The organism is Fictibacillus enclensis (assembly GCF_001457035.1).
Taxonomy (GTDB): Bacteria; Bacillota; Bacilli; order Bacillales; family Fictibacillaceae; genus Fictibacillus_C; species Fictibacillus_C enclensis.
Genome location: NZ_KQ758619.1, coordinates 1 through 115,343, shown reverse-complemented (window position 1 = coordinate 115,343; position 115,343 = coordinate 1). Strand labels below are relative to the sequence as shown.

Sequence of the window (115,343 nt, the reverse complement as noted above, 5' to 3'; positions counted from 1 at the left end):
CCTTCTTGATCAGAGTCGCGGTTTTGGCCAAGCCGAACTCTTCGGTTTCAGCATCTTTATAGTAATCGTAATTGGCGATGTGGGTGTGAATATCCGTGGTTCCTAAAATTCTTAGCTGAACGGCTTCCGTTTTGCTTTGCTTTTGGCTTTTGGCTGCTGCCTGCACTGAATCAAACGTTAACGGCGAGGCCAGCACAGATAATGCCATCGTTGATGCCAGTAATGTGCGCCCCATTGCTGAAAAGGACTTTTTCCCCATATGTATCCCCCTAAAGTCTTTTAGTTATTTTGCTGCCAATCTCATTATATATTTTGAAAATAAAAATAAAAGACTTTATTGATAAAATAAAGGTAAATGTGTTAATTTTTTGTAAAAAATAAGGAAAAACACCTAAGTAAATCGGTACGTTTCACCTATGTTTTGTTTTATCGTTCACTTTTAAACAAAGAAAATGGCACTAAAAAACTGCCGGCTGAATAGGCCGGCAGTTTCTTTTTGATTATTATTTGTTAAATTTTGTCACTAATGTCTCGTTGCTCGTCCTTTGATGAATTTAAAGATCAGAACGATAACCGCTGCGATCAGGAGAATATGAATAAGGCCGCCCGCAATTTTGAATACAAGGCCTAATATCCAAAGCAGGATCAGTATTCCAATAATGGTCCATAACATTTGTCTCTCATCCTTTCTTTACTGTTTTATATGCATTATTTTCCCCTAAACAAAGGCGACTCAAACACCAAGGAGGATTCTTCCATGTTTATCACATCCGGAAAACGTGTATTGAACAACTGTAACGAATTATAAGGAGGTATTTTACCCATGGCAAAACCATTAGTACGTGAATTTACAACAGACCAGGAAGTCATTACTGCTGTTCAGGAACTTGAAACAAGAGGAATTGACCAGGAAGACGTCTATGTACTTGCTCATGAAAAGGATGATACCAGGGCGATCGCTGATGCAGCAGATGCCAACACCATTGGTACTCCTGAACAAGGACTCGGAACTGCCATTAAAAATGTCTTCCGAAAACGTGGAGATGAGCTTCGCAGTAAATTAGAAGAGATCGGCTTAAGCTCTTTGGAAGCCGATGAATACGAAAAGAAGCTTGATCAGGGAAAAGTGCTTGTACTCGTTAAAGGTGAAAACAACTTGGATACTTGGGTTTAATCATAGGTAAAAGAGGCGGACTTCTTTCATGAAGTCTGCCTCCTTTTTGTTTTATTGAGGATTCACTCGGATAACCTTTTCGCCCTAGACAATCCACTCGTAAGTTGGTCTCTTTTGATAGGATTCATCATTATCGCAAGGGCCCCCATTATATTTTTACAGGATTTTGTCAAAACTATGGTCAGCTAATATAATATGAGTATAGAAGATTGATAGATTACATAAAGGAGGCGGATCGATTGAGTAAAGAAAGCTCATTTGACATTGTTTCAAAGGTTGACCTTTCCGAGGTGGACAATGCGATTAACATCGCGATGAAAGAAATTAAAAACCGCTATGATTTTAAGGGAAGCAAAAGTGACATTTCCCTGGACAAAAGCAGCGAGGAGCTCACACTGGTTTCCGATGATGAATACAAAATGGAGCAGTTGAAGGACGTATTGATCAGCAAACTGATCAAGCGTGAAGTTCCCATTAAAAACCTGGATTATTCCAAAATCGAGCAGGCGTCAGGTGGAACGGTGCGCCAGCGTGCCAAGCTTGTACAGGGCATTGACAAAGATAATGCCAAAAAGATCAACACGATCATCAAAAATTCCGGTGTTAAGGTAAAAAGCCAGGTCCAGGATGACCAAGTGCGGGTATCGGGCAAAAGCCGGGACGATCTTCAGCAGATCATCTCGGCCATCCGCCAGGCAGATTTGCCGATTGATGTACAGTTCATTAACTATCGATAAAAATCGGGCTGTCTAAGAAGTCTGGAAGCCGTTGATTTTCGTTCCAGGCCGCTCGCTTTTACCGGCGTGAACGCCTACCTTACCGGCGCGAGCGCCTAATTTCGCGGGGCGTGCGGTGAGCCTTACCGGCGTGAACGCCTACCTTACCGGCGTGAACGCCTACCTTACCGGCGTGAACGCCTACCTTACCGGCGTGAACGCCTACCTTCTGGCGCAAGCGCCTGCGGTACCGGTGCTAGCACCTCCTTAGTCTCACCTGTCACGCTAGTCCCGCAGGACAAGGAAGGCTTCGGCAGCGATACATCGCACGAAGAAAATGCGGTGTTCATTTTCGAGGATCTCGCACCTTCCACTAAGCTTTTTTACGCAAAAAGGGGATCCCTGTAGGTCAATTTTTGACTTTCAGGCATCCCCTTTTCTATTTAAAATCCAGCTTGCCGCCAGTATGAGCAGGTTCCTTATGAATCAAGGCTTTAGGAAATATAAAGGTCCAGGGCATGCTGGTTTGGGGAGGCAGTTGAACCTGCGGAGTGGTAAATGCCATTTCCGCGATCAACGCACCGTCTTCCTTATACGTTAGCTCTGTATCTTCGATGAAGAACGGTTCGCTGCCAAAGTTATGAATGAGGCACGTAACGAGAAGATCTCCTTTATGGTTCAATGCGGAGCGTATGAGCGGGAACGTAACGTTTAGTCCGTTCTCCTCTAACGTCTCATTAAAGATTTCCTCGATCATTTTCCGATCTTGTGCTGCGATGGTCTTGTCCCATGCACTTTCATAGATAAGACGCTGCATACGATCACCTCCTTCTGTTTACCATTCAGGCCTTTAAGCGTTTATACAGGGCATGAGTGCCGCTGTTCTCTTCGCCCATTTCGGCCAGCTCCTCGTACAAATCCTTGGCCAGCTGCAATCCGGGTGTCAAAATCCCCATCTCACCTGCTGATTCGAGCGCAATCTTCATATCTTTAATAAAATGTTTCACGTAAAATCCAGGTTCAAAGTTTCCTTTGATGATCCGCGGGGCCAAATTGGAAAGTGACCAGCTTCCTGCTGCTCCAGATTCAATGCTTTTCAATACTGTGTTTGGATCCAAACCGGCTTTTTCGGCGTAAATGACAGCTTCGCAAACACCAATCATGCCCGATGCGATGGCGATTTGGTTGCACATTTTTGTATGCTGGCCCGCACCCGCTTTTCCCTGATAAACGATATTTTGCCCCATTAACTCAAAAACAGGAAGAACCGCTTCAAAATCTTCCTTTTCTCCTCCGACCATGATGGAAAGCCTTGCTTCCCGGGCTCCTACATCCCCACCTGATACCGGGGCATCCAGCGCATGTAGGTTTAATTCCTTCGCACGGGCATCGATTTTCTGTGCAAGCAAGGGGCTGGAGGTCGTCATGTCAATCAAATAGGTGCCTTCTTCAGCGTTTTCGAGAATGCCCTTTTCCCCAAAATACACCTCTTCCACATCCGAAGGATAGCCTACCATGGAAATGACAACCTGAGAGGTTTGCGCAACTTCCGCAACCGTCTCCTTCCACTGTGCCCCCTGCTTGATCAAGTCTTCCGCTTTTTCCTTTGTTCTCGTATAAATATGTACCGGATGTCCTGCCTTTAGCAGATGGGCGGCCATGCTTTTCCCCATGACGCCTGTTCCCACAAAACCAACTGTCTTTTTCTCGCTCATGCTTCATCCTCCTTCTATTATCTTGGTTTCATTATAGAGAATATACAGATAACATACTAATCTTTTGCTAAACAAAGCTCACATCAAGTATGGTTAATGGTAGAGAACAAAACAGGGGGAGAACGCATTGAAATTATTATTACTTGGGGCGACCGGCCGTGTCGGAAACGAAATCGCCCGCCTTGCCGCCAAGGATGGACATCAGGTGAATGTTCTGGCGAGAACCCCGGAAAAACTTCCGTCCGGTATGAACGCGTTTCAAGTGTACAGGGGAGATGCAACCGTGAAAGAAGACATCGAACAGGCCATCGAGGGATGTGACGCCGTAGTCAGCACGCTCAGTTCCGATGGCGGGACCGTTCTTACGGAAGCTGTTCCATTGGTGATCAAGGCGATGCAAGACCGCTGCATCAAGCGCCTGCTGACAATTGGTACAGCAGGGATTCTGAACAGCCGTACGGATCCTGGTTTGCTTCGCTATCAATCCAGTGAGTCCAAACGGAAATTGACCCGTGCCGCCCGCGAGCATCATGATGCGTACCTTGCCATCAAGGAGTCGTCCCTGGATTGGACCATCGTTTGTCCCACGTATTTGCCAGACGGGCCGCCAACCGGCCGTTACCGGACAGAAAAGGATTTTTTGCCTCTAGAAGGAAAGCAGATCAGCACAGGAGATACAGCTCAATTCGCTTATAAGCAGCTATCTTCTGAAGAATTTCTTCATTCCCGTGTTGGCATAGCTTATTGATATTTCATAAAAAAGCAGCCCGGACAGGTTCGCCTGCCGGGCTGTTATGGTTTTACTCTTCGGTTTCCTCGAAATATTCAAGTTCTTTTTCCAAAATATCGTTCACTTCCAGCTCAGTGAGGTTAGTCTTTCTGGTCAGATAATCAACAAGCTCATCCATGTCGACATCTGCATTCTGCAATTCAAAATAATGACCTTCCTCTTTCAATACGAGGCGGATGTTGTCCTCGCTGTAAGTCGTACTGTCCTTGATATACAGTATCGCATCTTCCAGTTTTTGCTGATTGCTCATATCGTATTCCTCCTTGTTTCGGATTCATTCTTATTACTACCCGTTTGCCTCAAAGCTATTCGGTTCTTTTTATGTAAAAAAGAAGCAGGAACGTTTCCTGCTTCTTAATAATACGGGGAGATCATCAAATAAACAATAACACCGGTTAAGCTGACATACAGCCAAAGCGGCATGGTCCATCTGGCGATTTTCTTATGCTTGGCCACCTGCATATTCAGTCCGCGGGCGAGTGTAAACAAGGCAAGCGGGACAATCAATGCAGCAAGGATAATGTGAGTGATCAGAATAAAGAAGTAAATGTACCGTAATGGCCCTTCTCCACCGTAGCTTGTGGACTCTGACAAATAATGATACGTCACATACGAGAGTAAAAATAAAAAAGTGGTCGTAAACGCTGCGTAAATAAACCGCTTGTGCATCGTAATGTTCTTTCTTAAGATAAAAAACAATGCTGCAAGCAAGAACACAAAAGTAAAGCTGTTAAAAATCGCATTCAGGCGCGGCAGTAAATGAACATCAAATGCCACGTGGCCGTTGTAGGCCGGCAGGAAAAATAAAATAACAACAAGAACGTTAATCGCTATTGAAAGCCCGATCACAAGAGGCGTATAGTTTCTCTGTTTCACTTCAGAATTCGAATGGTCGCTCATAGCTTGGTCCTCCTCAAATCATCTACTGTCGCTTCTTATTCTACCATTGTAGACAATAAACCCCAAGCTAACTCCCCCTTGAAACAGGGGGTTTGGACCATCTGTCAAAAAAACTACAAATTTCACTGTGATGGATGTCAATCCTAAGCCCTTTCATAAAACACCCCCGGCTTCAAAAAGGCCGGGGGGGGGGGTGTTCTCTATCACTATGTTTTTTGCAAAAACGTTTTGTCATCGATCTGTGCTTCCCATTTTCTCACTTCACTCATGACCGATTCAACACAGCCTTCTTCAAACGGAGACATTAGCCCAGCGATATTGACGAGCTCGGTAAACGGCAGGCTGCCACCCTGTTCACAAAGCTCCAGGTAATCCTGCCAGGCAGCTTTATGATTTTCCCTCGAGCGCTTCCAGAGCTGAAGAGCACATACCTGTGCCAGCGTGTAGTCAATGTAATAAAACGGGGTCCTGTAGATGTGCGTCTGCATCTGCCAATATCCGCCTTCTTCCAAGAATGGTATACCGTCATGATCCCGGTGCGGCAAATACTTCTTCTCCAGCCGGCGCCATTCCTGTTTCCTCTCCTGCGGCGAAACGTCCGGATTCTCATACACAAAATGCTGAAACTCATCCACGGCCACGCCGTAAGGAATAAATTTCACAGCGGCCGCCAGATGGTCATACAAAAACCGGTCGGTATCCTCACCAAAGAAACGGTCCATCCACGGATAGGTGATCAGCTCCATGCTCATGGAATGAATCTCACAGGCCTCGAGCGTAGGAAACTGGTATTCCGGCACCTCGTAGCCCCTGCTCGTATAAACCTGAAAGGCGTGACCCGCTTCATGCATCAATACCCGCACATCACCCTGGGAGCCATTGAAATTTGTAAAAATGAACGGAGATTGATATTCGCTGATATACGTGCAATACCCACCTGGTGCCTTTCCTTCCTTCGCGACCAGGTCGAGCAGTTCATTTTCCACCATAAACGTATAGAACTCATCTGTTTCGGGAGACAGCTCCTTGAATACCTTTGCCCCCTGAGCCACAATCCACTCCGCATCTCCCTTTGGCTTCGGATTGCCCTCTGGAAAGCTGAAGGATTCATCATAAAATTTCAGCGAATCCACACCGATGCGTACCCGCTGTTTCTCACGCAGATTGTTACAGAACGGAACAATTTGTTCTTTCACCTGATCGCGGAAAACCTTAACCATATTTTTGTTATAATCGGTCCGGTTCAGCCGGTTATAAGCCAGTTCCACAAAGTTTGAAAACCCGAGCTTTTTGGCGATGGAGGTACGCAGCTTCACCATGTCATCGTATATCCTGTCGAGTTCTTCTCTGTGATCATTAAAAAAGCCGAAATGCGCACTTACCGCCTGCTTTCTTATGTTTCTGTCCGGAGATTGGGTGAACGGCATCAATTGGACAAGTGTTCTTTTCTTTCCCTGAAACTCGATTTGAGCAGAAGAAAGCAGCTTCACATACTGGCTTTTTAACCGGTTCTCCTGTTTCAAATCCTCCAGCACTTCAGGAGAATACGTCTTCAATTCTGTATCCGCAAGGTTGAATAAATGCTTGCCCCAGTGGCTTTCCAGTTCTTTTCGATATTTCGACTTAACGAGTGCACGGAAGAAGTCGCTGACCATCCCCTGATAAAGCGGGCCATTTTCATCCATAAAATCATGTTCTTGTTTATAAAAGGCATCTTCTGTATTACTCGTGTAACGAATATGTACGATATTTTGCATGCTTTCAAAATGGTTACGCAGCGATACCAGCTCTGTTAATATCTGATCCTGGACCTCAAAAGACGGGGCTGACTCAAACCTTTTCAGCCTTTCCTGAAAATCCTGTTGAAGTTGGTTCATATCAGGGCGTTTATACTCAAACTGACTAAATTTCATATGATCTTCCCCTTTCTCTACCTGTCCTGAATTCAACAAAACGCCCGCTTTTTCCTTTTTTGAAGAAGCTGTTGGGAGTGAATCCTTTGGTAAATAATAAAAAAGCTAGTTTCTTTAGCAATAGGTGTTTTATCATAGAGATAACAGTACTTTTACAGGAGCGTAGCGTATGAACTCTTTTTCTCATCCACAAGATCCGTTCAAGGGGACATTTGGAAGTCTGGAGAACCTGGCAGATACTATCAGTGAGGTTCTTCACTGCCCGGTTACCATTGAGGATGCCAATCACCGTTTGCTGGCTTACAGCACGCATGAAGACAGCACAGACCCCGCACGGATTGCCACCATTATCGGTCGACGTGTACCGGAAAAAGTCATTAACAGCCTTTGGAGGGATGGAGTAATTCCCCGTCTGCAGTCCAGCGATGAACCTCTTCGTGTCTCATCCATTTCAAAGGTGGGACTAGGCGACCGTGTAGCGGTTTCGATACGCAAAAACGAGGAAGTTCTCGGCTACATATGGGCGCTTGAAGTCGACCGTCACTTGGCGGAGGAAGATTTGAAACTGTTAAAGAAGGCGGCACAATCAGCAAAGAACCAGCTGCTGCAGCATTATACAGGTTCAAGAAGAAAACAGGAGAGCCTTCAAGAGTTCTTTTGGAAGCTGTTAACCGGGCATATGAATAGTGAAGAAGCGATTCTTGACAGTTTGAGAGATCTTGGAATCATGCCATGTTCACCCGTCTCTGTCCTTATTTTTCAATTCCCTCAGGAAATTGATGCTGCCTTTGGGAAAAACGTAAGCTATATTACTTCGGTAAACCAAAGCGTAAAGGCACAGCTGACAGCAGCAGATGAAAACCAGATGATCATGCTTGTGACCTCGTCACGAAAAGAGGATCTGCGCGACATCCTGCAGGAATTTATCCGCTCCTTTACCCAGCAGATGGCTGAACGATTCGGTGTCAAGGGGATTACTGCCGGGTTTGGTGGTGTCTACAATGCCTATCAGCTTACTGAAAAAAGCTTTAAGGAAGCTCAGCAGGTCATCAAGATCAAAGACCGGTTTTCAGAGGGGGTAGAAGACCTTTTTGGCTATGAAAGCCTTGGCATCTATCAATTTCTCGACGTGATCCATGAACAGCAGCAGGCGAGCCGCTATCACAATCCCTCACTTGCCAAATTGCAGGAATATGACCGGCTCCACAAGACAGATTTGTACCAAACGCTCGACACCTATCTTTCAGCCGGCTCCAATGCTCATCAGACCGCAGCGGTGCTGCACATCCACTTAAATACCCTGACCTACCGGCTGAAACGTATTGCCGAGGTTGGGCAGATTGATTATAAAAATACGAACCAGAAAACGATGCTTTATCTGGACTTACAAATACAGCGTCTTTTTTCTTGAGAAGCATTTGTGAAATTTCACAAATGCTTCTCTTTCTTTTTTCTTTTCCCCACAAAGAAATTTTAAAAAGAAAGGATTATACTGAAAACACAGAAATGAAAACGCCATCATTTTGACGGCGCAAGGAGGATTTACAATGATTATTGGTGTACCTACCGAGATTAAAAACAACGAGAATCGCGTAGCTTTGACGCCTGCGGGTGTTGTGCCATTAATAAAAGCAGGACATGAAGTATTGGTAGAAACGAACGCAGGTGAAGGAAGCGGCTTTCCGAACGAAGATTATGCTTCAGCCGGCGCTACAATGATCGACAGTGCTGCAGATGTCTGGGCGAAATCCGATATGATCATGAAGGTAAAAGAACCACTTGCTTCCGAGTACAAGTATTTCCGCTCCGGATTGATTCTTTTCACCTATCTTCACCTTGCAGCCGAGCCTGAGCTTGCAGCTGCTCTTACCGAAAGCGGTGTGACAGCCATCGCCTATGAAACAGTGGAACACAATCGCACACTTCCATTGCTGACTCCAATGAGTGAAGTTGCTGGACGCATGTCCGCTCAAATCGGAGCGCAATTCCTTGAAAAACCAAAAGGTGGAAAAGGAATTTTGCTTGGCGGCGTACCAGGAGTAAAACGCGGGAAAGTTACCGTCATCGGCGGCGGTGTCGTTGGAACAAACGCAGCTAAAGTAGCGGCAGGACTTGGTGCAGACGTAACCATCATCGACTTGAACCCTGACCGTCTCCGTCAGCTTGAGGATATTTTTGGAAAGAGCGTACAAACCTTGATGTCCAGCCCGCTGAACATCGCAGATGCAGTGGCCGAGTCTGACCTCGTAATCGGTGCCGTACTCATTCCGGGAGCAAAAGCGCCTAAGCTTGTAACCGAAGAAATGATCAAGTCCATGAAACCAGGATCTGTCATCGTGGACGTGGCGATTGACCAGGGCGGAATCTTTGAAACGGTCGACCATATCACGACTCACGATAACCCAACGTATGTGAAGCATGGCGTGGTTCACTATGCAGTGGCCAACATGCCTGGTGCAGTGCCCCGTACTTCTACGATTGCACTAACAAACGTGACTGTTCCTTACGCCCTTCAAATCGCAAACAAAGGCGTGAATGAGGCAGTTCTTTCAAATCCGGCATTGAAGTTGGGTCTAAACGTTGCTGGCGGCCATATCACGTATGAAGCAGTAGCTAAAGATCTTGGATACGAATATCTTTCTGCAGAATCAGCACTTGAAAAAGCATTCCAGGCAATCTGATGAATAATTGAAACACCCTTCCTTCTTTTGTCCAAGAGGGGAGGGTGTTTTTTTGTTAAGGATTATATTTCCCGGTAAATAATTTGTCGAAATCAGCGTCACCATTGCTTTCTTGTTTGGTTTCTCCTATAATAAAGCCTTGTGCAAAAACTAAATACTATGCGGTTCGAGAACTCCCGCTGTATCAAAACTAGGAGGTTATTAATGTGTTTAACGTTTACTATGGCATTTTGTTCGCCCTCGTGAACTTTATATTATTTTTAACCTGTTACCGAGTGTTCGGAAAGCAGGGTTTATATGTCTGGGTAGGTGCAGCCACCATTTTGGCCAACATTCAGGTCGTCAAAACGATAGAAATGTTAGGTTTGGTGATGACACTCGGTAATACTATGTATTCCACAATATACCTTTCTACCGACTTGCTGAATGAAAAGTACGGTCAGAAAGAAGCCAAAAAAGCGGTTTGGTTTGGATTTTTCACCCTTATCATGACGACGATCATCATGCAGATGACCTTGTTTTTTGAACCGGCACAGAGCGATATTGCTCAAACGCCGATGGAAACACTGTTCGGGTTGATGCCTCGTCTTGCTGCTGCCAGCCTTGCTGCCTATCTGATCAGCCAGTTTATTGATGTGCGACTGTATTCCATGCTGAAGGCGGCCTTTCCCGGATACGGACAGCTCTGGATCCGGAACAACGGAAGCACGCTGCTGAGCCAGCTGATCGATTCTCTCGTATTTTGTACCATCGCCTTTGCCGGCGTGTACGAGTGGAATGTATGGTTTGAAATCTTCATTACCACCTATTTACTTAAATTTATTGTATCGGCAGCTTCGACTCCCGTTATTTATATTGCAAGAAGCTTTAAATTTAAGACAGAAAAAAGCGAAGCCTGAGTCGGGGCTTCGCTTTTTTTGAATTTATGAAAATGACGTAATATGCAAGTATTCTTTGCCGAACCGCAAGTAACCACCCCAGCTCCTTCTTCCAGCTCTCTCAAAACAACAAATCTTGCACTAAATAACCTTCACTCTGAGATAAACTCCTTTTGTTGCCCTTTCGCGCGCTGCTTGATTCATCAAACGGATTTCCTCCGACAGAACGGATGCCCGCCCCAACCGTCCATCCTGCATGACAAGAGGATCAATCAACCGGAGCTTGCTGATTCTGTGGATCTCATAGTCATCTTCCGTTTCCTCCAGTTCACCTGAAAAGTTCATCAGCTCATTTACCGCTCTTTGAATCTCCTCATCCCCATGCTTCTGTACTTTTTGCAGCAAACCAGCGTCATCCAGTAAAAAGTCCGGCATGGTAATGATCTTGCATTCAAGAGCTCTTTTCAAAATGGAGGAAAGAGCCTCATAGCTGTACACGTTCAGGGGATGAAGAAAGTACTCAATCACTTCTTTATAGTAGGTTTCCACAAACCAGCGGGCATCCTCCAGTGACCGTACATACAGTTTTCCTTCATGAACGCTCAAGGATCGAAGAAACGCCAGGGTCTCATCCTTCGTAATTTTCCCTTGCTGGTACATATCTCTGAGTGTATAGTCAATCCGGTCGGCACAGAGGTCGGGAAGATTCTGTTCCATAATAAAAAAATCGCCGTTCAATAGATCAGTACTGTAGCCATAGTCTTGCAATAGGGATGGAATTTCTGAATCCTCAATGACCGTGTGAAAGATTTCTTCGTGATAATCCTCTTCCGACCGTTTCAGTACCGTATCCACCACATGTGAAAAGGCCGTATGGGATACATCATGAAGCAGGCCGGCAATTTGTTCTTCAAGGCTTCCACCGAGCCGTCGGATCAGGAGCATGACTCCAAGGGAATGTTCATACCGGGTAACATTCCACTCCGGACAGACCAAATAGCTTGCTCCGCCCTGCAGTACCCCCTTCAGTCGCTGAATGGGAGCCGATTCAATCAACCGGCACAATACGTCTTCCAATTCAAATTCCCCATATAAATCGTCACTATAGATATTCTTCATCTTTTTTCTCCCTCCGCTCCAGCCAATGCAAAAGACAGGGACGCTGCCCTGCCTTTTGGTCTCTTACTATTTTTTCATTTCTTTGATCATGGTGTCCAGCATCTTATTTCGCTCGGCCAGCTTATGATTGATTTGTTTTTGGATGAGCAGCATCTGGTCTAAATGAAAACCGATTTTTGCTTTATCCTTCGCTTTAAGAGCAGCTTTCAGATTTTTCTTTTCTGCCTTTTCCTTATCCTTGAGCGATTTCATTTCCATATGAAGCTTTCTCATGCTTTGATGATATTGCTTCATTTTCGGATTTTTGTGCCAGCTTCCCGGCTGATTTCCTGAATGAAGCTGTAAAAGAGTATCCTTTTTCAGCAACGCTTCTTTTTTCAGCCCGTAATACTCCGCCTTCAACTGGTTTTTCTCATGCAGCTTGTTCTTGTAGGGTGCAAGCTGCTTCCACATATGATCTCTGTGCATATGGTGAGGCTGTTCGCTGTTTGTACCTTGAGCATGTGCGGCCAGGGCTCCGGCAAAAATACCGATACCAAAACAGAAAGCTGCAGCCAGCATTATCACACGTTTCATGATGTTCATCCTCCTTTTATTGGGTGATACATCATTAGTGTGGACAGGAAATAAGAAAATATAGGAAAAACATTATGTGATTTTTTTCATAATGACTTAAAGGTGACGGAGTATCCGGTTTACCGTTTCCCTGCGCAGGCCGACAAACTGCCCGATTTCCTCTTGCGTCAGTACATCCTTCACCGATAGATCAGGAAAGTATTGCTGAAACCAGCTTTCGAGCAGCAGGACACGATCCTTTGTTGAAACCGCCGTCAGCTGATCGATGCGCTGCTGCATCATCCGAAGCCTGGTTTGCAGCAGAAGCGCCACTTCCCGGTACTTTTCAGGGTTTTCCGAGAGCCCCCTGTACCACTGCTTTTCCGGAATCACTTCTACTTCAGCCGGAAGCAGGGCAATGGCAGTTCCATGATAATCCTTCTGGCTGATCAAAGAATGATGGGGAATCACTTCTCCAGGCAGAATTAAATTAAGCAAAGATGCGGTTCCATCCTCATGGACACGGACCACCTTAAGAAGCCCGCTTTTCAGTTCAAAAAGCGGACCACTTTCCCCTTGCCGAAATAACACTTCTCCTTTATGTAAAAACATGCTCGTCCACCTCTTTGTATAGTCTTCTACAACTATACCATGTCAATAAAGGCGGTTGGCCCTTTAATAATCTCTTCCTTTACCGGAATCCGAGATTTCAAGCAGATCCTCAGGGTATGGCTGAAACCAGCTCTGACGAAGCAGCTCTTCGTTTTCAAAACGGTACGCCCAAGATTTCAGCATGGCCAGTACACTGGAAAAAGGCTCTTTTTTCTCTTCCACCTTTTCCATCATTTCAAGGAAATGTGATTTTTCCCTCTCATTCAATTGCACTTCAAAGGTTTTAACCATTTCTCTTGCAGCATTCAAGCTTGAATCATATCGTGCGGTCCGTAGAAATAGGCGCTGCAGCCCTTTTTCATACAGTGAAAAAAGTTCATCCTGCGCATGCTGGTCCTTGTTTTTTAAGATGCGGGTTAACAGCTTCAGTGTCGGCCGGCTGTAAGCCAGGAACAGATATCTGTTGTTTTCATGAAAATCATGAAGCCGCTCCAAGGAACCTTCTTTCTTCAATTCCCTGTAGGCGGCAAGCAGAAAAATTTTTGTGAAAAACCGTTCTCTGATCAAAAAGTTATTCAGCCGGCCTTCATCCTCTACCGCCAAGTGGCCGAACTTCTTAAGGACTTTTCCCCCGAAAAGCCCGCTGCTCGAGCCGACGGCGGGCCCTTTTTCAGTTGAGGTGTACAGCTTAACCTCCTTAAGCCCGCAGGAAGGAGAACGGCTTTTTAAAATAAAACCATCGATGTGTTCCAGAGACTGCAGGTATGCATCCGAAAATCGCTCTATATCCGCTGTTACATCCCGTTCCGTTTTGGGCTGCACCAACCGCTGCTCCCCATCCTGCAGAACGATGCGGATGGTTTCTCTCGGTGTACCCAGCCCGATTTCCACTTCAGGGCAAACCGTTAAAAAATCTACGTATTTCATCAGCTTCCGGATGGTCGGATGATGGATGACATCCCCATTATACCGGCAGTTATCGAACTCCAGACACCGGCTGACCACAAGCCTTGGCTTTGCATATGCTCCCATGGCAATACTCCTTTTTATCAACATAAGAGCATTGTGTCCCAAATATAAAGGATTTAAATGGAATACGTGAGAAAATCGCCTTTGTGCCCGCCCATTTTTTCATAAAATCGTTGTGCCCTGTGGTTGTCTTGTGCGGTCTCCCAAAGCATGGCCGCATACCCGTTTTCGCCGGTATACTTCTTGCAGGCTTGAAATAAACCGGTGGCCACATTGGTTCCCCGGCTGTCCTCTGCCACATAGAGGTCATTCATAACCGTGATTTTATCTGCCCGTGTGGTGCTGTATGTAAAATAAAGCGTGGCAAATCCCTTAAGAACTCCATCCTGTTCGGCTACAAACTGAAGCCCTTTTTCTCTCTCCAATAGAACAGCAACCAAGTCATCCAGCTTCTGATCAGCCGGCTTCGGGCTCTTGTAGAAATCCACAATATATTCAAGCATGAGCGCCTTTAACTGTGGGGCATCTGCCTTTTTACTCATTCGAATGATCGCTTCCATCTTCATTTCTCCTTTTGATTATCTTTGGCTGAAACTCAGCTCTGTGTACTGTTCAATCTCCTGGTAGCCAATGCTGCTGTATAACTCGTTCGCAGCGGCATTCGATCCATCGGCATAAAGGGTGCAATAAGTGATATCTGTTTCAAGCAACCGTTTGCTGAGATTCGCTACACATGCTCTGGCATAGCCCTTTCTCCTTTGTTCCTGCGGAGTATACACCATATTAATCGTCATCGTGCTTGGAGTCTGCCGGGTTAGTGCAGCCATACTGACAGGTTCGGACTTCTCATTTTCCCATAAATAGATGCTATCTTTCCCTATCATTTCTTTTGCCTTTTCCAATGCTTCATTCTTCGTAAGCAATGAGCGGTTTTCTATACCCATCTCATACAGCCACCTTCCTGTCATTTCCCTGTCTTCCGGAGTTGCTTTCCGGAGCTCCCCACCGCAGCTTAAGGGAAATGAAATATTAGCTGTTCCATAGAGCTTCATACTCGACATCACGCGGTACGAATTACCGGTTTGAAGAATCCACTCTTCTGCAAACGTATGGGCCAGTGCAGCAGGAGCGGAAAGCCGTACAATGCCCCAGTCCTCATCAATCAGCTTGTGAACGACGGATTCTACCCCTTCTTCCTCTCCAAATAGCTGCAGAGGACCTGGGGGCGCCATATACGCCGCAAGCCGAATATCCTTATCTTCCTTCACACAGCACAGAAAAGGCGGATTATGTATAGTTGATTGCTTATCTAGTTGTTTCATGCAGCTGGATAGCATATTGCCGCTGGCTGCTTCCTGCTTCATCAAAAATTGTTTTGCAGCTCTATAAAATTCGTTTACATTGCTGTAAGATTCCAGCTTCATTTTCCCACCACCTTCTTACTCATTTTTGCACAATCCTTAACTAGTTCTTTGACAGAACGGAGCAAACCTTCTTTTACCCTTGAAAAAGCAAATTCATTGGCTTTCCTGTAAATTTCCCTTTATGATGGCTAAGAGGCATTGCAATAATAATAGATGAAAGGTTTGGTGAAGAAGATATGACAGAACAAAAAAATCAGCACATCTTATTAACAAGCCGTCCTAAAGGTATGCCTTCCATGGAGAACTTTACATTTGAAGACATCGAGATTCCAGAACCGCAAAACGGTCAAGTACTGCTTAAAACGTTGTACCTATCTGTAGACCCTTATATGCGGGGAAGAATGAATGACACAAAATCCTATGTACCACCGTTTGAATTAAATCAGCCCGTCAGTGGGGGAATTGTTGCCGAAGTGGTCCAGTCCCGCTCAGGCGAATTTGAGGAGGGAGACCTGGTCATCGGCAATCTGCCATGGGCTCTTTACACCACTGCAGGAGAACAGGAAGTACGCAAGCTTGATCCTGAGCTCGCTCCGATTACGACCAATCTTGGCATCCTTGGCATGCCTGGCCTTACCGCCTACTTCGGATTGCTTGATATCGGTAACCCGCAGGAAGGGGAAACCGTGGTAGTATCCGGGGCAGCCGGGGCAGTGGGCAGCACCGTCGGCCAAATCGCCAAAATTAAAGGCGCCCGGGTCGTCGGCATTGCCGGATCAGAAGAAAAAGTGAATTACCTGAAAAATGAACTGGGCTTTGACGCCGTGGTCAACTACCGCGAGGCCGGCAACATCCGCCAGGCACTGAAAGAAGCATGCCCGGATGGCGTAGATGTTTATTTTGACAATGTTGGCGGAGAAATCTCGGATGCCGTCATCAGCCTGCTGAACAAATATGCGAGAATTCCGCTGTGCGGGCAGATTTCCCTTTATAATCTTGAAAAACAGGACGTGGGTCCACGCATTCAAGGGCAGCTGCTGATCAACAGCGCACTGATCAAGGGATTCATTGTCAGCAACTATGCCTCCCAATTTGGGGAAGGCGCAAAGCAGCTGGGACAATGGCTGCAAGAAGGAAAGTTGAAATACGAAGAAAACGTCGTTGAAGGCTTCGAGAACACCATCGATGCATTCCTGGGCTTGTTCAAGGGAGAAAACCTCGGAAAACAGCTCGTGAAAGTGGCTGAACCCAGCCAGTCATAATTAGTAACGCTCCGGTTCATTTCCGGGGCGTTTTTATTTGGAGCAAGTTTTTTTAGGGAAATAGTTCACCGTTTGGCTTCCCTCTGTATACATTGGAACAAAAACGGAATTGAGGAACATTGATGAAGATGCTTGATCCTAAAAAGCTTTTTGTTCAATACCGCCCAAACGCCGCACCGACAGACCCCAAATCCCCACGCCGCTACACGCTGACCCATTCCGACACGACCGCCCAGCTTTTTTTAGTGGTTGGCCCTGAATTTGCCCACGATACCGCAAATCCGATGCGGGATGAAGTATATGCCGAATGGAAAACATTTAATCGCGAAAAAGTGCTGTACGGTTATGTGCTGGTTGCAGATGAGAATACAACCGAATCAGTGGCCAGACAACGAAATGAGATCTTTTTGCGGGAGTTGCCACGTGTTCTTGAAGCTTTCCGATACGGCGACCGCTATTTTTTCGACGCCCACCCTGAATACAAGGAAGCTCCTGTCTATATTCAATTTGAATCGGTCTATCCCGAATTCCGCCAGCTCAAACCTTATGGCCCCATTTCAAAATATGTATAAAGCTTGAGGTGATGACTGTGCAAAAACCAAAACGCCATCCCTATACCAACCTGCTCATTCAACAGCACCACACCGATAATGTAAATGTTCAGTACCCTCAGATTATTGATCTTGCCAATTTGGAGACACAGAACAAGCTGAACAACACGATAAAGAATAAGGTCTTTGGGCTGATGGCCGAGAACGGGATCAAGGGTAAAAATTTGGAGGAGATGACAGGGAGTTTTGAAGTGAAGCTTAATCAGGGAAAGTGGCTCAGTATCGTTTTTACCAATTACGCATACTGGAAAGAAGCCGCACACGGCCTAACCCTCCAGGATTCAATCACCATGGATGTTAATATGGGCAAAATCGAAAAGCTGAGCGATTTATTTAAATCGAACAGCTTTTACAAAACAAGACTGACCTCCATCATCAAGAAAAAATTTAAGGAATACCAGTTTCCTCTCATTCAGCCATATGAAAGCGTCAAAGAGGACGACCGCTTTTTTTTAACCTCCAAAAATCTTGTGATTTATTATCAGAGCTATGAGTACACCCCGTATTATATCGGTCTTCCCGAGTTCCCAATCCCTTTGACAAGCCTTTCTTCCATTCTTATTCCGGAGCTAAAAACTAATTTTCAATCTTAAGAAGCCGGTTCGTCGCTTTAAGATCAGAAATGGTCCCAGCACCGATTCCGAACATCGCCGCCCTCAGCTCAAATTCAATCTGTTCCAGCTTGGAAATGATAGCGACCTCGTCCTGATCAGCGGCTGCTGGCAGCAAGGACCGGCCAAATCCAACCACATCAGCCCCTAGAACCAAAGCTTTTGCAGCATCCACTCCATTTTTCATACCACCACTTGCAATGATATTTTCGAATGCGGTTTCTTTTCGTACCTCAATCAAGGCATCGGCGGTAGACAGTCCCCATTGTTGAAACGCTTCTGCTGCCTGCTCTCTCATTTTGTTCTTTGAACGGTACTTTTCCACTTGAATCCAGGACGTTCCCCCTGCTCCCGCCACATCAAGAAACTGAATGCCTGCCTCTCTTAATTTTTTGGCGGTCTCGCCATCAATGCCCATTCCCACTTCTTTAACCCCCACTGGAACGGGGAGGCTTGCGGCCACCTCTTCAATCTTGGGGAGCAACTCTGAAAAGTTGGTATCCCCTTCCGGCTGAAAGGCCTCCTGCATACTGTTGAGATGCAGGACGAGTGCATCTGCTTCGGCAATCTCCACCGCCCGGAGGCACTCCTTGGTGCCGTAGCCATAATTGAACTGGACGGCCCCCAAATTGGCGATAATCGGTACAGTCGGTGCATATTTTCGTATGTTAAATGTATAAGCTACACCCTCATTCTCCACCGCTGCTCTCATCGAACCGAGACCCATTGCCCAGCCCATTTTCTCGGCAGCCATGGCAAGCCTCCTGTTGATCTGGTAGGCCCGTTCTGTGCCCCCTGTCATTGAGCTGATTAAGAACGGGGTACGCCGGCCCTTTTTCATAAAGGCAGTGGAAAGATCGATATCACGGAAATTGATTTCAGGAAGCGCATTATGCTTAAACGAATACCTCTCAAATCCGGTCGTTACGTTTCGGCTTTGCACCTCTTTGTTCAGCGCGATATCAATGTGCTCGGTTTTCCTTTTTTCAGTAAGATTTTGTTTTTCATCCATCGTCATTCCCCCGTTCAGGACCGCTGTGCCTTCCTAGACTTCCCTGGTTTAACATAAGAAAAACAGGCAGTTTTTCACCTGCCTGTTTCTCCCCGTCATTCACTTTTTTCAAATAAGGAAAGGTACTCTCCATATCCTTCTTTTTCGAGGTCGCTTTTCGGGACGAACCTCAATGCGGCAGAATTGATGCAATACCGCAAGCCGCCTTTATCCTGCGGTCCGTCATTGAACACATGTCCGAGATGGGAATCGGCCGATTTGCTTCTGACTTCAGTACGGACCATAAAATGGCTGAAGTCCTTTTTCTCTTCAACTTCCGACTGCTGGATAGGCTTCGTAAAGCTCGGCCAGCCACAATTGGAATCAAACTTGTCAAGAGAGGTGAACAGCGGTTTTCCTGAGACAATATCTACATAAATACCGTCTTCTTTATGATCCCAGTACGGGTTCTGAAACGGAGGTTCCGTCGCATCGTTCTGGGTCACCTCATATTGAATCGGTGTTAACTTTTTCTTCAGTTCATTTTTGTCTGGTTTGTTGCTCCAATTCTGTTTGATAAAATCTTCCCTCCCTGAACCTTTGCGGTACCGTTGGTAATGCGCAGGGTTCTTTTTATGGTAATCCTGATGGTACGTCTCTGCTGGGTAAAACGTGGATGCCGGAAGAATCGGCGTCACAATCGGTTTCTGGAAACGGCCCCTTTCGGCAAGCTCCTGTTTGGACGCTTCCGCCAGTTCCTTCTGCTGTTCTGTATGATAAAAAATGGCGGTGCGGTAAGAATCGCCGCGGTCATAAAACTGGCCGCCGGGATCTGTCGGATCAATCTGCTGCCAAAAAAGAGTCAGCAGTTTTTCGTATGGAAAAACATCCGGATCATAAGTGATCTGCACGGCCTCGTAATGTCCGGTCGTATCGGAGCAGACTTCCTCGTACGTCGGATTCTCGGTGTGGCCGCCCGTATATCCTGAAACCACTGAAATGATGCCCGGCTGTTCCTCAAACGGCGAAACCATGCACCAAAAGCAACCTCCCGCAAACGTAGCAAGCTGCTGATTCTCTTGAGTACCCAAAAACCTCACTCCATTTCTTTGGAAATCTTAAATCCATTATCCCTATCATAAAACAAGTATCACACATTTTAAAAAAATAATGCTTAAATAGAAAAGCTGAAGCGACCGTTTAAAAGCGAAGTCGTTGGAACTCTTGAACACAAATACGCTTTTTGTATTTTTGTGAGAGAGTGAAACGATCGAGCTTTTGGTCGCTGAAGCTGGATCATAGCTAGAAAAGCTGAAGCCGCTGTTTAGAGACGACAAGCGTTGGAACTCTTGAACAACAACACGCTCTTTGTGTTGTAGTGAGAGAGTGAAACGATCGAGTCTCTAGCGGCTGAAGCTGGATCATAGTTGGAAAAGCTGAAGCGACCGTTTAAAAGCGAAGTCGTTGGAACTCTTGAACACAAATACGCTTTTTGTATTTTTGTAAGAGAGTGAAACGATCGAGCTTTTGGTCGCTGAAGCTGGATCATAGCTAGAAAAGCTGAAGCGACCGTTTAAAAGCGAAGTCGTTGGAACTCTTGAACAACAACATGCTCTTTGTGTTGTAGTGAGAGAGTGAAACGATCGAGTCTCTAGCGTCAACTAATATGCAGCCAATCCACCCCGGTTGAACTTCCCGTAAACGGGCAAACTAGAGGCAAGAACGGCAAGTAAGGAGGATAAAATGCATGGCAAGAAGAAGCCGCACGCCCTTAGTACCTGAATCAAGGCCCGCACTGGACCAGCTGAAGGCAAAGGTAATGAAAGAAGTTGGTTATGCTGTAGATCCGTCCCAGCCCGACGCGGTTAAATATGAAGTAGCAAAAGGCATGAATGTGCCGATGCAAAAGGATTACAACGGACAGCTGACGGCCAAGCAGGCCGGAACGGTTGGCGGCCAGATCGGCGGCCGGATGGTGAGTGAACTCATCCGACAGGCGAAACAGCATCTGAACAAGCAACATTAAATAAAGGCTGACGCATGGCCCCATTCGAAGACCAGGCGCTCAGCCTTTTTGCATGTTACTGGTTGGTTGAAGGCAGTAAAAGTAAGCCATCACCGATTGGCCGTTCACCCGCTGCGTCGGATGGATCATTCACCAGCTCACCGTTCACATTCATGGTGGTGGATCCCCCGCCATCCAGGTTCACTGCTTCCATTGCCCCCAGTGCTTTCATTAATCGAGCTTCTTCTTCAAACGTCATCCCGATGCTATATCCGGGATTCTTGCCATCCACCGTCACCAGAAGCAAAGTTCCGTTCGGTTTGATGCCGGCGATGGTTCGTGGATTCCTCCGCTCGCCAAAACGATAGTAAAATTCAGGATCAACGGGCTGATGAAACCCTTCCTTTGTGGCGTTAATATAGACTTTTCCATGCTTTAACAGCCTTGGACCGCCGTTAACCACTCCATATTTCGCGGACGATGGGAGAGTTTTGTTATCAGCCGTAACAGTCTTTTTTACTGAAAGCTTCTTTCCAGCTACCGCATGCTCTTTTAGCCAATCAGCAGAATCTCCAGTTCCGGCAATGACTGAACCGCCAAACGGTATGCTGGTACCGCGTGAAAATCGGACATCGAGCACCCTTCCATTGCGATCTAGCACGACATCCGTTCCTGGTCCTTCCGGTGTCCTGTTTCCGAACGCAGAGGTATATTGAATCAATTCATCCGGATCCGTACATGTAAAGTCATGCCGGGGAAGAACGGTTTCTGTGTCACCAATTCCGCCACAGCCTCGGATAAGCCCCGGAACCCGGTTCAATCCATCGAGCGTTGCCCTGGTAGCATGGTTCCCTTTGATCGTCAGTTTCGTCTTGACAGAGGCGATGCTGGCTTGTTTTTGCCGGTTCAGTACCAGGCTGGTTCTTCCTTTAACCGCTTCACTGATAAGGTCTCCATTAATAACAGAAACCCCCGCCAAGTCCCCTTCTGTTCCATCCTGCGGTCCCATGACAAAATAACCGCCGTTGACTCCCGCCACAGCATGTGTGGTTTTCGCCATATCACTTAGCTTTTCCTTGCCGGGAACGACACCTTGAGCCAGTACTGGCTTAAGACTTCCATTCCATTGGCGGGTGTTTATCTCCAGAATGCGTACAGCCCATGGGCCTGTGGATTCTTCCCCATCTTCAGGGATATAGACTACTTTCGATTTGCTGTATCCTTCAGAGACCAATTTCTTTTGTTCGCTTTTTGCAGCCGATTCCTTTTGGAAAGGGCCCGTTCGTACGAGATAGCCCAGAGGTTTTCCGTGTTCAGGGTCATCCTGTGCCCGGTCCGCCAGCGTTTTGACCGTCGCCTTATAGCCTTTTTCCGTCAGTTCCTTTGAAAGCTGTCCGGCTTCAGACTGGTCCTCTGTAAACGCAGCATCGATCATATAGCCAGAGGGGCCGCTCACCTTCCCATATACAGACTTGGTATATGTAAGACCCTTCTCCAGTTTTTGTACCTCTTTGGTTTTTGGTGTGGTAAATGGTTCTTCTTGAGCGTTGGCAAGCGGAGCTGGAAGCAGGATTCCCATTACGCTTATAAACATAGCAACACGGCCCATTCGATTCTTCGCAAATCTTTTCACAGTTATCCCCCTTTTCCTTTTTTAGTCAATTCACGTTAAGTGTAACGGATGGTTGTGGAGAGAGCGTTACAGGCTGTTAAAACTTTGTAAAAAGTGAAAAAAAGATTAACCTGAAAAAAATCGCGCAAAATAAAATTTGTATGCAATGTTTTTTATTGACAATTCAATCGGCAAGCATTTATTATATATTTTGTTCATAAATAGTTGGTATGCGAACTATTAATAAAACAAACTGTTCACAAAATGAGAAAGTGGGGATGATAGTTTAATGAATCTGCTCAACAATGAGCTGCTGGATTCCTTTATACGAATACAAAAAGCCTTATACTCACTGATGAAGGAAGACGCTGACAGGGCAGGATTGACGGTGGTGCAGTTAAAAGCGCTGTACAAAATCCACCGTTCACCAAACACTGGCCTGAGGGAGCTTGCAGCCAGTTTAAAATTAACAAACAGCACGATGAGCGGTGTGGTTGACCGGCTGGTATCCAACGGTTTGCTGGAACGGGAAGTATCAACCGCTGACAGAAGAGCCATTACCCTGAAACTAACGGAGGATGGCGAACAAAAGCTTCAGGAAGCTACTGGAGATGATTCTTCTTTCACAAAGAGGATTATGGAGATCACAAAAATGGACCCTGAAGATAAAGACCACCTGCTGAGAATTCATCAGCAAATCATGACGATTTTAACAACCAAGGAGGAAAACCATTCATGAACATGCGCCGTCTAGCGGTCTTAAACGTAATTATTTTAATCATTTTAATCGGTGGTGGCATTGCAGCATACTACTATTACAACCAATCTGCAAACTACATCAAAACAGATAATGCCCAAATAGCGGGCCAACAGGTAACCATTGCAGCTCCTGCCAACGGAAAGCTGACAGACTGGAAGGGTGAAGTGGGCAAAGAGTTCAATAAAGGCTCTGAAATTGGAACCATTACTGCTGCTCCTTCCCAAGGATCAACTGGAATGTCCAAAGTAAAAATTGATGCACCAAAGCATGGAACGATCGTACAGCAATCCGCTGTGGAGGATTCTTTTGTGGCTGCTGGAACACCGCTTGCTCACGCTTATGACATGGGTAACCTATGGGTAACAGCCAACGTGCAGGAAACAGATATTGACGATGTGAAAAAAAACCAAGACGTTGATGTGTATGTCGATTCGTTCCCTAACAACACACTCTCAGGAAAAGTGGAAGAGATTGGCCTTGCAACTGCCAACACGTTTTCCATGCTGCCAAGCTCAAATAACACTGGAAACTACACAAAAGTCACCCAGGTTATTCCTGTTAAAATTTCGTTAGACAGTTATTCTGGCCTTGATATTGTTCCTGGAATGAATGTAACCGTACGGATCCACAAGTAGGTGGTGAGACGATGTCAATTTATATCATAGGCTATGTCCTTATATCCATTGTTCTTTTGCTGACAGTGAACTTTATTGCAGTCCGTGCAAACCGGAGAAAACAATGGGAAGAGCAGGACCATATTTCGGAGCGGGCTTCGGGCCATCCGTATGAATCCAACGAACTGATTGATGCGACTCTGGAAGATACAGCGATCTCTGAACCTGCTCTCGAATATGTGACGTCCGCTGCCGAAAAGCGGCAGGAAGAAAGTTCACTTCAGACCATTAAAAAAGTAAAGCAGGATGAACCCATTCCAGTGGGGCGAATACTGACTGTACTGATGCTCGGGGCTTTTATCGCTATTTTGAACCAAACCTTGCTCAATGTAGCGATTCCCCACATCATGAATGACCTGAATGTTTCTGCTACAACGGTTCAATGGGTTTCCACCGGGTATATGCTGGTGAACGGGGTATGTATTCCGATTACAGCCTATTTGATCGAAAGGTTTGGAACAAGAACCCTGTTCATCGCCGCTATGTTTCTGTTTACAGCAGGAGCCGTCATTTGTTCCATTTCCACGTCGTTTGGCTTGTTAATGGTGGGGCGTGTGGTTCAGGCTGCTGGAGCAGGTATTATCATGCCTCTTATGATGACCGTTTTTCTTACTGTGTTTCCTATTGAAAAGCGCGGCCAGGCGATGGGGACCATGGGAATTGCGATGCTTTTTGCACCCGCTGTCGGCCCGACGCTTTCAGGATACATTGTGGGGCATTACTCCTGGAGACTGCTCTTTGACATCATCATTCCGTTTGGTGTCGTTGACCTGATTATCGCTTTTGCATGGATGAAAGACGTTATTCAAAAATCGAATCCAAAGTTCGATTTTGCAGGATTTCTCTTTTCTACCATTGGTTTTGGTTCCCTCTTATACGGCTTTAGTGAAGCCGGAAGCGAAGGCTGGACCAGTACCATCGTATTATCTACCATTATGATCGGGTTAATTTCCCTTGCTGCTTTTACATGGAGGGAGCTTACCACCGATAAACCAATGTTGAATTTGCGTGTCTTTAAATATGATGTGTTTGCACTGACAACCGTCATCAGCATGATCATCAATATGGCAATGTTTGCAGCCATGATCCTGCTGCCGATTTATCTGCAGAACATCCGTGGATTTACCCCACTGGAGTCCGGATTGCTATTATTGCCGGGAGCCATTATTATGGGGATTATGTCTCCGATATCCGGAGCGTTGTTTGACCGGATCGGTGCGCGCCCGCTGGCCATCATCGGGTTGACCATCACGGTAATCACCACATGGGAATTCAGCCATCTTTCGACCGACACCACCTATGGACATATTTTGTTCATGTATGTGTCCCGAATGTTTGGTATGTCGTTTTTGATGATGACCGTAATGACCGCAGGGATGAACCAGCTGCCGCGGCACTTAAACAGCCATGGTACAGCAACGTCCAACACGATGAGACAGGTTGCAGGTTCACTCGGTACGGCCTTCCTGGTGACGATCTTTTCCAACCGTCAGGAATTCCATACCGCTGATTACGCCAATGTCGTAACCACCTCCAATCCGATCGTTTCAGAGAAAATCGGTGCTTTGGGCCAGGGACTTGCCCAGATGGCCGGACTGCCTTCAAGCGCAGGAAGTTCATTGGGGATTCAGGTGATCTACGGCACAGCCGCAAAGCAGGCAGCGATCGATGGAATTAACGATGCCTTTATCGTCGCAACAGGAATCGCCTTTGTGGCCCTGGTTCTCTCCTTTTTCATCAAGCGGGTTATACCGTCAGGAAAATAAATTCAATGAAAAGAAGCTGTCTTTCGGGGCAGTTTCTTTTTTTATCCTTCATAAAGCTTCAATTTTTGAAAACCAGTGAAAACCCTTTCACGGCAACGGTTTCGCTTGCTTGAAATTTCCGAAAATACCCACATTTTTTCATTTTGCGCGATTTCTATCCTTACATAATCCATCCCCTCCTCCTCCTTCACGTGCTCTCACACCCCATGATGAAAATAAATCCTGTATCCTCCATATTCCTCCCTTTATGGTGATCATCCACACTTTCTCGTGGGGATTGGTTGTATCGATTTTCATGCTTCGTTATACTCGTAACCGTTGCTTATTGAACCGGATAAAGAACACATGAGGAGTGAAAGTTTTTGAGTCTATCTACTATTAAAAATAAACGCATTGTCGTAAAAATTGGATCCAGTTCCTTAACAAGCCGTCATGGTGAAATCAGCCGGAGAAAACTGGAGCGCCTGGTGGACGAAATTGTCATGCTTAAGGATGACGGACATGAGGTAGTGCTCGTTTCTTCAGGTGCTGTGGCTGCCGGATACCGAAAGCTCGGTTGTCTTTCAAGACCGACATCTCTTCCGGAAAAGCAAGCTGCTGCTTCAATCGGACAGGGACTTTTAATGGAAGCCTATTCGGAAAGATTTATTTCTCACGGATATACCGCTTCTCAAATCCTGATTACGCGAAGTGATTTTTCTGATAAAAAACGATACACGAACGCAAGGAACACCATAAATGTTTTATTGGACCGCGGCATCGTGCCGATCATTAATGAAAATGACACGATTACGGTGGAACGCCTGAAGTTCGGAGATAATGACACCCTTTCCGCCAAAGTATCAGGCCTGGTCAATGCCGACCAGCTTCTGATCTTATCAGATATTGATGGTCTGTATACGGAAGATCCAAGAAATAACCCGGATGCCCGATTATTGGAAGAGGTATATGAGATTACACCGGAAATTGAGGCCTCTGCCGGCGATTCCGCAAGTGAAGTAGGAACAGGCGGCATGCGTTCAAAAATTGACGCTGTAAAAATTGCGATGGCTTCCGGTATTCCATCGTTCCTCGGAGATGCTGCAAAACCCAACATTATTTATAATGCGGTTCAGGAAACAGCAAGAGGAACGTATTTCACACCGCAGGAGGACAGTGAAAATCTTGATGTCAGAAGACAATGGATCGCGTTTCATTCAGGTCCAGAAGGTGAAATCGTGGTGTCAGATGAAGCAAAAGCTGAGATTACAGAGCATAAAAGTTTGTACCCTACAGGAATTGAATATGTGGAAGGTTATTTTAAAAAAGGTGCAGTGGTGCGCATCAAAGATATGGACGGCATTCAGATTGGACTTGGCGTGAGCAATTACTCTTCGAAGGACTTAATCAAGATTAAAGGACATACGAAGGAAGAAATTGCAGATATCATTGATGTGGGTCCTCAGGAAGCTATTAACAATGCTGATCTTGTATGCCACACCAGTTTAGCTGTACCGCTACTATCATAAGGAGGCGTTTGATGAGTATTTTAGAAAAAGAAGTAACCCATTTGAGTGTAAAAGAACAGGCAAAGGCTGCGCAAATGGCGTCCAAAACACTGGCAGGCCTTTCTGAACAGGAAAAGAACGAAGCATTGCATATCCTGGCAGACGAGCTGGAACGGCAGGCTGCCTTCATTTTAAAAGAAAACGAAAAAGATCTGCAAAACGGCAGAGAAAAAGACTTTACCCAAGCCTTTATGGACCGTCTTTCCCTTTCAGAAGAACGAATTGCCGACTTTGCTGAAGGACTGAGACAGGTTGCGGGACAAAACGATCCAATCGGTGAGATTGTAAGTGAATGGACACTCGATAATGGCATGAAAGTCGAACAAAAGCGTGTTCCACTCGGCGTGATCGGCATGATCTATGAAGCACGCCCTAACGTCACGGTGGATGCCACAGGACTGGCGCTCAAGTCAGGAAATGCTATCGTATTAAAGGGCGGTTCAAGCGCTCTAAATTCCAATAAAGGGATCATCCGCGTCATTCAACAGGCTTTATCCAAAACAAAGATACCATCTGATGCGGCTCAGCTCATTGCAACGACCGACAGAAAGGCTTCAGCTGAACTATTTACAATGAAGGAACATATTGATGTTCTTATCCCCCGGGGAGGCGGTTCACTCATCAATACCGTAGTGAACGAAGCCACCGTACCCGTTCTGGAGACCGGAGTGGGGAACTGCCATATTTATTTCGATGAAACAGCAGATGTTAACAAAGCGCTGAATATCCTGATTAACGCCAAAACGGATCGTCCTGCCGTATGCAATGCTGCAGAGACACTGATCGTTCACCGAAACTGGCTGGACGCAAATCAGCAGGAACTCGAACGTGCATTGAAGGAGCAAGGCATTACGGTCCATGGTGATGAACACATCGTTTCTACTTTCTCCGAGGCCCTTCCTGCTACTGAACAAGAATGGGCAGAGGAATTTCTCAGCCTTTCCATTGCGATTAAAACCGTAAACAGCATTGATGAAGCCGTTGAGCATATTGACCGCTACGGAACAAAACACTCTGAAGCCATCGTTACAGAAGATGCCCGTGCAGCAGCAAATTTCATGAACCGCGTTGATGCAGCAGCTGTGTACCATAACGCGTCCACACGCTTCACTGACGGCTCTGCACTCGGCTTTGGGGCTGAAATCGGTATATCCACCCAAAAGCTCCATGCTCGCGGTCCTATGGGCTTACCTGCACTGACCACCACCAAGTACTGCATGACAGGCGACGGACAAATCCGATAAAAATGAAGAGAAAAAGCATGGCGTATCGGCGCCATGCTTTTTTACGTGCGGGAATTTCAGATGGTTTTAACGACTGAACAGGTTAATAATCCCTCGATTGTCCCAGTGAATTTCCCATCCATTTAGGAAAATATAGAAATTTTGTCCCAATTTTTTGTTTTTCTGTAGTAAATTTTTTCAAATGTGGTATACTAACTGTAACAAATTGTTCACAAAACAGACCTAACTTCGACACAATTGGAAACGCTGTCACAATTTTAAGGAGCTGATTATAATGGATGTTTATGTTGTCTATCTTTTCGTTGCTACTGCAACTCCGTTATTCCTATGGCATGATCATAGAAAACTTGCCTTATGGCAGATTCCATTTATTGCTGTCATGTGGCTGTATGTAGGACTGTACGTTATGGGAGATTTAAATCCTTTAGCACATCTAATATTTAATATTGTATTCGTTGCAAACGTCGTGTTCGCCCATGTAGCGGCCTTCAGGATCTATGCGATTCCGTTTATCCGCCGTGAGCGTGAACGACGCAGATTGTACCGTGAGTCTAAATAAAACCATATAAAAAAGCACCTTGCAGAATCTGCAAGGTGCTTTTCTGTGTTCTTATTTATGATCACCGTGGTCCATTTTCATGTCGCCATCCATTTTCATATCATGATCCATTTCCATCTTATGGTGATCATGTTTCGCATGGCCTGCACCCATAACCCATACAGAACCGGCAACGATAACAATCGCGATGAAAGCCGCAAACAGGATGTTTCCTGTCTGTGTCTTGCCCGTAAGCGTATTGTTCTTTTCAGAGCTCTCTGTCATATGCATGAACATGAGAAGCTGAAGAGCCGCTTGCAAAAAGGCAAAGATAAAAATGATAATCAATATGGTGCGGGTGGAAAATCCGGTTTCAAACGTCACCCAAAGAGCGAGTGCTGTAAGAACAATGGACAAAATATATCCAATCACGTGTTTCCACGGAATTCCGCCATGCTCTCTGGAAAGTGAATCTTGTGGATTAGCCATTATGCAACACCATCCCTGTTAAATACACGGCGGTAAAGATAAAGATCCACACCACGTCAAGGAAGTGCCAGTAAAGACTTGAAATAAAGACTTTAGCAGACGTTTGAGGTGTTAGTCCCCGTCTTGCCACCTGTATCAAGATTAAGGTAATCCAAGCGATACCCATTGTTACGTGCAGTCCGTGTGTTCCTACAATAACGAAGAAACCGGACCAGAATGCGCTCGTTCCAAGAGCAGCGCCCTCATGCACATAGGTTACAAACTCGTAGATCTCATAGCCAAGGAATCCTGCACCCAAGGCCAATGTGATGATCATCCAAATAAATAAACCTTTTCGATTGCGGCGTCGCATTTCGTGAATAGCAATACCGCACGTGAAACTACTTGTCAGTAGAAGGAAAGTTTCAATCAACACACCTTTTAATTCAAAAAGCTCATGTGGGGTAGGGCCGTCGGCTGTTCTGTACATCAAAACCAGGTATGTTGCAAACAGCGTCGAAAACAACGCAATCTCCGCCCCAAGGAAAACCCAGAAACCGAGGATGTTTAAGCGCCCGGTCTCTGACTGATATTCTAAAGGCGTGTTATGATCGTGTACTTCTGCATGTGCCATTGTTCACGCCTCCTTTAAACGGTTAACCGTTCAGTTTCTTTTATTTCTTCTTCACTTACATAATATCCTTCGTTTTTATCGAATGAGCGGATGATCAAGGTAATAAACACACCGATCAAACCAACAATACCCATCCAATACCATTCAAACACTAAACCGAATCCTGCGACAAAGAAGAAGGAAGCCATGAAGAATGGAACTCCTGAATTGTCCGGCATGTGAATCTTTTTAATATCCTCAATCTTCGGTTTAACATCTTGTTTGTCCCGTTTCATTTGAATCAACGGATCCATGGCAGTAACGGTCGGTGTAACCGCAAAGTTATAATGCGGCGGTACGGCAGAAGTGGTTGCCCACTCAAGTGTACGTCCAAGACCCCAGGAATCGCCCGTATTTTCCCGTTCTGAATAACGGAAGCTGTAGTAAAAATTGTAAGCAAGAATCAAGAACGCGATACCCATCAAGAATCCACCAACAGTGGAGAGCATGTTTAAGCCCCCCCAGCCGGATGCAGCGCTGTATGTGTAAACACGACGCGGCATTCCGTCAAGACCCAGAATGAACTGAGGGATGAAACATACGTTAAAGCCAATGTTGAACACCCAGAATACCCATTTTCCTATCGCTTCGTTCAGCTTGTAACCAAACATTTTCGGATACCAGAAAATAAGTCCTGCGAAACATGAGAATACGGTACCAGCGATCAATACATAGTGGAAGTGGGCAACCAGGAAGTACGTGTTATGGTACTGGTAGTCAGCTGCAGCCATCGCAAGCATGACGCCTGTAACCCCACCGATTACAAAGTTTACGATAAAGCCAAGTGACCAAAGCATTGGTGTCGTAAAGGAAATCTTACCTTTGTACATCGTGAACAGCCAGTTGAAGATCTTGATCCCGGTAGGAATACCAATAATCATTGTTGTAATGGAGAATACTGAGTTAACAAGCTCTCCTTGACCCATGGTAAAGAAGTGGTGAACCCAAACCAAGAAGCTGTAACCGGCGATAATAACCATCGCCCAAACCATTGCTTTGTAACCGAAAAGTACTTTGCGTGAGAAAGTACTGATAATTTCTGAGAACATACCAAAAGCAGGAAGGACAACAATATATACTTCCGGATGGCCCCATAACCAGAAAAGGTTGGCCCAAAGCATATCCATTCCAGCCCCTTGAAGGGTAAAGAAATGGGCACCGAACAAACGGTCAAATGTCATAAGCGCAAGCGCCACAGTAAGAATAGGGAACGCAAACACGATGATAATCATAGTAATCAATGCTGACCAGGTAAACATCGGCATTTTGAACAATGTCATACCAGGTGCACGCATTTTAAGAATCGTGACAAGGAAGTTAATACCCGTTAACAGGGTACCAATCCCCGCGATCTGCAGTCCGAGCAAGTAGTAGTTTTGGCCAGGCCCGGGACTCAATTCATTACCGGCAAGCGGCATATAGCTGGTCCAGCCGGCAGATGGTGATCCCCCGATAACGAAGGAAATGTTAAACAGCATGGCACCAATAAAGAATGTCCAGAAACTGACGGCATTCAAATATGGAAAAGCCACGTCACGTGCTCCGATTTGAAGCGGAATAACAACGTTGATAAGTCCAATCAAGAACGGCATGGCCATGAAAATGATCATGATCGTACCATGTGTTGTGAAAATTTCGTTATAGTGCTGTGCATCCAGAAACTTGGAATCCGGTGTAGCAAGCTGCACACGCATAAGCAAAGCATCGACACCGCCACGGAACAGCATGAGCACTGCGGAAGCGATGTACATAATTCCTAATTTCTTATGGTCAACGGTAGTAAGCCATTCTCTCCATAGCCACTGCCATTTTTTAAAATATGTCAGATAAAATAGAATTCCGATTACTGTTAAACCGATGGAAACGTCCGCACCGTAAATCAGCGGGTCACCGGTAACAAAAAATTCATCCCATTTCATAATTTTGTGCCTCCTCTATTAATGAGAATGAGATACCCCATGAGAGTCTTGTTCCGGATTATTCGCATCTTTCGCTTTTGAACCGTGCGGGTTTTGCGGAACTACTCCTAAGCGTTCACGGGTCTTCACTGCATAGTCTCTATCTTTAGCATGATCTACCCATTTTAAATGTGTGGATGAGAATGTCATCTTTTTTGCTTCGCCTTGAAGCATTAACTGATCATACTGTTTTTTAGACAACTTAGGCGCCTTGCTCTTCGTATCTTTTGCCCATTTGTCAAAATCACTTTGTGAAACAGAATGCACATCAAAAATCTGGTGAGTGAATCCTTCACCATTAAAGTTCGAGTTTCTGCCGGAGAATGTTCCGGTATGGTCGGCTTGTAAGTATAATTTCGTTTCCATACCTGGCATCGCGTACTTTTGGCCCCCAAGTGCTGGAACCCAGAATGAAGACATTGAATCTGCAGAGGTCAATTTAAACTGAACCGGACGGTCTTTTGGAATATTAATGTAGTTGACCGTTTCAATGCCCTGCTCCGGATAGGAGAAGATCCATTTCCAGTCTACTGCTGTAGCAGTAATGACAAGAGGTTCCTTCTTTTCGCCTGAAGCAGAAACCGGCGCCTTCTCGAGATCATAAATCGATGTAACCGTCGGAATAGCAAGAGCGATAATAATCAAAATCGGAATAACTGTCCAGATCGTTTCAAGCTTTTTGCTTCCATGATGATCCGGTTCAAAGTTATCATCGTTCTTTCGGTCGCGGTATTTAATAACGATGACTGTGAATAAGACATAAACCACAACGCAAATAAGTGCCATAAACCCAATAGAGTAAAGAATAAGATCCTTCTGTTGCGCAGCAACAGGCCCTTTCGGATCAAGAACTATATAATTGCTGCATCCGCCCAAGAAGAAAACGGACAGCAAAAGTCCCAACGCAAAAAACGGTTTAAACCGCTTAAACACTAGGCCCACCTTCCTTCCTTTCAACATCGTGTGAGGTTTCTCACTGCAAAATAACTAACATTGTGCTTTTGTTCACATAATACCAAATTCCCACCAAAAATAGATACCCTTTTATAAACTGTCATAAGTTCTTCAACTAAATTTCACGACTTCATCACATATTTTTCAAAGAATGTTCATATTTCTGGGATTTCCTTCTTACGCTTCCATTTCCGAATTATTTCCATACGCAAGAAAAGAAAAAGCCGCCGTCTACGGCGACTCATTTAAGTTCTAACTATGTTATTTCCCTCTGCGTTTCATATTAAACCACTTCCGAAAAATAATTTCAACACTTAAGTTTTTCCATTCTTAGGTCTTATTTTTTTCCCATCATTCCCTTATTTATTGGCGGGCGAAGAGTCAGAAGTAATGGATTCCGGATGGTATACCATTTTGCCGCCGTAATGCCCTGTAAGAGACAATGTAACCGCACCGGCTAATGAAAGGACAAGCACCAGCGGTAAAAGAGGCTTAATGAATCCAAACATATGGAGCAGTTTCAGCAAAACGACAGCTCCAAAAATAAAAAGAGTGACCAGTGCATAGGTTTCATGAATATGAACCGCACTCTCAATACTGTGACCTGCCTGGTCTCTTAAAAAGTGTTCAGCCCCGTCTCCTGACACATAAGCAAGGATTCCTGTCAAAAAGCCGGTCGAGAATAGGAATAATGCCAGCCGGTCAAAAAATGGTTTCTTCCAAACAGCGATGATCTGTACAATCACACCAATGATAAGCAAGGCAATAGGGAAGTGAACTAACAATGGATGAAGCGGAGTAGATAGCATTAAAAATTTCAGCTCCCTTGTGTTTTTTTTAACATACACAAAGAAACTGAAATTAAACTGAAAAAAACATTATATATTACGCCAGGACCGGCAGCTCTACTCTGAAGGTAGTGCCTTTGCCCGGCTGGCTTTCGGCCTCTATGCTTCCTCTATATAGACTGGTGATTTCTTTAGCAATCGATAAACCAAGACCTGCCCCGCCCTGTGTCCGGGACCTTCCCTTGTCCACTCGATAAAAACGGTCAAACAGATAAGGCAAATCCGCCGAAGGAATGCCTTCTCCTTCGTCTCTTATTTCAATCACCAAATTATTCTTTGCCTGCGCTTTAAGCCTGATTTCAACTGGAGAACCCGCGTCAGAGTATTTAAGCGCGTTATCGAGCAATAGTTGAAGCAGTTCTTTAATTCTCACCCTGTCCGCTTCCACTATAAGATCTTCAGGAGGGGCAATCACTTTGACAGTTCGTGTGCTTTGAGAGAGCCGCTCATATTGACTGGCCATTTTCCTTGCAAGCTCATTAATCGAGAAAGAATCTTTATGAATTTCTTGCCGTTCCTGGTCTTTGGCCAGCGTCAGGAGATGAGACACCAGGTTTTTCATCTGATGAACCTCTTCCTTTAATTCATTGAGCGTTTCCTGGGAAAAAGACGACATCTTGCTTTTTTCCTCTTTTTCCAATACTTCAAGTGAAGCAGAAAAGATACTTATGGGTGTCCGGAGTTCATGGGAAGCATCAGCAATAAATTTTTTCTGGCTCTCCATATTCTGAATCACCGGCTTTAACGCTTTTCTGGACAGTCGTTCTCCCATGACGACGGATAAAATAAAGACCGCCAGACCCAGAAGGGAAAGCAGGAAAAACCAGCGCTCCACCTTTTCATGGACGCCACTGATGTTTTTTCCGACATACAGGACCGTTTTCTCATTCAGACGTGCACTTGCATAGATGATGTGCTGTTTCTCATGGCCGTTCTTTCCGTTTAATTCTGCGAGTTTGCCTTTCCGGGAACAGCATGATTTGGATTGAACAAATCGGTTAAACGCCTGATTCGTTTTTCCTGTTGAATTACCGGATCCGTTTTTTACGACTACTGAATAATAGGGTGAACCTTGATCCTGTGTTACAGAATCTTCATTGAGCTCTGAAGCCTTGTCTTTATTCAGCTCGTAATGAAGAATATCCTGGATGTCCTCTCTGGCAGTCTCAAACATCATGCCTTTTACTAAAAAATATAACAGTACAAAAATAATAAACAGCGTAATAAAGAACCAGCTGCTGTAATTCCATGTCAGTTTCCGTCTCAATTGTTGCAGCATCAGTCTCTCACCATTTGGTAACCGATTCCCCTGACGGTTTGAATGTATTTTTTCTTGCCGGAAGGATCCAGCTTTTTCCTCAATAATTTGATAAATGCTTCAAGTGTATTCATCGTCACGTCACTTTCTGCTCCCCAAACATGTTGAAGAATAACTTCTCGTGTCAGCACCTGATTTTTATGGCGGGCAAACAACTCAAGAAGCTGAAATTCTTTTGGCGTCAGCTGTATGGTTTCATCTTTTCGCTTTAGCACATGGCGTTGAATATCGAGACGTAAATCCCCGATTTCCATCCAGCTTTCTTCATATTGAAATGTCCGTCTTCTGCCCAGCGCAGCCAGCCTGGCAAATAGCTCCTTGAACTCAAAAGGTTTTGCCAGATAATCGTCGGCACCCGATTCAAATCCGAGAACAAGGTCATCCACCTGATTCCTTGCAGTAAGCATAAGAATGGCGCCATTATAGCCTTCTTCCCGCAGTTCACGGCAGACAGCAATTCCGTCTTTTTTCGGAAGCATCCAATCTAAAATCATAATATCAAAAGGTTCTTCAAGGCCACGGTACAAAGCGGTTTCGCCATCTTCACACCACTCGAGCCGATATCCTTCATCTTCAAGCATTTTTATGACCAGACGGGCGAGACGGCGATCGTCTTCAGCCAATAAAACTTTCATAGATCATTGCTCCCATATGAGTCATTACCTCCGGGGCCTTTTGCCTTTTTTAAAGCTTGATTGATATGGCTCACGGGGGTTCTGCCCATTTTTTTTCGCTTCTGGTGAGATGATATCCTTCCGTTCCGGCTTTTCCAGTACTTGCTTTTGGATCGGCTGCCGGATTCCTTTTTCAATCAGCTCCAGATACTTTCGGTCCTTTTGAGCAACCAGGGTGATGGCCAGCCCCTTGCTGCCTGCACGCCCTGTACGTCCGATCCGGTGGATATAGCTTTCGGTATCATGGGGAATATCATAGTTAATCACATGAGTAACGCCCTCGACATCCAGTCCCCGTGCAGCCACATCGGTTGCAATAAGGAAACGGGTCTCTCCCTGCCTGAAGCGCTGCATTGCTGCTTCCCGCTTAGCCTGTGATAGATCTCCGTGCAGTTGGTCCGCTTCAAGCCCGGCTTCCCTCAAGGCTTCATACAATTTGCTCACTCTGCGTTTCGTACGGCAAAAAATGATTGCCAGATACGGCCGGTGCATCCGAAGCAGTTTTTTTAAGTCATCCTGCTTGGAGCGGTCGGTTGTTTCTATAACCCGCTGCCTGATTTCTTTCACGGTGATTTCCTTTTTTCGTACGGAAATCTCTTTCGGGTGGTTTAAATAGGTTTCTGCCAGTTTCACAATCTCAGGAGGCATTGTAGCGGAAAAAAGCATCGTTTGGCGCTCTTTGGATGTCTGCCGGATAATTTCTTCCACGTCTTCAAGAAATCCTATATGAAGCATTTGGTCGGCTTCATCCAGAACAAGCATGGAGGCTTGCGATAAATCCACTGTGCCCCTCCTGACATGGTCGAGAAGGCGGCCTGGGGTAGCAATAATGATCTGCACGCTTCCGCCGAGCTTATGGATTTGCGCGGCTACATCCTGTCCTCCATACACGGATAAAACATCAATGCCCATCGGTTCACTTAATTTTCTTACTTCCTCCGCCACCTGGATGGCCAGTTCTCTTGTTGGTGCCACAATCAATGCTTGGACATTTTTGACTTTTGGATCTATCCGCTGCAGAACAGGCAAGGCAAATGCCATGGTTTTCCCTGTTCCGGTCTGTGACTTGGCGATCACATCCGTTCCCTCCAATAGAAGAGGGATAACCTGTTCCTGGATCGGCGTCGGCTCGTAAATCCCCTGGTTCTTCAGTGATTCCAAAAGCCGCTGGTTCAGATGCATGAAGTTAAAATCAGCCATTTATGTACTCCTTTCCGTTCTAAAAAAGGAAGCCAGTTCAGGCTTCCTTTTTCTTTAGTATTTAATTTGCCACTTTGTTGTTCAGCTTATCAGTAAGCTTTGACAGCATATCTGCTGTCATTTTATCTAAATTATAGTCTGTTTTAAAGCCCCATTCATTGGCAGCAGCAGATGAATCGATATGGTTGGGCCAGCTTTCGGCAATTGCCTGTCTGATTGGATCCACATCATAATCCATCCTAAAGGAAGGCATCTGCTTTTTGATAGATGCTGCGATTTGTTCCGGTTCGATGCTCATGGCCGACACATTAAACGAATTGCGGTGTATCAGCTTGGAAGGGTCTGCTTCCATCAGGTTGATGATCGCATTCAAGGCATCCGGCATATACATCATATCCATGTAGGTTTCTGCATCAATGAAAGAGGTATAGCTTCCTTGGCGTACCGCTTCGTAATAAATTTCGACCGCATAATCGGTTGTTCCGCCCCCAGGAGGCGTTACATATGAAATTAACCCAGGGAAACGAAGACCCCGTGTATCCAGTCCAAACTTGTGATAATAATAATCACAGAGCAGCTCGCCAGCTACTTTGTTGACTCCGTACATCGTGGTTGGACGCTGAATCGTATCCTGCGGTGTCTGGTCCTTCGGTGTAGACGGGCCAAAAGCGCCAATGGAGCTTGGCGTAAAGAACTGACAGTTCATTTCTTTGGCCACCTCCAACGCATTCACCAGTCCACCCATATTCAGGTTCCACGCGAGCAAAGGCTTTGCTTCTGCAGTGGCAGAGAGCAGGGCTGCAAGGTGGATCATGGTATCTGCCTGATGTTTTTTCATAATGCTTGCCATCGCTTGCGGATCGGTAACGTCCAGCACCTCAAATGGTCCCGAATGGACGACCGCGCTGTCGGTTTTTCGGATATCCGTTGCAATAACATTGTCATTTCCATATATGTTACGGGCATGCATGACCAGCTCTGAACCGATTTGGCCAAGCGCCCCTGTAATCAGAATCTTCTTCATCATCATTCCTCCAAATCTACGCCGGTTGTGCGATCAGGAGATAATCCCCATCTGCTTGCCGACTTTTGCGTAAATGGCAAGAGCTTGGTCGAGCATTTCCTTTGTATGGGCGGCAGTAGGCATATTTCTTACTCGGCCAGTCCCTCTTGGTACGGTAGGAAAAACAATGGACTTCGCATATACGCCTTCTTCGTTCAGCTTTTTACTGAATTCCTGCGTCTTGACTTCATCCCCAACGATTACCGGTGTAATAGGTGTTTCGCTGTTCCCAATATCAAAACCGAGCTTTTCAAGACCCTGTTTTAAGTATTTGCTGTTTTCCCAAAGACGTTCCTGCAGCTCTGTGCTGGAAGTCAGGATTTCGATGGCTTTTGTACAAGCGGCCACATCTCCTGGAGTAAGGGAGGTGGAGAATAGGAATGGACGGCTTCTGACTTTGAGCCAGTCGATTAAATCCTTCTTGCCGGCCACATATCCGCCGACCACACCAATTGCCTTTGAAAGTGTACCGATTTGGAAATCTACTCGGTCGGACAGCCCAAAGTGCTTTACCGTTCCTGCGCCATTGCCCAGCACGCCAGAACCGTGGGCATCATCCACATACGTAATCAGGTCAAATTCTTCTGCAATTTCAACGATTTCAGGCAGTTTGGCAATATCTCCGTCCATGGAGAAAACACCGTCCGTAATGACCATGATTTTGTTATATAAGCCGGATTCCTTGGCTTCCTTCGCTTTCGCACGAAGATCGTCCATGTCGGAATGGTTCACCCGGATAATCTTTGCTTTTGATAAACGGCAACCGTCGATAATGGAGGCATGATTTAATTCATCAGAAAGGATTGCGTCATTTTTATCCATGACAGCAGAGATGGCAGCCATGTTGCAGTTGAAACCGGACTGATAAGCGATCGCGGCTTCCGTATGTTTGAATTCCGCCAGCTTTTCTTCAAGCTTCAAATGAAGCTCCATCGTACCGTTGATCGTACGCACTGCCCCTGCACCAACACCATATTCTTCAATGGCCTCTTTGGCAGCCTTCTTCAGGCGCTCATCCGTCGCCAATCCAAGATAGTTGTTGGAAGAGAGGTTGATCAGTTCATTTCCGCCAACCTTGATGACCGGTCCGTTCGCACTTTGGAGCGGATCAATCACGTTATAAAGCCCTTTTTCTTTTAAATCTCCAAGGTTTTCTTGTAAAAATTGGTCCAGTACATGACTTGACATAATTTACTCTCCTTTCATGGATAAAAAAATATGTTATGTGAGTCTGAACAAATGTACACGTGAGAAAGACACTTTTATTCAGAGTTTAGTCAGTGATGATAAGTATCTCGTTCTTAAATTATATTATCATATTTCGATTTTGTTTACATCATGTGGACAATATTCACACTTCTCTGTCTACTATTTTATTCCCCGTTTCTCAAGGATTTATCGGTGAATGCAAAAAACCGCCGGCATGAAGGTTATGCTGGCGGTGATATTTAAACCAAGCCTATTTTTTATTGTTACTCTTGAAAGGATGATCTCCGTTCCAAGGTGCTCGCTTTCCACTTCAATCAATTGCTCAAGGAAGTTTTAAAAATTCCTCAAAGCAAGCAAAACTAAAGAAAGCTCTACTATTTTACCAAATTATGCTTAAAAGCATAGATGACGGCCTGGGTGCGGTCTTGTACGTCGAGTTTGCTCAGGATGTTGCTTACGTGGACTTTTACGGTTTTCTGGGCGATGAAGAGGGCATCGGCGATTTCCTGGTTGGATTTCCCCTCTGTCATGAGGAAGAGGACTTCCAGCTCGCGGCTCGTGAGTTCCTCGTGCGGCTGCTGCTGGTTCCTTTGCCGCATGCGGTTCATCATTTTGCCTGTCACTTCGGGCTCCAGAACGGACTGGCCATAATATGTATTTCGAACCGCATCCGCAATCTCGCTGGCTTTGGAGGTTTTTAGCATATAGCTTACCGCACCGGCCTCAATGGCGGGATACACTTTTTCATCATCCAGAAAGCTGGTGACAATAATGATTTTGGCTTCGGGCCATTGTTCGATAATCTTTTTGGTTGCCTCAATGCCATCCATTTCATTCATAACAAGATCCATCAAGATCACATCCGGACGCAGCTCAAGAGCCAGCTCTACGGCCTTTTTTCCATTTTCCGCCTCACCGACCACGGTCAGGTCCTGCTGGGCGGAAAGGTAGGATGAAACACCGATCCTCACCATTTCATGATCATCCGCAAACAATACTTTAATCATTTTGATCCTCCTCCATCGAAATTACGGGTACTTTCACTTCCAGTCGGGTCCCTTTGTCGGGCAGACTCACCACTTTTAACGTACCGCCAATTTCCAGCGCCCGTTCCTGCATATTTTGTAAACCATATGAGCCTGCTTTATTTTCATCAAGTGCAAACCCAACGCCATTGTCGGACACCCGTAAAATAATCAGGCCTTCCCGCTCGATCAGCAAAATCTCCAACGAGGTGGCATTTGCGTGCCTTAATGTATTGGAAACCGACTCCTGCAAAATCCGGAACAGATGGTCTTCCACACCTTTATCCAAACGCATGTCTTCAATTTTTTCATGAATGTCAATCGGTACTTTTTGAGTCAGTTCATCGAGTAGCTCTTTAATTCCTTCCTGCAATGACTTTCCTTTCAAAGCGGCAGGGCGAAGATGGAGCAATAAGGCTCTCATCTCCAGCTGGGACTGATGGATCATCTGCTCCACCAAATTGAGCTGACGGTTTTCGGGTGCATCCGGATCTTTGGATTCATTAATGGCGGACATCAGCATAGAGGCGGCAAACAGCTGCTGGCTGACGGAATCATGCAGTTCCCTTGCCAAACGGTGCCGCTCTCTTGAGATCATTTCCTGAATGACTTTTTCCTGGTCTTCCGCTTTCTCATTTGCCAGCTTCTGGGATGCCCTTGCCTGCTCCGCAGCATGGCGCTGAACATTTTTCATTCTTTTCCAGAGCGCATCCACTTCCGTGCCCTCGGACACCACCGGAAGATAGATGGGTCTGCCGTTCTCGATTTCCCGCAATCCTTCTTCCACCTGCTTCAGCTGCCGGCGTGCAGTGATGCCCTGAAACAAACCAAAAAAACCGCCAATAACAAGGCTCAAGGCAGGAACAACCACTATAAACGGCAGGCTGAACAGATGCTGCTCCCATAAATAAGAGACATCAGGCAGGGGAAACGCCATAAACACCGTAATGAAGATCACCAACATAACGACAAAAGCGATGGCAAGGGACATGACGACACTGCGCATTAACATACTCATGTCCGCTTCACCTCTAAATCCCCAACCGCCAACGTCGTGATGATCTTAATCCGCTGTGACGCTTCATAGTAGTTATCCGTATGGTAGGAAAAAAGCTGATTAAACACTCTCGGTTCATGGATATCAAAAATGGTCGCGTTGCCTGCAAACACTGAGTGATGGACGCTGACGGCCACTTCGTACGGAACGAAAATTTTGATATTGCCGACAATGTTTCGAACCGTGATTACTGACTCGCCCTCAGGGAGGACCGTATTGCTGAGATCAATGACCGTGTCGCCGATTCCGCATTGAATATTAATATCTTCCCACTCGTACACATGGTCCGGGGTTTGCTGAGGTCCGTACACAATGTTTTTAAATAAATTTTTCTTTTTAAAGAGTGACTCGGACAGCCTGGAATCCGGTTCTCTGATTTCCGGCTTAATCCATGCCGGCCGTTTTTTGTTCTGGTACACCTGGATCAGCAGATAAATGAGAATAGCAACAAGCACAAATTTGAATGCCATCATATTCAGCAATGTAACTGCTGCTCCAAACCATCCTCCCCAATAGAGGAGCTTCCCGAATGTCCGAGTCCTTCTTTTCCCTCCAACATAGATGCAGCCTGCCATAACGGCAAAAATGAAAATCAGTTCGCCGCCGCGAAAAATAAGTTCAAGAATAAGAAGAAATAGACCGATCAATAGCAGCCAGCTGATTAAATCTGTTTTCTTACCGCTAAACATGGTGCACCCCCTTCTCTCTCAGTCTCCGGCTCCTAAATATTCCTAAAAGGCGCAGAGCTCTACGCCTTTTAGAATACCATTTTTATCTTAGGAAATCGTAGGTTTTTCTTTACTTTCCCATTGTTTTTCAAGCTGGGCAAAACGCTCATCGATCGTGTTGCGGTGGTAGTCGGAATTGACTTGATGCTCAAGCCGCTCAAGATAACGCTCCATTTCATCGAAACGCAGCCCCGGCTTAGCGCCTGCACTCGCATCAAGCACCTTGTTCATGCCCCGGTTTGCCCGGGCAATATTCTCACGGCCCATTAATTCCATGCGCTTCACATACATATCCTTTAATTTATGCTTCATTTGCTCAAACTTTTGCTCCAAATTTTGAAGCTCGCGTGCCGCTTCTTCTCTTGATTGATTCAGCCGGGCTGCACGTTCCTCGTATTGCTGCTGTTCAGCCACTGCAAATTCATGCAGCTCGCTTTCACCGGCTTGAAGTGCCAAATCCGCCTGCCGCTTTCGTTTTTCTGCGTGGGCCTTTGCTTCCCGATGTTCTTTTGTAAATTCCTCAGTCAGCGTATATTGGCGTTCCACCAGCTTTCTGACCCGGTCCGCTTCCTGCTCGCACTGCCGTAAATATTGGTTGAGCAGGGCAATCGGGTTTTTCTGTTCTTTTTGATCCAGCATTTCATGAAAATCCGCCACAATAGAATTCTTGATTCTTGTAAACAATGTACTCATTAATCCTCTCTCCTTTTGTTAGTTTCTGTTCATTTCTGCCCATTGTTTTTCAAAGTTTACAAATGGGTCACTGTCATCGTTCGAATCCTGTTTTTTCCCGCTCCAGCTCTTATACACCACGTATAGTACATAAACTGCTGCAATTCCCAGCAATGCCGGAATATTGGATATAGCGGAGCACGCCGCGATTATGCCGATTACGGCCCAGATTACTTTCTTGGATGTCGTTTCCGCCTTCATGAAGCCCTTGACGGCAAAATATAGAATCACCAGCCCGATCGCGAGGCCGATCATCGGTCCGAGGTTCGCCAGCAGGATAACCGCCGCAATGCCTCCGAGTAAAAACAAACCAAATTTTTTCATTTGTTGTTTCCTCCTTTCTTAACTCTAGCTTACCTTCTGGTGAATTTTCCTATAATGTACTCCAGCTATATTTCTGCTAAGACTTGAGGCGTATTTTCATAGAGAACAGGGGAGAGGGGGGGATTTTTGAGGGTGATGAGAGTCTGTTTGCGGGCAAGTTCTGGGATATTTCGGGCAACTATACGAAGTTTCCGGGCAACCTTGCCGAAAAATCGGTACGACAGACAAATCCGCAAAAAAAAAAGCCGGCTCAGGAGTATATCTCCCAAGCCGGCTTTCAAGTTCAGTATTCTTATTATGTCCAGGACTCAATATCGTCCTCGTCGATTTCTTCCTCATCATCGGTGACATTATCATACTCCGGTGAATGCTTCGGATCTTCCTGCACCATACCCTGGGCTTCATCCCCGAAGGCAAAGCCCCGGTCAGCAGGCACATGCTGCTGGAGGTTTCGCACACCGTTGGCTTTAATTTCATTTTCGACGAGATAGCGGATGGAATCCATCAGGTTCGTTTGTGAGTTGATCCAGTCAATAATGGCGGGGGCTTCATTCTTTTTCGTCTTCAATGAAATATTATCGCCTGGCTTTTTTTGTTTCTTCATCATTACACCCCCTTACCATTTAAAATTAAAACTTAAACCGGCTGTTTCGCACGGTCTTTGATCGCACCGTAGATTTTTCCGCGTACAAACGCATCCAGTCCGTTTGCATTCATCGTCACTGCATATTTTGCAGGGATGTAAAGAAGCTGGATTTCGCGTTCTTCACAAAGTTCCTTCAGCATCGGAGCAAGGATCGGCTGCATAAGAATGCTTCCGCCGCCATATACGCAGATCAAATCGATTTCGTTTCTGGCCTTTGTCAATTGCTTGCGGATATTGTTGATGATTTGGCGCGCTTGTCCTTCAAGCGGTCTTTTCAACGTGTTCATCGCACGCGCATGATATTTGTGGTTCGGGTTTTTGATCACGTCACTGAAAAATTGACGCGGGCTGTCCGGAAGGTGAATCAGACGGTTAAACTCGCTGAGCGCTTCCTCGATCGCATACCCTGCACCGTGGTTGGTACCGTGCACGAACTGGCGCAAGAATTTATTTCCTTCAGTAATTGGGTACTCGGTAGAACCGTCCCCAATATCCGTGTGTAGGATTCGCTTGTTTTTAAAGAAGCTTCCGTTAAAGTTATTCGGAAGATCATTTTCTTCAACAAAAGCATCAAAAATATCGCCTTTTCTCCAGTTGCCATCTGCATCCTTTTGAAGAGAGAAAGTTACTGGAGTTGCTTCAGGAATAACTTTTACAAACTCAAATTCTACCTTTACAGCTACACGCTGTTTACCCACATGAACAGTTACGTGGTGCGGGCCATTCATGAAGCGCTTTTCAAATTTTGCTGCAGATTCGTCGGAATGCTGGGTAATCGGAAGTGCAGTTGCCATATCGGCCGATACATCGATGGATGCAGGCAGCTTCTTTTCTTCTGCAAATCCTTTTTGAACCGCTACAGCTGCAATTTGAGCAAGCGTATTCACGACTGGAAGGTCAATCTCGTATTTGTAGTCCACACCCACCTGGATGTTTTCAATCAGCTCGCCGCTCTCAAGCGCGAACTTGCCCACATAGTACATACCCGCACGTGCAGCAGGAGAATCAATCGTTACAATCAGGTTTTCCTGAAGGTTGCGTACGATGGTTTCAGGAGCCTGCTCTTCGCTCCAAGGCAGCTGGTCCACTGCGCAGTTGACGTTCGGCTGTTGAAACAAACGTCCATCAATATAAATATCATGCTCGCTGTTTCCGTTGTCATTACCTACTAAAAAATGATATTGCATAGTATCTATTCCTCCTAATATTTTATCTAAAACTACCTGGTGGCACAAGGTATTACTCAGCCATACGTTAAAATATGTATGCTGTTAAAGAAGAGAGTCTGAAATAATAGTGGCTGAAGTTCTACTATATAGAACTTCGAACGATTTGAATAGATTCCGACACTCCTCTACTTAATAATATTTGACAATTTTAGAGTAACACCTTCTATTTTAAAGAAATACCCCGCTCAGAAGTTTCTGAATATTTTCTTGGAAAAACTCCCTCACTTCATTTGCCTCTTTTTTGTGGTAAAGTAATTTTTTAGGTTTACAGGCGGGAAAACAGGCTTAACCGGAGTAACCGTCGTCATCCTGTTTATGATCGCCGCGTTTTTCGGACCGCTTGTCTGCGTGTTCGCCGTGCTGTTTTTATATCAGCTGATCTTTTTGGCACAATAAATTCATCTCGTATAAAAAACCTCCTCCCCGGCCATAGTAAGGACGAAAAAGGAGGTTTTTTTAAATGAACAAGCAACGCGCACAAGAAATTGCATCTTCTCCTGTGATGGCAAACGTGACCTTAGATGGCGTGCCAGTATATATCCAGCATGTCGACGAACAAGGAGAAACCGCCCGCATCTATCCGCTCGGGCAACCAGAAAACGAACAGCAGGTTTCACTGGGCAGCTTAACTGAGCATTAATCCCCCTTCACCTGAAGGGGTTTTCTTATGCCTTTAGAAGGAATGGCGATTCATTTGGAGAAAAAAACGGGAATAGAAGGTACAGGAAAGATAATATCGTTTGAGCTGAGGTGAAGCATGCATGCTGACATTAGATAAAAAACATAATCCACTGGAAAACAAGGAGCTGATTGCCTCCTATTTCAGCCAAAAACAGAACCTGAAAAACGTGATCGGACAGACAGACACTCTTTTTCAGGAACTGAAACCCTTGCCTGCCGTGCTGCATTCCTCGTTATTCTCGTTTAAAAAATTGCTGCACAGCTTTCCGCGAATACTGCTGTCGACGTCATGGCACAAACATCTCGAAGACATGCCAATGGTCGAGACCGATGGGCATGACACGATTTTTCCCTCATGGAAAAAGGAACTCGATCAGGAGTTTAGCAGACTTCAAAAAGAGATTACCCGGGAGGTTAATGTCAAAGAGTTTGGCGCAGCGGGCGATGGAGTAACCGATGATACGGAAGCGTTCAAAAAAGCGATCGGCCATGGAAAGGTAAAAGTTATTGTGCCTGAAGGCATGTTTATCACAAAAGGCATCCGGCTTCCTTCATGGACGATGTTGGTTGGATCCGGTAAAGGAACAACCGTAATCAAGCTTCATGACCGCGCACCCAGAAGCCGGCAGCTGCTCACCAATTCGGGGCGATGGAGAGGCAACCACCATGTTTTTGTCCAGGGTATGAGTCTGGATTGGAACGTCGAACGATTAGGTCCCAATAAACGGACAGCATCCGGAAACAATCAATCAAGCTGTCTTACCTTTGCACACGTCACCTACGGCTGGGTGAAGGATGTCGAAGGAATCAACCCGGGACTGCACTGTTTTGATGTGTCCTCTGCGGTTTACACGTATTTTGGGGATGGCACAAGGGCCAGAAGGAGCAGCCGGTACATCTGGCTCGATCAGTTAAATGGGTACGGCTTTGGGGATGATGGAATTACCACCCATCATAGCGATAATATTCTAATTTCAAACTGCCATATGTGTGATCCAAGCGGCCGGGCGCACAAAGAAGGATTTTCAAATTCCAACGGGATCGAGGTCGATGATGGCTCCAGGAACGTCACCCTCGTGAACAATTCAACAACCCGCTGCTTCGGCGGTGTGGAAATCAAAGCTCATTATAATTCGGCAGCCGCAAGCAACACACAGATTATCGGGCACCTGTCCATTCATGACAACCGCTCATATAACTTCAGGCATATCGGCCATCACATCGAAACCGATCCAGAGTCGATGACCGCCTATAATATAAAAGCGAGCCATATTGTCGCGGTGGCTCCCATAAGAACGCCTTTATACAAGGATTCCACGCCAAGGGCGATGGTCATTTCTGCCTACAGAAATGTGGTGATCAATCACTTTACCGTCGTTGGAGACCCTGACTACGATTACCGCGGAGAGCCGGTCATTGCCGTGCAATACCGTTCGAGGAATATTATATTAAACGGGCTGGACATCAAGCATTTCAAAACCGCAGGGGAGGACATCAAGGTATTTGGCGGCACCCATGGGTCAGATTCGGTGGAGATCCGCAATGTGACCATTCAGGATTCAGCGCCTACCGCTCTGCATATCGGGCCCGGAATCCAGCAAATCAAGATTAGTAACGTTCAGGCCGTGTGCGAGAAAGGGAGAGAGGGACTGGTGGCCAGACAATCAGAGCCAAAAATATCGGAATTTCATGCCTTAGGCTACAAGACACCCATTGCGGTAGGAAATCAGACCTGAAGACAACTGCTATGTCTATGATTTGTCATAATTTATTTACGTTAAATCAACAATCACCCCCTTTTTCTTCATATCTCCTTAACAGTAAAGTGGTTTAATGAGTACGAATCACACTCGTTAGGGAGGAATTAACCATGAAAAAGGGCATTACTTTCGGATTATCATTAGCAATCATGGCCTCAAGCGCCATTCCTGCTTTCGCTGCACATAACCATCAAGACAAGCAAAAACATAATCAAATCAAGAACATCGAGTTTACATCAATGAACGCTCCCAGCTCCATCGAAAACATGGTCAAAACCTATACAGACGCTAAAGTAAAAATTACTTATAAAAATGGTGAAGTGAAAGAAATGCCTCTAGACTACAACCAGCTCTTCTTATCAAAGGATAAAATTGTAGACAACAAAGGCGAAAAGATACCAGCCGGCACTCCAATAGACGCAAAAGGTAACCCAATCATTGACCGCAGCTTACCGGACAAGCCGTCTTATTACATTTCTGATGCACCCGATTCCAACAGCTTCATCACCATTGCTGGAAAAGACTATATCATCTCTCACTATGAGTATGATTCAATGGACAATTCCGGAAAACAGATTAGCGGCCTTCCTGCGTCCATGACATTGACACAAGTAGACCGGGATAAGAAGACCGGCAAGCTTACCGTAAATCATGCAAAAAAGATTGATTTCTCTAATGTAAACGGACTATGGACACCATGTAATGGATCAACAACAGAATGGGGAACTCATCTCGGATCTGAAGAATATGAACCGGATGCAAGAGCATTTGAAGATCCAGCTTCCTCTTCCTACCGTGACGTCACCAACTTTGCCAAACAGTATTTTGGTGATGCATCCAAAGCCAATCCTTATTTTTACGGATGGATTCCTGAGATTTCCGTACATCCAAATGGTAAGGCATCGGTTGTAAAGCATTATAGTACAGGCCGGTTCTCTCATGAGATCATGCAGGTGCTTCCAGACCAAAAGACCGCACTTTTCGGAGATGACGGCTCAAATACCATGATGTTTATGTATGTTGCTGATAAAAAGCGTGACTTCTCTGCAGGCACACTTTATGCTGCAAAATTCAAGCAGACTTCAACGGCCAGCGGTGGAGCAGGAGATCTGCAGTGGATTAAGCTGGGCCACTCTACGGATAAAGAAGTAAAGAGAATCATCGACAAAGGCACCAAGTTCAGCGATATCTTTGAAACATCAGACAAGCTTGCACCCGGCTTTAAGGCCGTTAAAACCGCAGCAAGCAAAAAAGTGGAGTACCTGAAAGTGAAGCCGGGCATGGAAAAAGCAGCTGCATTCCTGGAATCCCGCCGATATGGTGCACTGCTTGGGGCAACCTCCGAATTCAACAAGATGGAAGGCATCGCAGTAAATAAAGCGGACAACAAAGCCTATATTGCCATCTCCTATGAAAACAACAGTATGAAAAAAGAAGAAATCGACGGGGTTCAGGATGATATCCAGCTTCCGGTCATTGACTCAGGTGTTACCTTTGAACTGGATTTGAATCCTGGTGAAAAAGATCATAAAAAAGGACAAATTGACAGCAAGTATGTGCCTTCGAGCATGAATGGCCTGTTGGCCGGTGAAGATTATCCTAAAGCGGATGCCTATGGAAATACAGCGAATCCAAATAAAGTAGCCAACCCTGACAACTTGAGCTTTTCTGACGACATGAACACCCTGTTCATTGGTGAAGACAGCGCACACCATACGAATAACTTTGTTTGGGCCTACAATGTGAAAACAAAGAAACTATCAAGAATCTTATCTGTACCTGTTGGAGCAGAAGCCACCGGCTTACGTGCAGTGGACAACGTGAAGAACTCACGATATGTTCTCAGCAACTTCCAGCACCCAGGTGAGGATTTGGAAGGAAAACAGATTACAGCAGTAGATAAGACGAAGCTTGAAGAAGCGATGAAAAAAGGAATCGGCATTCAGGAAACTGGCGGTGTCGGTTATATCTCCGGTCTTCCGTCTGGCCAACTAAAAAAATAAATAAAAACACCCCCTATAAGTTGGATTTATACGTCCGGTGTATAGGGGGGTTTTTTGTTAACCGACGGGTACATGCTGGTCTTCAATCATCTTTTTGCAGGCTTGATAACATTCCTCCACGTGGGAGTTTCCAAGATATTTCATCGCTCCAAAGCTGATGCCGGCCGCCACCGCCTGTCCCACCAAAGGTACAAACTTCGAAATCTGCTTAACCGCAATCTTCTTCCCAGCCTTCTTTAACAGAAGACCGATCATTTTCTTCGTAATCACCTTACCGGCAAACTCGCTTCCCATCGAGGTAAGAACCACAATGACTTTTCCCTTCAGCGTGGCATCCAGTTTTTCAATCTGATTGGGTGCCAGGCCAAATTTTTCATTGATCGTAGGGAGCAGCTCCATCATGATCGTAATATCGGCCCCAACATCCATGCCAGGAATGGGAACGATTGAAGCAGCAGCCGAAGCAGATGCCCGCTTGTTCACTAGCGCTCTACACTCTTTGCGAATTTCCTCTAGTTCTTCTATCGTTCTGGGAATCATACGATTTCTCCTTTAAATGTATTCAGGGGATAATGCTGTTATTATACCCTTTCCCCCTCGACCGTTAACCTGCTCAGTGTAGCTGCCGAATTCCCTGACAGCTTTTCTGGACTACCGGCAGAATGGTATAGAGTTATCACAAAAGATAAAAAAAGGCTGAAACCAAATTCAGCCTTTAAAATCCTTATTGTGCTTTTTCTTTCTTGATCTGCTTGCTTCGCAGCTGGCCGCATGCCGCATCGATATCGGTGCCGTGCTCCTGGCGGATTTTACAGTTGATGCCGCGCTTTTTCAGCGTATCGTAAAAAGCCAGAACGGAAGCCTGTTTGCTTCGCTGGTATTGGCCATGCTCATCCACCGGGTTGTAAGGAATCAGATTCACATATACTTTCTGTTTTTTATCCTGAAACAGATCGGCAAGCTCTTCTGCTTCTTTCTGATGGTCATTCACATCCCGCAGCAGAATGTACTCGATCGTAATCCGGCGGTTGGTGGTTGTAATATAATAATCGACGGCTTCCATTAATGGCTCAAGCGGAATCGCCTTGTTAATCTTCATGATCCGTGTGCGCAGCTCGTTGTTGGGAGCATGCAGCGACAAAGCAAGGTTCACATTAAGCCCCGTATCGGCAAACTCACGAATTTTTTTCGCCAGCCCGCTGGTAGATACCGTAATGCGGCGGGAGCCGATCGCAAGTCCTTTAGGATCGATTACCACGTTAATAAAATCGATCATATTTTCAAAGTTGTCAAACGGCTCACCGATCCCCATGACCACAATATGGCTTACTCTCTCGTCCTTGTTGCGCTCATCGAGGTGCAGCTGGACATTCATGATCTGCTCCACGATTTCCCCGCTGGATAGGTCTCTGCTTTTCTTCAGCAGACCGCTTGCACAGAAGCTGCATCCGATGTTGCAGCCAACCTGGGTGGTAACGCAAACCGACAATCCATATTTATGCTTCATCAGCACCGTTTCAATCAAATTGCCGTCCTGCAATTTAAACAAGAATTTGACCGTTCCGTCTTCTGATTCCTGTTTGACGTGCTGCTGCATCGTCTGAAACGAAAAGCGCTCAGACAAAAGCTTCACACATTCTTCTTTTACACCGGACATTTCCGTAAATGAAGCCACGCGTTTTCGATATAACTGATCCCACACCTGGGCCGCATGAAATCGCTTGATGCCGCGCTCAAGCAGCCAGGCAGAAAGCTGTTCGAATGTTAATCCATAAATGGATTTCTTCATCATGTTGTTACCCTCTTTTCAGATTCTATATTGAACTGCCACCGGGACAGACAAGGTCTTAATTTTCAATTGTTATCTTAACATACAATAACAGGCATTGAGGAGTTTCGCTACTCCCAGTATGAGCAACTTTGACACATCTATATCTTCCCCCTTTCCACAAAAATGGAAACCCGGTCAGTGATTTGGTGTATCGCCCTCCGATATGCCCGATATTTCAATGGATATCTTTATACCTGACCTTCATGAGGATATAATGTAAACAGGACAAATCCCATGGAGAAATGTATGCTGAATTACGTTCTGAATGCAAAAAGCAACCAGTTTTACTATGAAGGAAAAGGGCAGCTTTCCATTAAAACCTTTCGAAACGGCCGGGCGCACTACAAGACGAACTCCGGCTTTTTTGCGGTGGAGGAAGACAGCTACCTGCTCCTGAACGCGGGTGATTATGCTATTTCCATTGAGGAAGAAACAGAGGTAGAATCCTTCTGTTTATTTTTCACCGATGAACTTGCGGGTGAAGTGATGAGTACATTATCCGAGGCCGAACACAGCCTGCTCGATGATCCCTTCAAAACGAAAAGTTCTGCAGGTTTTTTTGAAAAAACCTACCCTATCTCTGCGGATCTTTCCCAACAAATCGACTATTTCCGGGGAAATATGTCATTCCAAAGTGCCACTTGGCAAGAAGAGCAGTTTCATACCATTATGGAGCATATTATCACGGAGCAATGCCATCTCCAGAATGAAATCATTGCGCTGCCTGCATTAAAACGATCAACGAGAGAAGAAGTCTACCGAAGAGTCAGTGTGGCTCACGAATACATCCGTGCCTTTTTTCATCTGCCGCTTACACTTAAGGAAATTTCCCATATCGCTTGTCTCTCTCCAAACCATCTCATCAAAAACTATACCGCTGTGTATGGCTGCACGCCCCATCAGCACATTACCGCTTACCGTGTACAAAAGGCGATACAACTGCTGAAACAGCCGGAAATAAGCATGACCCGGATCGCCTTTGAGCTGGGCTTTGAAACACCGGCTTCTTTTAGCAAAATGTTTAAGCAGCAAACTGGATGTTCCCCTCTTTCATACCGAAAAAAAGTGATTTTGGATAAGAAAGATTAAGCGGCACCCTGTATGCTGATGAAGAATACAAATAAAGGAGAGATGATAATGGAAGCAGTCATACATAAAGTAGGTCAAATCGGAGTCCCAGTAAACGACTTAAAGCGTGCCATTACCTTTTACCAGGAAAAATTGAGATTGAATCTATTATTCCAAACGGGCAATATGGCATTTTTCGAGTGCAATGGCCTGCGGTTATTGCTTGATTTACCTGAAAACGAAGCCTCTGCGCATCCAAGCTCAGTCATTTACTTTCAGGTCGAGGATATTCAAAAAGCACATCAAGAGATGGCCGGCCGCGGAGTATCATTCATCAGCGCACCCCATCTCATTGCGAGAATGGGACAACGGGAAACGTGGATGGCCTTCTTTACGGATACAGAAGGAAACACCCATGCCTTTATGAGCGAGCTTGATGTCTAGAGATGAAAAAAAGATACCCAGGTGAGGATATCTTCTTTATTTCCACTCTAATTCTGGCAAAATATCTTTTTGTAATTCGCACATTTCGTCGATCATGGCACATGCCTGATAATAAGATGGGGCCTGAGGATCCAGCAATATGGCCTGCAGCAGTTTGGTTTTGGATTGTTCCACATAGGCTTCAAGCAATAGTTTATGAATGCTTCCCTGAATATTGATGGTTCCGAGTATGGCCGTTGGCAGTTCAATCTCCATCGGCTTAAGCGAGATTCCGTTTCCGTTCACGATGGCTTGAGTCTCCACCACCATGTCATCCGGAAGTCCTTTGATTGCTCCTTTATTGGGCATGTTCGCCGCATTGATCTGGATTTCTTCATCAAAGTAGATGGCTTCAATGATTGGAATGGCATATTCGTTACTCTTGTTAACATTATTTTTATCAAACGAGTACGCTTGTTCTGCCCAATCTTCTTGTGTGGTCGTGTCGTCAAATAACCCTTTATCCAAAGAATTCCCGCTGGCAGAATACACAAATTCCGGTACTTCAGAACCTTTCTGCCACAGCTTTTCCCGGATCGGATCATAGCGGAATTGAAGAGAGAGGCCTGCGTAAAAGTCTTCAGCGTATGAAACGTATTCGCCGCAATGATTCGTTCCCGGATACGGATAATATCCGTACGTACGGTACATCGTTCGTGATAACGCATAATGATCAAAATGAGCCAGGCGATTCGCCGATTTTTCTTTTTCATGGAACAAAGGATAAAGATCCTCTCCTGTTTCCTTGTCCCATATTTTTGTAAAAAAGCCGAAGTGGTTCAATCCTCCGCCCTCAACGCCGATAGAGCTTGCCGGGATTTCCAGAAAGCTTGCCAGCTGATCGATTCCCATATCGAGCCCATGACAAAGTCCGACAATCTTAATGGACGTTAATTTGGAGATGGCTTCCACCAATTTCGCTTCCGGATTGGTGTAGTTGATAAACCAAGCTTCCGGGCATATTTTTTCCATCGTCCGTGCAATATGAAGCATCGGGCCCAGGTTTCTTAAGGTGTGGTACATGGAGCCGGGACCGCCATTTTCTCCGTAGATCTGCTTGCTTCCATAACGGCGGGGGATGTGGAAGTCCTGAGACCAGTAAAAGTACCGGTTTACTTCAATGGCAACGATTACAAAATCAGCGTCAGTTAACGCTTCTTCGAGATTTGTGGTTCTGGACAATTCACCAGGATGTGAGAACGCTGAAAACATCTCTGACGCGTATTGATACGTCCGGTTAACATTCTCTTGTTCAATATCCATTAAGGCGACTTCCAAATGATCCGCCTTTTTCAGCTTTTCGGATAAAGCAATATCGTTTAGCGCGCCATGTGCGAACGACACACTTCCAGCTCCAATTAAAGCAACTTTCATATTATATCTCTCCTTCAGATTGATGGATGGCCAGAAAGCCTGCTCCGATGACTCCTGCGTCAGAGCTGTATTGGTTGATGACGATATTGATCTTGTCTCTCAGGTTTTTGAAAACTTTTTTCCTGGTGCCTTCCGCGACCATCTCGATCAGCCATGGATTATGATGGATAACCGCTCCTCCTAAAACAAAAATTTCGGGATCAATGGTCTGAATGAGGGAGGCAATGGCATTTGAGAAGTGCTCAATCCATAAATCAATGACCTTTTTCGCTTCTTCGTCATTCTTTTGATACCGTTCAAAAAGCAGGGCAGAAGTAGCATCTTCGCCGTACAGCCTCTTGCTTTCTTCTTCGAGGGCAAGACCGCTGCATAATGATTCCAGTGAGCCGTCGTACAGGCTCGGATGGTTTTTTTTCTGGCTGGAAACAATCATGCTTCCAATTTCACCGGCATATCCGTGTGAGCCTCTGAGAATTTTGTTATCAATGATGATTCCGCTGCCCACACCGGTGCTTACCGTGATGTACATTGCATTTCGACATCCTTTTGCCGCGCCGTAATGAGCCTCAAGCAGCGCAACCATGTTCACATCGTTATCAATGAACACCTGGTAACCGGGAAAATAAGACCGAAGGGTATCCACACTTACTTCTTCCAGCCACGGAATATTGGTCGCATCCACGATTTTCTCCGCCTCGTCCGGCCAGGGAACCGGAAGGCCAATGCCGATCTTTTTTGCCGTACGATCCGGATCAACTTTCTTGATCATGTCTAGAATCGATTTGAAGATTTCATCTGGTTTCTTGTATTCAGTTGTCAAGGCGGTTTCTTTCCTGGTTAGAGACAGACCGTTTTCCACCAGGCCAACACGTATATTCGTACCGCCGACGTCAATGCCGATCACACTCTCATTCATGTTTTTTATCCCTCGACTTTTTGTGTAATGTGCTTTGCCGCCTCCGTATCCAGGTAAAAATCAATATGGTCATGGTGAAGCAATTCCTGGGCAGGCAGCTTAGCTTCCGGATGGTTAAAGATCTCTTTTACAATGTCTGCTTTGTGTCCGCCGGTAATGACTACAATGACTTTTTTGCTTTGGATCACCTGTTTTAATCCAAGAGTGATTCCATTTGTCAAAGCAGCAGGCTCGTCAAAATACTTTTGTGCGGTTGTTTTTGTCTCATTTGAAAGATCGACAACACTGCTATGATCTCGCACCGGCGTTCCTGGTTCATTTAATCCGATATGCCCGTTCATTCCCACGCCCATTAAGCTGAATGTTATGGGATGCTGCTCGATATAAGCATCGATTTTTTCACATTCCTGCTGCAAGTCAGGACTCATCCCATCATAAAAAAGGATTTGGTGTGACTGGATGCCGGCTGGAGAAAATAAATCCCTTTGCAGCATTTGATAGCAGCTTCCCGTCGAGTGTTTTTCAATGCCCACCCATTCATCGAGACTGACGATCCGGAGTTTCCTGATATCGTCCGTGTTCGCCTGTACAGCAAACCTCTTGTAGCTTTTCTGCGGTGTGCTTCCAGAAGCGAGGCAAAAAACCGGATAAGCCTCTTCTTTCAGGCCTGCTGCCATTGCTTCGGCGATCGCCTCTGCCACCTGTTCTTCTTTTTCAAAGATTTTAAGCATGTTTTTCACCTCCGGCTGCTTTTTCAGCAGATATAACCGTTCCCATTTCACGCTGCAGTGAAAGAATTCCCGCTCCCAGAGCAGACATGTGCTCGGCAGCACTGAACGAAATCGTTGGATCCCAGTCCATATACTGCCCGACATTCTTTTTGATCCCGTCCAGGAGATCGTCCGAAAACAAAGCCATCGTTTTACCGCTGATAATGATTCGGTCCACATCCAGGACACTGATAATATTGGTGATCACCAGTGCGACCTTTTTGGCCAGATATTCTTGGCAAACTTCCCTTTCTTGCGGATTGCTCAGATCAAACGTTTTTACAATTGCACTAAGACCGAGCTTCCCTTCGAGCCAGCCGACTGAGGTAGGCGTCTTTTTAAAATCTTCATCAAAGCATAGATACTCAAGCTCACCCGCTCTTGAATTAAACCCTCTGTGAAGCTGCTTATTCAGGATCAATCCGGCACCAATTCCTTCTCCAAAGGAGATATGAATCAAATCGGCGGGCATTTCAGCGAACGCTTCCAGACTGCGGAATTCTGCCACGGTGGAGGCATTCACATCATTTTCAAGAAGTATAGGATAAGAGACACTGCATTTCAGCCTTTCACCAATCTCCTCGAAATGAAAATCCTCTTCCTGATCTTCCACGGTTTTCATCCTGATGGTTTTGCTTCTTGTATTAATGGCACCAGCCACACCGATGCCAATTCCAAGCACCACACTGCAGGTTTTCTTTGCTTCCTCCTCCATGACCGCTACGATTTCATTAAAAATGCGGGCAAAATCCTCATGGTAGAAGGGAAGGTCGGTATGAAAGGTGCGGGAAGCGATGATCTGGTTCTTTAAATTCACAAGTAGGCCCGTCACAGCCTGGCCAATGATCTCCAGCCCAATGGTGACATAGCTGTTTTCATTGAACTTGTACACCGTTCGTTTCCGGCCCAGCCCGCCCATTCCCTCGCGGCTTTCTCCGGTTTCCTTTAAAATGCCGATTTCGGTAAAATAATTCACGATTTTACTGACCGTCACAAAACTCATCGCCGTTTTTTCTGTGATTTCCACCTTGGCCAGTTCCGGATGGTGAAGAAGGATATCGAAAATGATTTTTCTGTTTTCATCCTTTATATCGTTAGGTAAATAAGATTTCATCCATAACCTCTCATTTCTAATTTAAGAACATTAATTAATAACCTTTAATAATTAAACAAAAATAAAAGACCTAATTTTCAGATCATTCGATTAAATAATAAGGGACGGCTGCTTACACTGTCAATACAAATTTTGGATAGCACCTGATACGTGAGGGAAGAGGTTTGCCTGTAAACGTGTTACCTTGGAAGGGAACGATATCTGAAAAGTGACTTACATACTGAAGATGAGGTGAGAAAATGAAAGTAGGAATCATTGGACTAGGTGATATTGCCCGTAAGGCATATATGCCGGTGCTTACCCAAAAGGAAGGCATCGAGCTTGTTCTATGTACAAGAAATGAAGAGACCCTTCAGCAGCTGGCGAGCCAGTATAGAATCGCCGAAACTGCCCGCACGATAGATGAGCTGCTTGCAAAAGAGATTACTGCCGCGTTTGTGAGTGCAGCAACCGATGCGCATCTTGAGATCGCCGAACAGCTGCTGCAAAACGGAATTCATACGTACATCGATAAGCCGGTATCCCTTCATTTACAGGAAACAGAACGGGTCGTCCAGCTTGCCAAAGAAAATGACGTAATTGCCATGATCGGATTCAACCGCCGGTTTGTTCCAAGAGTCTGCGAGTTGAAAGACCATGGGAAAGCCAACCTGATTTTGATGCAAAAAAACCGGTTCTCATCCCCTGACTACACCCGCCGCTTTATCATTGATGATTTTATCCATGTGGTGGACACGCTTCGTTTCTTAATGGGAACCGAGGTGCAAGATGTGAACGTTCAGCATCAAAAAAAGGATGACCAACTCCAGTTCGTGATCATCCAGCTGATTGGGGATGGCTGTACGGCGATGGGAATCATGAACAGAAACGGCGGTGTGACCGAGGAGATCATTGAATACCATACCGGCCATCACAAATATGTCGTCAACAGTTTGGTAGAGACCACTCATTATCACAATAAAGACATTCAATCGGCCAAATTCGGCGATTGGGAACCCACCCTCTACAAGCGCGGCTTCTATCAGATCACCGATCATTTTCTGGACTGCGTCCGTCAGAATCGACAGCCCGATCCGTCATTGGAGGACTCACTCCTTACCCATGAGATTTGCGAGCGAATCGTCAACTTAATTGAAGAAAAACGGTAAAAGAAGAACCGGAGACCTGAGTGTCTCCGGTTTTTGTTCGCAGGATAAATATAGAACAAAAAGGAGAATAAGAAACCTCTATAGAAAATATAGTAAGGAAAAAAACTGTTCTTATTCCACAAACGGGCCGGTTAATGGAAGAAGGAGTATTTAAAATCAACATATTGGGAGGGACTGAACTTGAGTAGATTGGCTAAAACTCATCAACCACCTTACTATGCGGTAATATTTTCATCACAACGAACTGAGATTGACAAAGGTTATGAGAAAATGGCCGAAAAAATGGTTGAGCTAGCGTCTCAACAGAAAGGTTTCTTAGGTGTAGAAAGTTCCCACGATGGGGGACTGGGAATTACTGTTTCCTACTGGGAATCTTTAGATGCTATAAAGCAGTGGAAGGAACATTCAGCACATCAAGTTGCACAGAATAGAGGTAAAAAGGAATGGTACAAAAACTTTGCACTAAGAGTATGCAAAGTAGAAAGAGATAACTTTTTTGAGATGTAATATATTGGCTTTCTTCAGCTATCGCGCAATTATTGAAGAAGATCCCTGCTTTTTTATTGCTGATTCATGCTGTTCTTTAATTTTTGTACTCCAAAAGCGAACCTGTTACTTCATCCTTTGCAACCCAATTTTCAGTCTCCCTTTCCCTCTATATTTCCCTGATACCATCAGTCAAAAAACGTCATTCATCCGCTCAAGGAGTTCCCCAAACAACTCCTTCTCTTCGTTCGTCCAGGTTTCGAGCATCTTTTGATACCGGGCGAGCCTCGTTTTTTTATCCGCTTTCAATTTCTCCCGGCCCAATTCGGTTATGGTAAAGAGGCTCACCCTTCCATCCGAAGGATCGGAGGAACGCTCAATCAGTCCTTTTCCCTCCAATGCTCCTGCCTGGCGTGAGAGGGTGGATATATCAAGTTTAAAGGACTCTGCCAGCTTTTTGACCCGCGCAGGTCCGAACTCGTCCAGCTGCCTCAAGATCAAATACGAAGCTCTCTCCAGATTTCCTATTTTATTTTCCGAGTTATCAATGTATACCGCCCGCCGGATAAAGGTGGTCAGTTCATATTCAATTCGCTCAACTGCATTCTTGTTGTTCAAAGCCCATCACTCCTGCACAAGCTTATAGCCCAATTTCATTGACATTTGCCTATATGCTTGTATAATACAAATATATAATTGTATCGTACAAGTAATTACGAAAAATGTAAAGAGCTATCCTAGTCAGACAGAAAGGAGGGAGTTGTTCTTATTAGAACAGCACCTTTTGTGAAAGCTATACGAATTATTCTGCAGATCACTATTCTTTACACGTTTTCCCTCATTGGAGAATGGGTTCATAACCTGCTTCATCTTCCGGTATCGGGGAGCATCGTGGGACTGATCCTTATGCTGATCTGCTTAACCTTTAAAATTGTTCCGGTCAAGATTGTGGAAGACGGAGCAAGTTTTTTATTGTCATTTCTTCCTCTTTTATTTATCCCCGCAATGACGGGTGTTATGAATTACCCGGCACTATTTTCAGGCAAAGGCCTGGTTCTGCTGCTGATTGTCGTGCTGAGCACCATTGTCACAATGGTCGCTGCAGGAATTGCCAGCCAACTGCTCGAGAAAAACGCCAACAAGGGAAAGGAGAATGACGAGTGCAACAAGCAAGTATCGCAATCCTGATTATTTTGCTTACCATTGCGGTGTATATCGCAATGACAAAACTATATGTACGCTTCTCCTATCCGATTCTCATACCCGTGCTGACCACCACCGTGGCAATCATCCTGCTGTTGTTGGCCTTTCATGTTTCCTATGATCAGTACATGATCGGCGGGAAGTGGATTAATTCCCTTCTGGGGCCAGCAGTGGTCGCCTTGGCATATCCGCTATATAACCAGCGCAAAATTCTGGTCAAGTACAGCCTGCCTATCATCGGAGGCGTATTTGCGGGTTTGTTCTCAGGCATGATCAGCGGTCTTCTCTTTGCTGAAGTATTCGGCATCGACCGGGATTTGATCCTATCCATTGTGCCTAAGTCGATTACAACTCCGGTTGCCATTCAGATCGCCACTGGTATCGGCGGTGTCCCTTCCATGACCGTTGTTTTCGTCATGATCGCCGGATTCTCCGGTGTTATTTTAGGGCCAAAAATTATGAAATGGGTTCGCATCCGAAGCTATCTTGGAAAAGGTATTGCCTTTGGGAGCGCCTCTCACGCCCTTGGGACGTCAAAAGCATTTGAGTACGGTGAACTGACTGTATCCATGAGTTCGGTATCGATGACGCTTTGCGCCCTTCTTGGTTCGGTATTCGGTCCGATCGTCGTATGGATTTTTCACGTATAAGAAAAGCCGTCCGGATTTCCGGGCGGCTTTTTTCTGCTCTGATTAGGTTTACTCACCATTCTATGGGGCTTACTCGCGGAAATGTTCGGTTTACTCACCATTTTAGTGTCATTACTCACGGAAATCTGTACATTACTCACCATTTTTAATCAGTTACTCACCTAACACATCATTTTCACCAAAATAAAAATTATGCGAAATAGGTACAGGTGAATCGTGCTAAAAACTGCTTCATTTCAGGCCACAAAGTTACTGAATGGTGAAAAAGGGGAATGTAAAGAATGCTGTTTTGCAAGCGTTTTACTAAACAAATGGGGAGGAAATTCAATGGCAAATGTGATCAAATCCAATCCAAAGCTTTATGTAATGGATAACGGAAGGATGCAGATGGACAAAAACTGGATGATTGCGATGCACAATCCGGCCACGGCGGACAATCCGAATGCGCCTGCTGAGTTTGTCGAGTTCCCGGTGTATACCGTGCTGATCGACCATCCCGAAGGCAAAATCCTGTTTGATACGGCCTGCAATCCGGAATCAATGGGTGCCGAAGGACGATGGGGAAAAGCGACTCAATCCTTGTTCCCGATCAACATGGGAGAACAATGCTACCTGCACAACCGGCTAGAGGAATTAAACGTACGTCCACAAGACATTAAATACGTTGTGGCATCTCACCTCCACCTCGACCACGCCGGATGCCTTGAGCTGTTTACGAATGCCACGATCATCGTCCATGAGGATGAACTGAGCGGCGCGCTGCAAGCTTATGCCCGAAATGTAAAGGAAGGCGCCTACATATGGGGAGATATTGATGCCTGGATCAAAAACAATCTGCAATGGAAAACGATCAAGCGAAATGAAGATCAGATTCATCTGGCAGAAGGAATCAGCCTCCTCAACTTTGGAAGCGGACACGCCTGGGGCATGCTTGGCCTGCAAATCAACATGCCGGAAACCGGCGGCATTATCCTGGCTTCAGACGCTATTTATACAGCTGAGAGCTTCGGCCCGCCTGTAAAGCCTCCGGGCATTATCTATGACTCCCTCGGCTATTTGAATGCCGTGGAAAAAATCCGACGTCTCGCCAATCAAACCAACTCTCAGGTCTGGTTTGGTCATGATGCCAATCAATTTAAAACCTTCCGCAAATCAACGGAAGGCTATTACGAGTAAAAGAAGAAGAAGGAGGACAACAAAGAATGAATGCAGCAAAGCTGGTGTTTACACCATTAAGCTATATTGGCTGGGGAGCGTTAAAGGAACTGCTGCCTGAGGTTGAAAAATACGGTCCGAAAAAGATTCTTGTGGTTACGGATCCGATGCTCGCCAAAATTGGATTGACCGACAAGATCACCGGTCCGCTTGAGGAACAGGGCTATTCTGTCACCCTGTACACGGAGGTCGTTCCGGAGCCGCCTGTTGAAGTGGGAGAAAAGCTCGTGTCCTTCACCCGGGAAGGCGGATTTGACATGGTGATCGGGGTTGGCGGGGGAAGTGCACTGGATTTGACCAAGCTAGCTTCGGTTCTCGCTGTTCACGAAGGTCCTGTTACGGATTATTTGAATTTAACAGGCACACGAGCGGTTGAAAGAAAAGGCCTGCCAAAGATCCTGATTCCAACCACCTCCGGAACCGGTTCAGAAGTCACCAACATCTCCGTACTGTCACTTGAAACGACAAAGGACGTGGTCACCCATGATAACCTGCTTGCCGATGTAGCGATCATTGATCCTGCACTGACCCTGTCCGTACCGCCAAAAGTAACGGCAGCGACTGGCATTGATGCACTGACACATGCGGTGGAAGCCTACATTTCCGTCAACGCGAGCCCTACGACAGACGGGTTAGCTCTGCAGGCGATCCGCCTGATCGCACGATCCCTTCGCCGCGCTGTTGAGAACGGCAACGATGAACAGGCCCGGATTGACATGAGCAACGGAAGCTATATCGCCGGTCTTGCCTTTTTTAATGCCGGTGTGGCCGGTGTTCATGCGCTTGCCTATCCGCTCGGCGGCCAATTCCACATTTCTCACGGCGAGTCCAATGCCGTACTGCTGCCGTATGTGATGGGCTATATCCGAAAAAGCTGCGTCACACGCATGGGAGATATCTTAAATGCGCTTGGCGGCAACTCTGCCTTCCTTTCCGATGAAGAGGCGTCTTACCGTTGCGTCGAGGAACTGAAGCGCCTGGTCAATGATGTGGGCATTCCCAATACACTCTCAGGTTTTGATGTTCCCGAATCTGCCCTCGAGAGCCTGACACAGGACGGTGTGAAACAAAAAAGAATCCTGGCCCGAAGCCCTCTCCCGCTGCTCGAAGACGATATCCGGAACATTTACCAATCTGCCTTTGAAGGTGCAGTAATAGAGCCCCAGTAACACTTTGTAAAACCTAAGAAGCCTGGAGAATGTCAGGCTTCTTTTTTATGGAATACAAGCTTTCATGATTGGTACCATAGCCCACCGGGTAGAGGATAAGGAGTCTACTTTTAATGAGGAGGGAACATGATGGCAATTTCGTTAAAGAAACTGAAGCATCAGGTGGTGGTCATAACCGGAGCATCCAGCGGCATCGGGCTGGCGACGGCAAGAATGGCAGCCTCAAAAGGAGCAAAGGTGGTGCTGGCAGCCCGGAATGAAGCCGCTCTTCAGCAGCTGGCAGAGGAACTGAGAAGCAAAGGCTGTCCCGCTGCCTATGTGGTAGCAGATGTGAGCAAGGAGGAGGATGTACGCAAAATCTCCGACACGGCAATGAGTGAATTCGGCCGGTTCGATACATGGGTCAACAATGCAGGGGTATCGATTTTCGGCAAAGCGATGGACGTCAGCACCGAAGATATGAAGCGGATGTTTGAAACGAATTTCTGGGGCGTGGTGTACGGATCAAGAATGGCGGTAAAGCACTTTACCGAAAGAGGCGTTCCCGGAGCGTTGATCAACGTGGGAAGCCTGTTCGGCGACCGCGGGAACGTCGTTCAGTCTACCTATTCCGCGTCAAAATTTGCGCTGCATGGCTGGACCGAGAACCTGCGCATGGAACTGGAAAAAGATAAGGCACCCGTCTCGGTGACCTTAATCCATCCCGGCAGGATCGATACGCCGTACAATGAGCATGCCATGAGCTACCTGGACAAGCAGCCAGCCCATATCGGCATGATGTACGCACCTGAAGCGGTAGCGGATGCCATTCTGTATGCGGCATCCCACCCGACGAGGGACATGTTTGTCGGATCACAGGCGAAGCTGAATGCGGTATTGGGAAGACTCGCTCCCCGCATGATGGACAAATGGATGGAGGCGACCATGTTCCGCACACAGCACGACAACGGGCCGTCCAACACGCGCGAAGAAAGCGGACTGTATCATCCCGGTTACGGCATGCACGAACGGGGCACCAATACCGGCTGGGTGCGCAACCGAAGCTGGTACGTCAAAGCCTCCAAGCACCCGGTGCTGTCGGCCATGGCATTGACTGGCCTCGGAATGTATGTCTGGAATATGTCAAAGAATCATAAAAAAGAGCAAGTGCCTTATTCTTAAAAGAAATAGAAAAGGAGACCGAATTCAATGTTCGGTCTCCTTTTTTATTTCTATTTCTTTGAAAAGTTCACCTTTTCCAACCCTGCAATGCTGATTTCATCTCCGGATTTAAGTGTTGCTGTTACACTGGTTACTCCACCATCTTTAGTTGAATTGGCCAGTAATTCATTTACAATGGCATAATCTTTTCTAAACACAAAGAAATTGCCAAATTCATCGGGTGTAGTGAATTTGTAGCGTCCTGGAGCAATGTCCTTGCCCACAATCCAATAGCCTGAAGTAAAGCTTTTCACCTTCGTATGAGAAACTTGCGTAAACTGAACACTATCCAAGCCGTCTATTTCTATTTTATCTCCAGATTTAATATCGGTGGTAACCACTGTCACTCCGAAATCCTCGTCTGGACTGGATAGTATTTCGTTAATGTAACGATTGCTGTCCGTATTAATAAATAAGTTTCCAAAGCCTGATTTTGTTGTAATTCTGTAACGTCCCGCCTTAATATCCTTGCCTGCTTTCCATGTTCCAGCACTCAAGCTTTTGACATAAGGCACGGTAATGGTCGCTGTTGTTGTTTTTCCGTTGGTGGAGGAAGCCGTAATTTTAGCACTTCCTGCCCCTACTGCTGTAACTTTCCCTTTGCTGTCCACTTTTGCAACTTTGGAATTGGATGATTTCCACTTTAGCGTTTTATTGGTCGTGTTGCCAGGGCTTACGGTTGCAGATAAGGTAATGGATTTACCCTTGTTCAGCGTGACTTTGCTTTTGTTCATCTTGACGGATTTCGCCAGAACCGGAGCATTCACAGTCACTTTAATATTAACTGACTTTGCGCCTTTCACACTTGCAGTGATGGTTGCACTGCCTTTTTTCTTACCGGTTATTTTACCCTTGCTGTCGATAGTCGCATATTTGGTGCTGGAAGATTTCCATGTTACTTTTTTATCGGTGCTGTCAGATGGAGAAACAGTTGCTGACAGCTGGGCGGTTTTGCCTGCCGTTACCGATAATTTGGTTTTATTGACTTTGACCGTCTTAGTGGAAACCGTTACCGTCACCTTTTTGGACAGCTTGGGATTATCTTTTCTTGTTGCTGTAATGGTAGCCGACCCATTGGCAATCCCTTTAATGTTTCCTTTCGTATCCACGGTTGCCACTTTTGTATTGGAGCTTTTCCAGAGCACTGTTTTATCAGTCGTATTGGTTGGAGTAACAGTTGCCGTTACTTTTACTGTTTGTTTTTTCGTGATGTTAAATGTCGCTTTGTTTATTGTTAAACTCGAAGGAATAATATTTTTAACCGTTACCGTGATACTTTTTTTAACGGCTGAATTGCCTTTAGCTGTTGCTGTTATAGTGGCAGTTCCCGCTTTGTTTCCTTTTACATTTCCATTCGCATCCACTGCCGCCACTTTTGTATTGCTGCTCGTCCAGCTGACTTCTTTATTGGTTGCTGTCGAAGGGGCGATTGTAGCCTTTAGAGAAGCCGTATTGTTCACTATAAGAGAGAGGCTTGGTTTACTTAAAATAATACTTTGCGGGATAAGAATGACCTGTTTAAAACTCATGGTTCCGTTCATTCCCGAAATGGAAACCTTGTCTCCATTTTCTAATTTCTGTTGAATGGGCTCATCCCAATCAGAAATACCATAGCTGTCTTTTTCGTTGTAATCCGCTCCAAATATGGCCAAATCAGCAGAATCATAGTCATCATAAGGGGAGTCCAATTTTAAGCTGTATGTACCTGCCGGAATGTCGGTACCCACTTCATAATAACCAGACGATACCTTTTTCAAGTCCGGTTTAGCTGCGTCCTGGACTTCCACGTTGGATTCATCATTAACAACGTTGATCCACACCGTATCTCCGTCTTTTAAATTAGCTGTAAAGCGACCGGAATAATCACTGTCCATGTTTTCGGACACAACATCTTTGTCTTCACCATTCACATTGCGGGTAACATAAATACCTGCTGTTCCTTGGTCAATGCGGAATGCTTTCAGTCCGGCAGAAATTTCCTTCCCAACCTTGTATGTCCCACTGCTTACTGACGTACCGCCTGCCGCTTGCGCTACATTGCCAAATGCAGCGGTAAATACCAGCGCCATCATTATGACTACCCTAACCCAAAACCCTTTTTTCATGGATTTCTTCTCTCCCTTTTCATCTCAATATGTAACAGGCGTAAAGCCCCGTTCACCAACTTTATCGCTACTTTTCTCCTATCTTACTTACTAATAATGTAATAGATTGGTACATTTAGTCAATTAAAATAAAAAGAGTAAAGCGCTTTTTCTGCTCTTTACTCTCTTGGGCCTTTAAAGCTATACGTGAAGTGATTAGGGTAAACTTTATTTCGCCTTTAATTTAACAGTGATGGAAGTACCTCTTCCAGGCTCACTTTCTACGTGGATATTTCCTTTGTGCAAATCGATGATTTTTTTTACGATGGGAAGTCCAAGACCGCTGCCCCCATATTTTCGGTTGCGGGACTGATCCGCTTTATAAAATCGTTCAAAAATATGAAGGAGGGCCTCCTGGTTCATGCCGATTCCAGTATCTTTTATGTTAACGATCAGCGAATCGTCTTCTTTTTTGAATGCCTCAACTGAAATGGTCCCTTTTTCCGGTGTAAATTTAATGCTGTTATGAAGCAGGTTAATCCATACTTGATCCATTAAATCCTGATCTGCTGCGATCGATAGATTTTCAAGGTCAATCTCCATGTTGATTTGTTTCTCGGTCCATTGCGGCTCATTAGCCAGAATGATGCGGCGAATTTGGTGGTCCAGCCGGTACTCTGTTAACTCAAAGGGTGGATGCTCGGACTCCAATGAAGTGAGCTTTAAAAGATTATCACTTAATTTTGAAAGTCTTATACTCTCCGTTTCGATAATGTCCAGGTAATGTTTGCGTTCGTCATGGCTCAAATTCTCGTTCTTGAGCGCTTGGGCAAATCCCATGATGGATGTGAGAGGAGATTGTATTTCATGGGAGACATTCGAGATGAATTCCTGCCGCATTTCCTCCATCTTCCCCAGCTTTTCCGCCATATCGGTAATGCTCTCGACGATTCTGGAATAAGGGTGATCGCTGCGGCCGTCCATTTGCTGCGTGTAAAAGGAGAGATCGATCTTAAAGTTTCCTTCAGCCATCATTTTCATGGCGTTAATCAGGGGATGCAGGAATTTCTCCTGCCAGGCCCTGACCCAGGTAACTCTGGTAATCAAATAGACACCGCATCCAAATATAAAAAATCCCAGCAAGGAATTAGTGATCTGTCTTATAAATTCATGAGGGACAACGTCGATGCGATCGTAAACATAACCAGTCAGCCAATAGGCACAGGACCAGCTTATGAATAATGCCATAATAACAGCCAGAAAACCAAGGATTCGTTTCAACCATTCTGGAAGGTTCATGAGCGAACCTCCAGCCGGTAGCCCAGCCCGCGGACAGTGGAGATTTTAAACGGACAATCGTCATCAGAAAACCGCTGCCGCAATCGCTTAATATGGACATCGACCGTGCGTTCATCACCCGTATAGTCAAAGCCCCAAATGTCCTCAATTAATTGTTCTCTGGAAAAAATCTTCTGCGGATGGGAGGCGATGATAAATAAAAGCTCAAATTCTTTTAACGGCAAGTCAATGGTCTCTTTGCCCAGTAGGACTTTATTGGTGTCGCGATCGATAACGGCATCGCCGATTTCAATCCGATTGGAAAGATTAATCTGATACCGTTTCAGCAAAACTCTCACCCGTGCCGCCAGCTCCGCTCCGGCAAAAGGCTTCACCAGGTAATCATCTGCACCAAGGTCAAATCCTTTTACTTTTTGAGCGGTTTCCCCTTTGGCGGTGACCATTAAAATTGGGATCTTATCTGAATAATAGGTGCGTACTTCCTGACAAAATACATACCCATCCATATTCGGCATCATGATATCAAGAATGATGAGATCAATTTTATGTTTCTCAAGCAAGGAAAGAGCGGCTTCCCCATCTGCTGCCTCTACCGTGGATAAGCCTTCTTTCGCCGGAATGACATGTATTAATTCCCGGATATGCGGGTCATCATCAACAATTAATATTTTTGCCATGATATTCATTCCTTTTATAACAAAATAGTGAGAACCGCCATTTCAAAGGGTAGTTCTCACAAGCTCAATAATCTTTATTTTAGCATTTCCTTCGTTGTTCACTAGGCACGCCGCATATAAGCGCGTACCGTGATTGGCGCAAAAATCGCCACGATCACTGTTGCTCCAATCAGGGAGATCGTGAAGTCCCAGCCCACTGTGCCGGAGTTGGTTAACTCTCGTACAGCTGTCACCAGATGGGAGATGGGATTAATTTTTACAAACCATTGAAGCAGCTTAGGCATGGTTTCGGCCGGCACAAAGGCGTTCGAGAGAAACGTGAGCGGAAACAGAACAAGCATCGAAATTCCTTGTACGCTTGAAGCGGTACGCGAAATGACTCCAAAGAAAGCAAAGATCCAGCTGATGGCCCAAGAACAGACGATGACGAGAAGCCCGGCAACAACGACTGCGCCTAATCCACCTTCTGGACGGAGTCCCATCACATACCCCATAGAAAACGTGAGTACAGTCGCTATCGTGTAGCGAATGGTATCAGCCAGCAACGCTCCCGCTAACGGTGCAATACGGGCGATTGGCAGCGACTTAAACCGGTCGAATACGCCTTTATCCATGTCCTCCCGCAGCTGTACGCCTGTCACGATAGAGGTTGTAATCACCGTTTGGACGAGGATCCCCGGTATAATAACAGGTAAATAGTTTTGTACATTCCCCGAAATCGCTCCGCCAAAAATATACGTAAACATGAGCGTAAAAATAATCGGTTGCAGCGTGACATCAAATAATTGCTCAGGTGTGCGCTTGATCTTAAGCAGTCCTCTGTAAGCCATGGTTAATGAATTTTTTACAGATTCCCGAAAGTTGGTTTTCCTGCGAAGTTTCCGTTCATGAGGTGCTTTTATCGTTGTGCTGCTCATGCCAACTCCTCCTTTTTCACCTGTGTATTGGATGCCGTATTTTGACCAGTGATCGACAGGAATACTTCATCGAGCGTTGGTTTCTGCACACTTAATTCTTCCAGTTGAATACCGGCCTCTCTCAATGTAATCAGCAAATCCGTCACCCGGTCGGCATCAGCCATCGGTGCGGTGATTTTTCCGCCTTCCGCCGTTACCGCAGACTGGACGTTAAGCACGCGCTCCACAATCAAGCGGGCCTTTGACAACGATTGTTCGTTTTGAATGCTTAAATGCAGGGAGGAGGTACCGATCGATTCTTTCAGGTCATTTACCGTGCCTTCTGCCACAACCCTGCCATGATCAATCACTGCGATTCGGTCAGCCAGTTCATCTGCTTCCTGAAGATACTGCGTCGTTAAAAGGACCGTTGAACCTTCCTTTACTAACCGGCGGATCGTATCCCACATCTGGTTACGCGTCCGCGGATCAAGTCCTGTCGTTGGTTCATCCAAGAAAATGAGTGGCGGCTGGGCAATAAGACTTGCGGCCAAATCCAGTCTGCGGCGCATACCACCGGAAAAATGTTTAAGCGGTCGTCTTGCCGCTTCCGTTAAACCAAACTCCTCCAATAATTCCATTGCTTTGCGCTTGGATTCTGCCCGGCTCAGACCCAACAAACGGGAAAAAATGACCAGGTTCTCCGTCGCGCTGAGCGACTCATCAACGGACGCATACTGACCGGTCACGCCAATCAACTGACGAACAATCTGTGCATCCTTCGCCACATCGTATCCAAAGATCTTAGCTGAACCTGCATCCGCCTTAAGCAGCGTGGCCAGCATTCGGATCGTCGTTGTTTTACCTGCACCATTGGGGCCAAGCACGCCATAGATGCTGCCCGCACGAACATTTAAATCCACGCCATCCACCGCGCGGTTATCACCAAACACCTTGACCAAACCACGCGCTTCCACAGCCAGGTCTTTATGATCCATACCCTTTCTTTTATCGGTAAATTGATTCAAAGTTAATCCTCCTTCTAACTCTTTAACTGATTATGAAGGTAATGATAAAGGATTAATGTGAACTGAATGTGAACTGTAAAAAAATAAAAAAAGTGAAGTTCAAAAATATATTTATTACTCAATAGATAAAGCCTATTAATTCACATGTTTTTGGCGTTATCTGCCAATACCTCATACAATAAGTGTTAAAATAAAGTCACTAAACTCTCCAAAGAGGTGACATCAACTTGATCATTTACGAAGCGACAAAAACGGAATTTATCTCTGATGTTACAAATGAACTTCTTGTAGAACGTCTTTATGACTCCTATCAAAATAAAATAGGCCGAACGAGTAAAAGTGAAATACAATCATGGGAGAATTCTCTCCAACGAATGTCAAATGTCATGCAGGATAAAGAGATCCCTGATGATTCTGCTGTAGCCATAGAATTTAAGATACCCAATACATCTAAACGGGTGGACTTCTTAGTAGCAGGTCACGATGGCTTACAAGATCATGTGGTAATCGTGGAATTGAAGCAATGGTCTGAGGTTGAGAAGGTAACTTCCAAAGATGCGCTTGTGTCTACCTATCTCGGGGGAGGGAAGCGAACAGTCACCCATCCTTCTTATCAAGCATGGTCATATGCTGCCTTAATTCATGACTTTAATCAAAATGTACAGGATCAGCATATTTTGTTGGATCCCTGTGCCTATCTACATAACTACCGGAAAACAGAAAATGACCCGTTAATGGATCCTCACTATGCAGATCATCTGGAGAAAGCACCGGTTTTTGCTAAAGGTGAAATACAAAAATTAAGGGACTTTATTAAGAAGTACGTTCGTTTCGGTGATCGTAACCAGTTAATTTATCAAATAGAACATGGTAAAATTCGCCCTTCAAAATCATTACAGGATTCTCTTGCAAGTATGTTGAAAGGGAACGATGAATTCGTGCTGATTGATGAGCAAAAAGTGTTTTATGAAGATGCTTTTCATTTAGCGTTGGAGAGCATCAAAACAAATAAAAAGAGAGTGATGGTGATTGAGGGTGGACCAGGAACAGGCAAATCAGTTATGGCTGTGAACCTTCTTGTAAATCTTATTAATCAGGAATTAACAGCATTATATGTATCAAAGAATTCAGCTCCGCGTAACGTTTATGCTTCTAAACTGAAAGGTACCATCAAGAAAACCCAGATTGATAACCTGTTTAAAGGATCTGGAAGCTTCACGGAATCTGATAAGGATGAATTTGACGTTCTCATTATTGATGAAGCACACCGTCTAAATGAAAAGTCCGGCCTCTACAGCAATATAGGAGAAAATCAGATAAAAGAGGTAATCCACTCATCTAAATTTACGATTTTCTTTATCGATGAAAACTAAAAAGTCACATTAAAAGATATTGGCAGCGTTGATCTCATTAATAAGTATGCAAAAGAGCTAAATGCTGAACTGATTCAGGGTAAACTTGTTTCCCAATTTCGCTGTGATGGGTCTGACGCCTATATTGCTTGGCTGGATGATGTCCTTCAAATCAGGGAAACAGCAAACGCAAATGAATCGTGGCATAGATTATCACTTTAGAGTATGTGATGACCCTAATGCTATGCTGAGGGAAATTGAAGAACTCAATAATAAAAACAACAAGTCACGTATGCTTGCAGGATATTGTTGGGAATGGCCAACGAAAGGCAGGAAAAACACCTTACATAAAGACATTGAACTTCCGGAACACAACTTTGAAATCAGCTGGAATCTATCAGACAGCATCTGGGCAATTGAACAGGATTCCGTCTCTGAAGCCGGCTGCATCCATACGTCTCAAGGACTGGAGTTTGATTACGTCGGTGTCATTATAGGACCCGATATTTCTTATAAGGATGGACATGTGGTTACAGACTATACTAAGCGTGCTAAAACGGATCAGTCTCTAAGAGGTATTAAAAAACTGGCGAAAGAGGACCCGGAGAAAGCTCAAGAACTGGCAGACCAAATTATACGAAACACTTATCGAACACTTATGACAAGAGGGATGAAAGGATGCTTTATCTTTTGTACCGATCCAGAGTTGAATCAGTATTTCAAAGAGCGCCTAAAAAAGTCTGTTCCTTATGAAGATTTGTCGCCTAAGATAGAGGTGGCAGCGGAGGATCGGGGAAAATATTAAATTTAAGTAGTATTAGTAAAGGAGAGTGCTTATATAAGCCCCTTCATTACTAAAAAAATTATTAATAGAACAGGCCATCCCTCAGAATGGGATGGCCTGTATTTGTATTACAAAATCAATTATTTATGATAAGGCTCCCCCCGATTAATCCGGAACGCCCGATAAATCTGCTCCACCAGCACCAGCTTCATCAGCTGATGGGGATAGGTAATCCTTCCGAACGAAATCTTCTCATTCGCCCGCTTCATTACCTCATCACTCAGACCCAGAGATCCGCCGATGACAAAGGCCACTTTGCTTTTTCCGTAGGTCGCGAGCTGATCGAGATTTTTTGCCAAATCTTCTGACGAAATCAGCTTTCCTTCAATCGCCATGGCAATGACGTGGGCGTCCTGAGGGATTTTGGCCAGGAGGCGGTCGCCTTCTGCTTTTTTGACGAGCTGCATTTCCTGGTCACTCAGGTTTTCGGGTGCTTTTTCGTCCGCCACTTCGACAATGTCGATTTTTGCGTACGGTCCGAGCCGCTTTACATATTCGTCAATTCCCATTTTTAAATACTTTTCTTTCAGTTTGCCAACCGTTACAACTAAGATATTCACAGGGGAAAACTCCTTTTATAAACAACTTATCCACAAAAGTTATCCACATATGCACAAAATCTATCCACATTTAGTATAGGATCACTCGTTCGATACTTTATATATGGCTGTTTTATCGCAATATGTACAGATTGTTGCTAACTTTTCGTTTTCTGTTAATAACTCCAGGTTCGGATAAATTTCCAATTCATCGATCAATTCGTCGATTCCGATATCCACATGTTCATCACAGCAATATTTCTTCAAAATCATTCTCCTTATCCACAAGATACTCTCCTCGTATTTTAACACAAAGCGCACCTTCGCTATTCTCTTGTTTTATTCGACAAAAAAAATCAGGAGAAGGCTCTCCTGATTTTCTTATGATGATTTTTGCATCGCCAGTTTCACAGTGACGTTTTTCTTTTTGCCTTTGCTGTAATAGGTAATATCGAGTTTGTCTCCGACCTTTTTCTTGTAGAGCGCTTTACGAAGCTCTAGCGGAGATCCGATTTTCTTGCCGTCAAATTCTGTGATCACATCCATCTCTTTAATGCCTGCGCGGTCAGCTGGTGACAATGGTTCAACATCCATGACCACGACTCCTGAGTTCACGCTGGATGGCAGCTTCAATGTGGTTTGACGGTGGTAGCTGCTGACCTGTGACAGCGGGATCGGTCCTACACCGAGGAACGGACGCTTCACTTCGCCATACTTCTCAAGGTCGCTAATGATCGGCTTTGCGGTATCGGCAGGGATCGCAAAACCGATTCCTTCTACTTCCTCCTGGGCGATCTTGCTGGAATTGATGCCGATGACCTGTCCTGCAACGTTGATGAGAGCGCCACCGCTGTTACCAGGGTTGATCGCTGCATCGGTCTGGATGACTTCCGCCTGCCAGTCCGGGTTGCCGTCTTCATCAATATCGACCGGCATCGTGCGGTCGGCGCTGGAGACAACACCCTGTGTTACGGAGCCTGGGAACGTACCGAGCGGGTTACCGATCGCAATCGCCGGTTCACCCGGCTTCAATGAGCTTGAGGAACCGAATTGTGCGACATCCTTCACTTTGCTTCCGTCCACTTCCACCACCGCCAGGTCCATCAGCGGATCGGTTCCACGAAGTGTTCCTTTCAGCTTCGTTCCGTTGCTCAAGGTCACTTCGAGACGGGAGGCATCTTTAACCACGTGATTGTTCGTAACGATGTACGCTTTTCCGCCTTCTTTTTTATAAATAACGCCTGAGCCCGAACCGGCGGCCTGCTGCTTTCCGCCCTGGTTCCAGAATTGGCCCTGCTGGATGTTCAGGACCTCCACTACGGCATCTCTTGTTTTCGCGACGGCATCTGTCACATTATCGGTGACATTGACCTTCACGTTTTTCGTTATGCCGCTTTCTTCTACTCCTCCATTATTGTTGTTGGAACTGGAGTAATTCTCAGGCAGCAGCCCCATGCCACCGAGAGCTGGAACCGAAAATAAGATTAGCAGTCCGCCAAGGATGGCACCCACAAGGGCAGCCAGCAAAAAACCGCCGCGGTTTCCTTTTTGCCTTTTGGAACCGGATTCATGATCATCATCGTAATAGCCCATTTCCTGCTTCACCGTTCCTTTCACGAGTATAAAAAGTGCTGTAATGTATACTTAATTATAAAAAATTAGCACCACGGCTTAAAAATTATGGGTAATTTTTCACACTTTTCCACACTTATGTTATTGCCCTATATTCTTGTGCTTAAACAGAAAAAAACCGACTAAACCAATACAAGTTCAGTCGGCTCTGCGGCATCCGTATGATGAAGTTGAAGATCATCACCAATCACAAATCCCTTGCTTTCAAGCGTTTGCTTTACAGCCAGGTGGGCAATGTCCTTCATGTTGTTGTCTTTACTTAAGTGAGCCAGATAGATGCGCTTTGTGTGGTCGCCGATCAAATCGTTAAGCGCATAGCCGCAATCTTCATTGGAAATATGCCCGTGATCGCCCAAAATTCTTCGCTTAATGTTCCACGGGTAGCGGCCCATCATCAGCATGTTGATGTCATGGTTTGACTCCATGACAAAGGCGTCACTGTGCTTTGTGATACCCTTCATACGGTCGCTGACATAGCCGGTATCCGTCATGAGCGTCAGCTTCTTCCCCTCGTGATGGAACACGTAGAACATGGGCTCTGCTGCATCATGGGACACACCAAAGGATTCTACCTCCAAATCACCGAACGTCTTCACGCTCTCCATTTCAAACTCAAACTTTTGCTCCGAATCTACTTCACCGATCAATCCGTTCATCGCTTTCCACGTTTTGGCATTGGCATAGACCGGCAGTTTATACTTTCTTGCCAGCACGCCAAGCCCTTTAATGTGGTCGCTGTGCTCATGGGTGACAAGAATGCCGTCAAGCTGGTCCAGCTCACAGCAGCCCGCCTTTTCAAATAAGAGTTTCATCTGCTTTGCGCTCAAGCCGGCATCCACTAAGAGACGGGATTTCCCCGTTTCCACATAAATCGCATTTCCTGTACTGCCGCTTGCCAGCACGCTAAATTGCAAACTCATGAAGTATAGTCCTTTCTATTGTCCTTTGTCCACTTCCTGTACCGAGCTGTCTGTAGCATTGACGAAGTAATGGTCATTTTGGGTTTCAATGGACCAGGTCGGTGCATACACCTGCACATTTTCCACGTTTGCCAGACTATAGTAACCAAGGACAATTTTTTCAATTTTATCACCGATTGACAAATAGTTGTTTCGGTAGAGTTTCTCGATGGCCTTCATTGGCGGTATGATTTCCTGTTTTGTACCCTGCCGGTAGACCGAGATAAACGTTTGAGTGTACCGGGTCAGGTAGCCTTTGTCATTCCATTCGAACATCACCATCCCGCTCGGACGGCTCGAATCGTCTTCGGTATTAAAGAATATCGGTTTTCCCTGGTACACCTGAGTGAACCAGATTTTACGATTCTTTGTATCTTTCTTATAAAACTGGTATTCGTTGCCGCGGTACACGTTATCCTTCAAAAATCGGCTCACATCGCGGGTCAGGTCATCCTTATCCAGCTCCACCGGCTTCTTCAGGTCAAAAATAAGCGTGGTATCCGTGCTGTTCTTGTTCAGCTTGCTTGTCTTCGCCTTGATCTCGTTTTCCGAGAACGGTGCCCGCTGTCCGCTGATGAGCGTCTGCTTATCATCATAGCTATTTGGAAGGCTGTCTTTGTATTTGATGTTGTTGTCTTCGAGCTGCTTTTCAAGCGTCGGATTAAAGATCGTATCCAGTTTGCTTTTCGCCAGTTTTTGTGACAATTGATAGCCGAGGAAGATGTTCAAAATCAAGAACGTTAAGATAAAAATGGTTTTTGTTTTTTTCCAATCCATCAGTTCTCTCCCCCAGGCTTACGACTGTCATGAAACAATGGCTGCCAGTCATGATTGGGGCCGTAGTTCACAAACCACGCAGGCTTGAGCATGTACACGTTGTCCTGACCCTTCTCATGGCTCATGTCATATCCCACGGCCAGTTTGTTGACAAGGGACATGTCATATTCCTTCAGTGCCGCTTTGATCTGTTCGGCCCCCTGCAGCCGGACCTCTTTCGGCTTAAATGAATTCTCATCGATCACAAGCTCGGCCATGGACCGCTGATAATCATTCAGTTCATTGTTTGTCCAGTCCAGCCGCATCTCCATATTGCCTCCAATGATCGGGATTCCCCTCACAAAAGGAAGAAAGGCTACAGACCCGCTCGAAGGGTCCAGGTTATAGAAGAAGTAAGGATTTCCCCAGCCCGCATGGTTGTTGATGAAGTCGACACTGTTAAACAGCGGGCTTCTCGTTTGCTGGGTAATGTCCTCATCCGGCTCCTGGGCGAAATTCGTATACTTGATGCGGTTGCTCGTGCGGTTAATTTCGAGCGCCGAGTTTTCATCCGTATAATAGTCGCCGGTATTTCCGCTTTTCACCGTACTTGGATCCGGAAACAGCGCATTTTTGTACCGGTCGATCGTATCTTCATTCACTGTGCGTGCCAAATAACTGTAGGAATTCAGCGTGAAACTGTGTTTAGGAAAATAGAAACGGCGGGCCACTTGTGCTCCTTCATTCGTTCCGCTTTCCACATTAAATGGTTCGTATTCCAATACACCTGTTTTCGCATCATTGATGATATTTTTCAGCGAATCAAACGGGAAGGTCGTGCTGGCCGTAATCATCTTTCTCTGAGAATAGGAGATGATATGGGCTTCCACCTCATTGGTATCTTTCTTGTAAAAGATCACCCGGTCCGCTGTAGGAATGGCGAATGAACCTCCCGATGAAGCCATGTTGAAAATCTGGCTGTAAAGATCCGACGTCATGTCTGTCGGATAAATCACTTCGATGTATTCCTTTTGCTTCAATTGATCATCCACCCCGTTAAACGGGCGGGTTTTTGTGTCAAAGAACTTCGTGTTATCAAGCATCTGGTTGATGCGCGAGATGAATTTGTCATTGGCCGGCATTCCCCGGTACGAATTTTTGTCGTAAAAAATGACCTGGCTCGGACGAATCACATCCGTCACTTTCTTCGTATCCGTCACCTCTGCTTTTTTCACCGTACGGGTGTCCTCAATTGCCGCATAGTTGGGCTTCAACGTCCAAAGGCTCCAGGTAAGAACAAGGCTCAGCGCGATCAGAAATACAAGCACGACCGACTTAATCACTTCAAAATTCTTGTAGACTGACTTTACGACAAATTTAATAGCGTTGTAGATTTTTCTCCACGTCATGTGTTACTCCCCCTTTACCTTTTTTAAAGGAAGGGTAAAATGGATCGTCGTTCCCTGGCCCCATTCACTCTCAGCCCAGATGTCCCCGCCGTGGGCGAGCACAATTTCCTTGGTAATCGCAAGGCCGAGGCCTGTACCCCCTAAGTCTCTGGATCGGGCGCGGTCCACACGGAAAAACCGGTCAAAGATCTTCGACACGTTGTTTTTCGGAATGCCGACCCCCTGGTCCGAAATGCTTACTTTTATTTTTCTGCCGTGAAGGGAGGCCGATACCGAAATCGTGCCTCCTTCAGGCGAGTATTTAATCGCATTCGAGATGACGTTATCAACCACTTGTGTCATCTTGTCGGTGTCGATCTGTACCATGATTTTACGCTCTGGCAGGTTCCTTATAAAGCTGAGGTGCTCGTGCTGCAGCATTTCAAACCGGTCGATGATGTCCTGCAAAAACTGGACAAGATCGGTTTGAACAAAATTAAACTTGTAATCTTTGCTGTCCATTTTGGAAAGCTGCAAAAGGTCGGTGACCAGGCGGATCATCCGCTCGGTTTCATTTTGCGTAACCTCCAAAAAGCGGGGAGCGATGTTCTCATCCTGCCATGCCCCTTCAGCCAGTGCCTCGAGGTAACTCCTCATGGTGGTCAATGGTGTACGCAGCTCATGGGATACGTTAAACACGAATTCTCTGCGCTCGTTTTCAATCTGCTCCTGCTCGGTAACATCATGCAGAACCGCGATCAGACCGTTAACCGGTCCGCCTTCCTTCTGGATCACGGAGAAATTCGCGCGCAGTACGTAATGAACCTTGTCTGTGCTGAAATCTAGCAGCATGCTCTCATATTCATTGTACAGCTCGTCCCACGTATACTGGTCGTTCAGCCGGAGCAGCTCCAGCAGGGAATTGCCAAGCGCATGCTGACGGGAGATGTTGAGCATCTCCTCGGCTCGGTCGTTCATAAGGATAATGCAGCCATCCCGGTCGGTGGCGATTACACCGTCGGTCATATACGTCAGGACCGAACGAAGCTTTCGCCTTTCGCTCTCGGTAATGGCGGTCGCTTCCTGCAGCTTTCGGGTCAGGTCATTGAACGTCATGGAAAGCTGACCGATCTCATCGTCGCCATAAACCTGCACCTTACGCGAAAAGTCACCCCGCGCCATCACCAGCGCCTGCTTTCGCATATCGGCCATCGGGCGTGTAATCGTCCGCGCAAGAAAAATACCGAGTATCGCGGTTATTACCAGGGCAATAACGGTACCGGTCGTCAAAATTTTATTAATGTCACTGATTTGCTTATACACGCTCTCGATCGATGATTTGACATAAATCGCGCCAAGAACCTGTTTGTTCTTGTCCACCTGCTGATCCTTGCCGACAATTATGGGCTTGGCCCAGACAATGACCCGCTGATTCGTTGCCTTGTCATACATCTCGGATTGATCCTGGGTCCCGTTTAATGCCAGCTTGATCTTGCTGTTCGTGCTGACCTGGCCAATCAAATTTTTGCTGTCGCTGCCAATGACCACCCCGTCTTTGTTCAACACAAGAACGGACTTGATGTTCTCATCCTTGGTCTCATTGATCAGCTGGGCAATATCCGTTGTCAGCGTGTTGCTGTTGCCATCTTCTGTCGTTTCCTTCATCTGCTGGGCATCAAGAATCTTCTGCTCCGCATTGAACTCAAAGAAATCCAGATTGTTTTTTAACGCACTGATGTAGTTTTCCTTTAAGTTGTCTTCAAGATTGTTGATGAAGTAAACGCTGATGACCTGCATCGCGATCAAAATGAGCAAAACATAGATCAATACAAACTTAACGTGTATTGATCTGAAAAAGCCTACCTTATCCATTTGTCTACTCCTGATCAGGGTTTCGTAAGTAATAGCCCACGCCGCGTCTCGTTATAATCCAAAGAGGATGGCTTGGGTTGTCTTCCACTTTTTCACGGAGACGGCGGACGGTTACATCCACGGTCCGGACATCGCCAAAATAGTCGTACCCCCATACAGTTTGAAGCAAATGCTCCCGTGTCATGACTTGTCCAATGTGCTTGGCCAAATAATACAGAAGCTCAAACTCCCGGTGTGTCAGCTCAATGGATTCCCCGCGCTTGGTTACCAAATACGCATCCGGATGAATGGTGAGCGAGCCAATGATAATCTCATTGTTGTTATCATCCACTTCACGCTCTGTCTCCTGCTGATGGCGGCGCAGGTTCGCCTTCACACGGGCGATCAGCTCACGCGTGCTGAACGGCTTGGTCACATAATCATCGGCCCCAAGCTCAAGACCAAGAACCTTATCAATCTCCGAGTCTTTCGCCGTCAGCATGATAATCGGCGTATCGTACTTTTTCCGGACCTCACGGCAAACTTCCATTCCATCCTTCATCGGAAGCATGATATCCAGAAGAATCATGTCCGGCTTTTCACTCTCTATCTTTTCGATCGCCGATACACCATCATACGCACAGGTGACCTGGAAACCTTCTTTCTCCAGATTGAACTGCAGAATATCTGCAATCGGCCTCTCGTCATCTACTACAAGAATCTTTTTGTCCATCCGGTAGTCGCTCCTTTTTTGGAAACCGTTAATTTTTAGTATCTATATAGATCTATGGATTGGATAATTTTTGGCATGTCTACCCTTTATTTTACCACAATATCTAAATTCTCCATAACGTCAGACTTCTAGGTAAAATGGAATAATCCTCCTTTTCTTTAAGGAGGACGGTTTTATGGTTTCTCTGTCAGACGGAGAGCCAAATCCTCTTTTTGGACATAAACCACCAGTACTGAAATAATCAGCAGAAGTATGGCCGGCGTAAGCACCTGATGGAACGCGTAATGCACAACCGGCACGGCCAAAAAGGTCACCAGTCCCGCTACCGTCAAGCTCCTGCGCACCGCAAAAAGAACAAGAAACAGGACCGCTGCAGCCGCGGCAATCCGCCAGTCAAACACAAGAATTCCGCCGATAAAGCAGGCGACGCCTTTGCCGCCATGAAACTTCAGGGTGACCGGCCACAAATGCCCCACAATCACCATAAAAAAGGATGCCAGCTGAAGGGCGGGGGAGAAGCCGAATGATTTGGCGAGCTGCACCGCGGCTGCGGCCTTGATCAGATCACCGGCAAGCGTCAGTACAAAGCCCCACGGCCCAATGACGCGACCTGCATTCCTTGCGCCAATATTGCCGGTGCCTTCCTTCCGAAGGTCAATCCCCTTTAGCCATTTGGCCACCAGATACCCCGTCATGATGTTGCCGATGAAATAACAGCCCACCACGTACAGCACAATGTACACCGTCCCCATGCCTGTCATCCTTCCGTGCGTATCTTTTCTTCTTCCTATTCTATGGGCGAGGCCCGCTGCACGTGTAAATATTAAAAAAATGTAGTAAAAAAGCATGCAGAACGGTAGCTGCATGCCTCTTGTGTCATGATTGTTTTAGGAATAGTAAATTGTTTTGCAAGTAAAATGGTGGCTCGAGACGGAATCGAACCGCCGACACGAGGATTTTCAGTCCTCTGCTCTACCGACTGAGCTATCGAGCCAAAATTTAGTATTTCTGTCCGTCGGTTTCCTGTCTCTTCCTCTACTAGTGGAAGCTGACGTTGTGTATCCGTCGAGACAACTCGCTGCCTTTTCACGATGCATTGCTCGTGACTGAGCTATCGAGCCAAAAATGATTACTGTGTCTCTTCCTCTACACGAAAATCTTTGATGTGTATCCGTCGAGACAAATCGTAGCATATTCAAGCTGTAACGCTCTTTGCTACCGAGCCAGGATTTAGTATTACTATGTGAAAAAATGGCGGACCCGACCGGGGTCGAACCGGCGATCTCCTGCGTGACAGGCAGGCATGTTAACCACTACACCACGAGTCCAGTGAAACAATCTATATTAAAGAGTAGTTTTTCTTACAAATTTTTTCTATGAAAAACACTTGGTATTTTTATGAAATAAAAACACTTGGTATTTTTATGAAATAAAAACACTTGGTATTTTTATGAAATAAAAACACTTGGTATTTTTATGAAATAAAAACACTTGGTATTTTTCTTCGAAAAATACTTGGTGACCCGTACGGGATTCGAACCCGTGTTACCGCCGTGAAAGGGCGGTGTCTTAACCGCTTGACCAACGGGCCACTTTGTAAGAAAATGGTGAGCCATGAAGGACTCGAACCTTCGACCCTCTGATTAAAAGTCAGATGCTCTACCAACTGAGCTAATGGCTCTTATTGTTATTCTGTCCGTTGGTACCCTGTCTCTTCCTCTACTAGTGGAAGCTGACGTTGTGCGCCTTTTCGGCTGCAAAGTGGTTTTAACACGACAAGAGTTATCTTATCATCGTTTTATATCATTTGGCAAGCTGTTTTTTAAAAAAATAGTAGAAAAATGTATTTTTTCTTTTAAAAGCAGGGAAGAGGGGGCTGAACATGGTTTTGGCTCCCCGAAAATTGATTTACTGGCCAGTGTTGAAAATTTACTGTCCAAACCTGGATTATGTCAACTACGCTTCATCACAAAAAACAAAAAACCCGGCCTCCGCATCAAAACGGAGCGCCGGGCTCATTAAATTAGAACAATCAAACAAACACGCCGCGGACCATGTTGGTCTGGCTGCGGTCTGGGCCAACAGAGAAGATGGTTAACGGAATACCGGTAAGCTGGGAAACACGCTCTACGTAGTGACGGGCGTTTTCCGGAAGATCGCTTAGTGTTTTCGCGCCTGTGATATCTTCAGTCCAGCCAGGAAGCTCTTCGTATACAGGCTCACATTGTGCAAGAACTTTAAGGCTCGCAGGGAACTCGTTGATCACTTCACCTTTGTACTTGTACGCCACACAGATCTTCAATGTCTCAATGCCTGTAAGCACATCGATGGAGTTAAGAGAAAGATCAGTGATCCCGCTGACACGGCGTGCATGGCGAACAACCACAGAGTCAAACCAACCGACGCGACGAGGACGTCCTGTAGTCGTACCGTATTCGCGGCCGACTTCACGGATTTGATTTCCGATTTCATCAGTTAATTCAGTAGGGAACGGGCCGTCACCCACACGGGTTGTGTAGGATTTGCATACACCGACAACGTGATGGATCTTGGATGGTCCCACACCAGAACCGATGGTAACTCCCCCGGCAATCGGGTTGGATGAAGTTACGAAAGGATAAGTACCCTGGTCGATATCAAGCATTACGCCTTGTGCGCCTTCGAAAAGTACACGGCGGCCTTCATCAAGTGCATCGTTAAGAACAACGGAAGTGTCGCAAACATATTTGGCAATCTGCTGGCCATATCCATAGTATTCTTCAAGAATTTCCTCTTTCGTAAATCCTTCAGACTCATAAATTCGTTCAAACAAGCGGTTCTTTTCAGCAAGGTTGCGCTCAAGCTTCTCTTCGAATACTTCCTTGTCCAAAAGATCCGCGATACGGATGCCGATACGAGCGGCTTTATCCATGTATGCCGGCCCAATCCCTTTCTTGGTGGTACCGATCTTGTTTTCGCCTTTGCTTTCTTCTTCAAGCACATCAAGGCGAAGGTGATATGGAAGGATAACATGCGCACGGTTGGAGATTCGAAGATTTTCGGTGTGGACGCCAAGATCATGCAAGTAAGCAAGCTCTTCCACAACCGCTTTAGGATCAACAACCATACCGTTACCAATCACACAAACTTTATCATCATAAAAAATTCCGGACGGGATCAAGTGCAGTTTATATTTCTTACCGTTAAATACAATAGTATGTCCAGCATTGTTACCACCCTGATAACGGGCAACAACTTCTGCTTTTTCAGAAAGATAGTCGGTAATTTTTCCTTTACCTTCATCTCCCCATTGTGTTCCGACAACGACTACGGATGACATTACGCCAGCACCTCCAAATAATCTTAAAAAACACTTTAATTTGCTAGTAACTTAAAAATCCATGATTAGTTTATCAATTATATAGGCAAAAGTCAATAAAACACGAACATTTTAAAATATTTACAGTTAAGCCGTTCGGTTTTGCGTATGAAACAGCAAAAAGGAGGATGGCTGGCAGCCATTTACCCGCCAAAACCCCATTAAGGTAGGGTTAACTAGCACCACAGAAATCACCCACAGCAAAAAAAACAGACACCCTCTTACTTGAGAGTGCCTGTAAATCAACAATTTTATGCGCCGGGCGGCATACTGCTTTCGTCATGCCGGCGGTCAAGATTGACGAACTTGTTGTATTCTTTGACAAACGCCAGCTCAACCGTGCCAGTCGGGCCGTTACGCTGTTTGGCTATAATGATTTCGATGATATTTTTACTTTCGGATTCTTTGTCGTAGTAGTCGTCACGGTACAGGAACGCCACGATATCGGCATCCTGCTCGATACTTCCGGATTCACGGATATCCGACATCATCGGACGCTTGTCCTGACGGGATTCCACGCCACGGGAAAGCTGTGACAGGGCAATGACCGGCACCTGCAGCTCACGGGCGAGCGCTTTAAGGGAACGGGAGATCTCGGATACTTCCTGCTGGCGGTTTTCGCCCGCTCTGCCGTTCCCCTGAATGAGCTGCAAATAGTCAATCAGAATCATGCCAAGGCCTTTTTCCTGTTTAAGGCGGCGGCATTTCGAGCGGATATCCCCAATGCGGACACCAGGTGTATCATCAATGAAAATTCCGGCTGCTGACAGGCTTCCCATGGCCATCGTCAGCTTCTGCCAGTCTTCCGGGAGCAGGGAGCCTGTACGAAGCCGCTGGGCGTCAATATTGCCTTCCGCACACAGCATACGCATGACAAGCTGCTCCGCACCCATCTCCAGCGAGAAGATAGCGACATTTTCTTCCGTTTTGGTGGCGACGTTTTGCGCGATATTCAGGGCAAACGCCGTTTTACCCACGGAAGGACGGGCGGCAACAATAATCAAGTCATTTCGCTGAAATCCTGCGGTCATCCGGTCCAGATCGTTGAAACCGGTTGGAATTCCGGTAATGTCCCCTTTGCGGTTATGCAGCTGCTCAATATTATCATAGGCAGCTACCAGTACATCTTTTATGGAAATGAAGGCACCGCCGTTTTTACGGTTGGCTACCTCCAGAATTGTCTTCTCTGCTTCATTTAGGACCGCTTCAACCTCTTCTTCACGGGCGTAGCCATTGGCCGCAATTTCGGTCGCTGCACGAATCAAACGGCGAAGAAGGGATTTTTCTTCCACGATCTGGCTGTAGTAATCAATATTGGCCGCGGTCGGTGAGCTGCTTGCAAGGTCACTTAAATACGAGACACCGCCGATTTCATCAAGAAGCTTCCGGTCGGCGAGAGCGGCTGTTGCCGTCACAAGGTCGACAGGTTCCCCTTTTTCCGATAAATCGAGCATCACCTGATAAATACGCTGATGGGAGGCACGGTAAAAATCATCCGGGATCAAAATTTCCGAAGCGGTAACCAATGCTTCCGGCTCCAGGAAAATAGCGCCCAGGACCGCTTGTTCAGCCTCTATGTTCTGTGGTGGGATGCGATCAACAAAAAGATCACTCATCATTCTTCCTCCTGGTAAGATCTTTTGCCATTTTTGGCAAGAAGACCCTGATTACAGAAGAATGAGACCGGTCAGTTCCGGTCCCATTGGCTTTCTGTTTATGCTTCAACTACATGTACTTTAATCGTTCCTGTCACTTCAGGGTGAAGTTTTACAGGTACGTTGGTATATCCCAACGCTTTAATGGGATTCGAAAGGTCAATTTTTCGCTTGTCAATGGTGACATTCAATTTTTTCAAACCGTCTGCGATCTGTTTGCTCGTAACCGATCCGAACACTCGGCCGCCTTCACCGGCTTTAGTTTTGATTTCAACTTCCATTTTCTCAAGCTTTTCTTTGAGCTGCTTGGCATCTTCCAAAGCGGCTGCTGCTTTTTTCTCTTCGCTTTTCTTTTGGCCTTCTACCACAGAAAGGGCACCTTTGGTAGCTTCTGTAGCAAGATTGTTCGGCAATAAGTAGTTGCGGGCATACCCTTCGGATACGTTTTTAATTTCCCCTTTTTTACCTTTTCCTTTTACATCCTGAAGAAAGACTACTTTCATTCTTCTTCTCCCCCTTCGAAGTATTCATCGATGACCGCTTTTAATTTGGTCTCTGCACCATCGAGCGTTTCATTTTCAAGCTGGCAGGCTGCGTTGGTCAGATGGCCGCCGCCGCCAAGCTGTTCCATGATCATCTGGACATTCACTTCCCCCAGTGAACGGCCGCTTATGCTGATTTTTTGGTCGTGTCGCTTCGCAATGACAAACGAAGCGGTCACATCGTTCATCGACAGCAAAATATCCGCTGCCTGGGCAATCATGACCTGGCCGCATTCCTCACCAGGCTCTGCTTTTGAAATCACAACGCCACTCTTATAGGATTTTGCATTTTCAATAAGTTTTGACCGGGTCTTATAGGTTTGAAGGTCTTCCTTCAAGAACCGCTGAACGAGGATGGTATCCGCGCCGTGAGCCCTTAAATAGGAAGCTGCATCAAACGTCCGGGAACCGGTCCTGAGCGTAAAGCTTTTCGTATCCACAATAATCCCTGCAAGCAGGGCTGTCGCTTCGAGCATACGCATTTTAAGCCGCTTCGGCTGATATTCCAGAAGCTCGGTCACAAGCTCTGCGGTTGAAGAAGCATAAGGCTCCATATAGACAAGAACCGGATCTGCGATAAACTCTTCTCCACGGCGGTGATGGTCAATAACCACCACATGGTCAAGCTTGGAAAGCAGGCGTTCTTCCATCACCATGGACGGCTTATGGGTGTCCACGACCACAAGGAGGGTGCCGGCTGTAGAAATTTCAAGCGCTTCTTCCGGCGTAATAAAGTGCTTCCAGAGAGAATCGGTTCCCTTGATTTCATTCATCAGCCGCTGAACACCAGTATCCAGATCAGACGTATCGAGGACGATATATCCTTCTTTTCCGTTAACCTGCGCCACTTTTAAAATTCCCATGGCAGAACCCATGGAATCCATATCGGGGCTTTTGTGCCCCATGATGATCACTTTATCGCTGTCGAGGACAAGTTCGCTTAACGCATGGGAAATGACCCGTGCCCTTACCCGTGTACGTTTCTCCACCGGATTGGTTTTTCCGCCGTAGAAGCGCACTTTTCCGTTTTGCTGCTTGATCGCCACCTGGTCACCGCCGCGGCCAAGCGCAAGGTCAAGACTCGATTGGGCCAGCTGGCCGAGTTCAGGCAGCTCGACCGGACCGGATGCCACACCGATACTCAATGTGAGAGCCACATTTTCTTTTGAAGTGGCATCTCTTACTTCATCCAGCAATGCGAACTTATTTTTTTCAAGCTCATGTAAAATCCTTTTGTTGAAGACGGCTAAAAAACGCTCGGAAGAGGTGCGTTTTAAATAAATTCCATGGTCGGTTGCCCATTTGTTCAGAATGGAAATAACTTTGGAGTTGATTCTCGAACGGAACTGGTCATCAAGCCCCTGTGTAACCTCTTCATAGTTATCAAGGTAAATGAGGCCAAGGCAGGTTTGCTCTTCCTCATACAGATGTTCAACTTCAAGCTGTTCCGTTACATCAAAGAAATAGAGAAGGCGTTCTTCTTTTTTAAAATGCACTTCGAATTTTCTTGATTTTAAATTCACGATTTCTTCCCGTGCATCACTTTTAATAAACGGCACCAGGTCCTCAGAAATAAGATTCAGGGAATGGCCGATGAACGCTTCTTCCCCGACCCAGGCTCCCATGAACGGATTGGCCCATTCAATTTTGTAATCTTCATCATACAGAATGATTCCGATCGGCATTTCCATCAATGCTTCTTCTCCGACCTTTTTAATACGGTGGGATAGCGTGGAAATATAATCGCCAAGGTCCTCCTGGAACGAATTCTCGGCCCGCATCATCAAATAGAAGATCGCGCCCAAGACTACAAAACTGACAGCCCCGAGGACCCACTGGTAGGACATGATGATGATCACTAAGAGGACCGATATGACACACAAGGCTATCTGTGGATAACCATGCCACCGTTTTAATAAAAACTTAGGCATACTTTCAGCTCCTACTGTCTGGTATTTATCCGTTTCTTTATTTCGAACCCTAAGTCAATTATACCTAAGAATTTAACGACTTCCATAATAATCGGCAGAATGGAGGAAGTAAATATTACTAACACAGATATAAATACGGGAACGGCCTTGGGCCAGCCCTTATTTTTGGCATAGCTAAAGATAACGGTAAGACCCTGTACGACAAGTACAAGAGTCAATATGATAAATAAATTGATCATTAGGATGTATAATCCAGACCCTTTGTCCATCTTTATAAAAGAAAGCAAAAGGGCCAAAATGTAATACCACAAAAATGATCTTGGAAACGACCAGTCGCGGAATGGCGGAAATGGCCGGTAGTCGAACCTCATTCTTTTTAACACAAGGGCAGCAAGCCATTGGGTAATCAGGGTGACTGCAATCGCCCCGATGATAATCGCCGTCGGCAGCATGTACGGGATCATGGCCACCTGCTCCCGCATCTGGTCGAGCTGGGGGGACAGATCCTGGCCGCTGTCTTTATAAAACTTGGATGCCTGGTCAATGACACTGGTAAACTGCTTTTGAGCATCCTTTACGATATCAAGGTTCAAGAGAAGCTTTGCAAAAACCAGCAGCATCAGAAAATTAAAGACGCTGGCAAGGCTTCCGCCCAAAAGGACACCAAATGCAGATGTCTTCCTCTTATACAATTCACCCATTATAATCCCCATGAGACCGGATGAGAACGCATAAATAAGTCCTGCTGTTCCTCCCATCACAAAGGATAATACGAGCGTAACCGCCCATACGAGCAGACCCGGCTTCCATCCATGCTTATATGCAAACAGGATGATCGGAAGCGGCAGTAAAAAATATGTTAATATGCTGATAATCGGCACATTCAGACTGATTAGCATAAGAATAATGTAAACGCCAGCCATTACAGCTCCGTCTACGATGGTTGATGTTTTCCGCAATTGGTTCACCTCTGGCTTTATTGCCTACGGTCCTTATTGTAGTAAATTATTTGCTGTAAATCCAATGATATTCATTAGCTTAACCCTATCTTGCCAAATCTAACATGCACATCAGTATCTACCTTATCATGATGTCCTTTATAATGGAACTGGGACTAGCCAGCTAGTTTACAAACCACCAGGAAAGAGGAGGAGATCTCATGGAGCTAATTGTATATTTGGCAGGACAAATTCATGACGACTGGCGCGAAGAAATCAAATCGCAAGCAAGGGAGCGGGAACTTCCCATCACCTTTGTCGGTCCGATGGAAGACCACGAGCGGTCGGATAATATCGGGGAAGAAATCCTTGGTAAACAGCCCAATGCCGTTTTGAAGGACGAGGCCGCCTCGAGCATCAACAATCTCCGTACAGACATCCTGATCAAAAAAGCAGATGTCGTGATCGCCTTGTTCGGTGAAAAATACAAGCAGTGGAACACAGCAATGGACGCCGCTAGAGCCACTGCCCTGCAAAAGCCTTTGATCCTGATTCGTCCCGAGTCACTGCATCACCCGTTAAAAGAGCTTTCCAACCATGCCAGCCTCGTGGTCGAAACCCCGGAACAGGCAGTCAGAGCCCTCTCCTATATCTTTGAATCGTAATAAAGAAAAGCGGCAAAAATCCAATGGATTTGGCCGCTTTTTTTGTTGTTTCTTTACTCGTTGATTTCCGTTCCAGGATGCTCGCTTTTCCCGTCGGAGTCTCGCACCTTGCACTTCGATCAAAACTTTTCCAGTACAATTAAAAAACACAGCAAAGACTGATCTTTACCGTGCTTTTTAAAAACTGAAATTTATTCAGTTACATATGGTAGCAGCGCCATGAAACGTGCACGTTTGATAGCACGAGTCAATTGACGTTGATATTTAGCAGATGTTCCTGTCACACGACGAGGAAGAATCTTTCCGCGCTCAGATACGAAACGCTTAAGAAGATCCACATCTTTGTAGTCGATGTAAGTGATTTTGTTTACAGTGAAGAAACAAACCTTACGACGCTTTTGGCGTCCACCGCGACGTCCAGCCATGTTTATTTCCCTCCTTCTAATTGAGTTTTTATATGTTGCCGTTCAATGTATGTTTGTCTTAGAATGGCAAATCGTCATCAGAGATGTCGATCGGCGTGCCATCGTTGGCAAATGGGTCATCATTAAAGTTACTGCGCTTTTGGTTCTGGTTTTGGTTCTGTTGCTGTCCATAACCGCGGTCACCTGATGGCCCGCCAAAGTTGTTTCCGCCCTGGCTTTGGTACTGTTGTCCTCCGCCCGCATTCGCACTCTTCGGCTCAAGGAACTGGACACTCTCAGCCATAACCTCAGTCACGTATACACGCTGTCCCTGGTTATTGTCATAAGAACGTGTCTGGATGCGTCCGTCTACTCCGGCAAGTGAACCCTTCTTCAAGAAGTTGGCCACATTTTCAGCCGGCTTACGCCAGATTACACAATTGATGAAATCTGCTTCGCGCTCACCCTGCTGATTTGTAAATGTACGATTTACTGCCAAAGTAAAGTTTGCAACTGCCACACCACTTGGGGTATAGCGCAATTCCGGGTCCTTCGTTAAACGTCCAACAAGGATTACACGATTTAGCATTAGAACCTCTCCTTCAACGTTAAAAAATTATCTCTCGTCTGCAATTGTCATGAAACGAAGAACATCTTCGTTGATCTTCATAAGACGGTCGAATTCATTGATCGCTTCTACAGGAGCATTGATGGTCAATAGCGTGTAATATCCATCACGGTAGTCGTTGATTTCATATGCTAGACGCTTTTTACCCATTTCTTTCTCGTTAGCGATTTCCGCACCATTATCAGTAAGGATCGTCTTCGCTCTTTCTTTCACAGCTTTAAGAGCATCCTCTTCAAGATTTGGACGGACGATGTACATGATTTCGTACTTTTTCATTCCGGTCACCTCCTTTTGGTCTAAACGGCCCAACAATAGGGCAAGGAGTAAACTATCAACATTTCTATACAATCGATAATTAACTCACAATAATGAATTATAGCAAATACCCGTACAAAACACAAGGACATTCAAGGATTAATAGAAAAAAGGAAAAGCAAAAACGCTTTTCCTATCAAAAATCCACGATATTAAACGTTGAAACGGAAGTGGACGACATCTCCATCTTTCATTTCGTATTCTTTTCCTTCAAGACGCACACGGCCTTTTTCTTTGGCAGCCGCCATGCTGCCGGCGCTCATCAAATCATCATAAGCAACCACTTCAGCACGAATAAATCCGCGTTCAAAGTCCGTATGGATGATACCCGCACACTGTGGAGCCTTCATGCCCTTGCGGAATGTCCATGCACGCACTTCCTGTACACCAGCTGTAAAGTACGTTGCCAGCCCAAGAAGAGAATAAGACGCACGAATCAGCTGGTCAAGGCCTGCTTCCTGAATACCGAGCTCTTCAAGGAATGCACTCTTTTCGTCACCCTCAAGCTCTGCGATTTCCTCTTCGATCTTGGCGCAAATCACGATGACTTCAGCATGTTCGCGGGCAGCATACTCCCTTACTTTCTCCACATGCTCATTTCCGCCTTCCAACAGATCCTCTTCACTGACGTTTGCCGCATAAAGGATCGGTTTCATGGTAAGCAAGTGAAGGCCATATACAATTTTACTTTCTTCAGGCGTCAGTTCCACGCTTCTTGCCGGAAGTTCATTCAGCAATGCATCTTTAATTTTCAAAAGAACGCTATGTTCAGCGACAGCTTCTTTGTCTTTTGACTTCGCCAATTTTTCAACCCTGGCAATCCGCTTATCGACGGTTTCCATGTCTGCAAAAATAAGCTCAAGATTGATGACTTCAATATCATCAATCGGATCGACTTTTCCGGAAACGTGCGTGATGTTCTCATCTTCAAAACAACGAACTACCTGAAGGATCGCATCCACCTGGCGGATGTGAGAAAGGAACTTGTTGCCCAGACCTTCCCCTTTGCTTGCACCTTTAACGATACCGGCAATATCCGTAAATTCAAATGCTGTCGGAACCACTTTTTTAGGCTGAACCATCTCTGTCAGCTTGTGCAGGCGGTCATCCGGCACCTCAACAATCCCTACGTTGGGGTCGATCGTACAGAACGGATAGTTTGCAGATTCCGCGCCAGCCTGTGTGATGGCATTAAAAAGCGTCGATTTCCCTACGTTGGGAAGACCGACAATTCCAGTTGTTAAAGCCATTTATTCCACTCCTCATTGATTTCAATCATCATATATTTTGTCGTTCAGTTACTTGTTAGCACATCTTTCATCATTATAGGGTGTTGGCAGGCAAAAAACAAGTTATACAAAAAAGCAGAACCTTCGCTTGAGTACGTCGGTTCTGCTTTTTTTGTTCCACGTGGAACACAGGAAGTATCTTTTTATTCCTGGTTGGATACCAGGACCTTTTTCATTTTCTTCACAAAGTCTCTTCTGGGAATTAGAACACTATGCTGGCAGCCCAAGCATTTAATCCGGATGTCAGCCCCCATGCGGATAATTTTCCAACGGTTGGTTCCGCATGGGTGTGGCTTTTTCATTTCCACTTCATCATTCAAAAAGAACTCTTTTCCTTCCAAGTCCATCACTCCCCAAACGCTCTGCTTTTATATTATTTTATAGAGAAAACCACTTTGACACAATAACTATTATGTTTATTCATGTTCTGCAAGTGTTGTTTTATGATAAGAGACAAGCTTTTGAAAGGGAAGTTCAATGCCTTCCTCATCCAAACGGATTTTGATGGCTTTCTTCAGTTCTCTTGTTATTTTGAAGTGGGTCATGGGAAGCACTTCTGCTGTCACCCGGATCACGACTTCCGTTGCCCCGACTGACTGAATACCGAGTACTTCCGGCTCAGCTACCATTTCTGGATACTCGACGGTTTTTTGTTTCACGACTTCTTCAATGATGTCCTGGGCCCGGTTCACATCCTCTTCATAGGCAATACTGACATCCACAACAGCAATGCTGTTATTAATGGAGAAGTTCGTCACTTCTGTGATGGACGAGTTCGGTATGATATGAAGCTCACCTGTCCACTGTTTGACTTTCGTCGTTCTCAGCCCGATTTCTTCCACCGTACCTTCGAATGCGTTGATTCTTACATAATCCCCTACTGCAAATTGCTGCTCAAATATGATAAAGAAGCCGGTGATAATATCCTTTACCAGACTCTGCGCACCAAAACCGATAGCCAGTCCGACCACACCCGCTCCAGCAAGCAGTGCCTTAACATCAATGTTAAATTCGGTCAGCACCATAAGCAGCGCAATAAAATAAATAAGATAGGCAGCCACATTATCGAGAAGCCGGATCAGTGTATTTTCACGTCGCTCCGACATCCGCAACGGGCTTTTCATCCTGATTTTAAATATATTTGCGATGGTCGCCCTTACAATTTTAACAACGATGGCAGCCCCGAATAAAATAAGGACAATCTTCAGCACTTTCATGCCCAGGTTGATCCATAAATCGCCATTACCAACCTGCTTGTACACTTCCTCTGCCTGCTGGGCAATATTGAGTAGTTCCACTCCGCTCCAACCTCCATATAAATCTTAGCTATGCCTTAATGTACCCAATTTCGGTTGAATTTTCAACGATTAACACATCTTTAAAAGAACCATGGCTTAGAATCCGGAGGAAGGGGGTATAAAACATTTAACTAAAGGAAAGCCAAAAGGCATTACGGGACCAGAAGCACAGCCTGCTCCGACTAAAACTGAATCCTACTCGTTCTGGCGCGTTGAAAAAATGATGGCAGCTAAGTCCTTACTCGATGTATAGTATTGCCAAACAGTCCGTATACTGGTAGTAACATTTTAAAGGAGTGGATTTTATGTTCCTTAAAAGGAAGCTCGTTCCCGATAAACCTTTTCAATATAAAATGCACCATGAGGAAAAAGAAGCTTGTATGCTCATCACAGAAAAAATTGGGAACCTTCTTCCTAATACGCAAACCACTCCAGTGGTTGTGGTTTGCATTGGGACAGATCGTTCCACCGGGGATGCCCTTGGCCCATTGGTGGGTACCAAGCTTCATACCATCAAAGCCTTTCCGTTTCATGTGTACGGGACGCTGGACGATCCGGTACATGCGGTCAACCTGAAAGATAAGCTGAAAATGATTGAACAAAAGCATCCGGATGCTTTTATAATAGGAATTGATGCGTGCCTCGGAAAACTCAACCATGTGGGAATGGTCTCCATTGGGGAAGGACCGGTCAAACCAGGTGCCGGTGTCAATAAGGAGCTTCCGCCGGTTGGCGACATGCATTTAACCGGTATCGTGAACGTCAGCGGATTTATGGAATATTTCGTTCTCCAGAACACCCGCTTAAGCGTTGTTATGAAAATGGCCGAATTGATCGCGGATTCTTTGTATTTCGCATCCATGAGCCAGCGGGTGAAAAAGAACATCACACCGCTTCCCATTAAAGAAGATCTATACGCGATCAATAAAAAGAAGCCCGCCTTTTAACAAATTGAAGTTACACCCATATATAGGTAAATCAAAAACGACCAGATCGCCGTCTGGTCGTTTTCATATGCCTTTATCATTTGATCAAGTTATACCATGTTACACCGCCGTGTTTGGATTCAGAAATGCCATGGTTAACAAATCCCAATTTTTCATAAAAAGAGACTAACTCTTGTTTACACGTTAACGTAATTCCTTCTCTTTCTTTCTCTCTCATAAGCTCTTCCATTTTCTCGATTAAAAGCTTCGCAATCCCTTGATTTCTTGCCTGTTTAGAGACTGCTAATCCCAATACACTCTGATAACCGCCTCTTTTCGGATTTTCTATGATTTCCTTGAAAAGGCCATCGGTGATGTAAGGCTGGTTAATAACAGGTCCATTAATAAACCCTAGAATCTTCCCATCCGTTTCTGCCACAATAAAGGTGTCAGCGATTCGTTGAATCCTCTCCGCAAGCGCTTCTTTTGTCGCAGCTTCTTCTCTCGAAAAGCCTTCGTTCTCGATAACTAACAGCTGCTCTAAATCTGCAGGGTGAACTTTTCTTAAAGAAATCATTTATCAATAACTCCTATCCTGATTGGATTGATTCGCAGCAAAAACACACTCGTCTTCCTTCAAAAAAAGGTACTAGCATTCTTTTAAAAGGTTCCTCCTGCAAAGGCCGAAAGTTTGTCCCAATAGTAGATAATGCATACGATCAGAATGGTGAACAGCAACGCCGGCAGCAGGTTGGCCACCCGGATGGTGGTGAGGCGGAGAATGTTCAGACCAATCGCAAGGATCATGATTCCGCCTGTTCCGGTAATTTCGATGATAATCTGCTGCATGAGCGCATCCGGGACAAACCGGTCAATCTGGGTGGCAAACAGGGCAATCAGCCCTTGATAGAGCACCACAGGCACAGCTGAGAAAATAACGCCAACTCCAAGTGCTGATGTGAAAAAGATCGCACAAAATCCATCAATCATTGATTTAGTATAAAGTACTGCGTGATCATGTCGCAGTCCGCTATCCAGTGCCCCCACAATGGACATGGCCCCGATCACAAATACGAGCGTGGCGGTCACAAAAGCATTGGCAATGCCGCCTTTTTCCTTGCCGCCGAGCTTGGCCTCAAGCCAGTGTCCCAGTTGGCCAAGCTTTCCTTCCAGATCAAGTTTCTCACCCAGCACACCTCCGATCGCCAGACTGGCGATAACAATTAAAAATTGCTTGCTCTTTAAGCCCATGCCAATTCCAAGAATAATAACAGCCAGGCCCATCGCCTGCATGATGGTTGTTTTTGTTTTTTCGGGAATGTTTCTCCAAAAAAGCCCCAGCAAGCTCCCGATAATAATGGCCAGGCCATTGACCAGTGTCCCTAATAATGCCACTTTTCTTTCCCGCCTTTACCCATGATGTTTTAAAAGTACAAAAAGAAAAACCACCGCTTCGATGGTTTTACTGCTTTCCGATGAGATCGAGGATCCGTTCCAGATCTTCATCGGAGAAAAATTCAATTTCTATTTTGCCTTTTCGTTTTGTCCGTTTAATAGAAACTGAAGTGCCGAAATGGTCTCTGAGTGTTGATTCCTTTTCGACGATAAAGACACTTTTATCCTCGCTTTTTTTCTTTGTTTCACGTGGAACGTTAAGATTCACCTGTTGGATCAGCTTTTCAAGTTGGCGGACGTTGAGCTTTTCATTCACGCATTTCTCGACAACCGCCTGCATCTTTGCTTTCTTTTTCAATCCAAGCAGTGCCCGCCCGTGCCCCATGGAAAGCTCCCCTTGGGACATCATGTCCTGAACAGGATCCGGCAGCTGAAGCAGTCTCACAAAGTTGGCAATGTGCGGTCTGCTTTTGCCCACACGGCTTGCCAGTTCCTCCTGGGTGATTTTCAAATGCTCCATGAGCTTCTGGTAAGCCTGAGCTTCTTCGATAGGATTCAAATCTTCACGCTGAAGATTTTCAATCAGGGCAATTTCCATCATCTTTTGCTCTGTAAATTCCTTAACGATTACCGGCATCCGTTCCAATCCGGCTTCCTTTGCTGCCCTAAAACGGCGTTCTCCTACCACGATTTCATAGCCTTTAATGCTTTTTCTTGCAATGATCGGCTGCAGAACTCCATGCTCCTTGATGGACTCTGTCAGTTCTGCAATAGCTGATTCATTAAACACTTTCCTCGGTTGATAGGGATTGGGACGCAGTTCGGTTATTTTGATTTCAGAGACCGTATCTTCATTTTCAAAATCCGTGCCCGGAAAAAATGCATTAATTCCTTTACCTAACCCTTTCGCCACTGCCAATCACTTCCTTCGCTAATTCTAAATAAACTTCTGCACCTCTGGATTTAGGGTCGTAAATAATAATCGGTTTTCCATGGCTTGGCGCTTCAGATAGACGAACATTTCGAGGAATAATGGTGGTATAGACTTTATCCTGAAAGTACTTTTTCACTTCTTCAATAACCTGGATTCCCAAGTTGGTTCTGGCATCGAGCATTGTCAGCAGAACACCGTCAATGGTCAAATCCGTATTCAAATGCTTTTGTACGAGGCGGACCGTATTCAGCAACTGGCTCAAACCCTCGAGCGCATAATACTCACATTGTACCGGTATGACCACTCCGTCTGCTGCTGTGAGTGAGTTAATGGTCAATAGTCCGAGAGAAGGAGGGCAGTCAATAATGATAAAGTCATACTGGCGTTCAACAGACGAAAGGGCCCGTTTCAGCCTTACCTCCCTGGAAATGGTCGGCACCAGTTCAATTTCAGCACCAGCCAGTTGAATGGTCGACGGCAATATATGTAATCCTTCGCAAATCGTTTCCATAATGATGTCTTTTACTTCTGCGTCGTCGACAAGCACGTTATAAATGCATTGATCCACATCGCCTTTATCGACGCCAACTCCGCTCGTAGCATTCCCCTGCGGGTCTATATCAACAAGTAAAACCTTTTTGCCGAAATAAGCTAAACATGCTCCGAGGTTCACGGATGTCGTTGTTTTTCCAACCCCACCCTTTTGATTGGCAATTGCAATGGTTTTAGCCACGATGACACCTACCTCAATTCTTTACGAGAGTTCATTTCTTTCATCATATCATGAATTCCTCTTTTTTCTTACGGAAAATTCATAAAAAAGCGCAGAAAAATGTTCGGTTTTCACCCACAAAAAAGCTCCCTTCAGGATGGCTGAAAGGAGCTGTGACGGTTACTTTTTCGGTATGCGGATCGTGAATTGGTAGAATTCCTCATGATCCTCTTCTTCTGTATTTATGGTAAGGCCGCTTTGGAGAACCATATCCACGGACTGGCGGACAGTATTGATGGCCAGCCGCGTGTCCTTGCTGTAGGATTTCCTTTTCGCAACAGGTTTCTTTTCCTGGTTTTCTCCCTCAATCAGCTTTTTCACACGTTCTTCCGTCTGTTTGACGTTCAGGTGTTTTTCCAGAATCTCATTCAGGACGGCCTCCTGCTTATCGGGGGATTTAAGGATAATGAGAGCTCTTGCATGGCGTTCAGTGATTTGCTTTTGCAGCAACGCATCCTGGATGGGCTGGGGAAGTTTCAGCAAGCGGAGTTTGTTCGCTACCGTTGACTGTCCTTTTCCAAGCTTCTGTGCCAGACCTTCCTGGGTAAGGCCGTGAATCTCAAGAAGTTTGGCATAGGCCATCGCTTCTTCAATGGCTGTAAGTTCTTCGCGCTGCAGATTCTCTATAAGTGCAACAGAAGCCGTCTGACCATCATCAAATTCCTTGATGATCGCCGGTATGGCTTCCCAGCCAAGCTTTTGAACAGCTCGCCACCGGCGTTCTCCGGCAATAATTTCATAGGAACCATTTTCGGATGTTCTGACCACAATCGGCTGGATAATTCCGTGCGTTTCAATCGTTTGTGATAATTCTTCAATTCGTTCATCTATAAAAACGGTACGGGGCTGGAATTGGTTCGGGTGAATATTTTTCACCGGGAGCTGCACTATTTCTTCGTTATCGTTTTTCTCTTCAACTTCAGCTGTCTGATTTTTTTCGCCGATGCCGAATAAACGTGAAAAAGGATGTTTCATATGAATGACACCACCTTTTGTTATCTATCTTAGATTTTCGCTCTGCCCATCTGTTTTCCTGCCGGTTTTTGAAAAATTCTTTGGTATGCCAGCGTATGTATGCCAATGTTTCACGTGAAACATTGGCTTGCAGATTATGAAAGAGGACTCTTGTTTGGTGTCCCTGGCTTTCTTGGATATTTTTTTGGTGTGGCTTTTTCTTTGTCCACCAGAACGATGAATCTGTCGCTGTTCTCTTCAGGCAGCTTAAAGGAAAAAACATCGTTTACCTTTCCGCCCAATAGCTGGACAGCCTTTTTGCTGTCTTTCATCTCTTCCGGAAGCTGAGAGCCCTTCATCGCAAGAAAATGTCCGCCCTTTTTGGCAAGGGGGAGACACAATTCACTTAAAACAGACATTCTTGCCACTGCACGGGCCAGTACAAGATCATATGCCTCGCGTGTTTCTGGACGGTGTCCGAAGGTCTCTGCCCTGTCATGATAAAGTGATACATCACTTAATTCCAGCTTTTGTGTTAAGTGCTCCAAGAAAGTAATTCGTTTTTTCAATGAATCGCAGATTGAAAGCTTAATATGGGGAAAACAAATTTTCAGCGGGATGCCCGGAAAACCTGCTCCTGCACCCACATCGCAAACCGACAGCTCCTGATTAAAATCGAAAAAGAAGGCCGCAGACAGTGAATCATAAAAATGCTTCAGGTAAACTTCCTCTTTGTCCGTAATCGCGGTCAGGTTCATTTTCTCGTTCCATTCCACGAGAATGTGAAAATAGTCTTCAAACTGCTGAAGCTGGCGGGAAGAAAGGCGGATGCCCTTCTCCCCGAGTTTTTCTTCAAAGGTTGTTATATCCATTTCGTCCTCCAAACGCTTAATCTGCGGTTTTGGCCAGTTTCCCCTGCTCCAGGTAAACAAGCAAAATTGAAATGTCTGCAGGATTCACACCGGAAACCCGGGAAGCCTGGCCAACAGACAATGGACGGACTTCAAGCAATTTTTGTTTCGCTTCGGTTGCCAGTCCATTAATGGCCATATAGTCCAGATCAACTGGCAGCTTTTTGTTTTCCATTTTTCTCATTCGTTCCACTTGAGCGAGCTGCTTGTCGATGTATCCGGCGTATTTCGCCTGGATTTCCACCTGTTCGGCAATCACTTCATCCACAGCCGGCTCGGCAGGATGAATTTGTGCCACCACATCATACGTGATTTCCGGCCGTTTTAAAAGGGTAGCTGCTGTCATCGGTTCTTTTAGAGGTGAGCTTTTTGCCCCTGCAAGAATGTCCTGTACTTCAGGCGTAGGTTTGACGGTAACATGCTCAAGACGTTCAATTTCCTGGCGAACCTTTTCTTTTTTCACCAAAAACCGGTCATACCGTTCTTGAGGAATCAAGCCGATTTCATAGCCTTTTTCCGTGAGCCTCAAGTCTGCATTGTCGTGGCGGAGAAGCAGACGGTATTCGGCACGTGAAGTAAGCAGGCGGTACGGCTCATTTGTGCCTTTTGTAATGAGATCGTCGATGAGTACACCAATATAGGCTTCGGACCGGTCCAGAATCAGAGGGTCTTTGCCCTTCACTTTTAACGCAGCATTGATCCCCGCCATAACTCCTTGCCCGGCAGCTTCTTCATAGCCGCTCGTACCGTTTAGCTGTCCGGCAGTGAAGAGTCCTTCAACGAGCTTCGTTTCAAGGGACGGCCACAGCTGGGTTGGAACGATGGCATCATATTCAATCGCATAACCGGCACGCATCAGTTCAGCTTTCTCGAGGCCAGGAATGGTGGCAAGAATTTTCCGCTGTACATCTTCTGGCAGACTTGTAGAAAGACCTTGTACATAAACTTCTTCAGTATTTCTTCCCTCCGGTTCCAGAAAAATCTGGTGGCGCGGCTTATCGTTAAAACGAACCACTTTATCTTCAATGGAAGGGCAGTACCGGGGTCCGGTTCCTTCGATCATTCCCGAGTACATTGGGGAACGGTGAAGGTTTCCATTAATGAGTTCGTGTGTTTCAGGACTGGTATAGGTCAGCCAGCATGGAAGCTGGTCTGTAATATACTTCGTTGTTTCATATGAAAAAGCACGGGGTACCTCATCACCTGGTTGAATTTCTGTAACAGAATAATCAATGGTTTTGCTGTTAACGCGCGGAGGAGTACCTGTTTTAAAGCGGACCATTTGAAAACCAAGCTCTTGAAGATGGTAAGAAAGATTAACCGATGGCTGCATGTTGTTTGGACCGCTCTCGTAAGAAAGCTCACCAATGATGATTTTCCCTCGGAGGTAAGTTCCTGTGGTCAGAACCACGGCAGAAGCGCGATATTCTGCTCCCGTTTTGGTGATTACACCTTTACAAACGCCATCTTCCATCAAAAGGCGTTCAACCATGCCTTGTCTCAGTGTCAGGTGTTCGGTGTTTTCCATGGTCTTTTTCATTTCATTCTGATACATAAACTTATCGGCCTGGGCTCTGAGCGCACGAACCGCAGGTCCTTTTCCGGTATTCAGCATACGCATTTGAATATGCGTTTTATCAATATTTCGAGCCATTTCCCCACCGAGCGCATCAAGTTCGCGCACGACGATTCCTTTGGCAGGACCGCCGACAGACGGGTTGCACGGCATATAGGCAATGGTATCCAGGTTAAGGGTTAAACAAAGGGTTTCAGCTCCCATTCTTGCAGAAGCAAGTGCGGCTTCAACCCCTGCGTGGCCGGCTCCAACGACAATCACGTCAAATTGGCCTGCATCATATCCCATTATTTCTTCCTCCTTTTATTTCCCTAAACAGAACTGGGAGAACAACTGGTCGATCAGACTCTCGGAAACGGTGTCTCCAACAATCTCACCAAGAATCTCCCATGCCCTTGTTATATCAATTTGTACCATATCGATTGGCAAACTCATTTCGATGCCGTTCAGGGCCTCATCGATATGGCGAATAGTTTGCTGCAGGAGCGCAATATGTCTTGAATTCGAAACATACGTAATGTCCTGCGCTTCAATGCCTCCCTGGAAAAACAACTGGGCAATCCCCTCTTCAAGGCGATCCACCCCTTCTTCATGAAGAAGGGAGGTTGTGATCACAGGATGAGGTCCTGCCAGTTCCTTTACCCGGCTCATATCTATTTTTGGCTCCAGGTCTGTCTTATTGACGATCACGATAACATCAAGACCTTTTACCGCTTCAAAAAGGTTTTCATCCTCAGCGGAAAGAGATTCATTGCTGTTGATGACCAGCAATATCAAATCCGATTCTTTCAGCACTTTCCTGGATTTTTCAACCCCGATCCGTTCCACGATGTCTTCAGTCTCCCGAATCCCAGCGGTATCTACAAGGCGAAGGGGAACACCTCTAACATTTACGTACTCCTCAATCACATCGCGGGTCGTGCCGGCAATTTCCGTAACGATCGCTTTATTTTCATGAACAAGCGCATTCATCAGTGAAGATTTCCCCACGTTTGGGCGGCCGATAATGGCGGTTGAAAGACCCTCCCGCAAAATCTTCCCTTGCTGTGCCGTTATCAGGATTTTCTCTACTTCATCTTTTACAAAACCAAGCTTTTCATTTAAAAGCGCGTGCGTCATTTCCTCAGCGTCATACTCCGGATAATCGATGTTCACTTCCACATGGGCAATGGTTTCAAGCAGTGTCTGCCTTAATTTACCCACCAGCCTGGAAAGCCGGCCTTCCATTTGATTCAATGCGACATTCATGGCCCGGTCCGTTTTGGCACGGATCAAGTCCATGACCGCTTCCGCCTGGGACAGGTCAATACGTCCGTTTAAAAAGGCCCGTTTCGTAAATTCACCCGGCTCGGCAAGCCTTGCGCCGTGACTTAAGACAAGCTGCAGCACCCGGTTGACCGAAACAATACCGCCGTGGCAGTTGATCTCAATCACATCTTCTCTAGTGAAGGTACGCGGGCCACGCATGACGGAAACCATGACTTCCTCGACGGCTTCTTCCGTTTTTGGCTCGATGAGTTTTCCGTAATGTATCGAATGTGATTCTGCATCCTGCAGCTTCATTTTTCCCTTATATATGGAATCGGCAATCGAGACCGCTTCGCTGCCGCTTAACCTGACAATTGCGATAGCACCTTCCCCCATCGGTGTGGAGATCGCCGTAATTGTATCGTATTCCATCCTTCTCACCTCTCTTTGAAACCCAAAACTTACTCTATCTATACTATTATTTCCGTTATTTGCGTTTCTAACTATCCACAGTGGATAACTTTGTTACAAACGAATACATATTTATCCACAATACCTTTTAGTTTAACCCAGTTCGACTGCAAAAGGCAATGAAAAAACCCGCCTTCCCTTGTAAAAATAAAGGATGGCGGGCAGATACAGCGGGCGGTGCCCTGCTATAGTATCGTCAGTTCTTCGCGGGGCGGATGATGACCTTTCTGAACGGTTCTGCCCCTTCTGAAGATGTTTCGATTTTTTTATTGTTTCGAAGGGCCATATGTATGGCTTTTCGCTCATTGGACGGCATCGGATCAAGGGCAACGCCTTTTCCTGTCGCCGCCACTCTCTGGGCAGTGTGCATGGCCAGCCGTTGGAGCGATTCGCGGCGCCGCTCTCTGTAGTTTTCAGCATCGAGTATGATCCTGAGATAATTACTCGAATGATTATTGGCTACGAGATTGGTCAAGTACTGCAGAGAGTTAAGGGTTTGTCCCCTTTTTCCAATCAGAATGGCGATTTTTTCACCTGAAAGCTCAAAAATCGTTTCTTCACGGTTTTCTTTAAGTGAAATGGTAACAGGCACACCCATTTTATCGGTGACTTCCTGTAAAAAAGCAACAGCGGTCTTGATTGGATCCGGCTTGATGGAAACCTCGATGAGCGCAGGTTTGCCGCCAAAACCCAAAAAACCTTTTTTCGATTCTTCAAGAACTTTTACCTCAACCTCTTCTTTGGAAGCCTGAAGTTCGGCCAGTGCTGCTGAAACTGCTTCTTCAACTGTTTTTCCCGTTACCTGAATCTGTTTCACTTTTTAGCTCCCCTATCCAATTGGTTTGTCTTTTTCCTGTTCGGGGCTGTAATAAAATATGTCTGTACAATCATGAACATGTTACCAATTACCCAATAAAGCGATAATGCTGCCGGGAAGTTAATGGCAAAGACAACAATCATAACCGGCATGATGTAGAGCAGCATTTTCATCTGTGGATTTGGATTGTTTGTACCGCCCATCATAATCTTCTGCTGAAGGAAGGTCGTGATTCCGGCAATAATCGGCAAAGCATATACAGGATCTGGGTTTCCCAGGTCAAACCATAAAAAGCTGTGGTTTTTGATTTCCTGAGTACGCATAATGGCATGATAGAAACCAAGCAAGATCGGCATTTGGATCACCAAAGGCAGACAACCTGCAAGCGGGTTTACCCCCTGGGACTGGAACAACTGCATCGTTTCCTGCTGGAGTTTTTGCTGTGTAGTCGCATCTTTTGAACTGTATTTTTCACGAAGCTTCTGCAGTTCAGGCTGAATATCCTGCATTGCTTTTGAGCTTCTTGTCTGTTTGATCATGAGCGGCAACAACGCAAGACGGATCAAAATGGTAACAACCACAATGGACAGCCCGTAATTGTTCCCCATCATCTCGGCGAATTGAGTAATTACCCAGGATAACGGATAAACAACGTACTCATTCCAGACTCCGGTACTTTCTGAAGTTATTGGTGTTTTTACAGAACTACAGCCAGACAATAAAAGCATTAAACTGGCCAGAGCAAACGGTATTCCTAATTTCTTTCGCACTCCTCATCCTCCTTAAAGCATTGTTTCTATATTTTCAGCGCTTCTTCTTTTCGGGTACAGGATCAATCCCTCCCGGATGGAAAGGATGGCATTTTAAAATCCTCTTTAACGTCAGCCACGATCCCTTAATGGCCCCAAATCGTTGAAGCGCTTCAATTCCATAATGCGAACATGTAGGATAAAAACGGCAGGTCGGCGGGGTCAACGGTGAGATAAACCGTTGGTAAAAACGAAAAATCAGGATCAAAAGCCGTTTCATTTACGCTTATCCCTTGACTGTCTGAACAAACCGGCACGCTGCAGCACATGCAGAAGGCTTTTTTCCATCTCAAAGTAATCCATGTCAGCTGTTGGATTCCGGGCAATAACAATATAATCCCTGCTGGATGCAATCTCCTCTTCGTGCTTCATAAATATTTCTTTCACTACTCGCTTGATTCGGTTGCGGGTTACGGCTTTTCCCACCCGCTTGCTTACTGACAAACCCAATCTTAAATGAGGCTGATCGTTTTTTTCCAGCGCATATATTACAAATTGGCGGTTGGCAGACGATTTTCCTCTTTTAAACACTTCTTGAAACTCTTCATTCTTTTTTAAGCGCTTTTGCTTTTCCATCCGGCAACACTCCACCTGGATCTCAATACTTCTCTAGTACATTCCATTCTTATCATTAACAGTATCGGCTACTTCATTTTATTTAAACAATTATCAACTTTTCCCTTATATCAGAAAAAAGACCACTGATTGTCAGTGGCCTATGCAGATAATACTTTTCTTCCTTTTTGGCGGCGGCGAGCTAGAACTTTACGGCCGTTCTTTGTTGCCATACGCGCACGAAAACCATGTACTTTCTTACGTTTACGGTTATTTGGTTGAAACGTTGGTTTCATTATATATTACACCTCCCTGAGGATATATCAAAAAGACAGTCTAAGTAAGTATAAGGATTCAACCCTCTGTTTGTCAAGACTTCTTGAAATTTATTTAAGGAACAAGAATATTACGCTCCAGGATGTCTTTTGCCGATCTTCTCCCTTATTTTTTTAATTCGACACGCTGTGGATAGTTTTTTCGACACGATTTTCATTATCCACACCCTTTATCGACAAGTTTTACACAAAATCTTGTGCTGTGGACAACACCTTTACACAAGTTGTAGGGGTTGTGGATAAGTACGAGAAACTCATTGCATTCATGGTATTTTTTTGATATGATTGTTGTGTTTTAACTCGTTGATAACTTCATGCGACAATATTTTTATCCACATGCTGTGGATAAAGTTGTGGACATTTAAAATAATGTGTTTATAAGGTTGTCCACATCCTCAGAATGAAACGCCTTATACTGATTTTCTACTATATTAATAGATTGTGCACGTTTGCTGTGAATAGAATAATTATGCGTACGTATACATATGGCTGTACAACGCTTATACATCATGGTGTATTCTTCAGCAACTGTGCCCTCATCAAAACCTCAAGATCCATTTAGTCAAAGCTTTTTTATCATTTTGAACATCGATTTCGATTTTCATTCGCTAAAACAGCCTTTGACTAATCTTGGGGTTTGCTTTCGCTAGTCCACAAAAGAGCAGCAATTTCATGGAATATCTTCGTTTATATAAATTACTTAGGAGGTACTGTTGGTGGAAAATATTAATGACCTATGGAACAAAGCATTGGCTGCCATGGAAAAAAAGGTCAGCAAACCCAGCTTTGAGACATGGTTAAAGTCCACAGCGGCGCACGCACTGCAAAATGATACGCTCATCATTACAGCACCGAACGAGTTTGCCCGTGACTGGCTGGAATCCCGTTATTCCACCTTGATTTCCGAAACTCTTCAGGATGTGACAGGGGCTGCGCTGGATGTCAAATTCATTATTCCTCAAAATCAGATGGAAGAAGAAGTTGACTTTGAAAAAGTATTGAAAAAAACGCAAAAAGTGAACGTGGAGCAGCAGGAGGAAGTTGCCCAGAGCATGATGAACCCAAAGTATACCTTTGACCGGTTCGTTATCGGATCGGGCAACCGGTTTGCCCATGCGGCATCTCTGGCTGTAGCAGAAGCACCGGCCAAAGCATACAATCCGCTCTTTATTTACGGAGGAGTCGGCCTGGGAAAGACCCACTTGATGCATGCGATCGGCCATTATGTGGTTGACCATAAGCCGAATGCAAAGGTGGCTTATCTGTCATCTGAAAAGTTCACTAATGAATTCATTAACTCGATTCGTGACAATAAAACGGTCGAATTTAGAAATAAATTCAGAAGTGTCGACATTCTTCTTATCGATGATATTCAATTCCTTGCCGGAAAAGAACAAACTCAAGAAGAATTTTTCCATACATTTAACGCGCTTCACGAAGAAAGCAAGCAAATCGTCATTTCAAGTGACCGCCCTCCCAAGGAGATCCCGACGCTTGAGGACAGGCTTCGTTCCCGCTTCGAATGGGGATTGATCACGGACATCACTCCGCCTGATCTTGAAACAAGAATCGCCATACTGCGCAAGAAGGCGAAAGCGGAGGGTCTGGATATACCGAATGAAGTGATGCTGTACATCGCCAATCAAATTGATACCAATATTCGTGAGCTGGAGGGGGCTTTGATTCGTGTAGTTGCCTACTCTTCACTCATCAACCAGGATATGAATGCAGATCTTGCAGCCGAGGCACTTAAGGATATTATTCCTTCCTCCAAGCCGCGCATGATTACCATTCACCACATCCAAGAGATTGTCGGGCGGCATTATAACATCAAGCTTGAAGATTTTACTGCGAAAAAGAGAACAAAATCGGTTGCTTTTCCCCGCCAGATTGCCATGTATCTTGCAAGGGAATTAACCGACAATTCTTTGCCCAAAATTGGAGAAGAATTTGGCGGAAGAGACCATACTACCGTGCTTCATGCTCATGAAAAAATTTCGAACCTAATGGTTTCTGACCAGCAGCTGCAAAAAAGTATCAAAGAAATTCACGATCAGTTAAAATCGTAATACTGTTCCATATGTCTTTTTGCTGGGGATTTTGTGAATAACTTGTTCGCTCTTATGCACAGTCTGTCCACATGTGGATAGGCTGTCTTTCCTTGCATTTCACATACTTATCCACAGATTCACAGGCCCTACTATTACTACGACTGTTTTTTATTTAAAAAAATTAATAATATAACCGAATTCCAATAAGAAAATTGTTCAGGGGGATGATCATGAAATTTCAGATTAACCGAAGCCAGCTAATTGAAGGTGTACAGGATGTAATGAAGGCTGTATCTTCAAGAACGACGATACCGATTTTGACGGGTATAAAAATGGTGGTTCACAGTGAAGGGATGACACTGACAGGAAGTGACTCCGATATTTCCATCGAACGCCTGATTCCGATGGAAGAAAATGGGGAAGTCAATCTTGAGGTCCAAAAACCAGGAAGCATTGTTCTTCAGGCAAGGTATTTTTCCGAAATCGTAAAAAAAATGCCGAATGATACCGTGGAAGTTGAAGTGGGAGAGCGTTTTGAAACAAAACTCCGCTCCGGAGCTTCCGAATTCAGCCTTGTTGGTCTGGATCCAGAAGAATATCCCCGCCTTCCGCAGATTGAAGAACAAAACGTGTTCAGTATCCAGGGAGATCTGCTTCGCCAAATTATCAGACAAACTGTCTTTGCGGTGTCCACGTCAGAAACACGTCCTATATTAACCGGTGTGAACATTAATCTTGAAGACAATGTTCTCAGCTGTGTAGCGACAGACAGCCACCGACTTGCACAGAGGACCGCAAGAATTGAAAGCAATACAGAAGGGCTTTCGTTCCAAAACGTAGTGATTCCGGGAAAAAGCTTAAATGAATTGTCCAAAATTGTTGAGGAATCTGCAGAGCTAGTGCAAATCGTTGTTACAGACAATCAGGTTTTATTTAAAACAAAAAATACGTTATTCTTTTCAAGACTGCTTGACGGAAATTATCCGGATACAAGCAAATTGCTTCCAAGTGAAAGCAAAACAACGTTAGGTTTATCGACGAAAGATTTTCTTCAGGCAATTGACCGGGCGTCTCTGCTTGCCCGCGAAGGACGAAACAATGTGGTGAAACTTGCCACGCTCGATAACCAGACCATTGAAATTTCATCCAATTCTCCGGAAATCGGTAAAGTGTACGAACATGTCGTCACGGAATCCATGGAGGGTGAAGAGCTGAAAATTTCCTTCAATGCGAAATATATGATTGATGCATTAAAAGCGATGGACTGTTCAGAGATTCAGGTTTTGTTTACAGGAGCCATGAGGCCATTCCTCATTACCCCGGTGGACAACGAAATCGTCAAACAGCTGATCCTGCCTGTCCGAACATATTAAAATTTAAGTATGACAACGATAAAAAAAGCTGCTGGTTCTCCGGCAGCTTTTATGCCTTTCATAAAGGGTTGAAAATAGAGAATACTAGTCTGAAAAGGAGTGTTATGATGGAGAACGTGCAAATAACGACTGAATACATTACTCTGCAGCAGCTGCTCAAACATGTAGATGCCATCTCAAGTGGGGGAATGGTAAAATGGTATTTAGAAGAAAATGAAGTGCTGGTTAATGGTGAGCGGGAAAACCGCCGGGGAAGAAAGCTTTACGAGGGAGATAAAGTTTCTGTTCCCGAATTGGGCGAGATCACTGTTTCCAGATAAATGGGGGTATCCCGTTGTATATTGAACAATTGGACATAAGAAATTACAGAAACTATTCATCCCAGCATCTTGATTTCGAAAACAAGGTCAATGTGTTTTTGGGTGAGAATGCTCAGGGGAAAACAAATGTGATGGAAGCCATCTACGTTCTGGCCATGGCAAAGTCCCATAGAACTCCCCGCGATAAAGAATTAATCTATTGGGACGAAGAATATGCTAAAATAGAAGGACGGGTTCAAAAAAGGACCGGTCCATTCAGTTTAAGCCTGGTTGTTTCACAAAAAGGCAAGAAAGCAAAAGTCAATGGACTGGAACAGCGGAGATTGACTGACTATATAGGGGCGTTAAATGTCGTCATGTTTGCACCTGAGGATTTGAATCTTGTTAAAGGGAGTCCCCAGGTGCGACGTCGTTTTATTGATATGGAGATCGGGCAGGTTAATCCGGTCTATCTTCATTATTTATCGCAATATCAAAAGGTTCTTGCCCAGCGCAATTCTCTTTTGCGGGACATGCAGCGCAGCCGTTCCAAAGAAAATACGGTCATGCTTGATATTTTGACAGAACAACTGATACAGGCGGCGGCACGGGTAACGGAAAAGCGAGTGAGTTACATGAAACTCCTCCAAAGCTGGGCCGATCCCATACACCACGGCATCTCCAGAGGGCTGGAACGCCTTGAAGTGATATATAAACCGACTGTAGAGGTATGTGAAGAGCAAGAATTGTCGAAAATGATAGAAGCATATGAAGAAAAGTTTGTTAAAATAAAAGACAGAGAAATAGAACGCGGCACCTCTTTGTTCGGCCCGCACCGTGATGATCTGCTTTTTCATGTGAATGGGAAAGATGTACAGACGTTCGGTTCACAGGGCCAGCAGAGGACCACGGCGCTGTCGATCAAATTAGCAGAGATTGATCTTATTCATTCAGAAGTCGGAGAGTACCCGCTGCTCCTGCTGGATGATGTGTTGTCAGAACTTGATGACTATCGGCAATCTCATTTGCTGAATACCATACAAGGCAAAGTACAGACCTTTGTTACCACAACAAGCGTGGAAGGCATACACCATGAAACGCTCGATAAGGCAGCAACGTACCATGTTGAACAAGGTGCGATTGAACGGATAAGGTGAGGTGGACTATGTTATTGCATATTGGCGAAGAAGCGGTTATTCAGCAAAAGGAAATTGTGGCGATTCTTGATTACCGTGCGCTTGAGAGCTCGGAATTAATGAGTGCCTTTTTAAGACAGCATAAAGAAATGAAAAGCATGGTGAACTTATGCCATACCAATCATCATCCCAAATCTGTCATCATTACAAAAGAACATGTCTATATCTCCCCTCTATCCTCAATCACGTTAAAAAAGCGGGCAGGAGAACGGATTGATTTTGCCCATAGCTCGTACGTCAAGTAAGACAGGTAATCGTTTAAAAATGTTCCCGAAACCGAAATGTAGGTGAAGAAAAAAATGAGTACTGATCAAGAATTAGAACAGCATTATGATGAAAGTGATATTCAGGTATTAGAAGGACTGGAAGCTGTCCGCAAACGCCCGGGTATGTATATTGGCTCCACCAATGTGAGAGGATTGCACCATCTCGTATGGGAAATTGTCGACAACTCCATTGATGAAGCGCTTGCCGGATACTGTGATGAGATTACAGTAACGATCGAAAAAGACAACAGCATCACCGTAACCGATAACGGACGCGGAATCCCGGTCGGAATCCATGAAAAAATGGGACGTCCGGCTGTGGAGGTCATCATGACGGTTCTTCATGCCGGCGGTAAATTCGGCGGCGGAGGCTATAAAGTATCCGGTGGTCTGCACGGGGTAGGTGCATCGGTTGTTAACGCGCTGTCCAGTGAAATGGAAGTTACCATTTACCGTGACGGAAAGATTCACTATCAGAAATATCACAGGGGAATTCCTACTGCTGACCTTAAAGTGATCGGCGAAACGGAAGACAGGGGTACAAGAACTCATTTTGTGCCGGATACAGAAATTTTCACAGAAACCATTGAATATGATTTTGAGACTCTGTCCCAGCGGATCAGAGAATTGGCCTATCTCAACCGTGGCATTAAAATTGTCGCCATCGACAAACGTGAAGAAGAACCTGTGGTACAGGAATATCACTATGAAGGCGGAATTAAATCCTACGTTGAACATATCAACCGCTCGCGTGAAGCGATTCATGAGCCGATTTTTATTGAAGGTGAAAAAGAAGGCATTTCTCTTGAAATTGCCTTGCAGTATAACGACAGCTATACAAGCAATATTTACTCGTTTGCCAACAATATTAATACACATGAGGGCGGTACGCATGAATCCGGATTTAAAACCGCCCTGACCCGTGTAATTAACGATTATGGCCGACGTAATAATATTTTTAAAGACAGTGATACGAACCTTTCCGGTGATGATGTACGTGAAGGCTTGACGGCGATCATCTCCATCAAGCATCCGGATCCGCAGTTTGAAGGACAAACGAAAACAAAGCTCGGCAACTCTGAAGCAAGGACGATCACCGAATCACTGTTTTCCGAACAGTTTTCCACCTTTATGCTTGAGAACCCTGATGTGGCACGGAAAGTAGTGGAAAAAGGGATGATGGCGCTCCGTGCCCGCGTGGCTGCGAAAAAAGCGCGTGAGTTAACCCGAAGAAAAAGCGCACTGGAGGTTTCTTCTCTTCCAGGAAAGCTTGCAGATTGCTCATCCAAGGATGCCAGCATCTCCGAGCTGTACATCGTTGAGGGTGACTCAGCGGGCGGATCCGCCAAACAGGGGCGTGACCGTCACTTCCAGGCCATTTTGCCATTGCGCGGTAAAATCATTAACGTGGAAAAAGCGCGTCTTGATAAAATTCTCTCAAACAATGAGATCCGTGCCATCATTACAGCACTTGGCACCGGGATTGGAGAGGACTTTGACATTACCAAAGCCCGCTATCATAAAGTCATCATCATGACTGATGCCGATGTCGACGGCGCGCACATTCGTACACTGCTTCTGACGTTCTTCTATCGTTACATGCGGCCGATCGTGGAAAACGGCTATGTCTATATTGCCCAGCCGCCTTTATACAAAGTGCAGCAGGGAAAACGGATTGAATATGCTTATAATGATAAAGAAATGGAAAGAATTATGGGTGAGCTTCCGCAGAATCCGAAACCTGGCGTTCAACGTTATAAAGGTCTTGGAGAAATGAACCCTGCACAGTTATGGGAAACCACAATGGATCCGACTACGCGGACATTGCTGCAGGTTGAACTGAAAGATGCAATTGAAGCGGATCAAACCTTTGATATTCTGATGGGAGATAAGGTTGAACCCCGCCGCGATTTCATTCAGGAAAACGCCCATTATGTAAAAAACTTGGATATTTAACATCAGTGGAAACAGGGGACATCCCTGTTTCTCTTACCGTTTTTATAGATCTTTATTTAAGTAAAAAGTAAATGGAACATGCAGTAAATGGAGGTTAGAATCAATGTCTGAAGCAGATCAATCCCGGGTGAAGGAAATAAATATCAGCTCGGAAATGCGTACTTCTTTTATGGATTATGCGATGAGTGTTATTGTCAGCCGTGCTCTTCCGGATGTCCGGGATGGCCTGAAGCCTGTTCACCGGCGTATTCTTTATGCCATGAACGACTTGGGCATGACCGCAGATAAAGCATACAAGAAGTCAGCGCGTATCGTCGGAGAAGTAATCGGTAAGTATCACCCGCACGGCGACTCTGCCGTGTATGAAACCATGGTCCGTATGGCACAGGATTTCAACTACCGCCACATGCTTGTTGACGGACATGGTAACTTTGGATCCGTTGACGGTGACGCCGCAGCGGCCATGCGTTATACCGAAGCCAGAATGTCCAAGATCGCCATGGAAATTGTCCGTGACATCAATAAAGACACCATTGATTACAAAGATAACTATGACGGCTCGGAAAGAGAACCCGTTGTTATGCCTTCCCGTTTTCCAAACCTGCTTGTTAACGGTACATCGGGAATCGCGGTGGGTATGGCAACGAACATTCCTCCTCATCACCTTGGAGAAGTCATTGACGGTGTGCTTGAACTTAGCCAAAATCCTGACATCTCAATTCCTGAGCTTATGGAATTTATTCCTGGTCCGGATTTCCCGACAGCAGGTGAGATCCTTGGTCGTGAAGGAATCAGAAAGGCCTACCAGACAGGAAGGGGTTCCATCATTATCCGTGCCAAAGCGGAAATTGAAGAACAATCCAATGGCAAAAACTTCATCATTGTCAGCGAACTTCCTTATCAGGTCAACAAAGCCCGATTGGTAGAAAAAATTGCTGAATTAGTAAGAGACAAAAAAGTCGATGGCATTACTGATCTTCGTGACGAATCCGACCGTAACGGGATGAGAATTGTTATTGAAGTCCGCCGCGATGCTAATGCCAATGTGCTGTTGAATAACCTGTACAAGCATACGGCACTGCAAACAAGCTTCGGAATTAACATGCTTGCCCTTGTCGATGGGCAGCCGAAGGTCCTTAATTTAAAGGAATGTCTGCATTATTATTTGAAACATCAGCAGGTTATTATTCGCAGAAGAACCGAATTTGAGCTTCGCAAGGCTGAAGCCAGGGCACACATCCTCGAAGGTTTGCGCATTGCGCTTGATCATCTGGATGAAGTCATTGCGTTGATTCGCGGATCAAGAACAACAGACATTGCACGTGACGGTTTGATGGAAAGGTTTGGTTTAAGCCTTGAACAGGCCCAGGCAATCCTGGAAATGCGCTTGCAGCGTCTGACCGGTCTGGAACGCGATAAAATTGAAAATGAATATAAAGAGCTTGTTGCTTTAATTGCCGAACTCCGCGCGATACTGGCGGACGAGGAAAAAATCCTTGAAATCATCCGTGAAGAACTCACCGAAGTTAAAGAGCGTTTTGCGGATGAGCGCCGAACCAATATTACGGTTGGCTTTGATATGATCGAGGATGAAGATTTAATTCCAAGAACAAACGTAGTTATTACTCTGACCAACAATGGCTATATCAAACGACTTCCGATCTCCACGTACCGCTCACAGCGACGGGGAGGAAGAGGAATCCAGGGTATGGGCACAGGGGATGAAGATTTCGTGGAACACCTGTTCACCACGAATTCCCATAACACGATCTTGTTCTTCACCAACAAAGGGAAGGTATATCGTCTAAAAGGATACGAAATCCCTGAGATGAGCAGAACTGCAAAAGGAATTCCAATTATCAATATGCTTCAGGTTGAACGCGGAGAAACGATTTCTGCTGTTATTCCGGTGGAAGAATTTGAAGATACCTGGTATCTCAACTTCATGACACGACACGGGATTACCAAGCGTTCACCGCTTTCCCAATTTGCCAATATCCGCAAAGGCGGTTTGTTTGCCATTACCTTGCGTGACGAGGATGAATTGATGGGAGTCAAACTGACCGATGGCAACAAAGAAATCATTGTCGGAACAAGCAAAGGTATGGCGATCCGTTATAAAGAGGATGATGTGCGGTCCATGGGCCGTACAGCTGCAGGTGTAAAAGCCGTCACTCTTGGCAAAGACGATTATGTTGTCGGCATGGAAGTACTTGATGAAGGGCATGAGGTCCTGATTGTTACGGAAAATGGCTTCGGCAAACGTACGCCGATGGAAGAATACCGACTGCAGTCCCGTGGCGGTAAAGGGATTAAAACATGCAATATTACCGAAAGAAATGGCGATATCACTGCCCTTAAAACCGTTACAAACGAACAGGATCTGATGATCATTACCGCAGACGGCATTCTTATCCGTATGAATGTGGAAGGCATCTCCTCCATGGGCCGAAACACACAAGGTGTGAAGCTGATCTCCATGCAGGAAGGCAATCACGTGGCCACGGTAGCAGTCGTTGAAAAAGAAGAAGAATTGGATGAAGCCATTGATGAGGCCATCGAAGAAACAATGGAACCCAGCGCTGATGAACAAGAATTAAAAGTGGAAACAAATGAAACGGAAGTACATGACGAAGACAGCGATACCGATCCAGAAGAATAAGCAATACAGTAAAAAGGCTGTTAAAAGTGAATCCACTTCTAACAGCCTTTTTTTCTTTGATTCATTTCTTTTCAGTAGAAATACATTTTTTATAAAAAACACTTGCAATGTATATAATAAGATGGTATATTTATTTAGCTTCTTGTTAAGCCTGTTTGACAGGCAAATCTCCGAAAAAACTTTTTAGAGAAAATGGTTGACTTGATAGATGCTAATATGGTATTCTAATAAAGTCGCCAAAACGAGCGGCGCAAACAAAATGTTCTTTGAAAACCAAACAAAAGCCAGAGTAAGTCAGGGATTTTACAATCCCATCAATTTCTTATTTTTAAACTTTAAGAGCTATATCAAACACTTTATTGGAGAGTTTGATCCTGGCTCAGGATGAACGCTGGCGGCGTGCCTAATACATGCAAGTCGAGCGAATGACGAGGAGCTTGCTCCTCTGATTTAGCGGCGGACGGGTGAGTAACACGTGGGTAACCTGCCTGTAAGACGGGGATAACTCCGGGAAACCGGAGCTAATACCGGATGATAACGAGAAGCGCCTGCTTCTTTTTTGAAAGTCGGTTTCGGCTGACGCTTACAGATG

The 115,343-nt window shown here is 45.5% G+C and carries 117 protein-coding genes, 4 tRNA genes, 1 rRNA gene and 1 pseudogene (1 of these 123 running past the window's edge); 40 read left to right on the top strand and 83 right to left on the bottom strand.

Annotated elements, in window-relative coordinates; genetic code table 11:
* Both AS030_RS15930 and AS030_RS23725 read right to left on the bottom strand, forming a co-directional pair.
* Positions 1 to 259: the beginning of a bifunctional 2',3'-cyclic-nucleotide 2'-phosphodiesterase/3'-nucleotidase gene (locus AS030_RS15930; RefSeq protein ID WP_061973342.1), read on the bottom strand. Its footprint begins 3,239 nt before the window's first position; only the first 259 of its 3,498 coding nucleotides appear in the window; it begins with the start codon at positions 257 to 259; the stop codon falls past the left edge of the window.
* 264 nt (positions 260 to 523) lie between these two features.
* Positions 524 to 673, bottom strand: coding sequence for a lmo0937 family membrane protein (locus tag AS030_RS23725; protein WP_129478741.1), 150 nt, complete (start codon positions 671 to 673; stop codon positions 524 to 526).
* Between the two features lie 150 nt (positions 674 to 823).
* On the opposite strand from AS030_RS23725, the gene AS030_RS15925 reads away from it, so the two are divergent.
* Positions 824 to 1,174, top strand: coding sequence for a YflT domain-containing protein (locus tag AS030_RS15925; RefSeq protein WP_061973339.1), 351 nt, complete (start codon positions 824 to 826; stop codon positions 1,172 to 1,174).
* Positions 1,175 to 1,413: 239 nt separating this feature from the next.
* On the top strand, positions 1,414 to 1,911 hold the full coding sequence (locus AS030_RS15920; RefSeq protein WP_061973336.1) for a YajQ family cyclic di-GMP-binding protein: 498 nt from the start codon (positions 1,414 to 1,416) through the stop codon (positions 1,909 to 1,911).
* A gap of 418 nt (positions 1,912 to 2,329) precedes the next feature.
* On the opposite strand, the gene AS030_RS15915 is transcribed toward AS030_RS15920, so the two are convergent.
* Positions 2,330 to 2,707: an SLAP domain-containing protein gene (locus AS030_RS15915; protein ID WP_061973334.1), complete on the bottom strand. Its 378-nt coding sequence runs from the start codon at positions 2,705 to 2,707 to the stop codon at positions 2,330 to 2,332.
* A 25-nt stretch (positions 2,708 to 2,732) separates the two neighbouring features.
* Positions 2,733 to 3,605 (bottom strand): NAD(P)-dependent oxidoreductase, encoded by an 873-nt coding sequence (locus tag AS030_RS15910; protein ID WP_061973331.1) that lies wholly within the window; start codon positions 3,603 to 3,605, stop codon positions 2,733 to 2,735.
* A gap of 127 nt (positions 3,606 to 3,732) precedes the next feature.
* Between AS030_RS15910 and AS030_RS15905 the strand changes: the two genes are divergently transcribed.
* Positions 3,733 to 4,353: an NAD(P)-dependent oxidoreductase gene (locus tag AS030_RS15905; protein ID WP_061973329.1), complete on the top strand. Its 621-nt coding sequence runs from the start codon at positions 3,733 to 3,735 to the stop codon at positions 4,351 to 4,353.
* Between the two features lie 52 nt (positions 4,354 to 4,405).
* On the opposite strand, the gene AS030_RS15900 is transcribed toward AS030_RS15905, so the two are convergent.
* The 3 genes from AS030_RS15900 to AS030_RS15890 form a co-directional block, all read right to left on the bottom strand.
* Positions 4,406 to 4,645: a hypothetical protein gene (locus tag AS030_RS15900; protein WP_061973326.1), complete on the bottom strand. Its 240-nt coding sequence runs from the start codon at positions 4,643 to 4,645 to the stop codon at positions 4,406 to 4,408.
* A gap of 104 nt (positions 4,646 to 4,749) precedes the next feature.
* Positions 4,750 to 5,295, bottom strand: a complete 546-nt coding sequence (locus AS030_RS15895) for a DUF420 domain-containing protein (protein ID WP_061973324.1) — start codon at positions 5,293 to 5,295, stop codon at positions 4,750 to 4,752.
* Between the two features lie 206 nt (positions 5,296 to 5,501).
* Complete coding sequence (locus AS030_RS15890) at positions 5,502 to 7,208, bottom strand: M3 family oligoendopeptidase (RefSeq protein ID WP_061973312.1); 1,707 nt, start codon at positions 7,206 to 7,208, stop codon at positions 5,502 to 5,504.
* A 169-nt stretch (positions 7,209 to 7,377) separates the two neighbouring features.
* Between AS030_RS15890 and AS030_RS15885 the strand changes: the two genes are divergently transcribed.
* The 3 genes from AS030_RS15885 (at position 7,378) to AS030_RS15875 (ending at position 10,788) form a co-directional block, all read left to right on the top strand.
* Positions 7,378 to 8,619: a PucR family transcriptional regulator gene (locus AS030_RS15885; protein WP_061973309.1), complete on the top strand. Its 1,242-nt coding sequence runs from the start codon at positions 7,378 to 7,380 to the stop codon at positions 8,617 to 8,619.
* Between the two features lie 136 nt (positions 8,620 to 8,755).
* A complete protein-coding gene (gene ald / locus AS030_RS15880; protein WP_061973306.1) occupies positions 8,756 to 9,889 on the top strand; it encodes an alanine dehydrogenase in 1,134 nt (377 codons plus the stop codon).
* 206 nt (positions 9,890 to 10,095) lie between these two features.
* Complete coding sequence (locus tag AS030_RS15875) at positions 10,096 to 10,788, top strand: queuosine precursor transporter (RefSeq protein WP_061973303.1); 693 nt, start codon at positions 10,096 to 10,098, stop codon at positions 10,786 to 10,788.
* Between the two features lie 120 nt (positions 10,789 to 10,908).
* Here the strand turns inward: AS030_RS15875 and AS030_RS15870 are convergent, their stop codons facing one another.
* The 6 genes from AS030_RS15870 to AS030_RS15845 form a co-directional block, all read right to left on the bottom strand.
* A complete protein-coding gene (locus AS030_RS15870) occupies positions 10,909 to 11,886 on the bottom strand; it encodes an HD domain-containing protein (RefSeq protein WP_061973301.1) in 978 nt (325 codons plus the stop codon).
* 66 nt (positions 11,887 to 11,952) lie between these two features.
* A complete protein-coding gene (locus tag AS030_RS15865) occupies positions 11,953 to 12,462 on the bottom strand; it encodes a hypothetical protein (protein WP_061973298.1) in 510 nt (169 codons plus the stop codon).
* A 96-nt stretch (positions 12,463 to 12,558) separates the two neighbouring features.
* Positions 12,559 to 13,053: a Crp/Fnr family transcriptional regulator gene (locus AS030_RS15860; RefSeq protein ID WP_061973296.1), complete on the bottom strand. Its 495-nt coding sequence runs from the start codon at positions 13,051 to 13,053 to the stop codon at positions 12,559 to 12,561.
* A gap of 63 nt (positions 13,054 to 13,116) precedes the next feature.
* Positions 13,117 to 14,085, bottom strand: coding sequence for a YbgA family protein (locus tag AS030_RS15855; RefSeq protein ID WP_061973294.1), 969 nt, complete (start codon positions 14,083 to 14,085; stop codon positions 13,117 to 13,119).
* 53 nt (positions 14,086 to 14,138) lie between these two features.
* Positions 14,139 to 14,582 (bottom strand): GNAT family N-acetyltransferase, encoded by a 444-nt coding sequence (locus AS030_RS15850; protein ID WP_061973292.1) that lies wholly within the window; start codon positions 14,580 to 14,582, stop codon positions 14,139 to 14,141.
* A gap of 18 nt (positions 14,583 to 14,600) precedes the next feature.
* Positions 14,601 to 15,446: a GNAT family N-acetyltransferase gene (locus AS030_RS15845; protein WP_061973290.1), complete on the bottom strand. Its 846-nt coding sequence runs from the start codon at positions 15,444 to 15,446 to the stop codon at positions 14,601 to 14,603.
* Positions 15,447 to 15,622: 176 nt separating this feature from the next.
* Between AS030_RS15845 and AS030_RS15840 the strand changes: the two genes are divergently transcribed.
* The 3 genes from AS030_RS15840 (at position 15,623) to AS030_RS15830 (ending at position 17,852) form a co-directional block, all read left to right on the top strand.
* On the top strand, positions 15,623 to 16,648 hold the full coding sequence (locus AS030_RS15840) for an NADP-dependent oxidoreductase (protein WP_061973288.1): 1,026 nt from the start codon (positions 15,623 to 15,625) through the stop codon (positions 16,646 to 16,648).
* 122 nt (positions 16,649 to 16,770) lie between these two features.
* The gene (locus AS030_RS15835; RefSeq protein WP_061973286.1) at positions 16,771 to 17,220 is read left to right on the top strand and encodes a staygreen family protein; all 450 of its coding nucleotides are present in this window, start codon (positions 16,771 to 16,773) and stop codon (positions 17,218 to 17,220) included.
* Positions 17,221 to 17,237: 17 nt separating this feature from the next.
* A complete protein-coding gene (locus tag AS030_RS15830; RefSeq protein WP_061973284.1) occupies positions 17,238 to 17,852 on the top strand; it encodes a DUF3298 and DUF4163 domain-containing protein in 615 nt (204 codons plus the stop codon).
* Here the strand turns inward: AS030_RS15830 and fni are convergent.
* Both fni and msrB read right to left on the bottom strand, forming a co-directional pair.
* Entirely contained in the window at positions 17,836 to 18,882 is a 1,047-nt protein-coding gene (gene fni, locus AS030_RS15825) for a type 2 isopentenyl-diphosphate Delta-isomerase (RefSeq protein WP_061973282.1), read from the bottom strand. The two genes, AS030_RS15830 and fni, sit on opposite strands and share 17 nt — an antisense overlap.
* Before the next feature lie 95 nt (positions 18,883 to 18,977).
* On the bottom strand, positions 18,978 to 19,952 hold the full coding sequence (msrB, locus tag AS030_RS15820) for a peptide-methionine (R)-S-oxide reductase MsrB (protein ID WP_061973279.1): 975 nt from the start codon (positions 19,950 to 19,952) through the stop codon (positions 18,978 to 18,980).
* Between the two features lie 656 nt (positions 19,953 to 20,608).
* Here msrB and AS030_RS15815 point away from each other — a divergent pair.
* Positions 20,609 to 20,887 carry an alpha/beta-type small acid-soluble spore protein gene (locus AS030_RS15815; RefSeq protein ID WP_061973277.1) on the top strand — a complete coding sequence of 93 codons (279 nt, stop codon included), beginning with the start codon at positions 20,609 to 20,611 and terminating at the stop codon, positions 20,885 to 20,887.
* A gap of 55 nt (positions 20,888 to 20,942) precedes the next feature.
* Here the strand turns inward: AS030_RS15815 and AS030_RS15810 are convergent, their stop codons facing one another.
* Positions 20,943 to 22,499 carry a phosphodiester glycosidase family protein gene (locus AS030_RS15810; protein ID WP_061973274.1) on the bottom strand — a complete coding sequence of 519 codons (1,557 nt, stop codon included), beginning with the start codon at positions 22,497 to 22,499 and terminating at the stop codon, positions 20,943 to 20,945.
* Positions 22,500 to 22,767: 268 nt separating this feature from the next.
* Between AS030_RS15810 and AS030_RS15805 the strand changes: the two genes are divergently transcribed.
* Genes AS030_RS15805 through AS030_RS15795 form a run of 3 tightly spaced genes read left to right on the top strand, consistent with a single transcriptional unit; the run spans position 22,768 to position 25,678 of the window.
* Positions 22,768 to 23,217: a MarR family winged helix-turn-helix transcriptional regulator gene (locus tag AS030_RS15805; RefSeq protein ID WP_061973271.1), complete on the top strand. Its 450-nt coding sequence runs from the start codon at positions 22,768 to 22,770 to the stop codon at positions 23,215 to 23,217.
* Complete coding sequence (locus AS030_RS15800) at positions 23,214 to 23,873, top strand: HlyD family secretion protein (protein WP_061973269.1); 660 nt, start codon at positions 23,214 to 23,216, stop codon at positions 23,871 to 23,873. Before AS030_RS15805 ends, AS030_RS15800 begins: the two co-directional genes overlap by 4 nt.
* A gap of 11 nt (positions 23,874 to 23,884) precedes the next feature.
* Positions 23,885 to 25,678 carry a DHA2 family efflux MFS transporter permease subunit gene (locus tag AS030_RS15795; protein ID WP_061973266.1) on the top strand — a complete coding sequence of 598 codons (1,794 nt, stop codon included), beginning with the start codon at positions 23,885 to 23,887 and terminating at the stop codon, positions 25,676 to 25,678.
* 41 nt (positions 25,679 to 25,719) lie between these two features.
* Here the strand turns inward: AS030_RS15795 and AS030_RS24605 are convergent, their stop codons facing one another.
* Positions 25,720 to 25,851, bottom strand: coding sequence for a hypothetical protein (locus tag AS030_RS24605; protein WP_276203865.1), 132 nt, complete (start codon positions 25,849 to 25,851; stop codon positions 25,720 to 25,722).
* A 189-nt stretch (positions 25,852 to 26,040) separates the two neighbouring features.
* On the opposite strand from AS030_RS24605, the gene proB reads away from it, so the two are divergent.
* The 3 genes from proB to AS030_RS15780 all read left to right on the top strand — a co-directional run bounded on the left by proB (position 26,041) and on the right by AS030_RS15780 (position 29,028).
* Positions 26,041 to 27,186 carry a glutamate 5-kinase gene (proB, locus tag AS030_RS15790; protein WP_082635851.1) on the top strand — a complete coding sequence of 382 codons (1,146 nt, stop codon included), beginning with the start codon at positions 26,041 to 26,043 and terminating at the stop codon, positions 27,184 to 27,186.
* Positions 27,187 to 27,197: 11 nt separating this feature from the next.
* A complete protein-coding gene (locus tag AS030_RS15785) occupies positions 27,198 to 28,469 on the top strand; it encodes a glutamate-5-semialdehyde dehydrogenase (RefSeq protein WP_061973262.1) in 1,272 nt (423 codons plus the stop codon).
* Positions 28,470 to 28,743: 274 nt separating this feature from the next.
* A complete protein-coding gene (locus tag AS030_RS15780) occupies positions 28,744 to 29,028 on the top strand; it encodes a spore morphogenesis/germination protein YwcE (RefSeq protein ID WP_061973260.1) in 285 nt (94 codons plus the stop codon).
* A 51-nt stretch (positions 29,029 to 29,079) separates the two neighbouring features.
* Here the strand turns inward: AS030_RS15780 and qoxD are convergent, their stop codons facing one another.
* From qoxD to AS030_RS15695, 17 genes are all read right to left on the bottom strand, one after another.
* Positions 29,080 to 29,499: a cytochrome aa3 quinol oxidase subunit IV gene (gene qoxD / locus AS030_RS15775; protein WP_420889657.1), complete on the bottom strand. Its 420-nt coding sequence runs from the start codon at positions 29,497 to 29,499 to the stop codon at positions 29,080 to 29,082.
* Entirely contained in the window at positions 29,489 to 30,109 is a 621-nt protein-coding gene (qoxC, locus tag AS030_RS15770) for a cytochrome aa3 quinol oxidase subunit III (RefSeq protein ID WP_061973254.1), read from the bottom strand. The genes qoxD and qoxC overlap by 11 nt, the downstream gene beginning before the upstream one ends.
* A gap of 14 nt (positions 30,110 to 30,123) precedes the next feature.
* The gene (qoxB, locus tag AS030_RS15765) at positions 30,124 to 32,067 is read right to left on the bottom strand and encodes a cytochrome aa3 quinol oxidase subunit I (protein WP_061973252.1); all 1,944 of its coding nucleotides are present in this window, start codon (positions 32,065 to 32,067) and stop codon (positions 30,124 to 30,126) included.
* 18 nt (positions 32,068 to 32,085) lie between these two features.
* On the bottom strand, positions 32,086 to 33,066 hold the full coding sequence (gene qoxA, locus AS030_RS15760; protein ID WP_082635850.1) for a cytochrome aa3 quinol oxidase subunit II: 981 nt from the start codon (positions 33,064 to 33,066) through the stop codon (positions 32,086 to 32,088).
* 353 nt (positions 33,067 to 33,419) lie between these two features.
* The gene (locus AS030_RS15755) at positions 33,420 to 33,869 is read right to left on the bottom strand and encodes a DUF2231 domain-containing protein (protein WP_061973247.1); all 450 of its coding nucleotides are present in this window, start codon (positions 33,867 to 33,869) and stop codon (positions 33,420 to 33,422) included.
* Positions 33,870 to 33,945: 76 nt separating this feature from the next.
* The gene (locus tag AS030_RS15750; protein WP_061973244.1) at positions 33,946 to 35,187 is read right to left on the bottom strand and encodes a sensor histidine kinase; all 1,242 of its coding nucleotides are present in this window, start codon (positions 35,185 to 35,187) and stop codon (positions 33,946 to 33,948) included.
* Positions 35,187 to 35,861, bottom strand: a complete 675-nt coding sequence (locus AS030_RS15745) for a response regulator transcription factor (protein WP_061973234.1) — start codon at positions 35,859 to 35,861, stop codon at positions 35,187 to 35,189. The genes AS030_RS15750 and AS030_RS15745 overlap by 1 nt, the downstream gene beginning before the upstream one ends.
* 24 nt (positions 35,862 to 35,885) lie before the next feature.
* On the bottom strand, positions 35,886 to 37,100 hold the full coding sequence (locus AS030_RS15740; RefSeq protein WP_074440582.1) for a DEAD/DEAH box helicase: 1,215 nt from the start codon (positions 37,098 to 37,100) through the stop codon (positions 35,886 to 35,888).
* 61 nt (positions 37,101 to 37,161) lie between these two features.
* A complete protein-coding gene (locus AS030_RS15735) occupies positions 37,162 to 38,124 on the bottom strand; it encodes an L-threonine 3-dehydrogenase (protein ID WP_061973231.1) in 963 nt (320 codons plus the stop codon).
* A gap of 33 nt (positions 38,125 to 38,157) precedes the next feature.
* Complete coding sequence (locus tag AS030_RS15730; RefSeq protein WP_061973229.1) at positions 38,158 to 39,351, bottom strand: glycine C-acetyltransferase; 1,194 nt, start codon at positions 39,349 to 39,351, stop codon at positions 38,158 to 38,160.
* Between the two features lie 395 nt (positions 39,352 to 39,746).
* Positions 39,747 to 40,379: a response regulator transcription factor gene (locus tag AS030_RS15725; RefSeq protein WP_061973226.1), complete on the bottom strand. Its 633-nt coding sequence runs from the start codon at positions 40,377 to 40,379 to the stop codon at positions 39,747 to 39,749.
* On the bottom strand, positions 40,372 to 41,415 hold the full coding sequence (locus AS030_RS15720) for a sensor histidine kinase (protein ID WP_061973223.1): 1,044 nt from the start codon (positions 41,413 to 41,415) through the stop codon (positions 40,372 to 40,374). Before AS030_RS15720 ends, AS030_RS15725 begins: the two co-directional genes overlap by 8 nt.
* Positions 41,412 to 42,143 carry a cell wall-active antibiotics response protein LiaF gene (liaF, locus tag AS030_RS15715; RefSeq protein WP_061973221.1) on the bottom strand — a complete coding sequence of 244 codons (732 nt, stop codon included), beginning with the start codon at positions 42,141 to 42,143 and terminating at the stop codon, positions 41,412 to 41,414. Before liaF ends, AS030_RS15720 begins: the two co-directional genes overlap by 4 nt.
* Before the next feature lie 87 nt (positions 42,144 to 42,230).
* Entirely contained in the window at positions 42,231 to 42,875 is a 645-nt protein-coding gene (locus AS030_RS15710) for a PspA/IM30 family protein (protein WP_061973219.1), read from the bottom strand.
* An 18-nt stretch (positions 42,876 to 42,893) separates the two neighbouring features.
* Entirely contained in the window at positions 42,894 to 43,238 is a 345-nt protein-coding gene (locus tag AS030_RS15705; RefSeq protein WP_061973217.1) for a lmo0954 family membrane protein, read from the bottom strand.
* Between the two features lie 295 nt (positions 43,239 to 43,533).
* Positions 43,534 to 43,845, bottom strand: coding sequence for a hypothetical protein (locus AS030_RS15700; protein WP_240482375.1), 312 nt, complete (start codon positions 43,843 to 43,845; stop codon positions 43,534 to 43,536).
* A 29-nt stretch (positions 43,846 to 43,874) separates the two neighbouring features.
* Positions 43,875 to 45,071 (bottom strand): ParM/StbA family protein, encoded by a 1,197-nt coding sequence (locus AS030_RS15695; RefSeq protein WP_061973212.1) that lies wholly within the window; start codon positions 45,069 to 45,071, stop codon positions 43,875 to 43,877.
* A gap of 502 nt (positions 45,072 to 45,573) precedes the next feature.
* Here AS030_RS15695 and AS030_RS15690 point away from each other — a divergent pair.
* The 3 genes from AS030_RS15690 to AS030_RS15680 all read left to right on the top strand — a co-directional run bounded on the left by AS030_RS15690 (position 45,574) and on the right by AS030_RS15680 (position 49,557).
* A complete protein-coding gene (locus tag AS030_RS15690) occupies positions 45,574 to 45,753 on the top strand; it encodes a small acid-soluble spore protein H (RefSeq protein ID WP_061973210.1) in 180 nt (59 codons plus the stop codon).
* Between the two features lie 121 nt (positions 45,754 to 45,874).
* Positions 45,875 to 47,530 carry a glycosyl hydrolase family 28-related protein gene (locus AS030_RS15685; protein WP_061973207.1) on the top strand — a complete coding sequence of 552 codons (1,656 nt, stop codon included), beginning with the start codon at positions 45,875 to 45,877 and terminating at the stop codon, positions 47,528 to 47,530.
* Between the two features lie 134 nt (positions 47,531 to 47,664).
* A complete protein-coding gene (locus AS030_RS15680) occupies positions 47,665 to 49,557 on the top strand; it encodes a PhoX family protein (RefSeq protein WP_061973205.1) in 1,893 nt (630 codons plus the stop codon).
* 57 nt (positions 49,558 to 49,614) lie between these two features.
* Here AS030_RS15680 and AS030_RS15675 read toward each other — a convergent pair whose 3' ends face one another.
* Both AS030_RS15675 and rlmN read right to left on the bottom strand, forming a co-directional pair.
* Positions 49,615 to 50,097 (bottom strand): hypothetical protein, encoded by a 483-nt coding sequence (locus tag AS030_RS15675; protein WP_061973203.1) that lies wholly within the window; start codon positions 50,095 to 50,097, stop codon positions 49,615 to 49,617.
* A 184-nt stretch (positions 50,098 to 50,281) separates the two neighbouring features.
* Complete coding sequence (gene rlmN / locus AS030_RS15670) at positions 50,282 to 51,349, bottom strand: dual-specificity RNA methyltransferase RlmN (protein WP_061973201.1); 1,068 nt, start codon at positions 51,347 to 51,349, stop codon at positions 50,282 to 50,284.
* Positions 51,350 to 51,634: 285 nt separating this feature from the next.
* On the opposite strand from rlmN, the gene AS030_RS15665 reads away from it, so the two are divergent.
* A complete protein-coding gene (locus AS030_RS15665) occupies positions 51,635 to 52,477 on the top strand; it encodes a helix-turn-helix domain-containing protein (protein WP_240482374.1) in 843 nt (280 codons plus the stop codon).
* A 48-nt stretch (positions 52,478 to 52,525) separates the two neighbouring features.
* The gene (locus tag AS030_RS15660; RefSeq protein ID WP_061973197.1) at positions 52,526 to 52,900 is read left to right on the top strand and encodes a VOC family protein; all 375 of its coding nucleotides are present in this window, start codon (positions 52,526 to 52,528) and stop codon (positions 52,898 to 52,900) included.
* Positions 52,901 to 52,936: 36 nt separating this feature from the next.
* On the opposite strand, the gene AS030_RS15655 is transcribed toward AS030_RS15660, so the two are convergent.
* The 4 genes from AS030_RS15655 to AS030_RS15640 are packed head-to-tail and all read right to left on the bottom strand — an operon-like array spanning position 52,937 to position 57,113.
* A complete protein-coding gene (locus AS030_RS15655; RefSeq protein WP_061973195.1) occupies positions 52,937 to 54,313 on the bottom strand; it encodes a family 4 glycosyl hydrolase in 1,377 nt (458 codons plus the stop codon).
* 1 nt (position 54,314) lies between these two features.
* On the bottom strand, positions 54,315 to 55,229 hold the full coding sequence (locus AS030_RS15650) for an ROK family protein (protein ID WP_061973193.1): 915 nt from the start codon (positions 55,227 to 55,229) through the stop codon (positions 54,315 to 54,317).
* A gap of 5 nt (positions 55,230 to 55,234) precedes the next feature.
* A complete protein-coding gene (locus AS030_RS15645) occupies positions 55,235 to 55,960 on the bottom strand; it encodes a 6-phosphogluconolactonase (protein WP_061973191.1) in 726 nt (241 codons plus the stop codon).
* Positions 55,953 to 57,113: an ROK family protein gene (locus tag AS030_RS15640; RefSeq protein WP_061973188.1), complete on the bottom strand. Its 1,161-nt coding sequence runs from the start codon at positions 57,111 to 57,113 to the stop codon at positions 55,953 to 55,955. The genes AS030_RS15645 and AS030_RS15640 overlap by 8 nt, the downstream gene beginning before the upstream one ends.
* Positions 57,114 to 57,352: 239 nt before the next feature.
* On the opposite strand from AS030_RS15640, the gene AS030_RS15635 reads away from it, so the two are divergent.
* Positions 57,353 to 58,261, top strand: a complete 909-nt coding sequence (locus tag AS030_RS15635; RefSeq protein WP_061973186.1) for a Gfo/Idh/MocA family protein — start codon at positions 57,353 to 57,355, stop codon at positions 58,259 to 58,261.
* A 180-nt stretch (positions 58,262 to 58,441) separates the two neighbouring features.
* The gene (locus AS030_RS15630; protein ID WP_061973184.1) at positions 58,442 to 58,768 is read left to right on the top strand and encodes an antibiotic biosynthesis monooxygenase family protein; all 327 of its coding nucleotides are present in this window, start codon (positions 58,442 to 58,444) and stop codon (positions 58,766 to 58,768) included.
* 171 nt (positions 58,769 to 58,939) lie between these two features.
* On the opposite strand, the gene AS030_RS15625 is transcribed toward AS030_RS15630, so the two are convergent.
* Positions 58,940 to 59,365, bottom strand: coding sequence for a MarR family winged helix-turn-helix transcriptional regulator (locus AS030_RS15625; protein WP_061973182.1), 426 nt, complete (start codon positions 59,363 to 59,365; stop codon positions 58,940 to 58,942).
* Between the two features lie 168 nt (positions 59,366 to 59,533).
* Between AS030_RS15625 and AS030_RS15620 the strand changes: the two genes are divergently transcribed.
* From AS030_RS15620 to AS030_RS15600, 5 genes are all read left to right on the top strand, one after another.
* Positions 59,534 to 59,935: a CidA/LrgA family holin-like protein gene (locus AS030_RS15620; protein ID WP_061973181.1), complete on the top strand. Its 402-nt coding sequence runs from the start codon at positions 59,534 to 59,536 to the stop codon at positions 59,933 to 59,935.
* Positions 59,908 to 60,600: an LrgB family protein gene (locus AS030_RS15615; RefSeq protein ID WP_061973179.1), complete on the top strand. Its 693-nt coding sequence runs from the start codon at positions 59,908 to 59,910 to the stop codon at positions 60,598 to 60,600. The genes AS030_RS15620 and AS030_RS15615 overlap by 28 nt, the downstream gene beginning before the upstream one ends.
* A 327-nt stretch (positions 60,601 to 60,927) precedes the next feature.
* Positions 60,928 to 61,776, top strand: a complete 849-nt coding sequence (ahlS, locus tag AS030_RS15610) for an AhlS family quorum-quenching N-acyl homoserine lactonase (RefSeq protein WP_061973177.1) — start codon at positions 60,928 to 60,930, stop codon at positions 61,774 to 61,776.
* A gap of 26 nt (positions 61,777 to 61,802) precedes the next feature.
* Positions 61,803 to 62,984 (top strand): iron-containing alcohol dehydrogenase, encoded by a 1,182-nt coding sequence (locus AS030_RS15605; protein WP_061973175.1) that lies wholly within the window; start codon positions 61,803 to 61,805, stop codon positions 62,982 to 62,984.
* Between the two features lie 129 nt (positions 62,985 to 63,113).
* Positions 63,114 to 64,145: an SDR family oxidoreductase gene (locus AS030_RS15600; protein ID WP_082635849.1), complete on the top strand. Its 1,032-nt coding sequence runs from the start codon at positions 63,114 to 63,116 to the stop codon at positions 64,143 to 64,145.
* Between the two features lie 50 nt (positions 64,146 to 64,195).
* Here the strand turns inward: AS030_RS15600 and AS030_RS15595 are convergent, their stop codons facing one another.
* From AS030_RS15595 to AS030_RS15575, 5 genes are all read right to left on the bottom strand, one after another.
* The gene (locus tag AS030_RS15595) at positions 64,196 to 66,289 is read right to left on the bottom strand and encodes an Ig-like domain-containing protein (protein ID WP_061973171.1); all 2,094 of its coding nucleotides are present in this window, start codon (positions 66,287 to 66,289) and stop codon (positions 64,196 to 64,198) included.
* 207 nt (positions 66,290 to 66,496) lie between these two features.
* On the bottom strand, positions 66,497 to 67,567 hold the full coding sequence (locus AS030_RS15590; RefSeq protein ID WP_061973169.1) for a sensor histidine kinase: 1,071 nt from the start codon (positions 67,565 to 67,567) through the stop codon (positions 66,497 to 66,499).
* Positions 67,564 to 68,244, bottom strand: a complete 681-nt coding sequence (locus AS030_RS15585) for a response regulator transcription factor (RefSeq protein WP_061973166.1) — start codon at positions 68,242 to 68,244, stop codon at positions 67,564 to 67,566. Before AS030_RS15585 ends, AS030_RS15590 begins: the two co-directional genes overlap by 4 nt.
* Before the next feature lie 101 nt (positions 68,245 to 68,345).
* On the bottom strand, positions 68,346 to 69,161 hold the full coding sequence (locus AS030_RS15580; RefSeq protein WP_061973163.1) for an ABC transporter permease: 816 nt from the start codon (positions 69,159 to 69,161) through the stop codon (positions 68,346 to 68,348).
* Entirely contained in the window at positions 69,158 to 70,138 is a 981-nt protein-coding gene (locus AS030_RS15575) for an ATP-binding cassette domain-containing protein (RefSeq protein ID WP_061974159.1), read from the bottom strand. Before AS030_RS15575 ends, AS030_RS15580 begins: the two co-directional genes overlap by 4 nt.
* Positions 70,139 to 70,395: 257 nt before the next feature.
* Between AS030_RS15575 and AS030_RS24855 the strand changes: the two are divergent.
* Positions 70,396 to 72,325: pseudogene (locus AS030_RS24855) on the top strand (DNA/RNA helicase domain-containing protein).
* Positions 72,326 to 72,444: 119 nt separating this feature from the next.
* Here AS030_RS24855 and rlmH read toward each other — a convergent pair.
* The 13 genes from rlmH to AS030_RS15510 form a co-directional block, all read right to left on the bottom strand.
* Entirely contained in the window at positions 72,445 to 72,924 is a 480-nt protein-coding gene (gene rlmH / locus AS030_RS15565) for a 23S rRNA (pseudouridine(1915)-N(3))-methyltransferase RlmH (protein ID WP_061973160.1), read from the bottom strand.
* 81 nt (positions 72,925 to 73,005) lie between these two features.
* Positions 73,006 to 73,170 carry a CxxH/CxxC protein gene (locus AS030_RS23130; RefSeq protein ID WP_420889655.1) on the bottom strand — a complete coding sequence of 55 codons (165 nt, stop codon included), beginning with the start codon at positions 73,168 to 73,170 and terminating at the stop codon, positions 73,006 to 73,008.
* 114 nt (positions 73,171 to 73,284) lie between these two features.
* Positions 73,285 to 74,496 carry a S1C family serine protease gene (locus AS030_RS15560; protein ID WP_061973158.1) on the bottom strand — a complete coding sequence of 404 codons (1,212 nt, stop codon included), beginning with the start codon at positions 74,494 to 74,496 and terminating at the stop codon, positions 73,285 to 73,287.
* Between the two features lie 161 nt (positions 74,497 to 74,657).
* Complete coding sequence (locus tag AS030_RS15555; RefSeq protein WP_061973155.1) at positions 74,658 to 75,455, bottom strand: MBL fold metallo-hydrolase; 798 nt, start codon at positions 75,453 to 75,455, stop codon at positions 74,658 to 74,660.
* A 15-nt stretch (positions 75,456 to 75,470) separates the two neighbouring features.
* The gene (locus tag AS030_RS15550) at positions 75,471 to 76,271 is read right to left on the bottom strand and encodes a two-component system regulatory protein YycI (protein WP_061973153.1); all 801 of its coding nucleotides are present in this window, start codon (positions 76,269 to 76,271) and stop codon (positions 75,471 to 75,473) included.
* On the bottom strand, positions 76,271 to 77,659 hold the full coding sequence (locus AS030_RS15545) for a YycH family regulatory protein (RefSeq protein ID WP_061973151.1): 1,389 nt from the start codon (positions 77,657 to 77,659) through the stop codon (positions 76,271 to 76,273). The genes AS030_RS15550 and AS030_RS15545 overlap by 1 nt, the downstream gene beginning before the upstream one ends.
* A gap of 3 nt (positions 77,660 to 77,662) precedes the next feature.
* Entirely contained in the window at positions 77,663 to 79,510 is a 1,848-nt protein-coding gene (gene walK / locus AS030_RS15540; RefSeq protein ID WP_061973148.1) for a cell wall metabolism sensor histidine kinase WalK, read from the bottom strand.
* Positions 79,511 to 79,514: 4 nt separating this feature from the next.
* Positions 79,515 to 80,222, bottom strand: coding sequence for a response regulator YycF (gene yycF, locus AS030_RS15535; protein WP_061973146.1), 708 nt, complete (start codon positions 80,220 to 80,222; stop codon positions 79,515 to 79,517).
* A gap of 173 nt (positions 80,223 to 80,395) precedes the next feature.
* Entirely contained in the window at positions 80,396 to 80,974 is a 579-nt protein-coding gene (locus AS030_RS15530) for a glycerol-3-phosphate acyltransferase (protein WP_061973143.1), read from the bottom strand.
* Between the two features lie 166 nt (positions 80,975 to 81,140).
* Positions 81,141 to 81,216: transfer RNA gene (locus AS030_RS15525), tRNA-Phe, on the bottom strand.
* Between the two features lie 258 nt (positions 81,217 to 81,474).
* Positions 81,475 to 81,550 (bottom strand) — tRNA-Asp (locus tag AS030_RS15520).
* Between the two features lie 188 nt (positions 81,551 to 81,738).
* A tRNA-Glu gene (locus AS030_RS15515) sits at positions 81,739 to 81,813 on the bottom strand.
* A gap of 14 nt (positions 81,814 to 81,827) precedes the next feature.
* Positions 81,828 to 81,903, bottom strand: a tRNA-Lys gene (locus AS030_RS15510).
* Here AS030_RS15510 and AS030_RS15505 point away from each other — a divergent pair.
* Positions 81,897 to 82,244, top strand: coding sequence for a hypothetical protein (locus tag AS030_RS15505; protein WP_061973140.1), 348 nt, complete (start codon positions 81,897 to 81,899; stop codon positions 82,242 to 82,244). The genes AS030_RS15510 and AS030_RS15505 overlap by 7 nt on opposite strands.
* Before the next feature lie 10 nt (positions 82,245 to 82,254).
* Here AS030_RS15505 and AS030_RS15500 read toward each other — a convergent pair whose 3' ends face one another.
* From AS030_RS15500 to AS030_RS15480, 5 genes are all read right to left on the bottom strand, one after another.
* Positions 82,255 to 83,541 (bottom strand): adenylosuccinate synthase, encoded by a 1,287-nt coding sequence (locus AS030_RS15500; protein ID WP_061973137.1) that lies wholly within the window; start codon positions 83,539 to 83,541, stop codon positions 82,255 to 82,257.
* Between the two features lie 290 nt (positions 83,542 to 83,831).
* A complete protein-coding gene (dnaB, locus tag AS030_RS15495) occupies positions 83,832 to 85,196 on the bottom strand; it encodes a replicative DNA helicase (RefSeq protein WP_061973135.1) in 1,365 nt (454 codons plus the stop codon).
* 98 nt (positions 85,197 to 85,294) lie between these two features.
* Complete coding sequence (gene rplI, locus AS030_RS15490; RefSeq protein WP_061973133.1) at positions 85,295 to 85,738, bottom strand: 50S ribosomal protein L9; 444 nt, start codon at positions 85,736 to 85,738, stop codon at positions 85,295 to 85,297.
* On the bottom strand, positions 85,735 to 87,708 hold the full coding sequence (locus AS030_RS15485; protein WP_061973131.1) for a DHH family phosphoesterase: 1,974 nt from the start codon (positions 87,706 to 87,708) through the stop codon (positions 85,735 to 85,737). The genes rplI and AS030_RS15485 overlap by 4 nt, the downstream gene beginning before the upstream one ends.
* An 11-nt stretch (positions 87,709 to 87,719) precedes the next feature.
* Complete coding sequence (locus AS030_RS15480; protein WP_061973129.1) at positions 87,720 to 88,667, bottom strand: YybS family protein; 948 nt, start codon at positions 88,665 to 88,667, stop codon at positions 87,720 to 87,722.
* 200 nt (positions 88,668 to 88,867) lie between these two features.
* Here AS030_RS15480 and AS030_RS15475 point away from each other — a divergent pair, with 200 nt between their 5' ends.
* Positions 88,868 to 89,311 carry a YtoQ family protein gene (locus AS030_RS15475; RefSeq protein ID WP_061973127.1) on the top strand — a complete coding sequence of 148 codons (444 nt, stop codon included), beginning with the start codon at positions 88,868 to 88,870 and terminating at the stop codon, positions 89,309 to 89,311.
* A 191-nt stretch (positions 89,312 to 89,502) separates the two neighbouring features.
* Here the strand turns inward: AS030_RS15475 and rpsR are convergent, their stop codons facing one another.
* The 6 genes from rpsR to AS030_RS15445 all read right to left on the bottom strand — a co-directional run bounded on the left by rpsR (position 89,503) and on the right by AS030_RS15445 (position 93,164).
* Entirely contained in the window at positions 89,503 to 89,736 is a 234-nt protein-coding gene (rpsR, locus tag AS030_RS15470) for a 30S ribosomal protein S18 (protein ID WP_053356327.1), read from the bottom strand.
* A 58-nt stretch (positions 89,737 to 89,794) separates the two neighbouring features.
* Positions 89,795 to 90,304, bottom strand: coding sequence for a single-stranded DNA-binding protein (ssb, locus tag AS030_RS15465; RefSeq protein ID WP_061973125.1), 510 nt, complete (start codon positions 90,302 to 90,304; stop codon positions 89,795 to 89,797).
* Between the two features lie 27 nt (positions 90,305 to 90,331).
* Positions 90,332 to 90,619 (bottom strand): 30S ribosomal protein S6, encoded by a 288-nt coding sequence (rpsF, locus tag AS030_RS15460; RefSeq protein WP_061973123.1) that lies wholly within the window; start codon positions 90,617 to 90,619, stop codon positions 90,332 to 90,334.
* A gap of 191 nt (positions 90,620 to 90,810) precedes the next feature.
* A complete protein-coding gene (ychF, locus tag AS030_RS15455; protein ID WP_061973120.1) occupies positions 90,811 to 91,908 on the bottom strand; it encodes a redox-regulated ATPase YchF in 1,098 nt (365 codons plus the stop codon).
* A 182-nt stretch (positions 91,909 to 92,090) separates the two neighbouring features.
* Positions 92,091 to 92,288, bottom strand: coding sequence for a DUF951 domain-containing protein (locus tag AS030_RS15450; RefSeq protein WP_061973117.1), 198 nt, complete (start codon positions 92,286 to 92,288; stop codon positions 92,091 to 92,093).
* Positions 92,289 to 92,363: 75 nt separating this feature from the next.
* Entirely contained in the window at positions 92,364 to 93,164 is an 801-nt protein-coding gene (locus AS030_RS15445; protein ID WP_082635877.1) for a mechanosensitive ion channel family protein, read from the bottom strand.
* Between the two features lie 386 nt (positions 93,165 to 93,550).
* On the opposite strand from AS030_RS15445, the gene yyaC reads away from it, so the two are divergent.
* The gene (gene yyaC, locus AS030_RS15440) at positions 93,551 to 94,192 is read left to right on the top strand and encodes a spore protease YyaC (RefSeq protein WP_061973114.1); all 642 of its coding nucleotides are present in this window, start codon (positions 93,551 to 93,553) and stop codon (positions 94,190 to 94,192) included.
* A gap of 76 nt (positions 94,193 to 94,268) precedes the next feature.
* Here the strand turns inward: yyaC and AS030_RS15435 are convergent, their stop codons facing one another.
* The 13 genes from AS030_RS15435 to rpmH form a co-directional block, all read right to left on the bottom strand.
* A complete protein-coding gene (locus AS030_RS15435; protein WP_061973111.1) occupies positions 94,269 to 94,748 on the bottom strand; it encodes a GNAT family N-acetyltransferase in 480 nt (159 codons plus the stop codon).
* Positions 94,749 to 94,831: 83 nt separating this feature from the next.
* Positions 94,832 to 95,566 (bottom strand): DUF554 domain-containing protein, encoded by a 735-nt coding sequence (locus AS030_RS15430; RefSeq protein WP_061973108.1) that lies wholly within the window; start codon positions 95,564 to 95,566, stop codon positions 94,832 to 94,834.
* Between the two features lie 67 nt (positions 95,567 to 95,633).
* Positions 95,634 to 96,479: a ParB/RepB/Spo0J family partition protein gene (locus AS030_RS15425; RefSeq protein WP_061973105.1), complete on the bottom strand. Its 846-nt coding sequence runs from the start codon at positions 96,477 to 96,479 to the stop codon at positions 95,634 to 95,636.
* Positions 96,460 to 97,233: a ParA family protein gene (locus AS030_RS15420; RefSeq protein ID WP_061973102.1), complete on the bottom strand. Its 774-nt coding sequence runs from the start codon at positions 97,231 to 97,233 to the stop codon at positions 96,460 to 96,462. Before AS030_RS15420 ends, AS030_RS15425 begins: the two co-directional genes overlap by 20 nt.
* 159 nt (positions 97,234 to 97,392) lie before the next feature.
* Positions 97,393 to 98,247: a nucleoid occlusion protein gene (gene noc / locus AS030_RS15415; protein ID WP_061973100.1), complete on the bottom strand. Its 855-nt coding sequence runs from the start codon at positions 98,245 to 98,247 to the stop codon at positions 97,393 to 97,395.
* Between the two features lie 134 nt (positions 98,248 to 98,381).
* Positions 98,382 to 99,098, bottom strand: a complete 717-nt coding sequence (rsmG, locus tag AS030_RS15410) for a 16S rRNA (guanine(527)-N(7))-methyltransferase RsmG (protein WP_061973097.1) — start codon at positions 99,096 to 99,098, stop codon at positions 98,382 to 98,384.
* A gap of 16 nt (positions 99,099 to 99,114) precedes the next feature.
* Positions 99,115 to 101,001, bottom strand: a complete 1,887-nt coding sequence (gene mnmG / locus AS030_RS15405) for a tRNA uridine-5-carboxymethylaminomethyl(34) synthesis enzyme MnmG (RefSeq protein ID WP_061973095.1) — start codon at positions 100,999 to 101,001, stop codon at positions 99,115 to 99,117.
* A gap of 15 nt (positions 101,002 to 101,016) precedes the next feature.
* Complete coding sequence (gene mnmE / locus AS030_RS15400) at positions 101,017 to 102,393, bottom strand: tRNA uridine-5-carboxymethylaminomethyl(34) synthesis GTPase MnmE (protein WP_061973092.1); 1,377 nt, start codon at positions 102,391 to 102,393, stop codon at positions 101,017 to 101,019.
* Between the two features lie 235 nt (positions 102,394 to 102,628).
* On the bottom strand, positions 102,629 to 103,249 hold the full coding sequence (jag, locus tag AS030_RS15395; protein WP_061973090.1) for an RNA-binding cell elongation regulator Jag/EloR: 621 nt from the start codon (positions 103,247 to 103,249) through the stop codon (positions 102,629 to 102,631).
* Positions 103,246 to 104,019: a YidC family membrane integrase SpoIIIJ gene (spoIIIJ, locus tag AS030_RS15390; RefSeq protein ID WP_061973087.1), complete on the bottom strand. Its 774-nt coding sequence runs from the start codon at positions 104,017 to 104,019 to the stop codon at positions 103,246 to 103,248. Before spoIIIJ ends, jag begins: the two co-directional genes overlap by 4 nt.
* Positions 104,020 to 104,053: 34 nt before the next feature.
* Positions 104,054 to 104,278: a membrane protein insertion efficiency factor YidD gene (yidD, locus tag AS030_RS15385; protein WP_061973085.1), complete on the bottom strand. Its 225-nt coding sequence runs from the start codon at positions 104,276 to 104,278 to the stop codon at positions 104,054 to 104,056.
* Complete coding sequence (gene rnpA, locus AS030_RS15380; RefSeq protein ID WP_061973082.1) at positions 104,275 to 104,634, bottom strand: ribonuclease P protein component; 360 nt, start codon at positions 104,632 to 104,634, stop codon at positions 104,275 to 104,277. The genes yidD and rnpA overlap by 4 nt, the downstream gene beginning before the upstream one ends.
* A 140-nt stretch (positions 104,635 to 104,774) precedes the next feature.
* The gene (gene rpmH / locus AS030_RS23125) at positions 104,775 to 104,909 is read right to left on the bottom strand and encodes a 50S ribosomal protein L34 (protein WP_007201576.1); all 135 of its coding nucleotides are present in this window, start codon (positions 104,907 to 104,909) and stop codon (positions 104,775 to 104,777) included.
* A gap of 755 nt (positions 104,910 to 105,664) precedes the next feature.
* On the opposite strand from rpmH, the gene dnaA reads away from it, so the two are divergent.
* The 8 genes from dnaA to AS030_RS15340 all read left to right on the top strand — a co-directional run.
* A complete protein-coding gene (dnaA, locus tag AS030_RS15375) occupies positions 105,665 to 107,017 on the top strand; it encodes a chromosomal replication initiator protein DnaA (protein ID WP_061973079.1) in 1,353 nt (450 codons plus the stop codon).
* Between the two features lie 212 nt (positions 107,018 to 107,229).
* Positions 107,230 to 108,372, top strand: coding sequence for a DNA polymerase III subunit beta (dnaN, locus tag AS030_RS15370; RefSeq protein WP_061973077.1), 1,143 nt, complete (start codon positions 107,230 to 107,232; stop codon positions 108,370 to 108,372).
* A gap of 107 nt (positions 108,373 to 108,479) precedes the next feature.
* Positions 108,480 to 108,692, top strand: coding sequence for a S4 domain-containing protein YaaA (gene yaaA, locus AS030_RS15365; RefSeq protein ID WP_129478625.1), 213 nt, complete (start codon positions 108,480 to 108,482; stop codon positions 108,690 to 108,692).
* Between the two features lie 14 nt (positions 108,693 to 108,706).
* Positions 108,707 to 109,828 (top strand): DNA replication/repair protein RecF, encoded by a 1,122-nt coding sequence (gene recF / locus AS030_RS15360; protein ID WP_061973071.1) that lies wholly within the window; start codon positions 108,707 to 108,709, stop codon positions 109,826 to 109,828.
* 8 nt (positions 109,829 to 109,836) lie between these two features.
* The gene (remB, locus tag AS030_RS15355; protein WP_061973069.1) at positions 109,837 to 110,112 is read left to right on the top strand and encodes an extracellular matrix regulator RemB; all 276 of its coding nucleotides are present in this window, start codon (positions 109,837 to 109,839) and stop codon (positions 110,110 to 110,112) included.
* 54 nt (positions 110,113 to 110,166) lie between these two features.
* Entirely contained in the window at positions 110,167 to 112,089 is a 1,923-nt protein-coding gene (gene gyrB, locus AS030_RS15350) for a DNA topoisomerase (ATP-hydrolyzing) subunit B (protein WP_061973066.1), read from the top strand.
* Positions 112,090 to 112,192: 103 nt separating this feature from the next.
* The gene (gyrA, locus tag AS030_RS15345) at positions 112,193 to 114,751 is read left to right on the top strand and encodes a DNA gyrase subunit A (protein WP_061973064.1); all 2,559 of its coding nucleotides are present in this window, start codon (positions 112,193 to 112,195) and stop codon (positions 114,749 to 114,751) included.
* A 356-nt stretch (positions 114,752 to 115,107) separates the two neighbouring features.
* A 16S ribosomal RNA gene (locus AS030_RS15340) occupies positions 115,108 to 115,343 on the top strand; the annotation flags it as partial.

Excerpts from the sequence above, each read along its gene's own strand:
- AS030_RS23725 (WP_129478741.1), bottom strand. The coding sequence starts at position 673 with ATGTTATGGACCATTATTGGAATACTGATCCTGCTTTGGATATTAGGC.
- AS030_RS15925 (WP_061973339.1), top strand. The coding sequence starts at position 824 with ATGGCAAAACCATTAGTACGTGAATTTACAACAGACCAGGAAGTCATT.
- AS030_RS15915 (WP_061973334.1), bottom strand. The coding sequence starts at position 2,707 with ATGCAGCGTCTTATCTATGAAAGTGCATGGGACAAGACCATCGCAGCA.
- AS030_RS15910 (WP_061973331.1), bottom strand. The coding sequence starts at position 3,605 with ATGAGCGAGAAAAAGACAGTTGGTTTTGTGGGAACAGGCGTCATGGGG.
- AS030_RS15900 (WP_061973326.1), bottom strand. The coding sequence starts at position 4,645 with ATGAGCAATCAGCAAAAACTGGAAGATGCGATACTGTATATCAAGGAC.
- AS030_RS15895 (WP_061973324.1), bottom strand. The coding sequence starts at position 5,295 with ATGAGCGACCATTCGAATTCTGAAGTGAAACAGAGAAACTATACGCCT.
- AS030_RS15890 (WP_061973312.1), bottom strand. The coding sequence starts at position 7,208 with ATGAAATTTAGTCAGTTTGAGTATAAACGCCCTGATATGAACCAACTT.
- AS030_RS15885 (WP_061973309.1), top strand. The coding sequence starts at position 7,378 with ATGAACTCTTTTTCTCATCCACAAGATCCGTTCAAGGGGACATTTGGA.
- ald (WP_061973306.1), top strand. The coding sequence starts at position 8,756 with ATGATTATTGGTGTACCTACCGAGATTAAAAACAACGAGAATCGCGTA.
- AS030_RS15870 (WP_061973301.1), bottom strand. The coding sequence starts at position 11,886 with ATGAAGAATATCTATAGTGACGATTTATATGGGGAATTTGAATTGGAA.
- AS030_RS15865 (WP_061973298.1), bottom strand. The coding sequence starts at position 12,462 with ATGAAACGTGTGATAATGCTGGCTGCAGCTTTCTGTTTTGGTATCGGT.
- AS030_RS15860 (WP_061973296.1), bottom strand. The coding sequence starts at position 13,053 with ATGTTTTTACATAAAGGAGAAGTGTTATTTCGGCAAGGGGAAAGTGGT.
- AS030_RS15855 (WP_061973294.1), bottom strand. The coding sequence starts at position 14,085 with ATGGGAGCATATGCAAAGCCAAGGCTTGTGGTCAGCCGGTGTCTGGAG.
- AS030_RS15850 (WP_061973292.1), bottom strand. The coding sequence starts at position 14,582 with ATGGAAGCGATCATTCGAATGAGTAAAAAGGCAGATGCCCCACAGTTA.
- AS030_RS15845 (WP_061973290.1), bottom strand. The coding sequence starts at position 15,446 with ATGAAGCTGGAATCTTACAGCAATGTAAACGAATTTTATAGAGCTGCA.
- AS030_RS15840 (WP_061973288.1), top strand. The coding sequence starts at position 15,623 with ATGACAGAACAAAAAAATCAGCACATCTTATTAACAAGCCGTCCTAAA.
- AS030_RS15835 (WP_061973286.1), top strand. The coding sequence starts at position 16,771 with ATGAAGATGCTTGATCCTAAAAAGCTTTTTGTTCAATACCGCCCAAAC.
- fni (WP_061973282.1), bottom strand. The coding sequence starts at position 18,882 with ATGGATGAAAAACAAAATCTTACTGAAAAAAGGAAAACCGAGCACATT.
- AS030_RS15815 (WP_061973277.1), top strand. The coding sequence starts at position 20,609 with ATGGCAAGAAGAAGCCGCACGCCCTTAGTACCTGAATCAAGGCCCGCA.
- AS030_RS15805 (WP_061973271.1), top strand. The coding sequence starts at position 22,768 with ATGAATCTGCTCAACAATGAGCTGCTGGATTCCTTTATACGAATACAA.
- AS030_RS15800 (WP_061973269.1), top strand. The coding sequence starts at position 23,214 with ATGAACATGCGCCGTCTAGCGGTCTTAAACGTAATTATTTTAATCATT.
- AS030_RS15795 (WP_061973266.1), top strand. The coding sequence starts at position 23,885 with ATGTCAATTTATATCATAGGCTATGTCCTTATATCCATTGTTCTTTTG.
- AS030_RS24605 (WP_276203865.1), bottom strand. The coding sequence starts at position 25,851 with ATGGATTATGTAAGGATAGAAATCGCGCAAAATGAAAAAATGTGGGTA.
- AS030_RS15785 (WP_061973262.1), top strand. The coding sequence starts at position 27,198 with ATGAGTATTTTAGAAAAAGAAGTAACCCATTTGAGTGTAAAAGAACAG.
- AS030_RS15780 (WP_061973260.1), top strand. The coding sequence starts at position 28,744 with ATGGATGTTTATGTTGTCTATCTTTTCGTTGCTACTGCAACTCCGTTA.
- qoxC (WP_061973254.1), bottom strand. The coding sequence starts at position 30,109 with ATGGCACATGCAGAAGTACACGATCATAACACGCCTTTAGAATATCAG.
- qoxB (WP_061973252.1), bottom strand. The coding sequence starts at position 32,067 with ATGAAATGGGATGAATTTTTTGTTACCGGTGACCCGCTGATTTACGGT.
- qoxA (WP_082635850.1), bottom strand. The coding sequence starts at position 33,066 with ATGTTGAAAGGAAGGAAGGTGGGCCTAGTGTTTAAGCGGTTTAAACCG.
- AS030_RS15755 (WP_061973247.1), bottom strand. The coding sequence starts at position 33,869 with ATGCTATCTACTCCGCTTCATCCATTGTTAGTTCACTTCCCTATTGCC.
- AS030_RS15750 (WP_061973244.1), bottom strand. The coding sequence starts at position 35,187 with ATGCTGCAACAATTGAGACGGAAACTGACATGGAATTACAGCAGCTGG.
- AS030_RS15745 (WP_061973234.1), bottom strand. The coding sequence starts at position 35,861 with ATGAAAGTTTTATTGGCTGAAGACGATCGCCGTCTCGCCCGTCTGGTC.
- AS030_RS15740 (WP_074440582.1), bottom strand. The coding sequence starts at position 37,100 with ATGGCTGATTTTAACTTCATGCATCTGAACCAGCGGCTTTTGGAATCA.
- AS030_RS15735 (WP_061973231.1), bottom strand. The coding sequence starts at position 38,124 with ATGAAGAAGATTCTGATTACAGGGGCGCTTGGCCAAATCGGTTCAGAG.
- AS030_RS15730 (WP_061973229.1), bottom strand. The coding sequence starts at position 39,351 with ATGTCAAGTCATGTACTGGACCAATTTTTACAAGAAAACCTTGGAGAT.
- AS030_RS15725 (WP_061973226.1), bottom strand. The coding sequence starts at position 40,379 with ATGATTAAAGTATTGTTTGCGGATGATCATGAAATGGTGAGGATCGGT.
- AS030_RS15720 (WP_061973223.1), bottom strand. The coding sequence starts at position 41,415 with ATGAGTATGTTAATGCGCAGTGTCGTCATGTCCCTTGCCATCGCTTTT.
- liaF (WP_061973221.1), bottom strand. The coding sequence starts at position 42,143 with ATGTTTAGCGGTAAGAAAACAGATTTAATCAGCTGGCTGCTATTGATC.
- AS030_RS15710 (WP_061973219.1), bottom strand. The coding sequence starts at position 42,875 with ATGAGTACATTGTTTACAAGAATCAAGAATTCTATTGTGGCGGATTTT.
- AS030_RS15705 (WP_061973217.1), bottom strand. The coding sequence starts at position 43,238 with ATGAAAAAATTTGGTTTGTTTTTACTCGGAGGCATTGCGGCGGTTATC.
- AS030_RS15700 (WP_240482375.1), bottom strand. The coding sequence starts at position 43,845 with ATGATGAAGAAACAAAAAAAGCCAGGCGATAATATTTCATTGAAGACG.
- AS030_RS15695 (WP_061973212.1), bottom strand. The coding sequence starts at position 45,071 with ATGCAATATCATTTTTTAGTAGGTAATGACAACGGAAACAGCGAGCAT.
- AS030_RS15690 (WP_061973210.1), top strand. The coding sequence starts at position 45,574 with ATGAACAAGCAACGCGCACAAGAAATTGCATCTTCTCCTGTGATGGCA.
- AS030_RS15685 (WP_061973207.1), top strand. The coding sequence starts at position 45,875 with ATGCTGACATTAGATAAAAAACATAATCCACTGGAAAACAAGGAGCTG.
- AS030_RS15680 (WP_061973205.1), top strand. The coding sequence starts at position 47,665 with ATGAAAAAGGGCATTACTTTCGGATTATCATTAGCAATCATGGCCTCA.
- AS030_RS15675 (WP_061973203.1), bottom strand. The coding sequence starts at position 50,097 with ATGATTCCCAGAACGATAGAAGAACTAGAGGAAATTCGCAAAGAGTGT.
- rlmN (WP_061973201.1), bottom strand. The coding sequence starts at position 51,349 with ATGATGAAGAAATCCATTTATGGATTAACATTCGAACAGCTTTCTGCC.
- AS030_RS15665 (WP_240482374.1), top strand. The coding sequence starts at position 51,635 with ATGCTGAATTACGTTCTGAATGCAAAAAGCAACCAGTTTTACTATGAA.
- AS030_RS15660 (WP_061973197.1), top strand. The coding sequence starts at position 52,526 with ATGGAAGCAGTCATACATAAAGTAGGTCAAATCGGAGTCCCAGTAAAC.
- AS030_RS15655 (WP_061973195.1), bottom strand. The coding sequence starts at position 54,313 with ATGAAAGTTGCTTTAATTGGAGCTGGAAGTGTGTCGTTCGCACATGGC.
- AS030_RS15650 (WP_061973193.1), bottom strand. The coding sequence starts at position 55,229 with ATGAATGAGAGTGTGATCGGCATTGACGTCGGCGGTACGAATATACGT.
- AS030_RS15645 (WP_061973191.1), bottom strand. The coding sequence starts at position 55,960 with ATGCTTAAAATCTTTGAAAAAGAAGAACAGGTGGCAGAGGCGATCGCC.
- AS030_RS15640 (WP_061973188.1), bottom strand. The coding sequence starts at position 57,113 with ATGAAATCTTATTTACCTAACGATATAAAGGATGAAAACAGAAAAATC.
- AS030_RS15635 (WP_061973186.1), top strand. The coding sequence starts at position 57,353 with ATGAAAGTAGGAATCATTGGACTAGGTGATATTGCCCGTAAGGCATAT.
- ahlS (WP_061973177.1), top strand. The coding sequence starts at position 60,928 with ATGGCAAATGTGATCAAATCCAATCCAAAGCTTTATGTAATGGATAAC.
- AS030_RS15605 (WP_061973175.1), top strand. The coding sequence starts at position 61,803 with ATGAATGCAGCAAAGCTGGTGTTTACACCATTAAGCTATATTGGCTGG.
- AS030_RS15600 (WP_082635849.1), top strand. The coding sequence starts at position 63,114 with ATGGCAATTTCGTTAAAGAAACTGAAGCATCAGGTGGTGGTCATAACC.
- AS030_RS15595 (WP_061973171.1), bottom strand. The coding sequence starts at position 66,289 with ATGAAAAAAGGGTTTTGGGTTAGGGTAGTCATAATGATGGCGCTGGTA.
- AS030_RS15590 (WP_061973169.1), bottom strand. The coding sequence starts at position 67,567 with ATGAACCTTCCAGAATGGTTGAAACGAATCCTTGGTTTTCTGGCTGTT.
- AS030_RS15585 (WP_061973166.1), bottom strand. The coding sequence starts at position 68,244 with ATGGCAAAAATATTAATTGTTGATGATGACCCGCATATCCGGGAATTA.
- AS030_RS15580 (WP_061973163.1), bottom strand. The coding sequence starts at position 69,161 with ATGAGCAGCACAACGATAAAAGCACCTCATGAACGGAAACTTCGCAGG.
- AS030_RS15575 (WP_061974159.1), bottom strand. The coding sequence starts at position 70,138 with ATGGATCATAAAGACCTGGCTGTGGAAGCGCGTGGTTTGGTCAAGGTG.
- AS030_RS15560 (WP_061973158.1), bottom strand. The coding sequence starts at position 74,496 with ATGGGCTATTACGATGATGATCATGAATCCGGTTCCAAAAGGCAAAAA.
- AS030_RS15555 (WP_061973155.1), bottom strand. The coding sequence starts at position 75,455 with ATGAGTTTGCAATTTAGCGTGCTGGCAAGCGGCAGTACAGGAAATGCG.
- AS030_RS15550 (WP_061973153.1), bottom strand. The coding sequence starts at position 76,271 with ATGGATTGGAAAAAAACAAAAACCATTTTTATCTTAACGTTCTTGATT.
- AS030_RS15545 (WP_061973151.1), bottom strand. The coding sequence starts at position 77,659 with ATGACGTGGAGAAAAATCTACAACGCTATTAAATTTGTCGTAAAGTCA.
- walK (WP_061973148.1), bottom strand. The coding sequence starts at position 79,510 with ATGGATAAGGTAGGCTTTTTCAGATCAATACACGTTAAGTTTGTATTG.
- yycF (WP_061973146.1), bottom strand. The coding sequence starts at position 80,222 with ATGGACAAAAAGATTCTTGTAGTAGATGACGAGAGGCCGATTGCAGAT.
- AS030_RS15530 (WP_061973143.1), bottom strand. The coding sequence starts at position 80,974 with ATGGGGACGGTGTACATTGTGCTGTACGTGGTGGGCTGTTATTTCATC.
- AS030_RS15505 (WP_061973140.1), top strand. The coding sequence starts at position 81,897 with ATGGCTCTTATTGTTATTCTGTCCGTTGGTACCCTGTCTCTTCCTCTA.
- AS030_RS15500 (WP_061973137.1), bottom strand. The coding sequence starts at position 83,541 with ATGTCATCCGTAGTCGTTGTCGGAACACAATGGGGAGATGAAGGTAAA.
- dnaB (WP_061973135.1), bottom strand. The coding sequence starts at position 85,196 with ATGAGTGATCTTTTTGTTGATCGCATCCCACCACAGAACATAGAGGCT.
- rplI (WP_061973133.1), bottom strand. The coding sequence starts at position 85,738 with ATGAAAGTAGTCTTTCTTCAGGATGTAAAAGGAAAAGGTAAAAAAGGG.
- AS030_RS15485 (WP_061973131.1), bottom strand. The coding sequence starts at position 87,708 with ATGCCTAAGTTTTTATTAAAACGGTGGCATGGTTATCCACAGATAGCC.
- AS030_RS15475 (WP_061973127.1), top strand. The coding sequence starts at position 88,868 with ATGGAGCTAATTGTATATTTGGCAGGACAAATTCATGACGACTGGCGC.
- rpsR (WP_053356327.1), bottom strand. The coding sequence starts at position 89,736 with ATGGCTGGACGTCGCGGTGGACGCCAAAAGCGTCGTAAGGTTTGTTTC.
- ssb (WP_061973125.1), bottom strand. The coding sequence starts at position 90,304 with ATGCTAAATCGTGTAATCCTTGTTGGACGTTTAACGAAGGACCCGGAA.
- rpsF (WP_061973123.1), bottom strand. The coding sequence starts at position 90,619 with ATGAAAAAGTACGAAATCATGTACATCGTCCGTCCAAATCTTGAAGAG.
- ychF (WP_061973120.1), bottom strand. The coding sequence starts at position 91,908 with ATGGCTTTAACAACTGGAATTGTCGGTCTTCCCAACGTAGGGAAATCG.
- AS030_RS15445 (WP_082635877.1), bottom strand. The coding sequence starts at position 93,164 with ATGAAAGTGCTGAAGATTGTCCTTATTTTATTCGGGGCTGCCATCGTT.
- yyaC (WP_061973114.1), top strand. The coding sequence starts at position 93,551 with ATGTTCCTTAAAAGGAAGCTCGTTCCCGATAAACCTTTTCAATATAAA.
- AS030_RS15435 (WP_061973111.1), bottom strand. The coding sequence starts at position 94,748 with ATGATTTCTTTAAGAAAAGTTCACCCTGCAGATTTAGAGCAGCTGTTA.
- noc (WP_061973100.1), bottom strand. The coding sequence starts at position 98,247 with ATGAAACATCCTTTTTCACGTTTATTCGGCATCGGCGAAAAAAATCAG.
- rsmG (WP_061973097.1), bottom strand. The coding sequence starts at position 99,098 with ATGGATATAACAACCTTTGAAGAAAAACTCGGGGAGAAGGGCATCCGC.
- mnmG (WP_061973095.1), bottom strand. The coding sequence starts at position 101,001 with ATGGGATATGATGCAGGCCAATTTGACGTGATTGTCGTTGGAGCCGGC.
- mnmE (WP_061973092.1), bottom strand. The coding sequence starts at position 102,393 with ATGGAATACGATACAATTACGGCGATCTCCACACCGATGGGGGAAGGT.
- yidD (WP_061973085.1), bottom strand. The coding sequence starts at position 104,278 with ATGAAACGGCTTTTGATCCTGATTTTTCGTTTTTACCAACGGTTTATC.
- rnpA (WP_061973082.1), bottom strand. The coding sequence starts at position 104,634 with ATGGAAAAGCAAAAGCGCTTAAAAAAGAATGAAGAGTTTCAAGAAGTG.
- rpmH (WP_007201576.1), bottom strand. The coding sequence starts at position 104,909 with ATGAAACCAACGTTTCAACCAAATAACCGTAAACGTAAGAAAGTACAT.
- dnaN (WP_061973077.1), top strand. The coding sequence starts at position 107,230 with ATGAAATTTCAGATTAACCGAAGCCAGCTAATTGAAGGTGTACAGGAT.
- yaaA (WP_129478625.1), top strand. The coding sequence starts at position 108,480 with ATGGAGAACGTGCAAATAACGACTGAATACATTACTCTGCAGCAGCTG.
- remB (WP_061973069.1), top strand. The coding sequence starts at position 109,837 with ATGTTATTGCATATTGGCGAAGAAGCGGTTATTCAGCAAAAGGAAATT.
- gyrB (WP_061973066.1), top strand. The coding sequence starts at position 110,167 with ATGAGTACTGATCAAGAATTAGAACAGCATTATGATGAAAGTGATATT.
- gyrA (WP_061973064.1), top strand. The coding sequence starts at position 112,193 with ATGTCTGAAGCAGATCAATCCCGGGTGAAGGAAATAAATATCAGCTCG.